This is a genomic window from Flagellimonas crocea (genome assembly GCF_033441595.1).
GTDB classification, from domain to species: Bacteria; Bacteroidota; Bacteroidia; order Flavobacteriales; family Flavobacteriaceae; genus Flagellimonas; species Flagellimonas crocea.
Map to the genome: position 1 here is coordinate 604,142 of NZ_JAUZVX010000001.1, position 115,343 is coordinate 719,484.

The following is a 115,343-nucleotide window of genomic DNA, read 5'->3' on the forward strand; positions in this document are numbered from 1 at the left end:
TCACCGGAGTTTCTGGCAGTGGTAAGTCCACGTTGGTGAACGAGACCCTCTACCCTATTATGAACGCACATTACTTTAATGGGGTCAAAAAACCAATGCCCTATAAAAAAGTGGCCGGATTGGAACATATCGACAAGGTCATTGACATTAACCAATCCCCGATAGGACGTACTCCAAGGTCGAATCCGGCAACGTACACAGGGGTTTTTGGTGAAATACGTTCGTTGTTCTCCAAAACTACCGAAGCCACCATTCGCGGCTACAAGCCGGGAAGGTTCAGTTTTAACGTAGCCGGTGGACGATGTGAAACTTGCCAAGGTGGAGGACTCAAGGTTATAGAAATGAACTTTTTGCCTGATGTTTATGTGGAATGTGAGACCTGCAATGGAAAAAGGTTCAATAGGGAAACATTGGAAATAAGGTACAAAGGGAAATCCATTGCCGATGTGCTGGAAATGACCATCAATGAAGCTGTGGATTTCTTTGAGAACATTCCAAAGATCCATCGTAAGCTAAAGACAATAAAAGACGTAGGATTAGGTTATATATCATTAGGGCAGCAATCCACCACCCTCTCTGGTGGAGAGGCCCAAAGAGTAAAACTGGCAACGGAACTCTCCAAAAGAGATACCGGAAACACGTTTTACATCCTCGACGAACCGACCACAGGCCTACATTTTGAAGATATCCGAGTACTTATGGAAGTACTGGACCGCTTGGTGGACAAGGGCAACACCATTTTGGTGATAGAGCACAACATGGACGTGATCAAAATGATGGACCATATCATAGACATTGGTTATGAAGGTGGCAGGGGCGGTGGAATGGTTGTTGCAACGGGTACCCCGGAAGAAGTGGCAAAAGATAAAAAAAGTTATACCGCGAAGTTCTTGAAAAAAGAACTGGACAACACAAAACAAAAATTGCAAGGGCAGTTTAAAACATTGAAAAAGTATGCAAATGCGTAAAGAACAACATTCCAAAGGCTGGAATGAGATCAAGACAAACGATTCATGGGCCATTTTTAAAATAATGGGCGAGTTTGTCAATGGGTTTGAAAAAATGAGCGTTATAGGACCCTGTGTCTCCATTTTTGGATCGGCCAGGGTGCGCGAGGGCCATCCCTACTACGATTTGGCCGTGAAAATATCAAAAAAGATAGCCGAGGCAGGTTACGGAGTTATCACGGGAGGTGGACCTGGTATCATGGAAGCAGGGAACAAAGGTGCGAACCTTGCCGGTGGTACTTCCGTAGGGCTCAATATAGACCTTCCCTTTGAGCAACATGATAATCCGTATATCGATGATGACAAAAGCCTTGATTTTGACTACTTTTTTGTTCGGAAGGTAATGTTCGTAAAGTATTCACAGGGGTTTGTGGTGATGCCGGGAGGTTTTGGCACTTTGGACGAGTTCTTCGAGGCCCTCACCCTGATCCAAACACATAAAATCCACACCTTCCCTATTATATTGGTGGGAACTGAATTCTGGAAAGGCTTGATTGATTGGATCAAGAACACATTGGTAAATGAGGGAAATATAGGCCCAAAAGACATGGACCTTATCAAACTAGTGGACACCGAGGATGAAGTGGTCGAAATTATAGATGCATTCTATAAGGGCCGCACCCTTAGTCCAAACTTTTAATCTGTCTGCATTGCGTAACCATAGGTTTTTATTCAAAATCTTGATGCTTATCATAGTGGCCTGTCCCAAACTTTGGGGCCAGCACCAAAATGATATTGTGGCCACTTTGGACGGGCCCACCAATCAAATCCGCATACGTCAACATTTTACCTATGTGAACCAATCCAATAAAGGGCTTTCCACTTTGTACTTTAACGATTGGAACCACGCCTACTCCAACAAGAACACTGCACTGGCCAAAAGGTTTGCAGAAGAATTCAATCGAAGCCTGCATTTGGCGAAGGACCGGGAAAGGGGTAAAACCACCATAAAAACCATTGTGGACAACAACTACACCGGACTGGATTGGAAACGAAAGGACAATAGTGACTTTATTGAGGTAAACCTGAACGAAGTTCTTAAGCCCGGTGCATCCATTCAATTGTTTTTCACTTACACCATAAAACTCCCGGACGCTAAGTTTACCGGTTATGGACACACGGACAGCAACGGGTACAACCTGAAAGATTGGTATTTGACTCCTGCAGTGTACGATGGGGAATGGAAGTTGTACAACAACAAGAACCTTGATGACATGTACACCGATGTCGCGGACACAAGAATCAATTTTACGTACCCTGACGGACTGTTTTTGGCATCAAACTATCGGGCATCCAGCGTATCGAACTTTCCGGGCGGACAACATGTCCAGCTCATTGGTCAAAAAAGAAAAAATTGCGAGATCATTCTTTCTATTGATGAAAAGTTCACGAAGCATGTCACCAGCTACCTGACCATCACCACCGATATCGAATCAAATAAATATGAGGAAATAGCCCAGGGCATCTCCATCAACAAAATAGCCCAGTTCCTTAATGAAAATTTAGGGGAATACCCCCACGGAAACCTCTTGGTCAGTGAATTTGATTACAACCGCTCCCCGCTTTATGGGTTAAGTCAGCTTCCATCCTTTATCCGGCCTTATGAAGAGCAGTTTCAGTTTGAGATGAAGTTTTTGAAAACGGCCATCAGAAATTACCTAAGGGAATCTCTATATCTGGATCCAAGAAAAGAACGCTGGGTGAACGATGCCATCGGGTACTACTTGATGATAAAATATGTGGAAGACCATTATCCCGATCAAAAACTGGCCGGAAAACTTTCAAAAATCTGGGGAATCAAGAACTTTCACCTTGCGCAGATGCATTTTAATGAGCAGTATACCCTGTTCAGTATGTTGTCCGCCCGTAAAAATATCGATCAAGCGCTCACCACCTCCAACGATTCCCTGATCAAGTTCAACGAAAAGATTGCCAACGGCTACAAAGCCGGACTCGGCATGTCGTACCTATCAGCTTATTTGGGAGAAAAGAAAATTGACAGTACCGTTCTGGATTTTTATAAAAATTATAGGCAGAAACAGGACGTTTCCGCTTCCGACTTCAGAAAAACGATAGAAAAATATGCTGACAAGGATGTAGATTGGTTTTTTGAGGAGTATGTGGCCACGGACAAGAAAATAGATTTCAAGATCAAGAGAATCGAAAAAACGGATGACTCCATCACTTTCGTCCTAAAAAATAAAAGGGGCACCAACGTACCCATTTCGGTTTTTGGGCTTGCAAATGATTCCGTTGTATCCCATTATTGGTTTTCTGATATAGACACGACCAAGAAAATTACCATTCCCCGTAAAAGTGAAGATCGTCTGGTGCTCAATTACGACCAAAAAATTCCGGAATTCAACCAACGGGATAACTGGAAAACATTGAATGGTTGGTTGTCTAGCAACAAAAAATTAAAGTTCCAGTTCTTCAAGGACACCGAAGACCCTTATTATAACCAAGTATTTTACGTTCCCATCGCCAATTTTAACCTGTATGATGGTATAACCCCGGGATTGAGACTGTACAACAAAACCTTTTTGGAAAGACAGTTTCAGTACGATATATCGCCGACCTATTCCTTTTTGGAAAAAACACTCGTGGGAAAAGTGGGTTTCAGGTATCGCAAATACCATCAAAAAACGGGATTGTACGTGACCAATTATTCGTTTTCCGCATCCTCTTCCCATTTTCAGAAAAACTCAAGGTTTTCCACATTGACCCCTGCGGTAAGCTTTGGATGGCGCCCCAATGACCTGCTTTCCAACAGAAGGCAATCCCTGCTTTTGCGCTATCGAAGCGTTTTCCGGAACATCGATGATGGTTTGGAGGGACAATTGGACACCGATCCCGATTATGGTGTTATGAACGTAAGGTTTACAGATGTGGACAACAATATATTGAACTATTCCTCTTGGTCCGTGGATGCACAACATTCCAGTGAATTCACCAAACTTGCCTTTGAACTGGAGTATCGAAAACTGTTCCAGAGCAACCGTCAATTGAACCTCCGTTTCTATGCCGGCAAGTTTTTAAGAAACGATACCCAATCGGATTTTTTCAGCTTTGCGTTGGATAGACCCACGGATTATATGTTCGACCTTGCCTATTTGGGAAGATCGGAAAGCTCCGGGCTTTATAGCCAGCAGGTGATCATAGCCGAGGGCGGATTCAAGTCAAAACTCGAAAACCCATTTGCCAACGACTGGATTGCCACCACCAATGCCAGTACCAACATCTGGAGATGGATAGAGGCCTATGGTGATCTAGGGTTTTTGAGAAGTAAAGGGGACGATGCTCGTTTTGTTTATGATTCAGGCATCCGTTTAAATTTAGTGACCGATTATTTTGAGCTTTACTTTCCCGTATATTCCAACAGGGGGTGGGAAATTGGGCAAGATGATTACGGTCAGCGCATCAGATTCATTGTTACCATTAGCCCTAGAACCTTGGTTGGTTTGTTCACTCGAAAATGGTTTTGATTATATAATTGATAATTTAATAGGTTTAAAAACAGTTTAATTTCAATTTAATTCACTTATAATCTTATTTTATTGAATTATTGACAGTTTATTAACGTGATTTGACATTGCATTTTTGAACGATTTTTAGTAATTTCGCAGAAATCTATGATAATCCATGAAACCTGATCCTAGTACAAGTAACGATATTTCTTTTGATGATTTTAGATCACAGATTCTTCAAGATTATGAAACTGCCGTTACCAGTAGGGAATGTAGTGTAATGGGACGACGGGAGGTGCTCTCCGGAAAGGCCAAATTTGGAATTTTTGGTGATGGAAAGGAGCTTCCACAATTGGCCATGGCCAGAGCCTTTCAAGATGGTGATTTTCGAAGTGGTTACTACCGCGACCAAACTTTTATGATGGCCTTGGGTTATCTAAGCCCAAAAGCATTTTTCCACGGACTTTATGCCACTACAGATTTGGAAAAGGAACCCATGAGCGCTGGACGACAAATGGGGGGACATTTTGTAACCCATAGTCTTAACGAAGATGGTACATGGAAAAACCTTACCGAACAGAAGAACAGTAGTGCCGATATTTCATGTACGGCGGGCCAAATGCCGCGTTTGCTCGGTTTGGCGCAGGCATCCAAAATATACCGACATGTAGAGGGCATCGACCAGACCAACTTCTCCAAAAACGGGAACGAAGTTGCTTGGGGCACCATTGGAAATGCAAGTACAAGCGAGGGACATTTTTTTGAGACATTGAACGCCGCTGGGGTAATGCAAGTGCCCATGGTGATATGTATTTGGGATGATGAATACGGAATTTCGGTTCCTTCCGAATACCACACCACCAAAGGTGATATCTCCGAAGCATTGAGCGGTCTGCAACGCAACGATGATCATGATGGTTTTGAGATTTTGAAAGTCCAAGGATGGGACTATACCGCCTTGATTCATGCCTTTGAAAATGCATCGGACATTGCCCGTGAAGGTCACGTACCCGTAATTATACATGTTACCGAGCTTACGCAGCCCCAGGGGCATTCCACCTCTGGGTCGCATGAAAGGTACAAGTCACCCGAACGTTTGCAATGGGAAAAGGATAACGATTGTAACAAACGGTTCAGAGAATGGATACTCGAAAATGGAATAAGCACGGAGGAGGAGCTCAAAAAAGTGGAGCGAGAAATAAAACACAAGGTCCGTTCCGCCAAAAAAGAGGCATGGTCAGAGTTTTTAAAGCCTCAATTGGCAGCGAAAAAAGAATTGGTCCAATTACTTGAAAATGCTGCCGATAAAAGTCCGAACCGGGTTTTCATCAACAAACTAAAAAACGACCTGATTGCCATTGAGGAGCCTTTAAAAAAAGATTTGGCATCCAAATCCAGGAATGCATTGCGCTATCTCCTTGGGGAATCTACTCCGGAGAAACAGCGACTGCAACAATGGATCGATAATTTTTTGGCCAGCAATGAGCCGCAGTACAGCTCGCATCTTTACAACGAACTTGGCAACAAGGCCACCAAAGTAAAACAAGTACTGCCCTCTTATCCCAACAATCCAGAAGAAGTGGATGGTAGAATCATTCTAAGGGACAATTTTGACACCTTGTTCAACAAATACCCTGAAGCCTTGATTTTTGGTGAGGACACCGGGAATATTGGTGATGTCAACCAAGGGCTGGAGGGACTTCAAAAAAAATATGGGGATTTACGGATTGCAGATACAGGAATACGCGAAACCTCTATCATTGGCCAAGGAATTGGAATGGCATTGCGAGGATTGCGCCCCATTGCGGAAATACAATATTTGGATTACATCCTATACGCAATCCAAACGTTGAGCGATGATTTGGCGACCCTAATGTACAGGACAGTGGGAAAACAAAAGGCCCCGCTTATTGTCCGTACCAGAGGACACCGCTTGGAAGGTATCTGGCACTCAGGTTCGCCCATGGGCGGATTGATCCATTTATTAAGGGGAATGTACATACTTGCACCTAGGAACATGACACAGGCCGCAGGGTTCTACAACACCCTCATGAAAAGTGATGAACCCGCACTTATCATTGAAAGCCTAAACGGCTATCGTCTAAAAGAAAAGAAACCTTCCAATTTGGGTGAGTTCTGCACACCCATTGGTAAGGTAGAGACCATAAAGGAAGGAACCGATATAACACTACTTTCTTATGGGTCTACCCTTAGAATCGTGGAAAAAGTGGCACAAGATCTATTGGAAGTGGGTATAGATGCGGAGGTGATAGATGCACAGACCCTACTACCTTTCGATTTGGACCATGATGTGGTGAAAAGTCTGCAAAAGACCAACCGATTCTTGGTGATTGATGAAGATGTACCCGGTGGATGCTCTGCCTATTTATTGCAAGAAGTGGTTGAAAAACAAGGTGGCTACAAATATTTGGACAGTGCTCCGCAAACCTTGTCGGCAAAAGCGCATCGTCCGGCCTATGCTTCGGATGGCGATTATTTCTCCAAACCCAATGCAGAAGATATTTTTGAAAAAATTTATCAGATCATGCACGAATCCGACCCAAAATCCTATCCCTCTTTAAGATAATATTTTACGGTTGGTAGATTCAAAAAATGCTTTTCGTTGATTATTATTGTATTTTTAAAAACTTAATTTATACTTTCACTTGGATTAAAATTCCCCGTAGATGAAAAACAATACATTGATACATTTAGGACTTGCATTATTAAGGGTTGTACCCTCGGCATTTATGCTTACCCATGGTTACCCAAAACTTATGAACCTGATCAACGGAAATACGGAATTCGCCAACCCGTTTGGTATTGGACAGGCTCCGACATTATTTTTGGCCGTAATCGGGGAGTTCATTTGCCCGCTCCTAATCATCATTGGTTTTAAAACGCGATGGGCGGCCATACCTACAGCCATTACTATGTTCGTAGCCGCATTTATGATCCACGGTGCTGATCCGTTCGGAAGAAAAGAATTGGCATTGTTATACCTTACCGTTTTCGTGGTCATCATGCTACTGGGCCCCGGTAAGTATAGTGTAGATAAAAAATAAACTAAATTATTTCCGAGAGCAGTTCTTTGAGCAAGTCGCTTTGGTCCATATTGTTGGCGCCCACCCCTTTGCTTTTAAGATCTAAGGTCCGTAAGCTGGAAATTACTCCGCTCACCCGCTTCATTGGGTAGTTTTTTGCGGCCACCACATACTCGTTGACAAAATACGGGCTCACACCCAATACTTTTGCAACATTGCCTGGAGAATGGTCTTTAAGGCCATGATATTGTAATAATTGGGTGAAAAAGGTATTCAACAAGGTTATGGTTACCACAAAGGGGTTGTCCTTCGGATTCTGTGCAAAATAATCCACTATTTGCGATGCTTTTTTTACGTTGCGCTCCCCTATTGCCTTTTTCAGCTCAAAATTGTTGTAATCCTTGCTGATTCCAATATGTTCCTCGATAAGGTCGGGCGTAATTTCAGTTTCCCTGGGTATTACCAAGGTCAATTTATCAAGTTCGTTACTGATTTTGCTCAAATCGGTACCCAAGAACTCGACCAGCATCACACAGGATTTTGGCGATATCTTATACTTTTTACTGGCAAGGGTCCTTCTTATCCAGTCCGCCACCTGATTTTCGTACAACTTTTTACTTTCGAAAAGCTCTCCGTTTTTCTGGATGGTCTTGTACAGCTTTTTGCGTTTATCCAGCTTTTTATATTTGTAGCAGAGCACCAAGATTGTTGTGGGCTGAGGATTTTCGGCATAAGAAACCAAATTGTCTATGGTCCTGGAAAGATGTTGGGCCTCCTTTACGATAACCACTTGGTACTGGGCCATCATGGGAAAGCGCTTGGCGTTGGCCACGATATCGTCGACAGAAGTATCTTTTCCATAAAGTACCATCTGATTGAAACCTTTTTCGTCCTCCGTCAGCACGTTTTCGGCTATGTACTCGGAAATACGATCAATATAGTAGGGTTCCTCCCCCATCAAAAAATAAATAGGTTTGGGATTTCCTTCCTTTATTTCCGATACAATCTGTTTTACTTTGTCCATTCAAAATATTTCACCAGTTTTGTCAAATGCAAGATTTGAACTTTCCGCCATATTCGTTTCGAATCAAAAATAGCCAAAATAGACAGTATATTTTTGACGGGATACGTAAAAAGTTCGTGGTGCTTCAACCGGAAGAATGGGTCCGCCAACATGTACTTCGCTATTTGGTGTTCACAAAAAATTACCCGAAAAGCCTTATCAACGTGGAAAAGCAGTTGACGGTGAATTCTTTGAAGAAACGCTACGACGTGGTCGTTTTTAGCCCCGATGGTTCCATATTTCTTCTTGTGGAATGCAAAGCGCCTGAAATTAAAATCACTCAATCCACTTTTGATCAGATTGCAAGGTACGATTACCAGCTAAAGGCGCAACATTTAATGGTTACCAATGGTCTGGAACATTATTATTGCGAAATGGACCACGAAAATGAAAAGTACAGGTTTTTAGAGGATATTCCTGATTTTAGCCGTTAATTTGCCTCCGTTTTGAAAATCGCCATAGTCATACTGAATTGGAACGGGGAAGCCTTGCTCGAAAGGTTCTTGCCCTCGGTAATGGAATATTCCAAGGGCGCCGATATTTATGTGGTGGACAATGCAAGTACAGACGGCTCCGTGGACTTTTTGAAACAACAATATCCTGCCGTGGGCATTGTTCAGAACAGCGTTAACGGGGGTTTTGCAAAAGGGTACAACGATGGTCTCGAGCATATAGAAGCAGATGTCTTTTGCCTGCTCAACTCCGATGTGGAAGTCACAGAAAATTGGTTGGAACCCATAAAAAATGCCTTTGATACCCTGTCGGATGCTTCCATCATCCAACCTAAAATATTAGATCTTACAAAAAAAGACTATTTTGAATATGCCGGTGCTGCCGGAGGATTCATCGACATGTTCGGGTATCCGTTTTGCCGTGGACGTATTTTTCAGACCATAGAAAAAGACGAGGGACAGTATGATGATGTCAAAGAGGTATTTTGGGCCACAGGGGCTTGCATGTTCATAAAAAGTGATGTTTTCAAAAAACTTGGCGGTTTTGATGAAGACTATTTTGCGCATCAAGAAGAAGTGGACCTGTGCTGGCGGGCCAAAAATGCGGGGCATAAGGTTTACTACGTGGGGCATAGCCACGTTTATCACTTGGGCGGAAGCACCTTGTCCAATATGAATCCCAAGAAAACATTCTTGAATTTTAGAAACTCCCTCTACTCCATCACAAAAAACCTTCCCAGAAAAAAAGCAATGCCGTTGGTTTTTGCCAGGTTAGTGCTTGATGCCATTGCGGCAATTCGCTTTGTCTTCCAATTAAAGTTCGACCACTGCTTTGCCGTATTGAGGGCACATCTCAGTTTTTATGCTAACTTTATAAAAATGTACAGAAAACGGGAAAAAGCTAATTTTTTATTAAAGTACCATGTTACGACATCCATAGTATGGTCTTACTTCGTAAATCAAATAGAGAATTTTAACATTTTAGTAAAAGATTAACGATGCCGAAATATAGACACCTTGGTTTTTATCTAATTTTGGTGTAGTTTTTTAACATTTGATAAATCTAACAATCCTTAAATTATATTCTGAACTATGAAAAAAGTTTTTCTAGGAACATTGGCGATGACAGTACTTTTATCTTCTTGCGTATCGCAGAAGAAATATGCTGAATTGGAAGCCAAACAAAAAGAAACCCAAGACCTATTGAACTCTGCGACCGTTAAGTTGAACGATTGCTTAGAAGAAAAAGCAACCGCAGACTCAAGGTTGAAAACCCTCGAAGATCAAAATGCATTCCTTAAAGCGAACAACCAAGAACTCATCAACAATATGGGCAACTTGACAACGCTTACTACAAAAGGTGCGGAAAACCTTGAAAAATCTTTGGAGAGTCTTAAAGAAAAAGATCTTACAATCAGAAAGCTGCAAGATGCCGTTACCAGAAGAGATTCTGTGAACCTTTCATTGGTTCAGAGCTTGAAAGGCGTTTTGGGCAACTTGGACGATGAGGATATCGAAATCAGTGTTGAAAAAGGCGTTGTATTCGTATCCATCTCTGATAAATTATTGTTTAGAAGCGGAAGTTACAATGTAACTAACGAAGCTAAAGAAGTACTTGGTAAAGTAGCCAAAGTAGTCAACAATAAGCCTGATTTTGAATTTATGGTAGAAGGTCACACCGACAACGTACCTTACAGAAGCGGTGTACTTCTTGACAACTGGGATTTGAGTGCCAAAAGAGCAACATCCGTTGTTAGAATCCTTCAAAATGACTTTGGTGTAGATCCTGCCCGTATGACAGCAGCCGGACGTAGCTACTACGTGCCTCTTGTTGGAAACGACACTTCTGCAAACAGAGCTAAAAACAGGAGAACAAGAATTGTTGTACTTCCAAAAATCGATCAGTTCTATAACATGATTGAAGAAGGAATGAAAGATCCTGCCATCGGTGGTACAGGCAAATAAGAAATAATCATCTTATAGATAAAAGAAAAGCGGCCAAATGGCCGCTTTTTTTATTTAGTAGGTCTCTAGACAGTCCTTGCCTTTTTGGATAACTAGTAAATTTCAAGACTTCCTTTCCCCTCCCGGATAACCTCTGGCTGATCACCCGAAAGATCTATGACCGTGGAGGCCACATTATCGCCATAACCACCATCAATCACCAGATCCACTAGGTTTTGCCACTTCTCAAAAATGAGCTCAGGGTCCGTGGTATATTCCAAAATATCATCGTCATCACGGATTGAGGTAGAAACGATGGGATGTCCCAACCCAGAAACCAAGGCTCGGGCTATATTGTTGTCCGGAACCCTGATTCCCACAGTCTTCTTTTTTTTGAAATCCTTTGGTAAATTATTGTTTCCCGGAAGAATGAAGGTATAGGGACCGGGTAGGGTTCTTTTCAATATTTTGAACGTTGGGCTATCGATTTGCCTTACATAATCGGACAGGTTGCTCAAATCGGCACATATAAAGGACCAATTCGCTTTTTCCAGTTTAACCCCCTTTATCCTTGCTATTCTTTGCAGGGCCTTGGAATTGGTAATATCGCAACCAAGCCCATATACGGTATCCGTAGGATAAATGACGAGGCCACCTCTTCGTAATACCTCGACTACTTTTTCAACCTGTTTGGGATTAGGGTTCTCTTCGTAAAGTTTAATAAGCTCGGCCATTGGTTTTTGGGATAAACCATAAAGATAATACTTATTAAAACCAATTGTATGAAGCGACCTAAGGACCTGTTAAACATTTGCCAATGTACACAACCAATATTGTTCTCTGAATCTATATATAAACGGAAAAGGGGCATTCGTCAATTCATATGGGGTATTGGTTGATTTGGACCCTTCTGATTGGAATAAATGACACAACTTTGACCAAAAATTGGTTTACGATGAACACAAAAAAAATATTTTGGGCCTTTATAGGACTATGTCTTTTAATAAACTTTACAAGTTGTCAGAATAAAACTTCAAAGGCATCAAAAGATGGAAATTTCGATGCCAAGGAAATTATAGCCGAATTGGATTTTTTATTGAATCAGTTGGATGATCTGGATGCCACAAATTGTCAAAACCTGGATGAGATAGTAACGATCAACGAAAAAATGAGAGGAGTGATCGAGAGCATCCGTTCGGTACATCAATTTGATAAAGTGGTAAATGCCTTTGATCAAAATAGACAGCAAATTGCATTTGTGGTTTCAAAGGATAAACGATTTGGTGTTTTCTCTTGGGAAACGAAAATGGATTGTTTGGGCAACGGCATTAAGAATGTTGCACTCTACAAATGGAACGAAAAAATCATGGCCTCTTCGCTTTATGGCATGCCCTTGATCTATGACCAAATATCCACCAAGGAACCCCAGAACAAGAAAAAAGTCTACTTTCTTTACGGGACGCCATCAAAAGCGGAACAATCGGAACTTTTTATAACCAAGGCATACACCATTATCGATGGTGATTTAACGGAGTCAAATATTTCATTGCCAGAAAAGGATTTGATGCAAATGCAGTACGCCGCATCGGCAAGAAAGTCCTAGGTTTCAATATTTGGCCTATTGATAAAAGCCAATATCGTCCAGGACAACAATACCCAAGGTATCCTTGTTAAAAATAAATTGGATGCTTTTTAGTTTGTCCAACTTTAAACTGTCATTATTTTTCAAAAATGATGAGATTGGAACGTAACAGCTTTTTAATTGCACCTCTGTATCCTTGCCTATCATTTCCTTGTCCAAAAATTCAAATTTGGTGAACTTGCTTCTTATCCGGCCGGGAAGTCTGTTTTCGTCCGCAATAGCCACAGAAGCGGCATTCCCAAGACTATCTTTAAGTTGAATGCTAAAATTGAATCCCCGTTTGGGCGGCTCCACTTTCTTCTCTCCGTCCTTAAGGGATAATTCAGAGATATCACCCATGGCCATGGAAAGTGTCAAGGTGTCCGCCATCCCAAAATTTCCCAAAGTATCCGGTAAAGTGATGGTATAGACAGGTACTGAATCAATATCAACATCCTTGCCATGCTTCCAGCCCAGAACGAGCGCATTATTTTGCTGGCTTCCGCCATCCCTTGCTTCCAGTTCAGTTTCGCGCCATACCTTAAAATTATCACCCTTTAAGTTAATACCATCGCCCGCAACTGTTACATCCATTTCATTTTCAAAATCGACCAGCACCATTTTGTCCGTATCGCTATATTGGCTCAAGTATGTTTCCTTGGGCAACCAATCCATTGCCAAATCCACATTCTTGAACATGGGCCTGTAATCCTTGCTTCCTTTGAGAACGGCCTCGGCGAAAGCGCTCACATAAACCTTGGCCGCTTCGTGCTGTTCCTCCCCTGAAACCAAAGGTTTCAAATTGAGAAGCCATTTCATCGGAGCTCCAAAATCCGACCGACCCCAAGTGGAGTTAAATTGTCCATGATTTGCATGGTTCATGTACAGACCGGCCTTGAATCCATCAAAATCTTCCGAAAACTTTAGACGGTGAAATGGACGCATGCCCCAAAAACTGGTTTCGTCCGAATCATAGGCGCCTTGAATGGACAAATAATTGATATCCTTGAGGTCAATTTCTCGATTATACCTGTAATCCGTAGGGGCTATGGTAACGATTCCCTTGATCCCGAAACCAAAATCGAAGGTTTGGTTCCCATTATCCGGAAATCGCTCCAACTTGTTGAAAGCAGCAGCAATGGATACGGCCTCACCCCCTCTGGAGTGGCCCACCAAAACAATGTTGTCCATGTCCACCTTGTTCGCCAATCCGGAATTGTCGTCTTGGTTCCATTTTCTCCATTGCTCTAAATGTTTGAGCAACAACCAGCCTCGTGCGGGCATTTCTTTGCCCCTAAAATCGCCCGACCAATGGGCATTGATAAAGTTCTCATCCACCGAGACACCAATAATGCCCCTACTGGCAAGCAATTCTCCCAAATAGGCATATCCAGCATCCGAATAATCGATCATGCTATGGTTCCCGTGCACCATCATCACCATAGGGAACGGGCCTTCGCCTTTGGGCATGTAAACTCGCGCGTTCAAGGGGAAGCTATCTACTCCAAATCCCCAGAATTTTTCGCGCCATTTTTTCTTTTTGCCTTTCCATTCGGGAAGTAACAAGGAAGCATCGACCGTAGGGGATTTGATTTTAACCCCTTCGGCATATTCCGGTCGCTTTTGGTCGGTCCCACTCCCGTATGTAAAGACATCTACCTCGAAATTGCCTTTTGTGGACGGATTTTCAATGCCCCGCTCCTCCAATGTTTTTACATCCAGAGAATCTTCCGCCGACGATGTATCTTGATATGGGTCTCCTTCCAAAGAGTTGAAACTGTAAAAACCCAAAAAAGCCAAAACAATTCCAAAAAAAACAAGGATGGCTCCCGTTTTTATCTTCTTTATCTTGATGACTTGCCACAGACCTGCTACAAACAAAACCAAACAGGCGAAACCGAACAATACGAGTCCGTAAAATAATATGGGCGGCCACCTGAAGGCATACATCCGTAAAAGATACACGGCCAAAAATCCGCCCAGTATCGTCGTCACAAAGGGTATGGGGATTTTTTTGACCAAAGGCATCAGCCAAAAAAGAAGCACTTTTAAAAGTATGAGCAGTGCAATACCGATCAGCATTCCAACAATCATGGTGGACCATGCGGGATATCCCAATTCGTAATGATAGCCCGCCACACCAAAAAGTATGATTGTAAGAATAGCTACGGCAATAAATACGGGCTTAAGAAAGAGGTTTTTCATAGGGGGAGGTCGGTTGGTTTGGTCTGAAAATTCAAAATAATAGCTCTGAATTTACGCATTTTTGTCCGCACGGACCGACTCCCAAAAATAATTTTGAAAATCCTTAAACCGATATTGGTTTATTTATCAGAAAAAGAAAAATTGGACTATGCATCGTCCAAAACCTCAAGCTTGGCAAAACGGAGCAACAATTTTTTGATGCCTCCTTGGTCAAAGTGTATTTCCGCCTTTTTATCGCTCCCAACTCCATCAATGTTGAGTATTTTCCCCCTTCCAAATCGTGTGTGGTTTACTCTGGCGCCAATGACAAGGCCGGGGTCCAAATCCATGGATTTGCCCGGTGAAGCGATTTCAGGTTTCAGTTTCCGCAATTTCCGTAACTGGTTTTCGTTCGGCTTTTGAACGCTTGGCGGTGTTCCGTTCCTTGGCTTTTCCTGTCTGAGCCTGCTTTTATCCACTTCTCCAAAAATATTCTTATCGATCATGGACTTGTAGCGGTATCCATCATTGACGGGAGTTAGATTCTCCACGTACCTTTCCTCAATTTCTTCCAAAAAACGACTTGGCTCGGCATCTATCAGTTTTCCCCATCGGTATCGGTTTTGGGTATAGGTAAGAAATGCCTGTTTTTCGGCACGTGTGAGCGCAACATAGAACAATCTTCGCTCCTCTTCCAGCTCACTTCGGGTATTCATGCTCATGGCAGAAGGAAACAAGTCCTCTTCCATACCAACGATGTAAACGTACGGAAATTCAAGTCCTTTGGCCAAGTGAATGGTCATTAGCGCAACCCGGTCATCGTCCCCGATATCCTTGTCCATGTCCGTTGCCAACGCTACATCTTCCAAAAACTCGGTAAGGCTGCCCGTGGCATCCGCAATCTCTTTTTGCCCCTCCACAAAATCCTTGATACCGTTCAAAAGCTCCTCAATGTTCTCCATTTTGGCAATCCCTTCGGGGGTACCATCTTTTTTGAACTCCAGCAATAGTCCCGTTTTTTTGGCTACATACTCCGCCAAGGTAAAAGCATCCGAACCTTCATTCATGATCTGGAAGCTCTTTATCATAGTGACAAAGTCCGCCAATTTCCTTTTAGTGCCCGCGTTGATGTTCATGTTGAGCTTATCCAGATGTTCCATGACCTCGTAAATGGAACGTCCATAATGATTGGCAGCAACTACAAGCTTGTCAATAGTAGTCTGCCCTATCCCACGCGTAGGAAAGTTTATGACCCGTTTTAGCGCTTCCTCATCTTTGGGGTTGATGACCAATCGCAAATAGGCAAGTACGTCCTTGATTTCCTTGCGCTGGTAGAAGGATAATCCACCATAAATACGATATGGGATGTCCCGCTTGCGAAGTGCGTCCTCAATGGCACGGGATTGTGAATTGGTACGATACAGCACGGCAAAATCGCCATTTTGCATCTGGTTCTGCATCTTGTTCTCAAAAATGGACCCGGCCACATAGCGACCTTCCTCAGCATCGGTAACACTTCGGTGTATTTTTATGAGCCCACCATCATCATTGGAGGTCCAAACATTCTTCTCCAATTGGTTCTTATTGTTGGCAATAATGGAATTGGCCGCATTTACGATATTCTTGGTGGAACGGTAATTCTGTTCCAGACGATACACGGCAACATCATCATAATCCCGTTGAAAGTTCAGAATATTACTGATGTTGGCCCCACGGAAGGAATAAATACTCTGTGCATCGTCCCCTACCACACAAATGTTTTGGTAACGGTCCGATAACGCCTTTACAATGAGGTATTGAGAATGGTTGGTATCTTGGTACTCATCCACCAAAATGTATCGGAAACGGTCCTGATACTTCATCAATACCTCGGGGAAACGGGTCAAAAGTTCGTTGGTTCGCAACAATAGGTCATCAAAATCCATGGCTCCGGCCTTAAAACATCGGTCCACATAATTCTGATAGATCTCTCCCAATCTGGGGCGTTTGGCCATGGCATCCGCCTCCATGAGCTCAGGATTCTGAAAATAGGCCTTCACCGTGATCAAGCTGTTTTTATATGAAGATATACGGTTCTGGACCTGTTTGTACTTGTAAATATCCTTGTCCAGCCCCATTTCTTTGATAATGGAAGCAATCAAACGTTGGGAATCCTGTGTGTCGTAAATGGTGAAGTTACTGGGATAGCCCAATTTGTCCCCATCAAACCGGAGCAATTTGGCAAAAACGGAGTGGAAGGTTCCCATCCAAAGGTTTTTCGCTTCGGAATTACCTACAATGGCAGCAATACGCTTCTTCATCTCACGTGCAGCCTTGTTGGTAAAGGTGAGGGCCAAAATATTAAAGGAATCCACCCCCTGCTCCATCAAATGGGCAATCCGGTACGTAAGCACACGCGTCTTTCCAGAGCCAGCACCGGCAATCACCATTAAAGGTCCATCTTTGTGCAGCACCGGAGCGCGCTGCGCATCGTTCAATTCATCAATAAAATTACTCAAGGGTCAGAAGCTTTTTTAAGTAGGCGTGAAATTAGCCATTATTGATCTCTTGCTAAAATCAAGCTTTCAATTTTTATAAACACTGTATTCGGATTTGGATTGATTTTTAAATATATTTAACCCCTCAACCAAAAAAGCTGATGAATTTTCAACATTTTCCCCTATTCCTTTTACTTTTTATTGCATTCTCCGGAATTTCCCAAGAAACAAAAAGCGGTCCAATCATACAAGGTTATGGAGCGGTATGGGAAATAGAAAATCCGGATTTTAAAACAGATACCTCGCAAGAGTTCAAAGTGGTTTTTGATGTAAAAGAGGGCCCTGAATCGGATACCGAGATCAATAGGAACCTGAATACAGTGGCCCGGTTTCTTAATATGCATGCACAAAACGGCATACCCGCGTCGCAGCTTAAAGTTGCGCTTATAGTTCACGGTACTGCTGCCAGAAACCTATTGTCGGACAAGGCCCATAAGGATAGATACAAAGTGGGCAACCCAAACCGGGAACTCGTGGAGCTATTGCTGGATGCCGGTGTAGAAGTGATCATGTGCGGACAATCTTCCAAAACAAGGGGGCTTCCTAAAGAAGACCTGATTCCTAGGGTGAAGATTGCCCTTTCCGCAATGACAGCCAATATTCAATTGCAAAATCAAGGCTACCGTCCAATTATATTATAAACCAACAAATATTATTATGAAGAAAATTTTAGCACTTGCCTTTAGTGTCGCAAGTTTGTGCGCGTATGCACAAGACCATGGGCTCGAAAAGGATATTGCCGCAGTGGAATCCAAAGTGATCGAATGGCGCCGTGATATCCATGAGCATCCCGAACTAAGCAACAGGGAGTTCAAAACAGCGGAAAAAATAGCCAAGCATTTAAAATCCTTGGGTATCGAGGTGCAAACAGGAGTGGCCCACACAGGAGTTGTGGGACTTTTAAAAGGCGACCACCTAGGGAAAGTGGTAGCCCTAAGGGCAGATATTGATGCACTTCCTGTTACAGAACGAAATGATCTACCATTTAAATCTGAAGTTACCTCCGAATATTTGGGGCAGGAAGTTGGTGTGATGCACGCCTGCGGACACGATACCCATATTGCCATTTTGATGGGAACCGCAGAGGTTTTGGCCAAAAACAAAGATAAAATCCACGGCACGGTTAAATTTATATTTCAACCTGCTGAAGAAGGAGCACCTCCTGGAGAAGAAGGTGGCGCAGAACTTATGGTGAAGGAAGGTGTGCTTGATAACCCCAAAGTGGATGCCATTTACGGCCTACATATCGGTTCTTACCTACCCGTAGGGCATATTGCCTACAAACCGGGCGGTGCCATGGCGGCCGCGCAACGTTTTGTGGTAAACATTAAAGGAAAGCAGTCCCATGGATCACAACCATGGAGCGGTATCGACCCAATTTTTGTGGCATCTAAAATTGTGGATGGCTTTCAATCCATCATCAGCCGGGAATTGGAATTGACCAAGGAAGCAGCCGTTATCACAGTCGGAAAAATCAGTGGCGGAGTACGTAACAATATCATTCCGGAAAGTGCCGAACTTATCGGAACTATCCGTACGTTGGATTATGACATGCAAAAACAAGTTAATGATAGGATGATAGAAATGGCTGAAACCATTGCCAAGGCATACCGTGCCGAAGCTACAGTGGATATCGCCAAAGGTGTGCCGATCACCTACAACGACCCTGATCTGACAGCTACATCGTTGCCCAGTCTTCAAGAAGTGGCAGGAGCGGAAAATGTACATTTGATCAAGGCCATCACAGGGGCCGAAGACTTTTCCTTTTATCAGGAAAATGTACCCGGATTCTTTTTTGTTTTGGGAGGCAAGGATCCCAATGCCGCTCCGGACGAACATTTTCCGCATCATACGCCCGACTTTAAAATTGATGACAGTGGACTGCAATTGGGCGTAAAAGCTATGACAGAAATTGCTTTGGATTACTTGGACAGAACTAAATAGAAAGCGTTAAAAACAAAAAACTTTAAGCCCCAATATCCTCCTTCATTTGGAATTTGGATATTGGGGCTTGATATTTGTGCAGTACACTTCAATTTAAAATATGGAATCATTCCTTGATTTTTTAGCCGATATCCCATGGTGGGGATGGTTGTTGATTTTCCTTTTGTTGGTTGCCATACGGGACATCTTTATCCAAAGAGCACATACCATTAGCCACAACTATCCCATTGTTGGACATTTACGCTATTGGTTGGAAAGTATAGGGCCGGAGATGCGTCAATATTTTGTGGCAAATAACCGGGAAGAACTTCCATTTAACCGTATAGAACGTAGCTGGATCTATGCGTCTGCCAAAAAAGAAAACAATTATGAAGGGTTTGGTACCGACAGGGACATCTACAAGCACCAACATATTTTCATTAAAAATGCCATGATAGGGTTTCAAATGCCCGAAGACCATCCAAATAAAGAACATCCATACTTTTTACCATGCGCCAAGGTGATGGGCGCCCACAACAAGCGTAAAAAGCCCTATCGACCGGCCTCCATCATCAATGTATCCGCCATGAGTTTTGGTTCGCTTTCCGCAGCCGCCATCGAATCATTGAACAAAGGTGTCGAGAAATGCGGCGCATACCATAACACGGGTGAAGGCGGTCTTTCTCCCTACCACGGACAAGGTGGGGACGTTATTTTTCATTTTGGGACCGGATATTTTGGGGTAAGGTCGCGCGATGGAGGATTTTCAATGGACAAATTAAAAGTACTAGTGGATGAAAACCCATGTATCAAGGCCATTGAAATCAAATTATCACAAGGGGCAAAACCCGGTAAGGGAGGTGTATTGCCAGGTTCAAAAATCACGCCCGAGCTAGCGGAGATTCGTGGTGTCGAAGTTGGAAAAGATGTAGTTTCCCCTCCTACCCACAAAGCATTCACCAACATCCCGGAGCTTTTGGAATTTATTGAGGCCATTGCAGATGAGACCGGACTTCCCGTAGGAATTAAGGGTGCCATAGGTAAAATTGACCAATGGCAAGAACTTGCCGATTTAATGAAGAAAACGGGCAAGGGCCCAGATTTCATAACCATTGATGGTGGTGAAGGTGGCACAGGTGCGGCGCCGCCTAGTTTTGCCGACCATGTTTCCTTACCATGGAGCTATGGGTTTGCATCGGTTTACAAGCTGTTTCTGGAGCGTGAACTTACAGAGAGAATTGTTTTTATTGGAAGTGGAAAGTTAGGTTTTCCCGGAAAGGCGGCCATGGCATTTGCCATGGGAGCGGACTGCATTAATGTGGCCCGTGAAGCCATGATGAGCATAGGGTGTATTCAAGCCCAGGTCTGCCATACCAACCGCTGTCCATCAGGAGTGGCCACCCAGAACAAGTGGTTGCAAAAAGGGATCGATGTTCCCTTAAAATCGGATAGATTGGCACAATACTTTAAAACATTCAGAAAAGAATTTTTGGAAATCACCCATGCCGCGGGTTACGAACATCCCTGTCAATTTAATATGGAAGATATACAAGTGAACGTGGATGATGATTATCTTAGCAGCGATATCCGAAGGGTGTACAAATATCAAAAAGAGAAAGTCCCTTTCAATTCGATGAAAGAGCTTTATGGGTGTGAATACCTGGGAGGAAAAAAACAACTTAATTAAAAACATTTTAACTTAGCCCCAAATAATTGTACTACTTATGAAAAGAAACTTACCCTTGGTACTACTTTTAGCGATAGCCACAAGTGCTTTTTCCCAAAGAAAAAGCGAGCTCTTTGCTGAAATTGATACCCTAAAAACAAAAATTTCCAAAGTGGAGCAGGAATTGGCCATAGCAAAACGAGAGATATCCTCCAGTAATGCTGAAGCTGAAGCCTTGAGATCTGAAAACGCAACGTTACGTGATGCAAATGCAACGCTTTTGGGCAACATGAGCAATTTTTCCCAGCTGTCCAAACAAAACTCGGACAACGTGGACCGTGCCATGGAAGCTTTGGCTAGAAAGGAAAGACAATTGAGCGGAATCAATGATATGATCTCTGCAAACGACTCTACCGCTATAGTTTCACTCACTCGGATAAAGCAGACTTTGGGCGAAAACGCCAAGGTAAGCGTGGAAGGGGGCGTTATCTTAATCAGCAATAGTTTGAGCACACTTTTTGGCTCTGACACTTCTAAAGAGTTGACCGAAGAAGGCAAAACATGGTTGGCCGGTGTGGCGGACATCATTAAATCCAATCCCAATTTTAAGACAGAAGTCGAAGGCTTGAACATAACCGGTGAATTTGGACCTACCTACGATCAAGTGGCATCGATAGCTTCAGAATTGGTCACCGCGCTGGAAGTTCCAGCGGAAAAAATCGGTATTTCGGCAAAGGATGGCAACTTCAAGGAAGGCATCAATGTCAAATTGCAGCCGGATTATAAAGGTTTTTATGCCAAGGCCAAGGAAAGTGCCAAAGCAACCCAATAACCTTTACCGAAAAATACTTTTTGCAATTTTGATGCGTTCTTGGTAGTGTAAAATCAATAAAAAACCAGACTACCTTATGAGTGGAGATCAAATCCTTCAGTTATTTGCTTTTTTGCTGCCAGCCGTTGTGACCGGTGCGGTCGCCTTCTATTTTTTCAGATTGCATACCCGGAATGAAGATGGGCGCAGACGATATTTATTGCACAAGGATTCCCAAAAGGAAACTTTGCCCATACGTTTGCAAGCGTATGAGCGCATGGCCCTATTTTTGGAACGCATTGCATTGAACAGCCTAGTGGTACGTGTAGCGCCGACCAGTAAAAATAAGGGTGATTACGAAAACTTGCTTATAAAACAGATTGAAACCGAGTTCGAGCATAACTTATCCCAACAAATTTACATGTCGGATGCTTGTTGGAATATTATCAAAACGGCGAAGAACACCACGATTCAGATAATCCGTTCCGCGGGAATGAGCGAAACCGATTCTCCCGATAAACTTCGAGAAGATATCCTTAACCAGACCATGGAAAAGGAATCACCGTCCAATGCTGCCTTGGCCTATGTTAAAAAAGAGGTGAGCGACCTTTGGAAATAAATTATTCCTGTTTTTCAGGTTCGATAGGGCTTGTTTCGTCGTTCTTGTTCTTGGCATACAGATAACCGCGCTTCCACCACAAGGTCATCCGTTCTTTGTTGAATATCAATGAGTTTGTGGTGAGAACCGTTGGCGTATAGTAAAAATTGATGATGGCATTCTTCTGGTTTGCCACCAACTTCCCGATTCGGATATTTTGGTTCTCGATACGGTCCAACATAAACCCAAAAATGGTAGTGATCAAATCAAACGGGTTTTTAGAGGACATACGGTTCAAGTGGTTAACCTCGGTATGAAGTACAATTACATCCACTTCCGTAGCGCCACGCAACAAAGCCTCCTCAATCGGAACTAAAGTGCCAAGTCCGCCATCTGCATATTCACACCCATCCTTTTTGACTAAACTCATAAAAGGCGTGTAATTGGATGAAATCCAAATCCAATCACAGAACTCATCGTAGGTACAATCATTAATGGATTTGTACTCCACCTGATTCAGCGATAAATTTGATACCGTCACCACAACATCCACCTTGCTCTTTTTAAGCTTATTGAATTCTTGGACGGTAATGGAGCTACGAATCAATTTTCTGAGGTTCTCGCTTTCACCAAAAGTTTTTTTACCCTTGATAAAATTTTTGATCACGTTCCAATGGTTGATGGCAATGGTCTCTACCCCGTGTTTTTTCTTGATGATAAATGGACAATTATTGAAGATACTGTCCTGATTGACATTTGAATAGATATGTTTGATCTTATCCAATTTGTTCAGCGCCAAATGGGATATCAAAAGGCTTCCTGTGGATGTTCCAACGAACAGATCGTAATCATGTTTGGCCTCTTGAATCAAAAATTGGGCAACACCGCCCGCAAAGGCACCTTTGCTACCTCCTCCCGAAATGACCAATGCCCTCATTCACCTAAAGTTTTCTCCAAATATTGCTTTTCTTCCTGACTTAACAAAGGGTAAAGTCCCTTAATGCGGGCAGTATTCCCTTCGGACTGTAGAAAGTCGCCCAAAATGGTACGGGCCGATTTTTTAAAGTGCCACACGTGATGATTGCACGCATCCACAAGGTTTTTGAGCACGATATCGGTAAAGCCACCAATATTTTTAAGGTACTCAAAAGCTATCAAACGGGTCTCAAAATGATGTTCCGCACCTGTGTAACCGCTCAATTCGTCAAAATACAGCGCCTTTGAATCGGGATTATATTCAGGAGTGACCAAAGCCAGGGTCAACCAAAGCAATCGAATATTCTTATTTGGAAAACCTGTGATACCATCGGTTTCATTTAGGTATTTGCTCCTGTTTTGTGGAAAATCCGTCCATAATCGATACAAAGCAGCCTCTTTGGTGGTATAGCTTTTATCCATTAAAAGGCTTTCCATCTGCATTTGTAGCTCTGTGGGAATTTTGTCTTGGGAAAGGATTGTGGCCTGCCTGGTCTTTAGATCTCCAGACTGAAGGATAGTGCCCAAAAAATCGGCCGACAACTTGTCCCCATAATCCAAAACAAGGTTTTCCTTTAATTGACGAGATTTTAATTTTCTCCAATTACGCTTTAATAGTGCTTCGGCCTTGTCGGGTTGCTCGGATATCTGTTTTTTAAGCTCAAAATACATTTTAATGGATGCATTCTTTTCCTGCAAAAATGAAACTACCTGATTATAGGGGAAATCTGGGTTCTGTAACCACAGCTTTTCAAAATCCCCAAGATTATCGTTCGCTGTTTTTTCAATTTCCGCTATAAAATTGGGAATGGTCACGTTCTTAAATGCGTATTTGTCTAGGTAGTTTTGAACCCCTTTTTTAAAGGCCGTCTCTCCTAACCTGTCTTGAAGCATCACCAAGGCCCATGCGCCTTTTTCGTAGAAAGTTAAGCTACCTGCTCCAGAATTACGCAAAGCTTCACCCTGATCATCCTCGGAAAAGTTCCGCAGCGCTTGTGCGGTCTTCAACAAATGCCAATAAAAATAGTCGTCTCCAAAAATATCCTTTTCTGCCAAGTAGGCATAATACGTGGCAAAGCCTTCGTGCAACCAATGGTGCTCGCTACTGGTTTCGGTGACCAGATCGCCGAACCACTGGTGGGCCAATTCATGCGCATTGATGTTTACGTAATTCTTGTCCACAAAAGCCGTGGAATCTATTACATATTGATTGGAAAATATGGTGCAGGTAGTGTTTTCCATCCCTGCGTAGAGAAAATCCTGAACGGGCACCTGCTTGTAGTTCTGCCACGGATACGGAATGCCGATTTCAGTTTCCAAAAAGTCAAAAATATGCTTTGTATATCGGTAAGTGGGCTCCACTTTTGCAAAATCCGTAGGTTCGTAGTACAGCTCAATGGGAACTCCCGAAGAGGATTCAATCGTTTTTTTGTTGTAGTCGCCAATGGCAAAACCGACCAGATAGCTGCTCATGGGCTCTTCCATATCAAACTGCCATAAATATCCATCGGAATCGGGCAGGGCTTCTTTTTTTACAAGATTTCCATTGGCGATTACCGTATAATCCTCCTTCAAAAGAATATCAAGGTCAAACTCCACCTTTTCGGTCATGTCATCAAAACTGGGCAGCCAATGACTGGTATATTTTCCCTGACCTTGGGTCCAAACCTGCTCGTTGTTCCTGACCCCATCATCCCATCCTAAAAAATATACCGTTTGTTTTGGTTTGGCCACATAATCTATGGAGACAATGTGATTCTCCCCCATTTTCATCTCCTTTTTGATGGTGATTTTCTTTCCGTTGTAATCGTAATCAGTTTTGATTCCATCAAGAGAGACCATTGAAAAGTCAATATTTACGGCATCCAAAAAAATGGAATCTACGTCCTCTATCACTTTGAATTGATAGGCAACCTTACCACTGATGCGGTTTTCGGAAGGTGTAGGTTCAATGAGTACATCGGCACGGACAAAGTCCACTTTATCCTGAATTTGGGCGGACAAGAACTGTGCGAACAAGAAAAAAATAACTATGGGGCTCAGCTTCATACCATCATCTTATCAAAAGTCCTTCCAAATTACATATTTTAGTTCGATGAATCCCAATTTTCTGCAAACTCCCATAGCATATTTAAAGGGTGTTGGCCCTAACCGAGCCGATATTTTAAAGGCCGAATTGGGCATTGAGACCTTTAGGGACCTGCTACACCTGTTCCCCAACCGATATTTGGACAGGACGAGTTACTATAAGATCAGTCAACTACAGCCCAGTGGCGCCGATGTACAGGTAGTGGGCAAAATTGTTCATATAAAAATGGTAGAACAAAAGCGTGGCAAGCGTTTGGTGGCCACTTTTATGGATGAAACAGGGCAGATGGAGCTTGTCTGGTTCCGAGGTCACAAATGGATCAAGGAAAATCTTAAGTTGAACGAACCCTACGTGGTCTTTGGACGGGTCAACAAATATGGAAGCACCTACTCGATGCCTCATCCCGAAATGGAGACTTTGCAAAAGCATCAACAGGGATTAAAAATGGTGATGCAGCCCATCTACCCCTCAACAGAAAAATTGGGAAATTTTGGCATCACCAACAGAGTTTTGGGTAAAATGATCCAACAATTGTTCTTGGAATGCAAGGGCAAGTTCCAAGAATCGTTATCCCCCACCATTTTGGAAGAATTAAAATTGATTTCGAAGAGTTCCGCTCTTTTCAACATTCACTTTCCGAAGAATCAAGAATTATTGGCCAAGGCACAGTTTCGTTTAAAGTTTGAGGAACTATTTTTTGTGCAATTGCGATTGATCTCCCAAAATTTACAGCGCAAGCAAAAAATAAAAGGGATGCCTTTTGAAGCCGTGGGCGAAAAGTTTACCGAATTCTTTGAAAACCACCTGCCTTTTGAACTGACCAACGCCCAAAAACGGGTAATAAAGGAAATCCGCAACGATTTGGGCAGCAATGCCCAGATGAACCGACTTTTACAGGGAGATGTAGGTTCAGGAAAAACCATTGTGGCATTGATGTGCATGCTTTTGGCCATCGACAATGGTTTCCAAACCTGTTTGATGGCTCCTACCGAGATCTTGGCAACGCAGCACTACAACGGGCTCAAGGAACTCTTGGAAAACATGGACGTTAAAATTGCGCTCTTGACAGGTTCCACAAAAAAATCTGAACGGACTTTGATTCACAATCAACTGGAAAATGGAAACCTGAATATTTTGGTGGGCACCCATGCTGTTTTGGAGGACAAAGTCCAGTTCAAAAACCTAGGTTTGGCCATTGTGGACGAGCAGCACCGTTTTGGTGTAGCGCAACGGTCAAAGTTGTGGCATAAAAATCAGACGCCTCCTCACATTTTGGTAATGACGGCTACGCCTATCCCCAGAACGTTAGCCATGAGTCTTTACGGTGATTTGGATATTTCGGTCATAGATGAACTACCGCCTGGCCGTAAACCCATCAAAACAGTCCACAGGTTCGACAGTAACCGTTTGAAAGTATTTCGGTTTATCAAAGATGAGATTAAAAAAGGAAGACAGATCTATATTGTTTATCCACTGATTCAAGAATCTGAAGCTTTGGATTACAAGGACTTAATGGATGGGTATGAAAGTATTGCCCGTGATTTTCCACAGCCAGAGTTCCAGATTTCAATAGTTCACGGACAAATGAAGCCTGGCGACAAAGATTATGAAATGGAACGCTTCGTTAAAGGAGAAACACAGATTATGATTGCCACTACGGTAATCGAGGTTGGTGTCAACGTACCGAACGCCTCCGTAATGATCATTGAGAGTGCCGAGCGGTTTGGCCTATCCCAGTTGCACCAGCTTCGTGGGCGTGTGGGGCGAGGTGCGGAACAAAGTTTTTGCATTTTGATGACTGGCCATAAATTATCAGAAGATGCCAAGACCCGTTTACAGACCATGGTGCATACCAACGACGGTTTTGAGATTGCGGAGGTGGATCTTAAACTGAGAGGGCCAGGCGATTTAATGGGCACACAACAGAGCGGCATGTTGAACCTTAAGATTGCCGATATTGTAAAGGATAATCAAATCCTGAAGACGGCCCGTTACTATGCCATCCAATTGCTGAAAGACGATCCAAGACTGGAAAAAGCAGAAAATGCGCCTATTTTAAATGCCTATTCCAAAATGATGGCCAACAAAACCATTTGGAATTATATTAGTTAGCAGCGATTTAGGTTTGTAATTGCAAGATGATACGATTCTCCAAGCTTCTTTGTTATAAATTGAAAATCAACACTTACCATTTGTTAACTTTAAAAATAACCCATTGAAATTGCGGTTGAACATCGTAATTTTACAACTAACCGAAAATCGGTTTACACACAAATTTTAACTTTGTAGGCTTACAAATTATTGAAGACACAATGAGCAAGACACTTTTTGATAAAGTTTGGGATTCCCACGTGGTGAAGCATATTGAAAATGGTCCAGATGTACTCTTTATTGACAGGCATTTGGTCCACGAAGTAACGAGTCCCGTAGCTTTTTTAGGATTAAAGAACAGAGGAATAAAAGTATTGTATCCAGAGCGCACCTTTGCGACCGCAGACCACAATACTCCTACCCGCAACCAGCACTTGCCCGTTAAGGACCCCTTGTCCGCCAATCAGTTAAAGGCTCTGGAAGAAAACGCCAACGCCCACAACATACCCTATTGGGGACTTGGACATAGGAAAAACGGCATTGTGCACGTAATTGGTCCAGAAAACGGAATTACCGTACCTGGGGCCACCATTGTTTGTGGCGATTCCCACACCTCCACGCACGGTGCCTTTGGTGCCATCGCTTTTGGTATCGGTACCAGTGAAGTGGAAATGGTACTCTCCACCCAATGCATTATGCAGCCCAAACCAAAGAGTATGCGGATCAATGTAAATGGGGAATTGAGCGAAGCAGTTACCCCGAAAGATGTAGCGCTCTTCATTATTTCCAAATTGTCCACCTCTGGTGCAACTGGGTACTTTGCCGAATATGCAGGCGATGTCTTTAAAAATATGTCGATGGAAGGCCGTATGACCGTTTGCAACCTCAGTATTGAAATGGGTGCCCGTGGCGGTATGATCGCTCCAGACGAAACCACGTTTGAATACATTAAAGGAAGGGAATATACCCCAAAAGGCAAAGATTGGGACGCTGCCATGGAATACTGGAGCACACTCTATTCTGATGATGATGCCGAGTTTGACAAAGAGGTGACTTTTGATGCCAGCGAAATTGAACCTATGATCACTTTCGGTACCAACCCTGGAATGGGCATCGGTATCAGCAAGGACATTCCTTTAGCAGAAAGCATCGACGGTTCTCCAGCTACGTACAAAAAATCCTTGGAATACATGGATTACAACGAAGGTGAGGCCATGGTGGGCAAACCTATCGATTTTGTGTTCCTCGGAAGCTGTACCAATGGTAGAATTGAAGATTTTAGAGCTTTTGCCTCTATCATAAAAGGAAGAAAAAAGGCCGACAATGTGACCGCTTGGTTAGTTCCCGGTTCCCACAAAGTGGAAGAGGCTATCAAGGAGGAAGGCATCTTGGATATTTTGACCGAAGCTGGTTTTGAATTGAGAGAGCCTGGCTGTTCCGCCTGTTTGGCCATGAACGACGATAAGATTCCCGCTGGGAAATATGCGGTAAGTACCTCCAACAGGAATTTTGAGGGAAGACAAGGACCAGGAGCCCGTACCTTATTGGCAAGTCCATTGGTGGCAGCTGCTGCAGCCGTTACTGGAAAAGTGACCGACCCAAGAGAATTGATGCACGAAGAAATATTGGCGTAACAATAAACACTGCACAATTAGCAATGAACAAATCCATTGGTAATTGATAATTGACAACTGAAAATTGAAATAAAAATGGCTTACGATAAATTCAACATACTAACAAGTTCAGCGGTACCATTGCCCATAGAGAATGTGGATACCGATCAAATCATTCCCGCACGATTCCTAAAAGCTACCGAGCGTAAAGGGTTTGGGGACAATTTGTTCCGTGACTGGAGATATAATTCCGATGGCACGCCAAAAGAGCAATTCGTACTGAACAATCCTATCTACTCAGGAAAAATCTTGGTAGGTGGCAAAAACTTCGGTTCAGGTTCTTCAAGAGAGCACGCAGCCTGGGCGGTATACGATTACGGTTTTCGCTGTGTGGTATCCAGTTTTTTCGCTGATATTTTTAGAGGTAACTGTCTGAACATCGGCGTACTTCCTGTTCAGGTAAGCCCAGAGTTTTTGGACAAAATCTTTAAAGCCATTGAAGCTGACCCAAAAACGGAGTTGGAAGTTAATCTGCCGGAACAAAAGATTACCATTTTGGCAACAGGTGAGAGTGAAAGCTTTGACATCAACAATTACAAAAAACAGAATATGCTCAATGGTTTTGATGATATCGACTACTTGCTGAATATTCAGAAAGACATTGAGAAATACGCCGAAAGCACTCCTTTATAATTCATTGCTCGGAACACTACGGCACACAAAATGAAAACACGCACCATAGAAATCATGGACACCACCCTGCGGGATGGTGAACAAACCTCTGGGGTTTCCTTTTCGGCTTCGGAAAAGCTCACCTTGGCAAAGCTTTTATTGGAAGAGCTCAAAGTAGACCGTATCGAAGTTGCCTCTGCCCGCGTTTCCGAAGGAGAATTGGAAGCTGTGAGAAAGATAACAGATTGGGCGGCTAAGGAAGGCTATATTTCCAAAGTGGAAGTGCTGACTTTTGTGGACAACGGCGTATCGCTGAAATGGATGCAAGAGGCTGGTGCAAAGGTTCAGAACCTACTCACCAAGGGTTCATTGAACCATTTAACCCATCAACTTAAAAAGACTCCAGAACAGCATTTTACAGAAATTGAAAAGGTAGTTTCCGAAGGGAACAAATTAGGTATAGACACCAATGTATATTTAGAGGATTGGAGCAACGGGATGCGCAATTCCAAGGACTACGTTTTTCAGTTTTTGAATTTTTTGACCCAACAACCCATAAAACGAATTTTGCTTCCAGACACTTTGGGCGTATTGACCCATACCGAAACTGGAGCGTTTTTCAGGGAAATCATTGAAAGATACCCAAATACTCATTTTGATTTTCACGGTCACAATGATTACGATCTTAGCGTAGCCAATGTGATGGAAGCTCTAAGAGCTGGCGCCCACGGATTGCACCTCACAGTAAATGGTATGGGCGAACGCGCGGGCAACGCACCTTTGGCAAGCGCCGTGGCCGTTATCAACGACTTCTTACCCGAAATTAAGATTGGAGTAAAAGAAACATCGCTTTACAAAGTAAGTAAATTGGTGTCCGCCTTTACCGGTGTCAGCATACCTGACAACAAACCTATTGTTGGTGATAATGTATTTACTCAAACCGCTGGAATACATGCAGATGGGGACAGTAAAAAGAATCTTTACTTTAATGATTTGTTACCTGAACGTTTTGGCAGGAAACGCAAATATGCGCTGGGCAAAACATCAGGAAAAGCCAATATTCAAAAGAATCTTCAAGAACTTGGGTTGACCCTGAACGATGACGAACTGAAAAAAGTCACGGAACGCATCATTGAGCTTGGGGACAAGAAAGAACGAGTCACAAAAGACGACCTGCCCTATATCATTTCCGATGTACTGGACAGCAATCTGCATCAGCAAAAAGTTTTTGTGAAATCATACGTTTTAACGCATTCCAAAGGACTGAAACCCTCCACTACCCTTTCCATAGAAATTGAAGGTAAAATCTATGAGGAAAATGCTCAGGGGGATGGTCAATTTGATGCATTTATCAACGCCTTGAAAAAAGTATACAAAAAAGAAGGTCGAGAATTGCCCAAACTGGTGGACTATGCGGTGCGTATTCCCCCAGGCAGTAATTCCGACGCCCTTTGCGAGACCGTAATCACTTGGCAGACCAAGGAAAAAGATTTTACCACCCGCGGACTCGATTCGGACCAAACGGTATCTGCGATAAAAGCCACGGAAAAAATGTTGAATTTGGTATAACAGACTTTGATAATTGTTTATTGATAACTGATAATTGATATAATGAAACTAAACATAGCACTCTTGGCCGGAGATGGAATTGGCCCCGAAGTAATTGATCAAGCCGTAAAAGTATCCGACGCCGTAGCTGCAAAGTTCGGTCACGAAATTAGCTGGACCCCAGCCCTAACCGGTGCTGCAGCCATTGATGCGGTTGGCGAACCTTACCCGGACGAAACCCACGAAGCCTGTGTTGCTGCCGATGCCGTCCTTTTTGGAGCCATTGGCCACCCGAGATTTGACAATGACCCTTCTGCCAAGGTACGTCCCGAGCAAGGTTTGTTGAAAATGCGCCAAAAACTGGGGTTGTTCGCCAATGTACGTCCGACCTTTACTTTTCCATCTTTGATAGATAAATCGCCATTGAAAAGAGAGCGTATCGAAGGAACGGATTTGGTATTCCTACGTGAACTTACAGGAGGTATCTACTTTGGCAAAAGAGGCCGTGAGGACAACGACAATACTGCTTACGATACGTGCACCTATACACGTGCAGAAGTAGAACGTTTGGCCAGAAAAGGTTTTGAAATGGCCATGCAGCGGTCCAAAAAGCTTTGTTGTGTGGACAAGGCCAACGTTCTGGAAACCTCGCGTTTATGGAGGGAAACCGTTCAGAAATTGGAAAAAGACTATCCAGAAGTGGAAGTATCCTATGAATTTGTGGATGCTGTAGCCATGCGTTTGGTACAATGGCCAAGTGCTTACGACGTTTTGATCACAGAAAACTTGTTCGGTGATATTTTAACGGATGAAGCTTCCGTGATTTCAGGATCTATGGGATTGATGCCATCAGCCTCTTTGGGGGAAAAGACTTCCTTGTTTGAACCCATTCATGGTTCTTACCCACAAGCTGCCGGAAAGGATATTGCCAACCCATTGGCCACCGTTTTATCCGCAGCAATGATGTTCGAAACGGCATTTGGACTTAAGGACGAAGCCGAAGCCATCCGTGAGGTCGTGAACAAATCATTGGCTGAAGGTGTGGTTACCGAAGATCTTGCCGATGGCGGAAAAGCATACAAGACCAGCGAAGTTGGTGATTGGTTGGCCAAGAATATTTAATCAACCCTACATGAAAACCAAAAAGAAAGCCCCGAAATTCGGGGCTTTTTTAATTCATTATAAAAATAAATCTCTAACTATTTCTTCACCATACTAAAATATCGAGGCGTCATTCTGAATTTATTTCAGAATCTCATCATTTTAGTATTTCAATCTTAATGAGAACCTGAAACAAGTTCAGGTTGACGAGAGCTTTAATTTTTCATAAACCTTTTCCTTTGGAAAAAACTCGAACTGACAATCTTGCATTTTACAAAATATAGTCAGTACTCAAAAAGTTACTCACTTTAGCCTCCATCAATTGCTCTACCGTCTGTACGTTCAGGTTGTTGTCCTTGAATGCTACAAATGTTCGGATAGAGAATGAACGCAGGGCATCGTGTACGCTCAATGTGGACTGGGCGGAATCCTTTCTTCCCGTAAACGGATACACATCCGGGCCACGCTGGCAGGAACTGTTCAGGTTTACGCGGCACACCAAGTTCGCTAAAGTATCGATCAGCGGGGACAAGGTATACACATCCTTACCGAACAAGCTGACCTGCTGTCCGTAGTTTGATTCGGCCATATCATCCAAGGGCTCTTCAATATCCTGAAAGGAAAGTACAGGAATTATTGGCCCAAATTGCTCTTCTTGATACACCCGCATATCCTTGGTTACAGGATAAAGCACTGCTGGCCATATGTAATTGTCAAAATGCTTCCCTCCTTTTTTGTTGATGATTTTGGCACCTTTCGCCAAAGCATCATCCAACAACTCCTGAATGTAAGCAGGCTTATCGGGTTCAGGAAGTGGTGTCAAGCTAACGCCGTCGTCCCATGGATTACCGAATTTTAATCCATCGACCTTCTCCGCGAAATTCTTTAGGAATTTATCCTTGATTTCATCGTGAACGTAGACCACTTTTAACGCGGTACACCGCTGCCCATTAAAGGACAAGGTACCCGAAATACACTCGTTGATGGTCAAATCCAATTCAGCATCGGGAAGTACAATGGCGGGGTTTTTGGCTTCCAAGCCCAAAACCAAACGCAATCTGTTGCTCTTGGGGTGTTGCTCTTGTAATGCATTCGCTGATTTACTGTTTCCTATCAAGGCCAGCACGTCCACCTTTCCTGTTTGCATTATGGGAGCCGCTACGGTCCTTCCTCGGCCGAAAAGTATATTCACCACTCCTTTTGGAAAACAACTCTGAAAAGCTTCCAGAAGTGGCGTAATCAACAAAACTCCATGTTTTGCCGGCTTAAAAATGGTCGTGTTCCCCATGATGATAGCGGGAATCAACAAAGCAAAAGTCTCATTCAACGGATAGTTATACGGCCCAAGGCACAACACCACTCCAAGAGGGCCTCTACGGATGTGGGCATAAACGCCATCATGCTTTTCAAATTTGGCGTTATTGCGGTCCAATTGCTTATATTCCTCAATGGTGTCGTAAATATACTCAACGGTACGATCAAACTCTTTGTAAGAATCTGGCTTGGATTTTCCTATCTCCCACATCAAAAGCTTAACCACTTGTTCACGCTTTTGCTCCATTTTCTTCACGAAGGCTTCCATGCACTCAATACGGTCCTTCACTTTCATGGTTGGCCATAGCCCCTGCCCTTTGTCGTAGGCTGCCAAAGCGGCCTCCAAAGCATCCAAGGCTTCGGCTTCTCCCATGTCGGGTACACTTCCCAAAGTTGTTGGGGCATATTCCTCCGTGGATGATATGGTAGAGATTACAGGACTGGTATCACCGTCCCATTTACGTAATTCTCCATTGACCAAATATGTTTTTTGATGAAGCTCTTCGGTAATTTGAAAAGCTTCCGGAATTTTGTTCTTTGTTGTTGCCATTAGTTGTTATTATTGATTCTTGTTGATTATAAATGGGTCGACCTTCCTATACAAAGCTAACATAAAAACCTTTTTAAGCCCGGAGGATTTCATTCCATTGCTATAGAAACTGGCAGAAAACCAGGTTTGTAAAAACATGGATCGTAAATGTTAAGGGCATCACACCAAATACTGGAACAGATCAGGTTTATTGTTGAGATAATCCCCAAAGAAATTATTGTCCTTCATCCGTTGGATCAAAGGAGCCAAGTCATCGGGAGATTTTAGCTCCACCCCAACTATAGCAGGTGCATTTTCCCTGCTCGACTTTTTTGAATATTCAAAATGTGTAATGTCGTCATTGGGCCCCAAAATATCCACCACAAATTCCTTTAACGCACCTGGGCGCTGTGGAAATCTCACAATAAAATAGTGCTTCAATTGAGCATATAGCAAGGCTCTTTCCTTGATTTCGGCCGTACGGGTAATGTCGTTGTTGCTTCCACTCACCACACAGACCACATTCTTGCCCTTGATTTCTTCCTTGAAATAATCCAAGGCTGCAATCGTCAAAGCACCTGCGGGCTCCACCACAATGGCATCCCTATTGTAAAGGTCCAAGATGGTCTGACACACTTTCCCTTCGGGAACGGTTATCATTTTATGAAGATATTCCTTGCAAATAGGATAGGTCAACGACCCGACTTTCTGAACCGCTGCACCATCGATAAACTTATCAATGTTTTCAAGCTCCACCAACGATCCCTCTTCAATGGATTTCAACATGGAAGGTGCTCCTTCGGGCTCAACCCCTATTATTCTGGTGTTGGGAGACAAAGCCTGGAAGGTGCCACAAAGACCCGATGCCAATCCACCACCGCCAACGGCGACAAAAACATAATCAATGGGCTCGCTGGTTTGTTGCAGGATTTCCAAACCAACGGTAGCTTGGCCCTCGATGGTTTTTTCATCATCAAACGGATGGACAAAAGTTTTGCCTTCCTGCTCGCAGAACAATTCGGCTGCTTTTTTGGAATCGTCAAAGGTGTCTCCTTCAAGAACCACATCCACCCATTCCCCACCGAACATCGTGGTCTGGTCAATCTTCTGTTTTGGCGTGACCACGGGCATATAAATGGTTCCTTTTACCTGTAAATGACTACATGCAAAGGCGACGCCCTGCGCATGATTCCCTGCACTGGCACAAACCACACCGTTGTCCAGTTGGTTTTGGCTTAATGAACTTATCTTGTTGTACGCTCCACGGATTTTGTAGCTACGTACCCTGTGGAGGTCTTCCCGTTTAAGAAGAATGTTGGCCCCATGGGTTTTGGAATAGCGGATACTTTGCTGCATAGGTGTAACCTCCGCCACTTGGGCAATGGTCTTCGCTGCTTGATAAATATCCGCTATTTGCGGAAAATAGATTTCCACAGTTTCACTCATAGGGCCAATGGTTTTGTGTTATCCGATTGGCTTCATGGCTGTCATGGATGCGCGCAACCTGGCACCCACCACCTCTACATTGTGCTCGCGGATGGCTTTGTTCACCGCAATCAATCGTACGTTGTCCACGCCAGTGTCCTTGCCTTCACCAAAGTGCTTACCAATGATATCCGTGTCCACTTTTTTCATAAAATCGGTCAAAAGCGGTTTACATGCATGGTCGAACAGGTAACAACCATACTCTGCAGTATCGGAGATTACACGGTTCATTTCGAACAATTTCTTTCTAGCAATAGTGTTTGCAATCAACGGTGTCTCGTGCAATGATTCGTAGTAAGCTGACTCACCGATGATTCCAGACTCGGTCATGGTCTCATAGGCCAATTCCACTCCTGATTTCACGAAAGCGACCATCAAAACGCCATTGTCGTAGTATTCCTGCTCAGAGATTTCCATATCTCCCGCTGGTGTTTTTTCAAATGCAGTTTCTCCAGTGGCAGCTCTCCAGTCCAATAGGTTTTTATCGCCATTGTCCCAGTCTTCCATCATGGTTTTGGAGAAATGTCCGCTCATAATGTCATCCATATGTTTTTGGAACAACGGACGCATGATCACTTTCAATTCTTCGGCCAAATCAAATGCTTTGATCTTGGCAGGATTGGACAAACGGTCCATCATATTGGTGATGCCTCCTTGCTTCAAACCTTCGGTGATGGTTTCCCATCCGTATTGAATCAATTTGGAAGCATAGGCTTTATCAACCCCTTTTTCAACCATTTTGTTGAAGGATAAGATGGATCCTGTTTGCAACAAACCACAAAGAATGGTCTGCTCGCCCATCAAATCTGACTTTACTTCTGCCACGAATGATGATTCAAGAACCCCTGCTTTATCCCCTCCAGTTGCTGCAGCATAAGCCTTAGCTTGCTCCAATCCTTTTCCTTCTGGGTCGTTTTCTGGGTGTACGGCAATCAGAGTTGGTACGCCAAAACCTCTTTTGTACTCTTCACGTACCTCGGAACCAGGACTTTTTGGGGCCACCATGATCACGGTAAGGTCCTCACGTACCTGCATTCCTTCTTCCACAATATTGAAACCGTGCGAGTAGGACAACGTAGCTCCTTTTTTCATCAAAGGCATTACTGTGCCTACCACATTGGTGTGCTGCTTGTCGGGAGTAAGGTTGATGACCAAATCTGCAGTTGGGATCAAATCCTCATAGGACCCCACCACAAAGTTGTTCTCTTTTGCGTTTTTAAAGGATTGTCTTTCCTCTTTGATAGCTGCTGGGCGAAGCGCGTACGAAATGTCCAATCCCGAGTCACGCATGTTCAGCCCTTGGTTCAACCCCTGGGCACCACACCCAACAATTACAATTTTCTTTCCTTTTAATGCGGTAACACCATCAGCAAATTCGCTGGAATCCATAAATCTACATTTTCCCAACTGTGTCAGTTGTTCGCGAAGTGATAGTGTGTTAAAGTAATTTGCCATTTTTAGTATTTGATTTTACGCTATTTAGTTTTCTTGAAATTCCTGTAATATTTCGCTGATCGGCATTGCCGCCTTCGTCACCGCAATACGGCCCGAACGCACAAACTGCATAATGCCATACGGCAAAAGGGCGTCGTGCATCTCGTCAATTTCGTGCCTGCGGCCTGTTTTGGCCAAAGCAAAAAATTCACGGTTCACGGTTACGATCTGTGCATTGCTTTCTTTGATGATATTCTGAATCTGACGCTCATCGAACAACAAGTGCGAAGCAATTTTGAACAATGCAGATTCTTGATAAATGGTTTCATCATCGGTGTGATAGTATGCCTTGATAACCTCTATTTGTTTTTCAATTTGACCTACTATCTTGCGTGTCCAATCCTCGGTGGTAAAGACCACAATCGTAAATTTGGAAACACCTTCAATCTCTGATTTTGAAACATTTAAGCTTTCAATGTTGATGTGTCGCTTTAGGAATATTCCGGATATTCTATTGAGCAGTCCTACATGATTTTCGGAATACACCGAGATGGTATACCATTGTTTTCCCATGTTGTTTTTTATTTTTTTACTGCAACTATAAGTCCTGTGGACCAGTCCATCTTTGTTATTGTAATATCTTTTCTTTTCTCGATCGTTTTGACCAATTCGTTTGCCTTTTCTTCATGTCCCTCAGGCCAATTGGGCTGCTTCTTCATGTCGTCGATTACATAGTAACCGCCTTTTTTCAACAATGCCAAGGCCGTATCCAAATGACTGTATTTTCCTGGCCACGCATCCGCAAAAATCAAATCGAAGGGGGCGCCTTTATATTCTTCCAGCCATTTACCGCCATCGGCGCAAACCAGCTCCAATCTATCTTCGTCCTCAAAAAACAGCTGGGCCACTTCAATAAGCTCGGAATCATTGTCAACACTTGTTATGCTTGAATCTTCGTCCATTCCTTGAACCATCCACGCCAAGGATAAACCGATTCCTGTGCCCAATTCCAAAAAGTTTCCTGAAGGCTTTGATGCTGCCAGTGTTTTCAACAAAGTACCGATGTAAATATCGGAGGGCATGGTAAACCCCATTTCTTTGCTCTTTTCAAGCAAATTTTGATATTGCTTGGGCTGTTCTATGATAAAGGATTGGTCCATTATTTCAATCTGATATCGGAAACAGAGGCTCCTGATGGAATCATAGGGAATACGTTATCCTCTTTCTCCACTTTCACTTCCAAAAAGTATGGGTCTTTGGACGATATCATTTCTTGAACGGCCTCTTGAAGGTCGGCTCTTTCGGTCACCCTTCTTGATTTGATATGGTATCCTTCGGCAATCTTTACAAAATCAGGATTTGTCATTACGGTTGATGCATATCTCCTGTCAAAGAAAAGTTCTTGCCATTGACGCACCATCCCTAAGTGATCGTTGTTCAATACCACAATTTTCACGGGCACATTGTGTTGGAAAATAACACCCAACTCCTGAATGGTCATCTGATAACCACCATCACCGATAATGGCGACCACTTCGCGATCCATGGCCCCCATTTTGGCGCCAATGGCCGCAGGAAGACCAAATCCCATGGTTCCCAGACCTCCTGAAGTAATATTGCTCTTGGATTGTTTGAACTTTGCATAGCGACATGCAATCATCTGATGTTGTCCCACATCGGAAACCATTACAGCTTTATGACCCGAAGCCACGTTGATTTGTTCGATCACTTCTCCCATGGTCAGTCCTTCTTTGGTCGGGTGAATATCGTTATGAATCAGGGTATCGTATTCAATTTGATACATTTTATCAAACTCGGCCCTCCATTCCTTGTGCTCTTTCTTATCCAGCAATGGGAGTATCTGCGCTAAAGTTTCCTTGGCATTGCCCAAAACGGCTACGTCCACTTTTACGTTTTTGTTGACTTCAGCCTGGTCAATTTCAAAATGAACGATTTTCGCCTGCTTGGCGTAGGTCTCCAAGTTTCCTGTTACACGGTCATCAAAGCGCATTCCAATTGCTATAAGCACATCGCATTCGTTTGTCAACATATTGGGTCCGTAGTTCCCATGCATGCCTACCATGCCCACATTCAACGGGTGGTCGGTATCCATGGCGGAAAGACCGAGAATGGTCCATGCTGCTGGAATTCCCGCTTTTTCCACCAAAGCTTTAAGTTCGGCCTCTGCCTCTCCCAAAATCACACCTTGACCAAATACGATAAAAGGTTTTTTAGCACTATTGATGAGCTCTGCTGCCTTTTCGATACTGCTTGGATTTGGTTTAGGTACGGGCTTGTAGCTTCGTACGGCCGTGCACTTTTCATATACAAAGTCAAGCTCATCAAACTGGGCATTCTTGGTTATATCCACCAAAACGGGACCTGGTCTTCCCGAACGGGCAATATAAAATGCTTTCGCCATGATTTCTGGAATCTCCTCCACCTTGGTGATTTGATAGTTCCATTTGGTCACGGGCGTAGAAATACCTACGATATCTGTTTCTTGGAACGCATCGGAACCCAAAAGACTTCTCGTTACCTGACCCGTGATACAAACCATAGGGGTGGAATCTATCTGCGCATCGGCAATCCCAGTCACTAAATTGGTAGCTCCAGGTCCAGAAGTTGCCATGGCAACCCCTACTCTGCCCGTAACCCTGGCGTAGCCTTGGGCAGCATGCGTAGCACCTTGCTCGTGACGCGTTAAAATATGGGTAAGTTTATCCTGAAACTTATATAATTCGTCATACACGGGCATAATGGCACCGCCTGGGTAGCCATAGATCAAATCCACTCCTTCTGCGAGCAAACAATGGATTATTGCCTCTGCACCAGTAATCCTGATGGCCTTTTGACTTTTACTATCTTTTTTTTGTGCTTTCAATGTCTCCATAAGCCTGTATTTAGGGAGATACCCCTATCATGATTGTTAAAACAAATCGGTAACACAGCCTTTTGCTGCCGATGATACCGTTTTGGCGTATTTGTACAAGCTCCCTGATTTTATTTTCAATTCAGGTTGCTTCCATTCTTTTCTTCGTTGTTCGAACTCTTCGTCCGAAATATTAATGTTGATGGTGTTGTTCACGGCATCTATCGTGATTTCATCGCCGTCTTTCACCAAGGCGATTCCGCCGCCAACTTGTGCTTCGGGGGAAACGTGGCCCACTACAAATCCGTGGGAACCACCAGAGAACCTTCCATCGGTAATCAAGGCTACATCTTTTCCGAGACCTGCGCCCATAATGGCGGAAGTTGGCTTCAACATTTCGGGCATTCCAGGCGCTCCTTTTGGTCCTTCGTATCGGATGACCACCACATCGCCCTTTTGGACTTTTCCTGTATGAATGCCCTCATTAACAGCAAATTCGCTATCAAAAACACGGGCGGTTCCCGTAAATTCAAGTCCTTCTTTTCCTGTGATTTTTGCCACAGCACCTTCGGAAGCAAGGTTTCCATATAATATACGAATATGTCCCGTTTCCTTAATGGGTTGCTCCTTTTTTCTGATGATATCTTGACCTTCTTGCAAATCTGGGGCGTCCAATAAGTTTTCGGCCAGAGTTTTTCCTGTAACGGTCATACAATCTCCGTGAAGCATACCTTCCTTCAACATATATTTCAATACCGCAGGAACTCCGCCAACGTTATGCAGGTCTTCCATCAAATATTTTCCGCTAGGTTTTAAATCGGCCAACAAAGGCGTGGATTCACTTATTCTTGTAATGTCTTCCAAGGTAAAATCTACCTCAGCAGCGTGCGCGATGGCCATAAAGTGAAGCACCGCATTCGTAGATCCTCCGAGCACGGTGACCAATCTGAAGGCATTTTCCAATGCTTTTTTGGTAACGATATCCCTTGGTTTGATGTCTTCTTTCAGCAAATGGTACAATGCTGCACCCGATGCTTCGCAATCTGCTTGTTTTTTATCGTTTACTGCGGGAATTGATGAATTGAACGGCATGGACATTCCCATCGCTTCAATGGCAGATGCCATGGTATTGGCGGTGTACATCCCTCCACAGGCTCCAGCTCCTGGACATGCTTTATGGATTACTTCCTTATATTCTTTCTCGTCTATGGCCCCAGCCACTTTTTGTCCGTAAGCTTCAAAAGCTGAGATGATATCCAATTTTTTATTGTTATGACAGCCTGGCGCAATGGTCCCGCCGTAAACCAAAATAGATGGGCGGTTCAATCGTAATTGGGCCATAAGGGCGCCTGGCATGTTTTTGTCACACCCTACCACGGTTACTAATCCGTCATAGCTCATGGCATGGATAACAGTTTCAATGGAATCTGCAATAATGTCACGCGAAGGCAACGAATAGCGCATACCTGGGGTACCGTTGGAAATTCCATCACTAACCCCGATGGTATTGAAGATAAGACCGACCAAATTGGAAGACTCCACTCCTTTTTTTACTTCGAGGGCCAAATCATTGAGGTGCATGTTGCAAGGGTTTCCCTCGTATCCTGTGCTCGCTATTCCGATTAGGGGTTTTTGTAAATCTTCATCCGTTAGTCCAATCGCATGCAACATGGCCTGGGCGGCAGGCAAGGTTGGGTCTTGTGTTACTTTTTTGCTAAACTTGTTCAATTCCATTATCAAATTTCATTCAAATACAGTATTATTCTGAATTTATACCGTAATTCAAAGATATATGTTTAAAAAGCCCTAGATTTTTAACAGTTGTTCGCTGTTTAAATCCACTGGAAACATAATAAACATAATTTACTGTATTTCAGTTTTTTAGATTGATTAAAATTCCAATATTCAATTAATTTTATTGTAATAAAAAAGGCCTGTATCGTGTGGGATACAGGCCTTTTTAAGTCAATAGCAAGTCTGTATCACTCCATTTCTGGAACAATCACAACCTCGACAATGACTTGTTTATTTCTTTTCATAGGTCAATGGTACGAAAAAATATTTTGAATTTAGAATCAAGAATTAGAATATGTTTCTCAAACCAGCTTAAACTTCAACTCATCCCCATACTTTTTCTGTGCAAGCACCGATATGGATTCCTCGCTCAATTGAAGTATACGGGGATACCCTCCTGTGGTCTGGCCATCTTTCATTAAAATGATCATGCGGCCTGCCGGTGTCAGCTGTACAGTGCCGGGCAAGGTTCCCGAGGTCAGCATGGAATGGGAATGTCCGGTAATCAGCTCGGAGAGCTGGTAGGCCATTCGGTTGTTTTCCTTGGAAACTGTGTAAGGTTTTGCGAAAATCTCCATGAGCTGACCATCGGATAGCAACGAAAATTCTGGGCCCTTGTACACTTTCAATGTGTTTTTCTCAAAATGCTCTTCTATTTTGATTTCGGATATTTTTGGCTCGTAGGACAAGGTTTCCTTATACGGTATTTCATCACCATCCTTGAGTCGGGCGGACTTGGTGACCGGGAAAAAAAGTGAATGGCTATCGAGCACTTTTTTGGACTGAAAACCGCCTTTTATGGCCAAATACCCACGGAATCCCGTTTCCAAGCGACCGTAGGATAGAATATCGCCCTTTTCCACTTTTAGCACCGTGTAGTTATCAATGGGTTGATTGTTCAAGGTAGCAACGATATGTGCCCCTGACAAACAGATGTACGAAGTGGTATCGAACAACAGCGTGGGACCGGTCATGGTAATTTCGATGACAGCGGCATTTTCATCATTCTCCAAAAGCATATTTGCCTTTTTCACGGATTCCACATCCATGGCCCCTGATATCGGAACTCCGATATCGCGATGTCCGAACCTGCCAAGGTCCTGAATCGTTGAATAAAGGCCCGGTTTTAAAACTTTAAGCATTCAGCACAACTTTTTCCGGTTCGTAAATACCTACTTCGCCCTCAATTTTATGCAGTTTGTATTCTGCTTTCGATATGCTTTCAAACTGTATCTTGTCCCCCACCTTAACAAAACAAGGGTCTTTTTTGGTGGGATCGAACAAATTGATCGGGCAATTGCCAATAATATTCCATCCGCCCGGGGAATCCTGCGGATAAATGCCCGTTTGTTTACTGGCCAATCCTACCGAACCTTTCTGCACCTTTAACCTAGGTTCGGCCCTTCGGGGAATCTCCAAGGATGTTGGGAGTCCGCCCAAATACATAAAGCCGGGCAAAAATCCGATGCCATACACCACATATTGGTGCGATGTGTGCTGCTCAATAAGTTCTTTGACCGACAAACCTAATGTTTTGGAGGCCTCTTCAATGTCCATTCCGAATTCGAGGTCATAGCACACGGGTAATGTCCATAAATGTTGTATGCGCTCTGTTTTGGATTTGGCCTGCTTTTCGTGGCACTCCAGAATCATGTTTTTAGTCTCCTCAAAGTCGATATGGTCTTGGTTATAGACCATGGTCAAGGAATTATAGGCCACGGACATTTCCCAACCTGGGATTTCCAATTCTTTGAAAGCGTCCATAAAATCGAGGATGTCCGCTAAAATGGATTCACTCACCTTTTCGGGCCATTCTACTAAAACAGCTCGTTCTCCGAAAGGCTTAATGCTGATGGGGTAACTTTTCACTTTTGTATCTGCACTTGGTTTTGGGGTAATGCTTTTGAAAGATACATTAATATTTTTAATGCAGAAACCGTATCGCCATGTATGCAAAGGGTGTCCGCCTGAATATTCAAGGATTGGCCTTGCACCGAAACCACTTCTCCCTTTTTGATGATGGGCAATATGTGTTCTAAAACGGTTGCAGGTTCTTCAATCAAAGCATTCTCTTCTTTTCTGGAAACGAGGGATAGGTCGGAATTGTAATTTCGGTCCGCAAAGGCTTCAAACCAGATTTTAAATCCACGCTCTTCTGCCATTTCTGCAATTACCGACTTGAACGGAACATAGAGCACTGCTTGATTCTTATACTTTTCAACAGCGTCCAAATATACCTTTGCCAAATCTCCATCTTTCGCAGTTTGATTGTATAGCGCACCGTGCGCTTTGATGTGATGCAGACTGACTTTCGTCTCTTTCAATACTTCATCAAAAATCGACAATTGCTGCCTAATGCTTTGTATTAGATCTTGGCTGGAAATATCCATCACTTCCCTACCAAAATTGGCTTTATCCGGGTAAGATGGGTGCGAACCTACCTTGATATTGTTTCGCTTGGCGAGTTTGGTCACCTTCAACATGGTTTCCCTATCTCCCGCATGTCCTCCGCAAGCTATATTGCAAGAACTTATAAAAGGGAAAATATCAGCCTCATTGCCCACACCCTCACCTACATCACAATTAATATCAATAGTGAATTTATGCATCTAAAACAGTCCGATTACTTTAAAAATACTTTTTGCGCCCAAAAATATCGTGAACAGCACAATGGCCACACCAAATGCATTCTGGACCAGTGAATTTTTGTTTTCGCCCATTACGGATTTCTTGTTTACCACCCATAAAAGCAACAAGGCCATTACCGGGAGCAAAATGCCATTGGCGACTTGGGCAAACTGGATTACCTCGATGGGTTTAATATCAAAGGAAAGAAATAGGACGCCGCACAAAAGCACAATGGTCCATACCATTTTAAACTTTTTGTTCTGCATGCCCCCTTCCCATCCAAAACAACTACTGGCCACATAGGCTGCGGCCAAAGGAGCCGTAATGGCCGATGTGATGCCTGCTGCCAAAAGTCCGATGGCCATGAACAAGAACGCCATTTTTCCAAAAAGGGGCTCCAAGGCCTTGGCCATGTCCAATGCATTGTTAATTTCTGATATCGGTGCTGCCGAAGCTGTGATCAGTATGGCCATGGATACCACCCCCCCCAATCCAATCGAAACAATGGTGTCCCAGTTCACTGCTTTTAAATCGGTTTTGGAATTCCATTTTTCTTTGACCAATGAAGCATGCAAGAAAAGGTTATAGGGCACCACCGTAGTTCCCACCAGCGCAACGACCGTAAGCAATCCGTTTTCCGGTAACCTTGGAATGAACATTCCTTTGAATATTTCAGAAATCGATGGTTGAACCAAAACGGCACAAATCACAAAACTGGCCCCCATAACACCAACAAGTCCAACGAATATCTTTTCCAAAATCTTGTAGCTACTGAACCATAGCAAAAGAAATATGATGCTTCCGATAATGGTCGGCAAAAAGGATCTTAACTGCGGTTGGGGCAACAATTGTTCAAGCCCCAAAGTTGCACCTCCAATATTACCGGCTTCGTAGGCTGCGTTACCCACTAAAATAGCGCCCAAAACAATGGCAATCACAAAATTTTTGAACCACCGGGTCTTAAGTTCCGTCCTAACGACATCCACAAGACCGCTTTGGGTCACCAGGCCGATTCGGCCTGCCATGCCCTGTAATATGATAGTAGCCAATACGGATACGAGCAAGGCCCACAGCAGGGCGTATCCAAAGTTTGTTCCCGCCAAGGTACACATCGTAATGGTTCCAGGGCCCACGAATGCTGCAGCTACCAACACTCCCGGACCTATTTTATTGAACATGAGCACTATATTTAAAACGATGAATTTAAAAGATATCTTAACAAAAAATGCATTTCATCCAAAAAAATGCAATTCGTCTAAAAGTGGGGTGCCGTACGTCGAATTTTTATACTATTTCAAAAATCTCAAAGTTATAATAATCCCAAATCATACTTTGACATAAACTTGACTAAAACTAATGAGATGTAAGGATTGCGGCAAAGACATTAGCCCCCAACAGTTTAAGGCCTCAAAAGAAGCTTTAGGTGTAGCGCTTTGCGAACGACATACACGACTTATCAAAAAGGTAATTCTAGACAATGATACCCCAATTGATGCGGTCCATTTATTTTACGCCCTAAAAGATGCCGGTGTTCACCCCATGTTGGAATGGTGGGATGGTAAAAAATCCGTGGATATTGCCATTTCCAGGGTCAAATTAAATATTGAAATCGACAGGAATTACAACATGATCACGCATGAGCAGGCCATAAACGACCTAGAAGATGCAATGCATTCCTTTAAAAACGGTTTTACCACCGTTAGGATTCCTCATCTTGCGGTTAAATATTATTTGGACGAGACCGTAGAAAATATTTTAGGTATCATATCCGGACTTAAGGCAAATATCAAGGCGATTTAATTTGAAAAGTGCATGTTGCTCTTTTTTTCCACAGTCTTGTATTCAAGGATATTGATGACAATGGCGTATTCGCCGATGTTCTCTAGATCATTGATGTAATTTTTTCCTCTATTTTCGAAGTAATCGGCATCTCCCTGATTCAGTTTGATCATGTCGATTTTACCATTTCCATAACGCGTGATCACAAGGCCTCCGGTGGTGCACACCCATCCATAATTGGTATTGTGCCTTCTAAAATCAAGCCTTTCGCCGGGTAAAAGTCTGAGGTCCCAAAGTTTAACGCTCTCGTTCTCGAATACCAATTTGTCCGTTAAGGACTCTTTGATTTTTTGATGTAGCAACTCATCAATCTTCTCCTGCTCCCATGGGTCAAAATTGCCCGCTGGGTTCAACTCCACACATTGCATTCCTGTACTTTCTTTTAAAAACGGCGCAAATATAGATTTTAAAATACTTAAAAACAGTAGATTAAGTAATGTTTAACGTAATCCGTGAACATTCGTTCAATTAAATCGATTTAATTGACAATTTGGTCAATAACAGCATATTAAATTATTTTTTTCTTATCGATTGCTTGGCGATTTTTATCTAATTTGGAGGCATCAACCATAACCGACCATGAAAAAAATTCTCCTTGCCATTCTGGCCATTATTGTGATTCTTATCGCCGTACTGACGATCAACACCTTTTCCCTTACATCAAAACAAGTTGCTTCGGAACCTTTGGAAGCAATGGATTTCCCCGAGGGTGCATTTCAAAATCTATCAAAAGCCATCCAGTTCAGAACCATCTCCTTTAGTGAGGATGCCATTCCCGATTCCACAGCGTTCAACGGCTTTCATCAGTTCTTAAAAGAAACCTATCCACTCCTGCACCAGAACCTTGTTTTGGAGAAAATAAACGATTATAGCCTGCTCTATAAATGGGAAGGTTCCGACCCGTCACAAAAACCAATTGTTTTGCTTTCACATCAAGATGTGGTTCCCGTGGACCAGCCGACCCTGTCCGAATGGGAGGCGGGACCGTTCGAAGGGGCTATCACGGACACGCACATTATCGGTAGGGGTACTCTGGATGACAAAAGCTCCTTGATGGCCCTTATGGAATCCGTAGAAATGTTGCTGAAAGAATCCTTTGTGCCAAAGCAAACCATTTATCTGGCTTTTGGACATGATGAGGAACTTGGAGGTGGAAACGGCGCAAAGGCCATCGCAGCATACCTGAAAAATAAAGGGGTACATGCGGCCATGACCTTGGACGAAGGTGGGTTTTTAGCAGAGAATATGGTTCCCGATTTTGACAAGACCGTCGCTATGGTCAATTTGGCGGAAAAAGGCTATGCTTCATTTCAACTTATTGTAAAAACCAGCGGAGGCCATAGTTCGGCACCGCCGGAAAACAACACCCTTGGCATGTTGGCCCAGGCCATTGTTGACCTAGAGAACAATCAGCGTCCCTATAAACTGGTAAAGCCCATCGATTATCAATTCGAATATATGGGCGCCGAAATGCCCTTTTTCAAAAAAATGGCATTTGCCAATCCATGGCTTTTCAAAGGCCCTGTCCTAAAGGCTTTGAACGCACATACAACTACGGCACCCACCATAATCGAAGGCGGGGTCAAGGACAATGTGATTCCCACGGTTGGAAAAGCCACTATTAATTTTAGGATATTGCCCGGTGAGACCATCGAATCTGTTAGGGAACATATCAAAAAAACTGTTGGGGATGGAATCGAGGTTGAACTGAACGGCTTTGCCACAAACCCTTCCCCTGTTTCTGGAATAGATTCCGATGCCTTCAAAAACCTTGAAAAAACCATACGCTCCGTGTTTCCCGAAGCCGTTGTGGTGCCGGGCTTGATAGGTGGCGGTACGGATGCCAGATATTTTTATGATGTATCGGATGATGTGTACAGGTTCTACCCTATTCGAATAGGTCCGGACAGTATGACAAGATTCCATGGAATCGATGAAAAAATCGCGAAAGACAATTATAAGGAAATGATTGTTTTTACCTACAACTTGATCAAAAGGTTCGATTAAAACCAAATTTACATATGAAAAACATTGGAATCGTTATTACTTTGATGCTTGCACTAAGCGTTGCAATTGCTAATGCGGGTAACCCTAAAAACGATACAAACGGTAACATTGAAACTCCAAATGATTCGTTAAGACTAGCGGAACTAAATAATTTTTGGGCCGAGGTTTCGAGAACTGTAAATGAGGGGGACTTTGAAGGCTATAAAGCTACCTACCATGAAGATGCGGTTGTTGTTTTTACAACTGGTGAAAACAAAGCATCTGTACCTATTGCAAAGGCACTACTAAATTGGAAGCAAGGCTTCATAGACACCCAGACAGGAAAAACACAGAATAGTGTGGAATTCCGTTTTTCACAGCGAATAGGTGACGAAACTACCGCACATGAAACAGGGATTTTTGCTTACCAATCCGACAATGGGACTGGTAACGCCAATCAAAAACAATTCGTACATTTTGATGCCTTGCTCGTAAAACGTGATAAAGCTTGGTTGTTGGTAATGGAATATCAAAAATCCAAAGCAACTGAAGAAGAGTGGAACTTATTGAAATAATCTTGCAATGCTTACCAAAAGGACAACATACATTATAAGATATATGATTGTACAACAAACTTCTGAATACCAAACCATGGCACATGTAAGTTTGTGAGGCAAATAAACTATTCGAAATGGTTAATAAGGTAAAGTACCTTTTATCACCCCAACCAGCCTTCTCTGTCCAGACTCCGGTACTGAATGGCTTCCGATATATGGTTTTCCACTACCCCTTCAACACCCTCTAAATCTGCAATGGTACGAGCCACCTTCAAGATTCTGTCGTAAGCCCTGGCCGACAAATTCAGTCGTTGCATCGCTTCTTTCAAGAGATTTTTAGAGGATTCGTTTAGTTTACAGAACTCCCTGATATGCTTTGTTCCCATTTGGGCATTGTAATGGATACCTTCCACACTTTCGAATCTTTTGGTCTGTAGGTCACGTGCCGCCTCAACTCTTTTCCTGATTGCTACACTGCTTTCCCCTTTTCGTTCCTCCGACAATTTATCAAAAGGGACCGGGGTCACTTCAATGTGGATATCGATCCTGTCCAACAATGGTCCTGATATTTTTCCCAAATACCGTTGCATTTCAGCTGGTGACGAAGTGACAGGGGCATCGGGGTCGTTAAAATAGCCGCCAGGACTTGGGTTCATACTGGCCACCAGCATAAAACTGCTGGGATAAGTTACCGTAAACTGGGCCCTAGCTATGGTAACCTCCCTATCCTCGATTGGTTGTCGCATTACCTCGAGCACACGGCGTTCAAACTCGGGCAGTTCGTCCAAGAACAGGACACCGTTATGTGCCAACGAAATCTCGCCTGGCTGTGGATAACTTCCTCCTCCTACCAAGGCGGCGCTGCTAATGGTATGGTGAGGGCTTCTAAATGGCCTTTGGCTCATCAACCCCTTATTCTTGACTTTTCCGACAACACTGTGGATTTTGGTAGTTTCCAGTGCTTCGTGAAGTGTCATCGGCGGTAAAATCGAGGGCAAGCGCTTGGCCAACATGGTCTTTCCTGCACCCGGCGGACCAATTAGAATTATGTTGTGGCCGCCCGCCGCCGCAATTTCCATACAGCGTTTTATACTCTCCTGTCCTTTTACATCTGAAAAATCAAACTCGGGAAAGCTCAGGTGTTCATAAAATTCCTGTCGGGTATCCACCACCGTTTGTTCCAAAGGTGCATCCGTATCAAAAAAGTCGATTACTTCCTTGATGTTGTTCACACCGTAAACTTTTAGCCCGTCCACGATAGCTGCTTCATTGGCATTTTCTTTGGGAAGGATAAACCCCTCGAAACCTTCCTCTTTTGCTTTGATAGCAATGGGCAGGGCGCCTTTTATTGGCTGTAAGCTCCCGTCCAACGAGAGTTCTCCCATAATCAAATATTTATGGATGCTTTCGGAGCGGATTTGGTCCGATGCTGCCAAGATGCCAATGGCCAGTGTAAGGTCATAGGCAGAGCCTTCCTTTCGTAGGTCGGCAGGCGCCATATTGATGGTGATTTTTTTTCCGGGAATTCGATACCCGTTATTTTGGAGCGCCGCGGCAATCCTAAAATTGCTCTCTTTAATCGCATTATCGGGCAATCCAACCAAATGATAACCAATACCTTTATCTATATTTACCTCTACAACAATTGTGGTTGCTTCGATTCCAAAAACGGCACTTCCATAAACTTTTATGAGCATAAAGCTGTTTCTCGTTAATTACGAGCAAAAAATAGCCATTCTGGAGTATAGAAATCTTCTGTTTTGACGGATGCCCTAGTTTGGGTTGACGAATGCTGCTTTTGGATTAACGAAAGATCAAAATGGATTCTGCAGTTTCTTCGATTTCCTTCTTGTTCATCATCATTTTACGGAACTCTCCGTTGACATACATCTGGGCCTGATCATCATAATGTTTACTGAACGGATTTCCAGATTGTCCGGTGGGCAAGATGCTAATACTGTTTTCCACATTCGAAAAATCTATGATCCGTCTTGTGGAAGGGCCCGAACTGACCTTGTAAAAACCAGTGCCGTCATAAGGAAAAGAAAGATTATTGATGACTTCGCGGGTTCCTTCGACCGGGAACGGGCCCACATTAAAATACCCTCGCAATGCGGCCACCTGTCCAAATGGGTGTTGATGTTCCAACGTATGTACCCTGTCCCAAGTCCACTGACTCGGGTCCTCCCCAAAATCCTTTATCAAGGATTCCCATGTTTCTGCAAAAGACATCATCACCAAGTCTTGTCTTGTTTCAACCACATCCGGCGTATTTACATTGTCCCACCATTTGCCCCTTTTCATGCTGGAGCCCCAAGCAACCTGCCGCTTAAACAGATGTGTAGCTACAAATTGTTTGAACATTTCCGGCCCCAATTCATCTTCCATGGTGTTCTTGGCCATATTATAAAGTGTTCTGTGGTAAAGAACGGGCAGGGTACTGTTCAATGAATATTTACCATTCCAGTTCTTCAGGGAGTCCAGCAACACCAATTGTTCCCTTGTCAAATGGGAAACATCAAAAAGTTTGATCAACTCGTCTACCACCTCGGTATTTACAGGAGAAGTTACGTCCAGAATCATTTCGGATATGGATTCCTTGTCCCAGTCATCTTTGGCATCCAGTAACTGTACAATTCTTTTGGCCCGGTTTTCCGGCAAATAGTATCCGGGATAGAGCATCCCGGCTATGGAATCCGGCTGATTGTTAGCGGAATACACATAGTTCCACGGCGGATTTTCCGCCATTGGGTTTTCGGAAAAGTCCAGATAACGCAGAGGTTCTTCCTTTCCCGTGGTTCCGTCCAAAATAAACTTGGTGGATACACTATCGGGCATTTGGTAGAGTTTTGCGGTTGCCCACCACGCCACATTGCCTTCGGCATCGCCATACATTACGTTAAGTCCCGGCGCATGAATATTGGGCAATGCACCTTTGAACTCCTCCATATTACTTGCATGGCTCAGCCCGTACAATGCATGCATGACCCTATTTTGGGGCTTGGTATACATCCAGGACATGGCCACGGGGCGTTCTTCAGTAAGTTGGTCCGCAATACCGTTCAATACAGGCCCGTGTTGTGTTTTTTTGTAGGTAAAGGTTACATCCTTACCATCTTTTACCTTAATGGTCTTTTTTACAACCTCATAGGTCTTCCAGCCTTCTGCAGTTTTGTACTGGGTGCTATCGGACGGGTTGGTCTCCTCGTAATAAAAATCGATGTCATCATTCTCGAACATGGTGAGACCATAGGCTATTTTCCTATCGTGTCCCAATAATGGAAATGGCACGCCTGCCAGATGGTACCCATACTTTTCATAGGTCGGGGTACTTATGTGCGCCTCGTACCACACGGATGGCTGTGCAAAACCAATATGCGGGTCGTTTGCCAATATCACCTTTCCGTTCTTGGTCTTTTCTGGTGCCACTACCCAACTATTGCTTCCCTCGAACTGTGGTATGGGCAGTTTTTCCAAGGCTGCGGTTACGCTTGCGGTAATATTGGCGCCCAAGGTATCCGTCTTGATCCCTTTGTAATTTTTGATCCACACGGTAGAAGTATCGGAGTTGATGGCCAAATCATCAATATACTCTTGGCCCATCTTATCCCGTATGCTGGTCAATAATGGATCCGTTTTATGGGCCATGGCAAAGCTAAATGCCATATATCCTACTGCATTGTATACATCCTCAAGAGTAAATGGCTCCTTATCGATTCCCGTTAGATAAAATTCGATAGGGGTGGGTCCATTTTTCACAAACTCGTTGATCCCGTCCAAATAGGCTTGGGAAAGTACAATTGCCTTACTCTCCCTATCCAAACTTGAAACGGTTTGCTTGGTATGGTCCGCTATGCCCAAGGAAAGAATAAACTTATCGGTATTGATCATATCCTCTCCGAACACTTCGGACAACCTGCCTTTGGCAACGCGTCGTAACAATTCCATTTGCCACAATCTATCCTGCGCATGCACATAGCCCAATGCCTTCATGGCGTCGGTTTCGTTGCTTGCATAAATATGTGGGATACCGTAGGGGTCGAAATAGGTAGTTACTTCGTTGGAAAGGCCTGTCAAGGACTTCTCTCCTCCGTAATCTGGTTTAAGGCTATTAATGAATATGGCAATGCCAATTATTACAAGTAGAAGAAATCCTGCTATAACAAGAAGAATCTTTTTGTACTTTTTCACAAAGATGGGTTAAGTCAGTTTCTTCTTCTAATGTATGACTAATTTCCTAGATGGTCGAAAAAAATTATTGATAAATATCAATTATCGGTTCATGGAAAGATGATGTTTTTCCAATCCTGATTTCAACCATTTCTCATATGTTTCAACATCAACATATTGCACAGCTTCGTTTAAAATCTCAAGATTTGGGGAAAGCAACACATAATATGGCTGGGACGCAGCATTGAAATTGATGGTCTGAAAGGTGCCCCATTTTTGACCGACGGTCTCGATGGATTTGATTCTACCGGAATCATATTTAAAATCGAACCGTTCCGCTTCGGGGAGTTCCTTTCTATCGTCCACATAAAGTGATATCAAAACATAATCGTCCTTAAGGATTGGGTAAACGTCCGGGTCGCTCCATACATTCTCTTCCATTTTTCTGCAGTTTACGCAGGCCCACCCTGTGAAATCCAATAAAATTGGCTTGTTCACCTCTTTGGCATGGGCAACTCCCTGCTCAAAATCCTTAAAGCAATCCAACCCCAACGGACAATCGCTTTCTGTTTCCATAACACTGTAAAAACTCGGCGGCGGAAAACCGCTCAATAGTTTCAATGGCGTAATATTGAAAAGTCCGGTTATCAAATACACCGAGAAGGCGAAACTCAGCAGCCCTGTTATTTTTCTTGCAGGCGACAGGTTTTTCTTTGGACCATCGTGCGGAAACCTCAAAATTCCAAAAAGATAGAGTGTCATCAAAATAAAGAGCATCACCCAGATTCCCACGAATATCTCTCTTTTAAAAATACCCCAGTTGCCTACTAGATCCGCGTTTGATAAGAATTTAAAGGCCAATGCAAGCTCCAAGAAGCCAAGTACGACTTTAACGGTGGTCATCCAACCTCCAGATCTTGGCAAGGAGTTCAACCAGGCCGGAAACATGGCGAACAAAGCAAATGGCAAGGCCAAGGCCAAACCAAATCCGACCATTCCAGAAGTTAGGTTCGTGGCCACATTCCCCTCTGCCAAGGTTGTGCTTCCCAAGAGTCCGCCCAAAATGGGTCCTGTGCAAGAGAACGACACAATGGCCAAGGTAAGCGCCATAAAAAATATGCCGAGCCCTCCCCCAACCTTGGACGAGGCGGAATCCATTTTATTGGCCCAAGAACTGGGCAACGTGAGCTCATAATAGCCAAAAAACGAAAATGCGAAAAACACGAATATGACAAAGAAAAATACGTTCAGCCAAATATTCGTTGCGATGGTATTCAAAATTTGTGAGTCCACCGAATTGAACAAGTGAAAGGGCAAACTCAATAAAAAATAAATGAGTACGATAAAGAATCCGTACAACAGCGCGTTGGCAATTCCTTTGGATTTATGTTGGGTTTGTTTGGTGAAAAAGGAAACCGTCAACGGAATCATTGGAAACACACAGGGCGTTAACAGGGCAATGAGCCCCCCGATAAACCCGAGCCCAAAAATCATCCAAAGATTCGATTTTCCTTCGGAATCGGTGACCCCACCCTGGCTCAATAAATTTTTGTTCTTTAAATCAATTTTGAGGGACGCTCCCAAAGCTGCGCTTCTTTCGTCCAAAGTAGTTTCTTCCCCAATAAAATCGCTACCATCCAAAGAAATCTCGAAAAGATGGTCTGCGGGTATACAAACTTCTTTACAAATCTGATAAAATAGGTTTACCGAAATTTGGTTGACATCGGGGTCGAGCAGTTTTATTTTCTGCTTAAAAATGGCCTCATCCTTAAAAAAGGTTTCGTCCACTTCAAAAATGTCACTGTATTCGGTAATGGTTTCGCTTTCTTCAGTCGGCCCCACAACTTGGTAGTCCGTACCGGACTTCATAAAGGTAAATTCACTGGGCATTGCACCGCCCTCCGGGGTATGTTGGGAATATACGTGCCACCCTTCCATGATTTTCCCTTTGAACACCAATTCGTATTCCGTGTCGGACAATTTGTGTACTTCGTGGCTCCAAACTGCGGGATTATCATCGGTTTGGGCGAATGTTGTGGTCAGATTGATGAAAAATAATCCTAGAAAAAGTAACAATGTTCTCATGTAACCTGTGTAATTTTTAATATGTGTTGGGTTGAATCCTCAACCTTGAATCGTTCATCAGCTCTTTTGCCCACTACCCAAACAATTTGATCGTTTGAACAGAGGATCCATTGTTTTTCTTTGGCAATCAGGTCCATCTTCTCGTCTTTGAAGAATTTGGACAATTTTTTCCTGCCTTGCATCCCCAATGGATAAAAATAGTCGCCTTTTTCCCAATTCCTTAACACTAACGGAAAGTTTAACTTTTCCTTATCCAAGAACACAACATTTTGACCTGTTTTTTCAAGTCTTTCCGCAGGTTCCAACGTTAGTTTTATGGGTAATTGGTTCATTGCATCCTCAATGTGGACGTTATAGGTTTGCTCCTCTTCTTCCTTTATCCTGGAAAGTATCAGTTTATTGCGATCTTTGAGCAATCGATGGGTTTTGGAAAACACTTGTTTTCCGCTCATTGCCGTCAATAAATTTTTAATATCGTTCCACTCGGAAAACCCGTAATCCTTGAACAGACCAAACAAATTGGCATCCAAAGGTTGTAATCTTTCCAATCGTGCTATCTGTATTTTGATGTCATCTCCATGTTCTTCAAACAGTTCGGACTTTACTGCGAGTATATGGTTATCCACCAAATTCGAAGTTTGTTGCAAATAATCCTGTGTTTTGATAAAGTTCTGAAGAAAGGCCGGATGCAATTTCTTTAGTTCAGGGACAATATCGTGACGAATCTTGTTCCTTACATATTTGGTTTCGGCATTGCTACTGTCCTCCCGCCATTCGATATTTTCATTTTTGGCATACTCCAAAATCTCGTTTTGGGAAAAGGGCAACATGGGCCGGACTATGTTATCGTTCACTTCGGGTATGCCCAAAAGACCATCGATACCTGTCCCGCGGGATAAATTGATCAGAAAAGTTTCCAAATTATCATCCGCGTGATGGGCAGTTAGCAGATAATCAAAACCTTCGGTCCGCATTACGTCTGAAAACCATTGGTAACGCAGTTCACGAGCGGCCATTTGCACAGAACCTCCATTAGTTTTCGCATATTGTTGCGTATCGAAGTTTTTTACGAAAACGGCAACCCTCCATTTAGAGGCCAATTGGCGAACAAATTCCTCATCACCATCACTTTCTGCGCCACGTAGGCCAAAATTGCAATGTACCAGGGCAAAATCCATTTCCATTGCCACACACAAATGCGCCAAAACCACACTGTCCACACCCCCACTGCAGGCCACAAGGAGTTTTTTTTCCTTTAGGAAAGGCATTCGGTTGGCTATGTGATCTTTGTATATTGGGAACATTTTGCGAATTTACGAATAAACCCTAAGCCTTGCAGCTGTGTTGTATTGTTAGTATGTTTCTTAGTTGTTTTGTTGTTCTATTGGTGTATGAGATTGAATTGATACTTGATAGCATCCTTAAGTCCGTCCTTATGTTCAACAGCGCAGCGGTCTTGTTTCCTTCCTATGTTTCTCTTTCCTCCAAAACTTGGCGCATTGCTTTAGCTTTCAGCAAACATTCCTGATACTCCCTTTCCGGGTCGGATTTTGACGTAATGGCACTTCCCACCGAGAAAGAGACATATTTATTTGTAGCATTGTACAAAATACTGCGTATTACGACATTAAAATCAAAATTTCCATCTGGATCGAAATAACCAACGGCGCCACTATACAGGCCACGTTTGGTCTCTTCCCATGTTTCAATGATCTTCATCGCCGAAATTTTTGGTGCTCCGGTCATGCTGCCCATCGGAAAAGTCTCCTCTATCAGTTCCAGAGGATTTTTATTTTCTGGAACATTGGAAACAATGGTCGAAATAAGTTGATGTACTTGCTTAAAGGTGTGTGGTTTACAAAGTTCCTCCACCCTTACCGAACCTTTTATAGCACTCTTGGACAGATCATTGCGAACCAAGTCCGTAATCATGATATTTTCCGAGCGCTCTTTTTCATCTTGGGCCAGGTCCGTTTTTATTTTTTCATCTTCCCACTCGTCCATACCACGTCTTGCAGTGCCTTTTATGGGTTGTGAAATGACCTTTTGGCCTATTTTTTTCAGGTAGCGTTCGGGAGAAGCACACATCAGGTACTTGTCTTCCATCCTAAGAAATGTTGCAAATGGTGGTTCAGAAATACCATTCAGTTTTTGATGGATGTACCAAGGATCTATTCGGACATCTTCCGCATAAAATTCTTGACAAAAGTTCGCTTCATAAATGTCTCCCCGATGGATGTGTTCCAAAAAACGGCCTACTTTTTCAAAATAGGATTCTTTGTGAATCCGCATCCTGATTTCAACAGGAGAGCGTTCATTGGGTACTTCGAGTCGAGAGTATTTGCTTATTGCCGCATGATCGTTATCAATCTGATGGGCAAAATCATCCAAATACTTGAAATGGAGCTGGTCATCATCCAATACAATAATTTTGGTTGGCCTAAAGAACTGCACTAATGGAAAACCGAGAAAATCCGGGTTGCTTGAAGTTAAATCCTCTAGTTGATTTTTCAAATCATAGGAAAAATAGCCAAAAAGCCAATCCTTTTTCTCATTTAGAAAGGTTTTGATTTCACCTAAATCCGTATAAACAAAGGACTCACCAACTGCCAAGCATGCCCGAAAACTGGAATATTGATCCTGGTGCGAATTACTGTCCAACCAAACCACTCTTGAGTATGACCGGGACCATTGGAGCAAGGCTTCCTTAGTTTCTGAAAATGAATTGGTTTTAAAGGAACGGTTTGTTCGCAATATCTTTATTTTAAAGCGTCCAAAAAAGTGTTCAGAGCTTGTTGGTGTTCGCTTTTTAAGGCTTCGTCCAAAATGCCCGTCTCACTAAAATTATCATAATAGGTTGGAAGTGAAAAAACGGAAACAATTTCAGCTCCAAACCTTGGAAGCATACTTTCGATAACGGCCAAGGCACCTTTGCCTCCCCTTTTTCCGCCAGAAGTCGACATTAAAAATACTTTGGTCCCTGCCATAAAGCTTCGGTCTGTTCGGGAGAGCCAATCCAGAACATTTTTAAAATAGGCCGAAGGATTTCCATTATGCTCGTTTACGGAGAGGATAAGGCCGTCAGTACTCTGGATGGTTTCTTTCAGTTCCATCAAGGCATCGGAGTACCCGCTTCGCTTTTCATCATCTTCACTGAACATGGGAAAAGGGTGTTCTGCCATGTTGAGTAGCTGAATATCATGTTCTTGCACTAAAGAAGCAGTGTATTTTACAAGTTTGAAATTGATAGAAGTGGAAGAATTGCTTCCTGCAAATGCCAAAATTGCAGCCATATACCAAAATGATTGATTGTTTCGCTAAAATACCCCAATTGACGGATAGATGAGCGAATTTTGCATATTTTTGACACCGCAAACATCCAAACTACCTGCTAAACAAGTATATAGAGTGAATGTTGACCAAATGACAGCCAAAAACAACAGGTTATTTTTTATCGATGCCATGAGGGCATGGGCCATTTTGATGATGCTGCAAGGGCATTTTATCGATGGTCTGTTGGACCCCGCCTTCAGGGATACGGGCAATAGCGTATACAACATTTGGCTTTATTTTAGAGGAATCACGGCTCCCGTTTTCTTCACGGTTTCCGGATTTATTTTCACCTATTTATTGATTCGGGTTCCGGAAAATGGCACGGAAAACCCAAGAATTGGAAAAGGAATACGTCGCGGTCTTCAACTCTTGGTGATCGGGTATCTACTTCGTCTCAACTTGGGAGGTCTCTTTAAAGGTGAGGTGTATAGTTCTTTTTACTTGGTGGATGTGCTGCACTGTATCGGGCTTTCTATTTTGGGACTTATCAGTGTGTACGTACTCACGGCCAAAAAGAAAAAATATGTATTCCCTTTGGTTTTGGTGATGATCACATTGATGCTTTTCTTGTTCGAAAGAACATATAAAGATTGGTCCTTTGGATTTTTGCCAGACTTTTTGGCGAATTACTTTACCAAGGCCAACGGTTCCGTATTCACCATCATCCCTTGGTTTGGATATGCTACCATGGGAGCTTTTATCTCTGTGCTTTTCACTAGATTCAAAAATTACAGGTATTTGTATCCTGCCGCCATTTCTATAGCGCTTGTAGCCGGATACTTATTGGTTTATCAATCTACCAACGCTTTTGAGGCTCTATATGAATGGACAGGTCTTGAATTTCTTGGATTGATTTTGACCAATAACTACCTCTTCATCCGATTGGGCAATGTTTTTGTGGTTTTTGCCGTATTTATGCTGCTGAGACAATTGATGACCAACAAAACGGTCTTTAAAATCGGGGCAAGCACGCTCTCCATCTACGTAATCCACTTTGTGATACTTTACGGTAGTTTTACCGGGTTGGGCCTATATCGGTTCTTCAACCATTCGCTAACTCCCGAAATCATAGTTCCCGGGGCACTGGCCTTTATGGTTTGCTGCACTTGGTTGGCCCTGCAATACAACAAGCACGAAGCTGGTATCAAATCACAGATTGCCTGGGGCATTTCTTTCTCCAAGACCCAGTTTGTTGAATTGAAAGAGGCATCTATCCCTTTATTTAGAGAAGTTTATTTTAGGACAAGGGAATTTCTTAGAAGGGTGTTCCGTACGGTACGTAGCTAAAAAAGCATCCAATCCTAAGACTGAATGCTTTGTAATTATTTAAATCCGTCATTCTTTACGGATAACCATCTAGGTTATTTCAGAATCCTGTCAAGTCTATAAGCATATTATTCTGAGAACCTGAAACAAGTTCAGGTTGACGAAAATTACATGGTAAATTGTATGCTACCTAAACGTGTAATGCCCTATCGTCGGTAGCGGCCAAGGCAGCTTCTTTTACAGCTTCTGCATAGGTTGGGTGCGCATGGCTCATTCGGGCCATATCCTCGGCGGAGGCCCTAAATTCCATGGCCGTAACTCCCTCCGTGATCAAATCCGCACAGCGCGCTCCTATCATGTGAACGCCCAATACCTCATCGGTCTTTTTATCGGCCAAGATTTTCACAAAACCATCAATATCCATACTGGCACGGGCCCTGCCCAGAGCTCTCATCGGGAATTGACCGACTTTATACTCCACACCTTCTTCCTTCAATTGCTCCTCTGTTTTGCCCACAGCAGCAACTTCTGGCCAAGTGTAGACCACCCCGGGAATCAAATTATAATCGATGTGTGGTTTTTGTCCCGCCAATATTTCAGCTACCATCGTTCCTTCTTCCTCGGCTTTATGGGCCAACATAGCTCCTTTTACCACATCGCCGATAGCATAAATATTGGACACATTGGTCTGTAAATGCTCATTCACTTCTACTCTACCCCTATCGTCCAATTTTACTCCTGCTGCCTCGGCGTTCAATCCATCGGTATAGGGTTTACGGCCTACGCTTACCAAGCAGTAGTCCCCTTTAATGGTAACTTCCTCGCCTTTTTTGTCGTCGGCCTTTACAATGACCTCATCGCCTTTGCGTTCCACTGATTTTACCTTGTGGGACAGGTTGAACTTGACCTTTTGTTTTTTCATCACTTTGGCAAGTTCTTTGGACAATGCTCCGTCCATTCCCGGGATAATGCGGTCCATGTACTCCACTACGGTAACATCGGCACCCAAGCGTTTGTACACTTGGCCGAGTTCCAACCCGATGACACCACCTCCGATAACGATCAGGTGTTTTGGTATTTCCTTCAATTTCAATGCCTCCGTGGACGTGATTACACGCTCCTTATCAATCTCGATAAATGGCAGGGACGATGGTTTTGATCCCGTGGCAATAATGATGTTTTTGGCCTCTATGGTCTCCTCTCCGTCCTCTTTTTTAATTTGGACGTGTGTCGCATCTTTAAAACTTCCCACTCCGTGATAGACATCGATTTTGTTCTTGTCCATCAAAAACTCGATGCCCTTGGTGGTCTGGTCCACAACACCTTGTTTGCGGTCGATCATTTGTTTCAGGTTCACTTTGATCTCGCCCGGAATATCGATACCGTGCTCCTCAAAATGCTTAACGGCATCCTCGTAGTGGTGCGATGAGTCCAAAAGTGCCTTGGATGGGATACAGCCAACATTAAGGCAAGTTCCGCCAAGGGTAGCATATTTTTCTATAATCGCCGTTTTCATTCCCAATTGTGCACATCGTATTGCCGCCACATAGCCTCCTGGTCCAGAGCCGATAATGGCTACATCATATTGATTCATATTGTAATAATTGTAAGGATAATTGCTAAAAAACTGTGTTTCTGTAAAAACAAGTGTAAAAATACGAATGTTTTTCGGGACAGTACCAATCTATTCTGCGGGATTGTTTGGGGTTGCTCGGTTATTTGGTTATTTGGATGATTGGATGGTTCGATTATTGTAAATTGTTTAGTGTTAACTGCTTACTGCATACCGACTCCCGACTCTAGAAACTTATAATTTTACACTTTGCCCTTCCAGCACTGCCTACTGCCCACTGACTCCCAACTCATAACTTCTGCCTACTGACTCCCGACTCCTAAAAAAACAAAAACCGGAAAAGCACTTGGCCCTCCCGGTCTTTTGTCTATTTAATTTGAAATATTAAGTTCTTCACTAAAATCAATTACACTGAGCTGCATAATCAAGTGTGCCAGTAAAGGTCCATCCGTAATCATTGGTGAAGGCCAGTATAGTATTCCAAACCTCTGGACCACATGCAGGTAGATTATCGACACCTATACTTAAACCATAGGGACCACTATTATCACCTACAAAGTTGTACCACCCAATTATAGTGGCATTTACATTTTCCTTGGACATACCACTATTGTTTAGCATGCTCCACATAGTTGTTACACTACCAATATCCCAACCGCCCAAACTTTGGTCGAAAGATGTGGCATCACGGATCATATGCGACATATCGGTAACATTGGAAGTGTCCCAACCACTGATATCCCTATTAAAGGAAGTGGCACCACGGAACATCTCTGACATATCAGTAACATTGGATGTATCCCAACCACTGATATCTCCATTAAAAGATATGGCATCACGGAACATAGAGTCCATATATACTACATTGGAAGTGTCCCAACCACTGATATCTCCATTAAAGGAAGTGGCATCACGGAACATAGAGTCCATATATACTACATTGGAAGTGTCCCAACCGCTTATATCTCCATTAAAGGAAGTAGCTCCCTCGAACATAGAGCCCATATTGGTAACATTAGAAAGATCTGGCACATCGGTAGCATTATAGACCATGTTATCACAATATTCAAATGCATTGCCGAAATTTTCCCACTTTATGGAACCCCATTGCTCGATACTCATAAGACTACTAGGAGTCCCCCCATATTGCATAGAAACTCTAGGGAATTTGCCTTCAATGGCCACGGTATATGTACCTGCTGTTTCATAGATATGCTCAAATACAGTTACTCCCGAATCAATCACATCCTCAACTGTACCGTCGCCCCAGTCAATGGTGAAATCATAATCATAATCAAAATGTACTCCTATTTGTATTTCCTCACCATCAACTTCCGTTTTCCAAGTGGTCACAAAAGAGGCTGGGTCCTCGGCCATGCTCTCAATAACGTTTTCCACGGTAATGGTAATGGTGGCGTCTACAGTTTCCTCGCCATCGGTTACGCTTACGGTAATGCTATGCGAGGTCGCGGTCTCGTAGTCCAACATTTTGCCCTCTGCCAAGGTGAGTACACCGCTTTCAGAAACGGCGAACAGGTCGTTGTCGTTCTCTTTCATTGTAAACGTCAAAGCATCGCCGTCCGCATCGGTGGCCACCACTTGGCCAATTTCGTTGGCCTCGGTAATGTCCTCGGCTGCCATGAACTCTTGGTCGGCCATTTCGGGGGCCTCGTTGGTCGGGGTCACCTCTTCAGAAGTTACTTTTATGGTAATGGTGGCACTTGCCGTGTCCTCGCCATCGTCCACCTTAACGGTAATGGCGTGCTGCTCCTTGGTGGCCGCATCCAGTGTTTTGCCGCTTGCCAGGCTCAGGTCGCCCGCTGCGGTGATCTCGAATAGGGCATCGGAGTTCGTTGCAATGGAGAACGTCAGTGCGTCATCATCGGCATCTGTTGCCGTTACCTTACCGATAACCTCGGTATCGGAAATGGTCTCCGCCACGGTAAAGGTCTTTGCGGTTATTACGGGTACACTGTTCTCGTCCACCGATGGGGTTGGACTATCGTCCTTTCCGCAGGACCAGAGCATGGCCATAACAACTACCGAAAAAAGTATCTTTTTCATAATTTATGTTTTTTAAATTAAATATTCCGGCAAATTCGGGAGTTTCTGCAAAGTTTTTGGCCACCAATTGACCAATGCCCTGTTTGGATTGACAGGTGATGGGTTTGGATTGATAGAGGGGTTGAGGTTAACGGTTAAATGGTGAAGGGTGAAAGGGACTATTTGATTGTTCGATATGGCCACTATTAATTGTTGATTGCTAACTGCACACTGCCCACTGCCTACTGATTGACAGCCACTGTCAATTACATATTGCTCATTGTTAACTGTTAATTGTCAATTGTTCACTGTAAACTGCGTACTGACCTCCAAAAACAAAAAAACCGGAAAAGCACTTGGCCTTCCCGGTAACTTTAAAAACAAAATTGCAATGAAAATTATTGTTCTATCGGTTAATTACATTGTTCCTCAACATTTATTGCTCCTTCAAGAGTCCATTGGTAGCTCGCTCCCAAATCAGTAGCTGCCTCAAAGGCGGTCAAACCGCAAAGGGTTAATCCCTCTGTCCCCAATGTTACTCCCAACGGTCCATTATTAGCGTCGACAAAAGCATGCCAACCTATTATTGTTGCATTAAAATTCTCCTTGGACATCCCGCTGCCATCGAACATAGTAGACATATTTTGTACATTACCAATGTCCCAGCTACCTAAATCTTGGTTAAAGGAATCGGCATCACGGAACATACCGCCCATACTAATCACACTGGCAGTGTTCCAACCACTGATATCCCCGTTAAAGGAGGTGGCATTACGGAACATGTCGTTCATATAAATAACTTTGGAGGTGTTCCAATTACTGATATCCCCTTTAAAGGCAATAGCTTGTCTGAACACATAGCGCATATCAGTGACATTGGAGGTGTTCCAACCACTGATATCCCCATCAAAAGAAGTGGCACCATGGAACATAGATTTAATACCCGTCACCTTGGAAAGATCGGGCACATCGGTGGCATGGTAGACCATATTGGCACACCAGTGGAAAGCATTATTTAATGATTTCCACTCGATAGCGCCCCATTGCTCAAGACCCACCAATTTTAACAATTCGGAATTTGCAAGAAATAATTCAAAAACAGAACCGCCATTTATCGCTGGAAACTCCCCGATTATGGAAACTGTATAGGTGCCTGCATCTGTATAGGTATGCTCAAAAACATTGCTCTCAGGAACCGTATTGATATTCTCTACTGTTCCATCACCCCAATTAATGGTGAAATCATATTCATAGGCAACATTGGCACCAATATAAATAGTCTCTTCCGGGGCAGTGGTCTCCCAAGTGGTCACAAAGGCTGCTTTATCGTTGGGGTCGGCCTCGGCCACATCCTGCACGGACACGGTAATCGTGGCCCCTATGCTTTTCTCTCCATCGGTAACGCTTACGGTAATATTGTGCGTGGTTTCTGTTTCAAAGTCCAATGTTTTGCCTTCGGCCAGTGTCAACATGCCCGCATCCGAGATAACAAAAAGCTCGCTGTCGGTAATGCTGAAGGTCAAAGTATCGCCATCGGGGTCGGTGGCCGTTACCTGGCCTATCTCATCGGCATCGGTAATACTCTCCAATGGTTTAAATTCCTGATCGGCCATTTCGGGGGCCGAATTTTCCGGCACCAGGGCCGTCACAACAAAGTCCGCCGTACTTGTAGCGGTCTCGCCGTCCACCGCCACCGTTATCTTGCCCGTTTGGGCACCGGCCGGAACGGTCACCTTCAACTGGGTGGCACTGGCACTGGACACCGTGGCCACCGTGTTCCTCACCTTGACCAAATTGTCGGCCTTGGTGGTGGAGAAATTCGTCCCGGTAATGGTCACCTCGGTGCCCACGGGGCCGGTTTTGGGATTGAAGTCCGTTATCGTCGGCTTCGCCGATACCGGTGGGGTACTCGGACCATCGTCCTTTCCGCAGGACCAGAGCATGGCCACAACAACTACCGAAAAAAGTATCTTTTTCATATTTTTTTGTTTTTGGATTATATATTCTTGGCAAATTCGGGAGTTTCTGCAAGGTTTTTGGCCACCAATTGACCAATGCCCTTTTTGGATTGACGGATGATAGGGTTGGGTTGATGGGGAATTGGGAGAAAGGGGAAAATGCTATGGATTAAAGGTTACGAAAATAATGGTTGGATTGTTGTCATCCTGAACAGGACCCTGAGTGCCCGCCTGAGGCAGGCAGGGAGCCGAAGGGACAAATCGGAATTGACCTACTTTAATTGCTCATTGTTAACTGTTTATTGACAATTGTTCATTGTAGACCGACCTATCACTCCTAAAAACAAAAAACACCGGAAACCAATCGGCTCCCGGTGCTTTTAGAAAAAATAATTGATAAATTAAAAGCAATTTGGGTCAAAACCATCATCGTTGATGGTCCATGAAAAATCGTTGATCAATGTACTTTTACCTGCGGAAGTACAATAGGTCAAACCTGTTGCTCCTAAGGTGATGTTTAACGGAATCTGTGTTTCAGCTTCATCCAATACGCTCCATCCCAGCAACGTATTTTCGTAGTTTGCAATACTCATTCCGCTATTGCTCAACATCAATCCCATCTGTTCTACCTTACTTATATCCCAGCTTCCAAGGTCTTGGTCAAAAGATAAGGCACCTCCAAACAAACCTTCCATAGTGGTTACGTTACTTGTATCCCAACCACTAATGTCACTATTGAACAATTCTGCTTGATAAAACATTGCTAACATACTCGTTACATTTGAAGTATCCCATTCACTAAGGTCGCCATTGAACGACTTGGCCTGTGCAAACATATATGACATATTCGTAACGCTGGTAGTAACCCACCCACTAATGCCTCCATTGAACAAGCTGGCCTGTGCAAACATATAGGATAAATTGGTCACACTGGTAAGGTCTGGCAAATCGGTGGCATTGTAAGCCATATTGGAACAAGAGGCAAAGGCATAAGATAAATCTTGCCATGCGATATCCCCCCATTGTTCAACGCTGGTCAGCTTCACAGCGTTCGGATTTTCCGGGCCGACCACAAACCAAGGTAGCTCCCCATATATCGCAACGGTATGACCGCCTGCGGTGTCATAGGTATGCTTTACTTCCCCATCTACCGGATAGTTATCTGTGGTGTCAATGGTATCAACGGTACCATCGCCCCAGTTTACTTGAAAATTATAGGCATAATTATCACCAATGTAGAAACTTATATCCTCTTGGTCGGTCTCAGTTTTCCAAGTGATCACAAACGCTGCTTTGTCCTTGGGGTCGGCCTCCGCTACATCTTGCACCAAAATCGCGATCTTGGCCTCAGCGGTATCCTCGCCGTCAGTAACGGTAACCGTAAAGCTGTGCGAAGTCTCTGTTTCGTAATCCAAGGTTTTACCTTCGGCAAGGGTGAGCACTCCCGTATCCGAGATGGTGAACAGTTCGCTGTCAACAATACTAAACGTCAGGTCATCCCCATCTGCATCGGTGGCCGTTACTTGGCCAATCTCATCGGTATCGGTAATATTCTCCAATGGCGAAAACTCTTGATCAAGTATTTCAGGAGCTTGATTCTGAGGTTCTACGGCAGTTACGGTGAAGTTGTCGGCACTGGTGGCGATATCCCCATCAACGGTCACCGATATTTTTCCTGTCATAGCGCCTTCGGGAACATTTACTGTCAACTGGGTTGTGCTGGCAATGCTCACAATTGCATCTACAGAACCAAATTTTACTATATTATTTGCTGCAATATTGGAAAAATTGGACCCGTTAATGATTACTTCCGTACCCACTGGTCCTTCCGTGGGAGAGAAACCAGTTATTTTGGGTGATATAGATGGTGGAAAATCAGGGCCCTCGTCCTTTCCGCAGGACCAAAGAATCCCTATTACCATGAATGCTAAAACTATTTTTTTGAAGTTCATAACTTTCTTTTTTATTAATATTCTTGGCAAATTCGGAAGTTTTTGAACATGTCTTGTGCCCTAATTGATATATGCAGTTTCTGAGTTGACGGATGACAGGATTGGGTTGATGGGGGAATGTTCGGTGATTGTTTTTTGTTATTAATTGATGGTTGATTGAAAATGAAACGTCTGCCTGCGGCAGGTAGGAATTCTGCAAATTTTCGCCAATTGAGATTGAGCTTGGAGCTCGGGAGATTCTTCGTTCACTTCCCTCCCTCAGAATGACAGACTAAGACCATATTACCGAAGGGAAAGAATGGTTGGATTATTGGATTTCCAAATTGCTGGTAACCGACAATTGTTGTTTGTAAACTGATACTTATTCCCAAAAACTAAACATGCACCGAAGGGCTGTTCTTCACCTCATTGATTACAAAAGAACTTTGGGTGTTCCCAATATTGGCAATCGCTGTAAGTTTGGTCACCATAAACTCGCGATAACTCTTCATATCCTTCACGTAAATCTTTAAAATGTAGTCATAATCACCGCCCACGTGAAAGCATTCGGATACTTCTTGCAACTGGAGCACTTCCTTCTCGAACTTCAAAACATTTTCCTTGGTATGCTGCACCAATCGAATCTGACAGAGCACCATAAAATCTCGGCCCACTTTCACCTTGTCCACCAAGGCCGTGTATTGTGTGATTACGCCATTGCGTTCCAAACGGCGAATACGCTCGTAGACCGCCGTTTTGGACAAATGCAAAGCATCCGCATATTGTTTGGTCGTTTTTTTGCTGTCCGCTTGGAGCAACCTGATCAACTCAATGTCCACTTTATCCAGTTTCATACCGACGATTTTTCTAGTCAATATGGCTAAAATCATATTTTATAGATTATTTTCCTAATTTATTCGTTTTAAAGGTTAAATGGTCTTCATTTTACTATTACTATTGATTTTATATCTACATATTCCTAGTTTTAACAAAAATGATACATTATGGACTACAAAGCATCGGAACACATTCAAGATCTTCAATATTTTGGTGAATTCGGAGGTGTAAATCCCTCTATATCAGATTCTTCTACGTACACATTTCTATCGGCAAAAACCATGTTCGATACCTTTGAAGGCAACACCGAAGGTTGTTATCTCTACAGCCGCCACTCCTCCCCTTCCAACCTGTATTTGGGCGAGGCCATGGCGCAATTGGAAGGAACGGAATCCGCCAATGTGTATGCCAGCGGCATGGGCGCCATTACTGCGGTAATTCTTCAACTGTGTGATTCTGGGGACCACATTGTTTGTAGCCGGACAATTTACGGTGGAACCTATGCCTTCTTGAAGAATTTCGTAAAGAAGTTCCACATTGATGTCTCCTTTGTGGACATTACCGATTTAGAAACCGTTGAAAAATCCATCACGCCAAAGACCAAGATGATCTATTGCGAGGCAGTTAGCAATCCGTTGTTGGAAATTGCCGATATTCCATCCTTGTCCAAAATCGCCAAAAACAGTGATATGCCCTTGGTGGTGGACAACACCTTCTCCCCATTGACCATAAATGCAGCAAAACTGGGCGCCGATATTGTAGTGCACAGTTTAACAAAATTCATCAACGGTAGCAGTGATTGCGTTGCCGGAGCCGTTTGTGGAACAACGGATTTCTGTTTAAGCCTGAAAGATGTGAACAACGGAGCCGGCATGCTCTTGGGGAGTACGTTGGACAGTCTTCGTGCCGCTTCCATTTTGAAGAATATGCGCACCCTGCATATTCGTATCAAAAAACACAGTGAAAATGCACATTATTTGGCCAAACAATTTGAAAAAGACGGTCTGAAAGTGGTTTACCCCGGATTGGAAAGTCATTCTGGACATAATTTGATGAAATCCCAAATGAACCACGAATATGGTTTTGGCGGTATGCTTACCCTTGATGTAGGTTCGGTGGAACGGGCAAATGCCTTGATGGAACTGATGCAAAAAGAAAAATTGGGCTATTTGGCCGTAAGCCTTGGATTCTATAAAACCCTGTTCAGTGCATCGGGAACCTCCACATCTTCCGAAATACCTGAAGAAGAACAAAAGGAACTCGGCCTCTCCCAAGGACTTATCCGTTTTTCCATTGGTCTGGACAACGACATCCACAAAACCTACACTACGATGCGCAGTTGCATGGAAAAGTTGGATATTTTGTCCACGGATGCAAGTTTGGCCTAAACAAGAGGACTTATTGGGTTTGCACAACATGGTGCAAAATCGTAATATTACCTCTTAACAAACTCAGACCAAATGCCGAACAAAGAGGAAAATCAAAAGTTTAGGGAAGACGAACACATTGTTGACAATAAAAATCTGAGCATCGGGGAAGCACTTATTCCCGTAGTGGCATTGGTTGCCATGTTGGCCTACAACGTTTTTGTTTTTGGTGACGATGCCCTAAGCGGTTCCAATCAATTTATTTTATTGATGGGCGGTGCCGTAGCCGCCATTGTTGGTTTTTTCAATAAAGTCTCCTACGACCAGATGATTGATGAAGTGGCAGAAAATGTGCGCTCCACAACAGGCGCCCTGCTTATACTTTTAATGGTCGGGGCACTGTCAGGCACTTGGTTGGTCAGCGGCATTATACCCGCCATGATCTATTATGGCCTTCAAATTTTGAACCCTACCATATTTTTGGCCGCCTGTGTGGTCATTTGTGCCATTATCTCCATTGCAACAGGCAGTAGCTGGACCACAGCGGCGACCGTTGGTATCGCTTTGATCGGTATTGGCGATGCATTGGGGATCTCGTTGGGGATGACGGCCGGAGCGGTGCTTTCCGGAGCATATTTTGGTGATAAAATGTCACCTTTGAGCGATACTACCAATTTGGCGCCTGCCATGGCTGGCGGCGATTTGTTTTCGCATATCCGTTACATGGTCTACACGACCGTTCCCACCATAGTAATAACCCTTATCGTTTTTATTATTTTAGGGTTTACCATTGATACTTCAGGGGAAGCGGACACAAGTACTTTGTTGACGAATATCAAAGCTACTTTTAACATCAACGGTTGGCTTTTTATCGTTCCTTTAGTGGTCATTGGGTTGATCGTAAAAAAAGCACCGCCTTTAATGGCTCTGCTTGTAGGAACGTTGCTGGGCGGAGTGGCCGCACTGATTTTCCAGCCGGATATCGTGGCCAATATTGGTGGCGGGACCGTTCTGAACTTTGAATCTGGCTACAAAGGAATTTTAAATGCCATTACCGTGGACACTCAAATTGCCACCAACGACCCCGCCTTGAGCGATTTGTTTTCTTCCGGCGGAATGTCCGGTATGCTGGGCACCATTTGGCTGATTGTTTGTGCCATGGTCTTCGGGGGTATTATGGACGGTATAGGTGCTTTGGAGCGTATTACCGAGTCACTTTTAAAACTGGCCAAGACCACCTTTGGGCTCTTTGCAAGCACCGTAGGAAGCTGTTTGGCCTTGAACGTGACCGCATCTGATCAGTATCTGGCCATTGTGGTACCAGGCAAAATGTTTTCAAAAGCTTACAGGGAACGTGGCCTTGCTCCAGAAAATTTGAGCAGGACCTTAGAGGATTCAGGTACTGTAACCTCTGTTTTGGTTCCGTGGAATACTTGTGGGGCATACCATAGCGGTGTTTTGGGCGTGGGCGTTGGGGAATACTTCCTATATGCCATTTTTAACTGGTTGAGCCCTATAATGACCTTGCTTTTTGCCGCTTTCAGAATCAAGATCAAGCAACTTACCACAACAACAGCTGAATAATTTTTTTTGAAACCATAATCAATTTGGAAAAACCCTGATGCAAAACTTGAATTTTGCCGTTATGGGCAAAGGCACCCGTTGGGTGATTGGACGTGAAAATGATTTGAAAAGCTAAAATAAGAACCGTCCAGAAGTCTATTACTGGATAGTTTTTTTAGTATTTTTGGCTCCGAATCAAAATCACGATTATGTCAACTGTTACATTAAAAGGAAATGAAATCAATACCCTTGGCAACCTCCCTGAAAATGGTTCCCAAGCGCCAGACTTTACTTTGGTAAAAACCGACCTGTCCACCGCCAGTCTTTCCGACTACAGGGGTCAAAAGGTCGTCCTTAATATTTTTCCAAGCATCGATACGGGAACTTGCGCACAATCCGTGCGCCAGTTCAACCAAGAAGCCGCCGAGTTGGACAACACCAAAATCTTGTGCATCTCCAAGGATTTGCCTTTTGCACAGGCCCGCTTTTGTGGCGCGGAGGGAATCGACAAGGTAGAGACCCTATCCGATTTCAGGGACGGCAATTTTGGAAAATCCTACAAGGTGGAATTTACTGACGGTCCTTTGCAAGGCCTGCTATCACGATCCGTGGTCGTAGTGGACGAAAATGGCGAAGTAGTCTATTCCGAACAAGTAGCGGAAACCGTGGATGAGCCCAATTACAAAGCTGCCCTTGAAGCATTGATGGATGCCTAGGGAATCTTTTTTCAAGAACAGGATCAAAAGTGTTGGGTATGCCCTTAGAGGTATGCTGCTCTTGTTGCGCACGGAACCCAGCATCAAGATCCAGTTCTTCATCACATTGATCGTAGTCGCCTTTGGCTTTTACTTTCAAATTTCCAGTACCGAATGGATTCTACAGCTTTTGGCCATAGGTCTGGTTATGGGAGTGGAAGGAATAAATACCGCCATTGAGAAAATCTGTGATTATATCCATCCCCAATTGGACCCAAAAATTGGTTTCATAAAAGATATTTCTGCAGGCGCCGTTATGATAGTATCCATTATTGCAAGTATTATTGGCTTGATAATCTATATACCCAAGATTTTTTAGCCAAATCCAAGTCCAACAGTAGCAACGTAAATTTGTAACTTAGCCCCGCTTAAAAACAATTGATGGCCAAAAAAAGAACAAAATCAAAATCAAGCAAAACTACCGCCACTGCCAAAAAAAAGGTGTCTTTTAAGCCTTCCAAGCAGAACAAAATCATATTTGGTAGCCTTTTGATCGTTCTCAGCATTGCGCTATTCTTCTCTTTCATGTCATTCTATTTTACATGGCAAGAAGATCAGAGCATGCTTTCGCAATTTGCGGACCGAAATGCCCAAGCCAGCAACTTGCTCAACAAGTTCGGGGCCAACGTGAGCCATTTTTTCATGTACAAGGGCTTCGGACTGGCATCCTTTGCATTTCCTTTTTTATTGGCGATAACCGGACTGTATCTTTTTCTGGGCCTGGACAGTAAGGGCCTTGTTTCCAAATGGATTTGGGGCTTGGTCGGCGTTATCTGGGGATCTATTGCCTTGGGCTTTTTTGCGGCCGATTATCCTCTTTTGGGCGGGTTGATTGGTTATGAGATGAACGATTTCCTTCAGGATTACACAGGCAAAATAGGCGTGTTCTTGATCCTGATTTTTGTTTTGATGGTGATTTTGGTGCAACTTTTCAATTTTACACCAGAAGGATTCGCTAATTTCTTCAAAAGACAAAAGCAAAAAATTAAGTCGGACTTTACTGAAGAACAATCAAACCAAACCAAAGAAACTCCTGTAGAGGATGAAGGGGAAGATGGCATTGTTCTGACAACCGAGGATACCGTTCCCGAAAAAATAGACACCTATACCCATAAAAAGGACATCCCGCCATTGGACGAAGCCGGTTTGGACGTGAACATTCCAGAGGAAGAGGAATCCGATATTGCCCTAAAAGTCGAAGAAACCCCGATTGAGGAAGAAGAAACTGATGTAAAGGCCGCCAAACTTGTAAAGGATTTTGGTGAGTTCGACCCTAAACTAGAACTGGGAAATTATAAGTTCCCGACCCTTGACCTTTTGGAAGCGCACGGTGCTTCTGGTGGTATCACCATCAACCAAGAGGAGCTCGAGGAAAACAAAAATCGAATCGTAAGCACCCTTAAAAACTATAAGATCGGAATCGCCCAAATCAAGGCGACCATCGGTCCAACGGTGACCCTTTACGAAATCGTACCCGAAGCGGGTATCCGAATTTCAAAGATCAAAAACCTGGAGGATGATATCGCGCTGTCCTTGGCTGCATTGGGAATACGTATCATCGCTCCCATTCCGGGCAAGGGTACGGTAGGTATCGAGGTGCCCAATAAAAACGCGACAGTTGTTTCCATGCGTTCCGTGATTGCTTCCAATAAGTTCCAAAAAGCAGAGATGGAACTGCCCATTGCCTTCGGAAAAACCATCAGCAACGAGACCTTTGTTGTCGATCTGGCCAAAATGCCGCACATGCTCATGGCAGGTGCCACTGGCCAGGGTAAATCCGTAGGTCTGAACGCAGTGATCACATCCCTGTTGTACAAAAAGCATCCCGCCGAGGTCAAATTTATATTCGTGGACCCCAAAAAAGTGGAACTTACGCTCTACAATAAAATTGAACGTCACTTTTTGGCAAAACTTCCCGATTCCGAAGAAGCCATAATCACGGACAACGCGAAAGTAATCAACACTTTGAATTCGCTTTGTATAGAAATGGACAACCGCTACGAGTTGCTCAAGGCTGCCATGGTCCGAAACATTAAAGAATACAACGTCAAATTCAAAGCAAGAAAATTGAACCCGAACGATGGACATAAGTTTCTACCCTATATCGTTTTGGTGATAGATGAATTTGCCGACCTTATCATGACAGCCGGCAAAGAGGTAGAAACCCCTATTGCCAGATTGGCACAATTGGCCCGGGCAATCGGTATACATTTGATCATTGCCACCCAAAGACCGTCCGTAAACGTAATCACGGGAATCATAAAGGCCAACTTCCCCGCGAGGATCGCTTTTAGGGTAACCTCCAAAATCGATTCCAGGACCATTTTGGACACACAGGGCGCCGACCAGCTTATCGGACGGGGAGATATGTTGTTTACCCAAGGGAACGATGTCACCAGGTTGCAGTGCGCCTTTGTGGACACTCCCGAAGTTGCCAAAATAACGGATTACATAGGTTCGCAGCGCGCCTACCCAGAAGCACACTTATTGCCCGAGTATGTAGGCGAAGAATCTGGCACAAGTCTTGATAATGATATCTCGGAAAGAGATGCCATGTTCCGCGAAGCGGCAGAAGTCATTGTAATAGCCCAGCAAGGTTCAGCATCCTTGATCCAACGAAAATTAAAATTGGGGTACAATAGGGCCGGTAGAATTATAGATCAATTGGAAGCTGCTGGAATAGTAGGTCCATTTGAAGGAAGCAAGGCCCGACAGGTTTTGGTGCCGGACATGTACTCTTTGGAACAATTATTAGAAAATGAAGCAAAATAACACCATGATCAAGAAAAATATTCTTTTTATAGCATTGTTGACCGTCTCAATTTTTTCCTACGGACAAAATTCCGACAAGGCAAAGGGTCTTTTGGACGAGGTCTACAACAAAGTGCAGAGCTACGATAATATTTTTATCGATTTTCAATCCACTATTGAAAACACTGAAGCCAATCTGAAGCAGGAAACCAACGGAAACGTGACCTTGGACGGTGAAAAATACGTGCTGAACTATTTTGGTGCCAGACAATTGTACGATGGTAAAAAGGTGTACACCGTTGTTCCCGAAAACGAGGAGGTCACCATTGAGGACGTGAATGAGGACAATGACAACGTGAGTCCCTCAAAAATGTTGACATTTTACAAAACGGGGCACAACTACCAGTGGGACATCCTGCAAAATGTGGGAGGTAGAAAAATTCAATACGTAAAATTGATTCCCATCGATTCCGACACCGAGATCAAATCAGTGCTATTGGGCATCGATACCCAGACCAAGCACATCTACAAGCTGATTCAAACAGGAAACAATGGTACCAAAACCACGATTACCGTTAATTCTTTCAAAACCAATCAGCCCATCTCAAGTACTCTGTTTAACTTTGATGAGAAAAAATACGAGGACAAGGGGTATTATATCATAAGAAACTAGGCATTGAAAATACTTGACCAGTATATACTAAGAAGATTTCTTTACAACTTCTTCAGTTCCTTTTTCATTTTGATCGTCATATTCATTTTTCAGGGAATATGGCTTTTCATAGATGATTTGGCAGGAAAGGGATTGGGCATGGTCATTATTGGAAAGTTTATTTTTTACTTCATTCCTACCTTGGTAGATAAGGTGTTACCGCTTACGGTCCTTCTCTCCTCCATCCTTACCTTTGGTACTTTTGCGGAAAACTATGAGTTCGCTGCTATGAAAGCCTCTGGCATATCCTTGCAGCGAGGGATGCGAAGCCTTATTGTGTTTGTGTTGTTCTTGGGCTTCGTCACTTTCTTTTTTGCCAATGACGTGATTCCAAAATCCGAACAAAAAATGTTCAACCTAAGGCGGAACATTGCCAAGGTAAAACCCGCTGCGGCCATTACCGAGGGAGTCTTCAGCGATTTTGAAGGAACAGGTCAGGGCATGAACATTAAGGTGGATAAAAAATATGGCGAACAGGACCGTTTCTTGGACAACGTCATCATCCATAAAAAAACGGAACAGAACATCAATAATACCGTGATCAAGGCCAAATCTGGGGAATTGATAAGTAGTGAGGAATCCGATATCATCCAATTGGTCTTGAAGGATGGCAATTATTATCAGGAACTTATTTCCAAAGATCCAAAGGAAAAACGCAAACAGCCTTTTGCCAAATCCAATTTTGAGACCTACACCATTAATATCGATATTTCGGAACTCAACGACCAGGATTTGGAAGAGGACCAAAACATCACCACCAACAAAATGAAGAATGTAGGTAGGCTGATCAAGGATATTGATTCATTACGTGAAAACAACCTTGAAAAAGTAGAGGCATTCTCCAAAAACGTGGTCAATCGTATGGGAGCCTTCCCGTTTAAATCACCCAAAGACACTTTAAAACAGAATCTAGAGCTAAGTAGACCTGAAAAACAAAAACCCGAACAAACCGAGCAGGATTCCGTAAAAACCTTGGAGCAATTTATGGCAAGTCTGGACCACTGGGAACAAACACAATTGGTAAAGAAAGCCCAGAACGAGGTTTCAAGTATCTTGAGCACGGTAGTCTCCAAAAAAGAAGAGCTACAGAGTAGATATAAGTTTTACAATAGTCACATTTTGTCCCTACACCAAAAATACGCACTTGCACTTTCCTGTATTATTTTGTTTTTTGTGGGTGCGCCTCTGGGAGCGATTATCCGTAAAGGAGGTCTTGGGTTGCCCATGGTAGTCGCCATTATTTTATTTTTGACCTATTATTTTATTGGTGTATTTGCTGGGAACTATGCCAAAGAGGGCAACATCCACCCCGCAATCGGAGCTTGGCTCCCTACACTGATCATGTTACCACTGGGTGTGTCGCTTACCCGAAGGGCAACTGCGGATAAGGGATTGATTGGATTTGGACACTTTATAGACCGTATCAAATCATTGTTTAAAAAGAAATCTGATGATTCTAAGGAAATAAATGAATCAGGATTTGATGAAATTGGTGATCAAAATACCATTAAAAACCTCGGGGCCTACGAGGATGAAAAGTTGATGGATATCATTAAAAATTTTAAACAATATGATTTTGATTCATCTTATAGAAACACAGCTATTTCTGTTTTGGAAAAAAGGGGAATTAGTATTGAAGAGTTGAGATTAAAAGGAGTTCTAAAGAATCAGGCCTACGAAAGGGCCGAAGCAATGTATAAAGGTTTTAAATCGGATTCTAAAATTGCGTTTATCTTATACTTTTCAGCTATAGTTTTCGTGCCGCTTTCTTTTTTAATATTGCCAGATTCAAAACTTGGGGATATATTATATATCATCCTTTCTAACTTATTTATTCTAGGCTATCTAATTTATATTATTAAATCTGGAATTAAGTATTTAAACATCTACAAAATAATCAAAAAGGATGGGCAATTTAATCCTATGATAGCATTTATCCTTGGCACATTGATTTATTTTGTCTTCTACTTTTACGTAAAAAAATCGTTGAGAGAAGATATGAAACTAATCCGATAAAATGTCTTTAGATTCAAGTAATATAAAACTGAACGCCATTGAAGAAGCCATTGCCGATATTAGGGAAGGTAAGGTCATTATTGTAGTGGATGATGAGAACAGGGAAAACGAAGGCGATTTTTTGGCCGCAGCAGAATTGATTACTCCTGAAACCATCAATTTTATGGCCAAACACGGCCGCGGTCTTATCTGCGCTCCCCTCACGGAGGGACGCTGCAAGGAACTGGGTCTCCATAAAATGGTAACGCACAATACGGACCCATTGGAAACCGCTTTTACCGTTTCTGTGGATTTGAGAGGCAAAGGGGTCACTACGGGCATATCTGCCGCGGACAGGGCCAAAACGGTACTCGCCCTCACCGATAAGGAAACCAAACCCCATGAGTTGGCGAGACCTGGACATATTTTTCCATTGATTGCCAAAGAAGGAGGCGTATTGCGACGAACCGGACATACGGAGGCCGCAATTGATTTTGCCCGATTGGCCGGTTTGGAACCAGCGGGCGTAATCGTGGAAATCATGAACGAGGACGGTTCCATGGCGCGCCTGCCCCAATTGATGGAAGTGGCCAAAAAGTTCGATATTAAAATCGTTTCCATTGAGGACCTGATTGCCTACCGCATGGAACATGATAGCTTGATAGACCTTAAGGAAGCATTTACCATCAATACCAGATTTGGCCAATTTAGATTGCGAGCATATCAACAGACCACCAACGAGCAGGTACATATCGCTTTGCTGAAGGGAAATTGGAAAATTGGGGAGCCCGTGCTTACCCGTATCAATTCGACTTTGGTAAACAACGATATCCTGGGTACGCTCACCAATAATCCAGATGAAGGCCTACAACGCATGTTCGATGCATTGAACAAGGAGGAAAAAAGCGCCATAATCTTCATTAACCAAGGCAACCAGTCGATGAACCTGTTGAGCAGATTATCCGAGTTCAAAAAAATTCAGGGAAATGGAGTGACCAAAGCTCCAAAAGTGGAAATGGACAACAAGGATTTCGGCATCGGCGCGCAGATCTTGCACGACATCAATATTTCCAAAATCCGCTTATTGACCAATTCTGGCCAAACCCGACGTGTGGGCATGGTAGGCTACGGTCTTGAGATTGTGGAGTACGTTAATTATTAGGTGACACCTTGGATTCAAGAGGCAAGTATAAGTTTCCTGCTGTCATTCTGAAAGATCGAAGCGACTGACGAATCTCCTTTTCATATGCAAGTTCAAGTGCAAAAGTATTCGAGACCATTCGTAGAATTCAATTTTACCGATTGAAAATCAACATTTCAGAAGAATGATTATAATGCAGCTTTAATCGCCTCGACCATTTTTTCGGCACGTTGTACTACTTCCTCTTCGGACCATCCCAACTTGATCAAGCAAGAGATGTTTCTGGACATCCATTTATCGGATTCAGAAAAATCTGCTTTACTGTAATCAGGCAAAGACTCTTGCACATCTTTAGGTAGCTTTCCCAATGATTTCTTGTCTGTTAGATGCTCCCATTTTCTGTAATAGTGCCAGTTATTGTCGTACCAATAAAAAGAACCATCCACACCAGCCTCGATCAATTCTTGATGGGTAATTTGTGCCAATTCTTCGGTTGGCATGAAAAAATTGAGAAAAGAATAGTTCTCCTCTCCCCCATCCGGAACGGTTCTAAAAATCACTTCGGGAATACCTGACAATGCTTCCCTTAAAATGCCATAATTTCGTTTTTGAATCGCTAAAAATTCATCCAAACGGGCCAATTGGGCAACACCTACTGCCGCATTCATTTCAGAGATTCTAAAATTATATCCTAAAAATGGGTGTTCTTCCGCCCCTCTGTTATTCCCGATATGATCGTGACCATGATCGGAATACTTATGGGCGTTTTCGTAATACTCCTCATTGTCGGTAATTATCGCCCCCCCTTCTCCGCAGGTAATGGTTTTTACATAATCAAAGGAAAAGCAACCCAAATCACCAATGCTACCCAAAGGTTTGCCTTTATAGGTTCCGCCTATGGCTTGGCAGGCATCTTCCAACAACAATAGTCCATGTTTTTTACAAATTGCCTTCAAGGCGCCCAAATCGGCCATGGAACCGCACATGTGCACGGGCATCACCACTTTGGTTCTCGGGGTGATGGCCTTTTCCACCGCTTCGGGTTTTAAAGTGAGCGTATCATCAATATCCACCAAAATGGGTACGGCACCCAGTGCCAAGATGGATTCAAAACTGGCCACAAAGGTAAAGGTGGGCATGATCACTTCATCCCCTGCTCCAATGCCAGCACTGGCCAAAGCCACCGTCAAGGCCGCAGTACCGCTACTCACGGCATGGGCATGTTTGGACTGCATCCGCTTGGACAGCCCTGCTTCAAGTTCCTTGGTTTTCCAATGTCCGTTTCGCATACCATCGAACCCATAGCGCATGAGCACTCCAGAGTCCATTACATCTTGTACTTCTTTTCTTTCCTTGTCCCCAAAAAGTTCAAATCCAGGCATAATATATTTTGTTTAAAAGAACCATAGTTTGATGGCCATCAAAATAACGGCGATGACCAAAAATGTTTTTATGAACCCATCCCCCTTTTTCACAGAGAACCTACTGGCGAACCAAGCACCGGAACCATTTCCAATAGCAAGCACAAAACCCAGTTTCCAATCGACTTTATCGTTGAATGCAAACACGGCCAAAGCGGCCAACATATAAATAAAGACCACGGCCACTTTAGTGGCATTGGATCTTACCAGGTTCATTTGATTAAAATAATGCAAAAACAGCATCATTAAAAAACCGAGACCGGCATTGATAAATCCACCATAAATACCAAAAAAGAAGAAGACGACCATGGCCACCCAAAGGTATTTGCCCGTGAGCCGTTCCTGCATCTCCTCTATCCGCATTTTTGGTTTGAAGATGATAATGAGTACCACGGCTATCATCACTATGGCCAAAATCCGGTTAAAAGTCTCACCATCAATATCTACGGCAATGTAGGCCCCGATTATGGAACCTAAAAAAGCGGAAACCCCCAAATACACATTAAAGGGATAGGTAGAAACCCCCTTGCTACGAAATCCCGCTGTTCCCATGGCAGTTTGTATAACAATGGCTACCCGGTTGGTGCCATTGGCCACTGCTGGCGGCAATCCCAAAAAGATAAGCGTTGGCAGCGACAAGAGGGAACCACCTCCCGCCACAGTGTTGATAAATCCTACCGCAAAACCTACGGCGATCAGCAGCAAATAATGGTACCATTCAAGCATAAAAACAAAGGTATGACCATTGTTTTGAACGGACATACTGAATTTTACAAACTTTTGTTGGTTGAGTGAAAATGATTTGGGCCAATGAATTCAACAATAATATAAAAAGGTCTTTTGGGATAAGAAAAAGCTTTATATATTTGCACCCGCTTAGGAGGAATGGTAAAGTGTTCGTCCCGATAGCTATCGGGAGCGGCGATTTTTAAAACCAATACTCCTAATTGTATTGGAGGAATGGCAGAGTGGTCGAATGCGGCAGTCTTGAAAACTGTTGAGGGTCACACCTCCGGGGGTTCGAATCCCTCTTCCTCCGCTGAGAAATAACATCTCAACACATTAAACCCTGTAAATCAATAATTTACAGGGTTTTTTATTTTTTATGATATCAAATAATATCATTTGAAACCATACTTAATAGTGCCCCTTTCGGTGCCCCCTATAGCAACTTCAAAAAGGGGCACCTAATCGCTTATATTATTCTGTTTATCAAGTATTTACAATAAACTCCTTTTAAATTTTTTTTCATAATTTCAAGGTGTTTAATGTTAAATTAGGTGCCACTTATGGTTTCTCTTCTATTCTATCTCAGGAAATATAAAAAAGATCGTGTTGGCCGGTCAACTATTTATGTCAGAATTACAATTGATGGCAAGCGTTCGGAATTCAGTACTGGACGCAAGATACACCCCAGTATATGGGACGCGGCGTATGGCAAAGCAGTAGGTTTTTCGCAGGAAATAAGGCTATTGAATTCGTATTTAAGCAAAATACGCACCGACCTTTACCGACATGCGCAGATAGTTAGAGATCGAGATCAAACCATTACCGCGGTGTCACTTAAGGAGTCTTATTTGGGATTGGACAAGCCCAGTAAAATGCTTTTGGAGATATTTCAAGAACACAATGACAGAGTTAATGAACTGGTAGGAAAAGATTTCGCCCCCGGTACAGCAGAACGATACAGAACAGCAAAAAGTCATCTGGCCGAATATTTACAGATCGAACTTCGAAAGAAAGATATTCCTGTCGTAGATGTAGATCATTCATTTATTTCAGGTTTTGAATATTATCTAAAGACAAAAAGAAAGTGCAGCCATAACACGGCAATCAAATATGTGGTGAACTTTAAAAAAATCATAAGAATCGCTTATGCAAATGGCTGGATCAAAACAGACCCCTTTGCCAATTGGAAAGCCCGATTAAAAACTGTAGAACGAGAATTCCTGACTGATGAAGAGCTTCAACGACTAATGGATCATCCTCTTACAAATGAACGGTTAGAGCATGTAAGGGATTGTTTTGTTTTCTGTTGCTTTACCGGATTGGCCTATGCGGATGTGAAAAAATTGACACATGACGATTTTGTGATAGGGATTGACGGAGATTTATGGATCAATACAAAACGGACCAAGACAAAGACAAAAAGCAATATTCCTGTCCTACCCACTGCCTTGTTGATTCTTGAAAAATACGAGCATAGCCCCTTACTTGTAGATAAAAAGGTGCTACCTGTATTGACCAATCAAAAAATGAATGCTTATTTAAAGGAAATAGCGGATCTAAGCGGAATCAATAAACACCTGACCACTCATTTGGCCAGACATACTTTTGCGACCACCGTGACACTTTCCAATGGCGTCTCCATTGAGTCTGTAAGCAAGATGCTGGGGCACAAATCACTCCGAACCACGCAACATTATGCAAAAATATTGAACCGAAAGGTCAGTGAAGATATGCAATTGTTAAAAAAGAAATTGAGCTTTCAAGAAAAGATCAAGTCAAAAAACGCATAAACCTTTTGCCCCTTGATATTGGCCCTTGTAGAAACATATCAGGAAGAAGAGAATCCAGAAATTTCGTTAGAGCACCGAAAATTGCCCGATCAGCGTTTGGCCGACCACATAGCTGATCCAGAAGCCGGAAAAGATTGGAAAATCCTAAAATCTGGGCTTAACAAAGGGGTTTCCGGAAAAACCCCTGATGCATTATGTAAATTTCCTTATTTCACAGGGGTTAACAAGGTATGAAGTACAAATGGGAAACAAAAAATTAGTGCGGTTTTTTAAGCCGGTAATATCTTGTTCATTTTTTGACTGATAGGTCATATTCAAATAGAAATTAATAAAATCACCATTAAAGTCACTTAATCTGTTTTCCCTTTTCCGTTAACCTATATCGTTGCTTACTGCTTTTCGGTTTATCCGGGATTGTCATTTCAATCAATTTTGCATCAAGTGCCGGCTGTAAATAATTATATAAAAATGTTGGACGATGCCTCATGTCTAACTTTGTCATTAATTCTGCCGTTGTAGTTTCATCCCTACCCATTACAGAAAGTAATTTTGAAACTTGTTCGGTAACTTGTTCGGTAACTTGTTCGGTAACTTGTTCGGTGATTTTTTCAGAAGAAGGAAAAGTCATTCTGGTAAAGTTATCCATAAACCGGAAACATTCCTTTCCGTAACTCTTTAAAATCCGTGGAACGCCAGAGCCCAGTTGCTCTACCAAATCCAAATCCCTGTATATACGCATTAGCTCCTTATTCCTCGGCATAGAAACGCCTTCAAAAAAATCTTCTTTGCTAAGTCCGTCCGGTAAGGAACCGGCAGATGTTATTTCAATCCTGTCGTCAAATATTTCAAACTTAGGTGGTACTTCTCGGGTGTAGTCGTTATGTACTATGGCATTATATATAGCTTCACGCAAGGCTACAGGATTCCATAACTTTCGCTCAATACGTTCTTTTGATGTAATGGTCGCAAAAGTTGTATTTTCTACTGCAATTTTATCCAGTACACTTTTTGTGGCCTTAATGAGCGAGCAATATCCATATTCATTATTTTCAAGAAGGTCTACCCGATCTAGGCCTTTATATTTAGCAACTTTAATAGATACATTGTTCACATCTGCTAAAAGGTAGGCTGCATAGTTAAGGAAACCGTCTTCGGTAAGTAGTTCTAGATTCTTTTTAAACTGTTTGTTAAGAGGTTTACCATTCTCCTGATAATAGATATGTAGCTGCTCAAAACTTAAATCCTGACGATGCGATTTTATTTTTCCTATTGAATTACGGGTACGGCTGGCGAAAAGTTTATCAATCATAGCTTGCGGCATGGGTTCGGCCGCTGTGCCTACACGAATAAAACAGCCTTTTTCGGTCATGCCGTATTTCTTTTTGAAATAGGGCTTTTCACTTCCACCGGCAACAATAATCTTGATAATGTCTTTACCGTCACGTTCTTCAGCCACTACATCAAATAAACCCATGGCCGAAGGAGCAATATTGTTTTTGATACGGTCTTTGATTTTAAGCATATCACTGTCAATATCATCTACACCAAGTACTTTCCCTTGCTTATCAATGCCTAAGTAAATTAACCCGCCTTCCAAATAATTGAGGAAAGCAATCACTTCCTTTTCCAAATCCAGGTCTCTGGTTAATTTTTCTTTGTATTCTATTCTGTTTGTTTCAGACATTATCAGTGATTTGATGTAAAAATAATCTTTTATATACACCTACTAGGGTATATGTTTTAATCAATAGAATTCCCCAAGGCTCTGCCTCGGGTGTAGTAAAGGAAATGTTTGAAAAACGGATGGTTTTTTAAAAAATGATAACATATTGTTCCGTTGAATACCTCGTGGGCTTGCTCCGAGGATTATTTATTACCAAACAACAGACATCCCCCTGAGGTATTCACAAAATTGGATTTCAATTCTAAGTCTGATTAAAGTAGTTATTAAGGGGGGCTAAGGTTTATGGGGAGACCACTTGTCCCCAAATCCCTTACCCCAACTTCAGCGCTCGGATCCTATCCTATTTTTGTAGCAGTTCGGAAAGAAAAGCGTATAACAAAAATAGGATAGGGCGCTGTCCTACTTTTTGCCTTCTACCTCCAGCCATTCTTGGTAGAGTTCCTTTGCCCCTGGGCTATCCGCAAAGAATGTCCTGTAGTGTTCAATGGCATCATCCTGACCTTTTATATATGCAGCCTCTTCTTTCTTGGACATCCTTGACACCTGATAGATTGAAAATCCAAGGACCAACAGGACCGTGATCAACAACCCCCAAGTAAGTTTTATGGCCCAACTGGGCAAGAGAACGGACCGCTCTACTTTATGAAGAACCCTTTCCATCAGTCTTTGTTGTTCCTCAATGTTGTTTTTTTGGTTGTTGCCATACTCTTTTAGAAGAGCATTTAATTCGCTGGTATCTGCCTTTAATGGAAGGTTTTGCAAATTCTCATGCACCTTTTCCAAACGGTCTATACTCTTCTCAAAGCCGTTGATCTCCTCGGTCAACAGTTCCGCTATTTCATCCAGTTTTGCCATGATGTTTTGTTTATATTCCTATTCCTGTGTCCCTGACCACTTTTATGGCCATTTTGATGGTTTTCTTTATGATGGTCTGGGTCAAACTCGTTGGGACATTCACGGTCTTGCCCAAAAGTTGCATGCTCTTGTCCTTGGCCATTCGTTGTGCCATGTTCCTTTCAAAATTCATTTGACGGGCGATTCTGCCCATGGACATGGACCGGTGCACTTCGCTTCCCTTTATGTTGGTTCCCTTATGCTCAAAACGGAAACCCTGTAGCTTGTTCTGCCTATTGATGCTCGGGATGACCTTTACATTGTTCCGCTCCATCGACTTGATGTACTGGTCAAAGTCCCTTGGCCGGTCCCTGGCCATGACCTTTTCATGGATCTTCTGTATTTCAGATCGGACATGTTGCATCTGGTACAGCTTTTCCTGCTGCACTTCCTTTACCGTGGTCATGTCCATTTCTTTGGCCACCCGCTCCGCCACTTGCTGGCTCCGCTTTCCGATAAAGCTGTCGTTATAGGCCTTGCCCTGAAAGTTTATCCGGTTGGCATACAGATGGACGTGCACATGTTCTTTGTCCCTATGGACGAAGGCAACGGCCTGGTGCTGCTTGAGGTTCATTTCCTTAAGGAACCTTTCGGTCATTTCCTTGAGCTGTTCCCTTTCCAATTTTCTGCCGTCCTCGATGGTGGGGCTCAGTACAAAGCTGAGCGTGTTCTTCCGGCACAGTTCGTTCTGTTCTTGGATGACCTTGAACTCCTCGGTGATCTCCCTTGGGGTCTCCCCGGCAAGATATTGGCTGTGAATGATTTCGGAACCTTTTTCTTGGTTCATCCCGTAGCTCATGGAGGCCGATGTGTGCGATATGGATTTTCCCATTCCTATCATTTCTTGAAGTTTAAAAGGTGTTGTCGTATCTCATTGGCCAGCTGGGCCGTTTCCTCGGCCAATCTGGGGTTCCGCTTGCGGAACATATTGGTGATCAGTTTGAAGTTCCGTTGATATTTCACCAAAAGCTTATAGGCCTCTATCTGTTCCTCCGTCATCCGCTCCACGATACGGTCATCGAAGGCGGCACGGCGGCAGTATTCACTGAGGGAAAGACCGCTCTTCCGGGCCTTGACCTTCAGCAGTTTCTTCTCGTAGACCGAGCAGCGGAACTGGACGAACTCTTTCTTCATTTTCACATCATCTTTTGCGACCTTCGGGAGCAAAAGCAAGATTTGTCATGACAATGACACATCTTGAATTCGTTGCCGAACTTCATCCTTCGCGCTTTTTACCTTCCATTCGTTGATATCCTTGAAACTCCCATAGAGAGAGGACATATCCCTACTGTTCGGGCACTTTTCCAATAAAAGTTCCGTCATCCCCATTCCCGCTTTGTCCCTGTCAAGAAACAGCTCCACATTTTCATACTCCCCTATTTCTGTGATCATCCTTTTTACAAAGGCCGTGGAGTTCAATACCAAAAGGTCGTGGCTGTTGTCGATATCCGGCATCAGTTCCATTAGGGTGAGCATATCGAACATGCCTTCGGTAATGGCCAATTTCTTTGATCTGTTCCCCATCATCGAAACATCCTTTGGTGAGGTGGAGCCTTTCCAATATCTGTTCCGCAGTTCCCAGCCTCCCGACCTGTTTTGGAGTCCTATGCCAAAGTATGTCCGCTCCCCTATTAGATAATGGATTTCCTTGCAAAGTTTTCTTGCGGTCTTGGTCAATATCTTTCTAGAGCTTAGATAGGTTTGCAGGGCCCGGTGTTCAATTTCCTTTACCTCGATGATTTCAATTTGGCTTTCACCTTCTTCCTTTTCATTGGGAATGGGTTGCCGGTGAAAAGAAAAATGGTCCATGTTCCCAGACAGTCGTTCCAACGCCTCCTTTACGGAAAAGTTCTCCATTTTCATGATCAGGTCTATGGTACTGCCCCCTTCGAAGGTCCCGAAGTCTATCCAATAGTTTTTCTTTAATGATACCTTGAAAGAGGCTTGGGTCTCGCTCCGGAACGGGCTGAGGAACCAAGCTTCTTTTTCCGTTTTCCGGACTGGAAAGTGCCCCAACTTGGCCAGCGTGGAAACGATGTCAATGTTGCGGGCTTTTTCGCAGTCCATTCTTTTTTCTTTCATTGTCTCAAGTTTTGTTATTTCTCCTACCTTCTTACCTAACCCAATGATGACTAGGGTTTTCAAGCTAGGTCAGATGTTTTTTCACCTTATCTGCCTTACCCCAAAAGGTAGGTAAGGTAACCCTTGGTTAGATGGGGAGTTTATATCCTACCTAAGATTTAGCACTACGACCATTGGCTTCATCCTGCTCTAGGTAACTAGGTAGGTATTATTCTTCTTTCTTTGCAAATTCCATTTCCCATGGGCTCTCCCCAAAGAGTGGTCGGGCCAAGTAGCCGTATACCTGGCGTTTGGAGTGTTTCACTTTTTGAAAACCGAAACCCGCCAATGCCCGTCCGATATTGATATGGTTCAATCTAAGATTTAGACAACCGGTTTCAACCATCACATCCGATGCTGTCCTGAAGTCATCCATTTCAGTGGATTTTTCGTAATACTTAGCAACCACTTCCTGCTCGGAGGTTAATTTGGTGTACTTCTTATTTCTTTCTTCGTTCTCTTGGATATCCCCAATGGAGAGTTCGGAATCGAAGTTTGGGTCCAAGTAGCCCAAATGGTAGGCCTGAGACCATACCTTGTTGATATCGATTTCTTTGGAATACGAAAAATCGATTTTTCCCTTGAGCTCAAAGCAGAGCCAACGGACCGATCCGGTCTCATCATTTAAAAAGGATGACATATTGGTGGACCCTACGAACGAACATATTCTCGATAAGGTTGTATTCTTTCTATCATATGGCAGGCGTTCATTTATAAAGGTCTTGGAAAAAAATGACTTTAGGGCATTCACATCCTTTTTGGACAGCACGGCCAGCTCGTCCAGATTATATAAAAAATTCCGACACAGCTGTATCCGTGCATCCTTGTCGTTACTGATGTCCTCGGCCATGTATTCTGCCAATTCGGGTGGACATAGAAAACGACACCATGTGGACTTCCCAGAGTTCTGTCCCGGATGGGAAAGCACAAAGGCCTGCTTGTTGAAGTAGTTCGGTTCCAGGGCACATTTGACAGCACGTACCAACCATTTCTTGAAATGGTAGTGGAAGGCTTCTTTCTCATAGGTCGGCACATAGGAGGCCAAATCCAGGATATAGTCCTTACCGTCCCACCTGGGAAGGTTGGTGAAATATTCCTTAATGGGATTACATTTCGGTATCCACTCCGAACGGATGAGTATCTCCAGTTTTCCGGTCGGGATATCCACCCCCGCTTTAGCGAGCTCTATAATAAGGGAGTTCAGGTTCAGGTAATGCCAATCCCTGGAACCTTTAAGGGCTATCTGGAAATCGTGGGAAATTTCATTGTACATGATATCATACTTGGTCCCTAAATATTCCATGGTGTAGTCATACACCGTTTTCTTCTTTGAATCCTTGACAAAGTACAGGGTATTATCATCCTTAGCCGAAACCATTACCTTCGATTTTAGAATGAGGGCCGTTATGCTTCTCATTGATTTCATCTTGGGACACCCGACTATTTTGAAGAAGCCAATCGTTGAGCTTCTTCCTTTCAAAGAATATCATTTTTCCATTGGGCTTGGAATGCGGGATATTTCCCGCAGCGGTCAGCTTGTACAGATAGCTCCTAGAAATTCCGGTATAGTCACAGGTCTCCTCAAAGGTGAGCACCTCTTTGTTGGCTATCATTAGCCGTTCCAAACGATCCAGTCGTTCAAGTATCAATAAATTGTTCATTTGCTTCTTTTTAAGATTAAAAAATGAACAAAAGCGCTTTTGTTTTCTATTGCAGAATTCTTGGAATAAAAGTAGAGACAAAAGGGAACAAATGTTAACCAATACTATAAATAGTTATTCACAAAAATTTGACAAACAGATAGTTGACTAATTTTATCCAAATACTATCAAATTAAATTTGACTAAATTTTATATGTTTTCAAATGGCTCCATTTGAGGCTAATGGATTTTATGGAATATTGTGAGGATTCGAGTTATTAACAATCGAAAATTAGTTGCAGCAAAATTAAAAATCAGGATTTAGCCTATTTTTGGGTTCTGGACATACTATTGAAGGATTATAATTTCGTAGTTAAATAGATGGTCTATTTAAAATTTTGATTGCGTTACCTGGCATTACTCAATTTGAAATTTTGTCCTTTTGAAGCTCTTTAATTCATTTTAAATCCTATTGTAACCATCTGGTATTCTAAAAGCATATAACAGTTAAAGTATTGTTAAAAAGGTGCCCCTTTCGGTGTCACTGTAAATTTTAACCTTTCAGAACCCCTGAAAACACTAGGTTTTTTTATTTGAAGAAGACCCTCTTCCTCCGCAACCAAGCTCAACGCTTGAAATAAAAAAACCGCAGAGTTTACTCTCGCGGTTTTTTGTTTTTATGACTTTGGCATTTCACCGATACCATTAAAACAACCTAGTTGGCATTTGCTTTTGATGTCAATATCTCTTCACATAAATCACTTTTACAAATTCAATCAAATCCATACCGAAGGATTACCCTTAATTTTATACCTTTTCTGTCTTAACTAAATCAAACTTTAAAGTGATGCGCATAAAACCGCTAGGTGTCATTGGTATTCTCGGACTACTTGTATCGATATCCTGTCAAAAAAAATCCCCAAAACCCACCGAAGTTCCACTAACCATACTGGTGGATTCCATCTATAACGATCAAAAAAGAAAAGAATCCAGCAATATGGCGGCGGTTCACTTGGCAGAAGGCCTGCAACTCAGTCTCTGGGCGCCGGATACGCTGGCGCCAGACCCTATCGCTATGGATATCGATGAAAAGGGCCGCATCTATTTTACCCGGACCAACCGTCAAAAAAATTCGGAATTCGATATTCGAGGTTATCGCCATTGGATGACCGCCTCCAATAGTTTTGAATCCGTTGCGGAAAGAAAAGCATTTTTACATGAAACGTTCGCCCCTGAAAAAAGTGAGGAAAACCTATGGCTGCCCGACCTGAACGATGATGGAAGTCATGATTGGAGAGATTTGGCGGTCGAAGAAGAAGAAGTTTGGCGATTGGAAGATGTCAACGGAGATGGCATGGCAGAAAAAGCCATCCGGGTGGTCCATGACTTTCATTCCGAAGAAACCGATGTGGCCAATGCGCTTGCAGTGGACGGAGAACATCTTTTTGTCGGAGTTGCCCCAAACATGTGGCGTATGGAAGATACAAACGGCGACGAAGTATTCGATACCAAAACAGCTTTGGCCAAAGGTTTTGGCGTCCATATTGGTTTTGGCGGTCACGGTATGTCCGGTGCCATAATGGGCCCCGATGGCAAACTTTATTGGGGAATCGGGGACATTGGAGCCAATATTACCGACAATCAGGGGAATCAATACCCTTACCCCAACCAAGGGGTAATCGTGCGCAGTAATCCTGACGGTTCCGATTTTGAAGTTTTTGCCCATGGACTTAGAAATACCCATGAGTTTGTATTTGATAAATATGGGAATATCATTTCCTCTGATAATGATGGCGACCATCGCGGCGAAAGTGAGCGCTTGGTCCACATTGTAGAAGGTTCGGATGCCGGATGGCGCTCCAACTGGCAATACGGAAAATACACCGACCCAAAAAATAACGGGTACAAGGTCTGGATGGATGAAAAACTATATCTGCCCCGTTGGGAAGGGCAAGCAGCCCACATCATTCCTCCAATAATGAATTATCACAATGGTCCTACGGGGATGCAATTCAATCCCGGAACGGCCCTAGGTTCCGATTGGGCCGACAAATTCTTTTTGGTCGAATTCGTCGGAGATCCTTCCCTTTCCCACATTTGGTCGTTCGACCTAGAGCCGAAAGGGGCATCTTTCGAACTTAAATCCGAAGTGGACATGTTGAGCGGCATTTTGCCAACGGCCATTAAATTTGGCCCCGATGGCGCCCTTTATGTGGCAGATTGGATCAATGGATGGGGAACCAAGAACTCGGGCCGGGTTTGGAAGTTGGATGTTACCGACTCGGAAAATGATTTGGCCCAACAACGTAAAGAGACCCAAAAATGGATGACTGCCGATTTTTCGGAATTGGACAATGACGAGCTTGTGGAGTTATTGGGCTATCCCGATATGCGCATTCGTCAAAAGGCACAATTTCAATTGGCCAAAAGCACTTTCTGGGGGCATCGCAGATTAAAAAAGGTCGCTCAAGAAGATGAACGTAGGTTGGCCCGAATCCACGCTATTTGGGGCATTGGTCAACAAGCGGCCAACGATATGGATAAAGCGGATATTTTGGTAGAGCTTTTAAATGATGAAGATCCAGAAATTATCGCACAAAGTTTAAAAGTATTGGGTGATGTACGTCATCCCCAAGGAATTGACAAAATGGTGGCCCTGCTCGGTTCCGAACACGCAAGGGTACAGTTTTATGCTGCACAAGCATTGGGAAGAATCAAAGCGGAAAATGCCGTGAAACCGCTATTGGATATGTTGGCAAAAAATGCAGATGAAGACGTCTATCTGCGTCATTCAGCTGTTTTGGCCCTATCCAGAATCGAAAAACACCAACCTTTGGCTGCGTTGGCCAAAAGTGACAATCGCTCCCTGAAAATTGCTGCAGTCTTATCATTACGGCGCATGAAACGCCCAGAAGTAGCTGTCTTCTTGAACGATAAAGATGAATACATTGTTACCGAAGCTGCCAGGGCCATCAACGATGATAAGGGAATCCAAGAAGCCCTTGGCGATTTGGCGGCACTGTTGGAAAACCCAAAATTTACTTCCGAACCATTGATGCGACGCGTCATCAATGCATCTCTTCGTGTAGGCGGAGAAAAGCAACTCGATAATTTGATCGCATACGCCAAAAATGCAAATGCTCCTTCCGAATTACGGGGAGAGGCTTTGGCAGCATTGAGTACTTGGACATCGCCCTCAGTAATGGACCGTGTGGACGGATATCATTTGGGAGCGAAAGAAAGACCTCAGGAACCCATCAAAGATAAAGTAGGAGGAAATATCTCCGAATTCTTACAGGACGATAATCCAGAAGTCTTGGTCGGAGCTTTAAAACTATTGTCCGCCCTACAATTAAAAGGTCATGAAGACCGATTGGTGCAACTTTTACGTACCCATCCATCACCCGATGCACGCGCAGAAGCTTTAAATGCGTTGGGCAATACTGGTTACGAACGGTTGGCACAGGCAATGCGCACAGGTATGGGGGATGAAAACGATCAGGTAAGACGAACCGCAGTAGGTTTGATTGGCGAACTTTCATTAACAAAAGAAGAACTGCCCTCCGTGGTAAATCCCATATTCAGTAAAGGCGGAGTTGGTGAACAACAGGCTCTTTTGGAAGTACTGGCAGAAATGCCCATTGAAAAAAGTGAGGTCGTGCTTTCCGATTTGCTCCAAAAAGCTTCACGAGGAAAAATCTATGAAGCTGTAATGCTGGATTTGATGGAAGCAGCGTCCAACAATAATTCAGAAATGGTAAAAGATCAACTAGCTGCTTTGAGCAACCAGGGTTACGGTACCAATGCGTACACAGAAACCTTGTATGGTGGCAGCTGGTGGGCCGGACAAAGTGTTTTCACGAACAACCCTACCGCCCAATGCGTGCGTTGCCATTCCATTAAAGGCTCTGGTGGTCAAGTAGGGCCTCCCATGGACAATATCGGCAACAAATTGACCCGTGAGCAGATCTTGGAAGCTTTGATCGAGCCATCCAAACGGATAGCTCCCGGATACGGAAGCGTGGTTTTGACCCTGACCAATGGACAGGAAGTCACAGGACTTTTGGAAGAAGAAAATGAAGAAGGTCTCATCCTACGTACTTCGGACGCCGAACCGCTCGAAGTAGCACACTCACGTATCCAGTCCAGGCGCAATTTACCTTCGGGAATGCCTGCCATGGGCAAAATGATAAGCAAAAGGGAGCTGCGTGATCTTATCGAATATTTGAGTGGACTCAAAAATGAATAGCTAAACAAAAATCATCATTCCTTTGAAAACCCTACATTATTAATTTTTATGGAGAACGGAAAAGAACTGCGCATTCGTTGCTGGATAGATATTGATGGGAGAAAATTCTTTGGTCCCGGGCGTGCCGAACTGTTGATGATGATCGATAAAAATGGTTCCCTTTCCAAAGCCGCTAAAGAAATGGGCATGTCCTACCGCAAAGCCTGGTCCATGGTGGAAGATATGAACCAAAGAGGAAATCGACCTTATGTGGAACTGCATAAAGGAGGCACCAAAGGTGGCGGTGCCGAATTAACGGAGACAGGAAAGAAGGTGCTTTCAGCCTTCCAGAAAATGACCGATAAAATCAATGAAACCGTTGAGCAACATACGAATGAAATGTTGGGGTTGATCTAAATCTTTATCCCAAAACCGTGCAACAAAATCAGTCGGAATCCCACGTAAAGGACCAAAATACTGGTGAGCACACCCAAAAACTTAAGGTTGAACTTTTTGTTGGATAGATAAGAACCGATACTCCCTCCTATTACTACGGCAACAATAAGTTGAAGCATCAATTCATTGTTTAGTTTGAAGGTGCCTGCAACATTAAGGCCAATTAAACCAGAAATGGAGTTGACCAAGATAAAAACTGAAGCCAAGGAGGCCACTACCCTTGGGTTTTCCCACTTTAAAAGATTCAAAACGGGAGACAGAAAGATACCCCCGCCAATTCCCGAAATTCCCGAAAGCAAACCAATACCACCACCAAGCAATGATTTTTTTGGATTGGAAAATTTTCTCGAGTCCAGTTTTTTCCTGGCAAAGCGAAGCAGCATAAAAACTCCCGCCATTATCAAGGCACCTCCCAAAACTAAGAAGAACACGGTTTGGGACAAGCGTATTTGAGCACCGAGATACGCAAACGGAATGCTCATCACCAAAAACGGCCAAGACAACTTGATATCGAACACGCGGTTACGGATAAAAACAATGGTTCCGATGGTAACCACGCAAATATTCAAGATAAGCGCTGTGGAACGGATTTCATAAAAATCGGTCAGGAAAAGGCTTAAAATGGCCAAATAACTCGACCCGCCCCCAAATCCGACCGAGCTATAAAACAGCGCAATCAGAAAAAAGACAATGGGCAAGTATTCAACCGTCATCAACTATGAAATTAGTTTACACTTGATCAAATCGCCTTTGTTCAATGTTTCCCCTTCCCCCACAAAAGCCAGGGCATTACCCTTTGCCATGGATTGGATCATGGAAGAACCTTGCCCATCCAAAACATCCACTTTTCCATCAACAACAGCTGCTTTCAAAAAAGAGGGACGTCCAAAACGGTTTTCATACGAATGCTTTATAGGAAATTGATAGGTAGGCAAACCAAATTGTCCATGTCCCGATAATTTCTGCAATAACGGTAGCACATAGACATAAAAACAGGTCAATGAAGATGCAGGGTTCCCAGGTAGTGCAAACACAAACTGATTTTGCTTTCTTCCAAAATAAAGCGGTTTTCCTGGTTTTTGAAACACCTTGTAAAACAATTCATTAACCCCGTTTTCTTCGAGGGATTGTTTTACAAAATCGTAATCGCCGACCGATATTCCTCCAGATAAAATCAACACATCGCAAGACTCCAATGCAGATTTAATGCCTGCTTTCGTGGCCTCAAAATCATCTTTTATCTGCGCTTTTTGATGATGCTGAAATCCAAATTGCTGAAGTGCCCCAGAAATCGCGTAGCTGTTGGACTCGTATATCTGTCCTTCGGTTTTGGGTTCTCCCGGTTTTACGAGTTCATTTCCCGTGGTGATGATATTGACTTGTGGCTTGGAAAAGACTTCCAATTGCGATAATCCCAAACTGCCCATCAAAGCCAGTGATGGTGGGTTCAAAACGTGTCCTTTTTCAAATACGGCTTGCCCTTCGGTCAACTGTCCTCCCTTTTTTCGGATGTTCTGTCCAGGCTTGGGCATCTCATCAAGGAACAGCGTGCTGTCTTTTACGGAGGTTTTCTCCTGCATCATCACAGCAGTAGAGTTTTGGGGCACCTTGGCACCCGTAAAAATCCGAACCGCTTCGCCATCTTGCAACGAAATATCTTTGGAATCGCCCGCAGCCACCTCCCCTACCAATCGGTATTCCTGATACAGTCCGCAAAGTGCATAACCATCCATTGCGGAATTATCGAACTCGGGCACATCAAAAGGAGCTGTCGTATTTTTTGAAAGTGCATAACCAAGCGCATCTTCAAGAGGCTTCAATTCCATTTTTAATCTAATTGTTTGGTCTTCAATAATGCGAAGCGCTTCTTCAATCGTAACCATCAGCCTCCTATTGAAATCATTGAACGGTTTTGCTCGTAATGTTCGGCGTCCATTTTCACGTCCATCCCGTCACGAGAATATTTTTTGGATTTAATGGCCTCCAAAATGGTGTTTTCAATCTTTTCCCCATTGCGAAATGGCGTCAACAAATCCGTTTCTGAATTCGCGAACAGACAATTTTTCATTTTGCCATCAGCCGTTAAACGAATACGGTTGCATTCATCGCAAAACGGATTGGTAATGGTGCTCACAATGCCAAAACTGCCTTTGTGTCCCTTCACCCTAAAATTGGTGGAGGTACTGTGCTTTGGATTGTCAAGGGTCTCGATATCACCGAACTTGTCGCCTACGGTCTTTAAGATTTCTTCTTTGGACACCCCTTTGCTCCAGTCCCATTTATTGCCCTTGAATGGCATAAATTCTATGAACTTGGGTGTTATTTTTTTATCCTTGGTCAATGCGATAAAATCGTTGATTTCCTTGTCGTTCACACCCTTGATCAGCACAATATTGAGCTTGATGTCCATATCCATATCCAAGGCCATATTCAAGTTGCGCATAATGCGCTCGTAATAATCACGCTTGGTGATGAAAATGGATTTGGCCTTGTCCAAGGTATCCAGACTAAAATTGATTTTGCGCAGACCGATTTTATCGAACAGGTCCAAATATTTGTCCAATATGATTCCGTTGGTGGTCAATTTTAGGGTAACATCCAGTTTGGCGAGCTCTTCGACCAAAAAGCCAAAGTTTTTTCGAACCAAAGGTTCGCCGCCCGTCAACCGTACCGTATTTACACCCAAATCACGAAATGTTCTTGTCATTTCAATGATTTCCTCCAAGGTCATGATGCTGGGCTTTTCCATCAACTCAATGCCTTCTTCGGGCATACAGTAAAAGCACCGAAGGTTGCATCGGTCCGTTAAAGAAATTCGAAGATAGGTATGTGGCCTACCGAAATTGTCCAGTATTTGTGGTTTTTTTTCAATCATGTCTTTTTCCTTCTATCACTTTAAATGCGTGCAGCACGTGCGGGAAAATCGCGTCCATGGATTCCGCCGCTCCTTTGGTGGAGCCTGGTAGCGCCAATATCAGTTTACCTTCCTTGATTCCCGCGATGGAACGCGAGAACATCGCCAACGGCATTCGATTTTGCCCGTAGCTTCGCATTTGTTCTTCTACTCCTTTTAGTTTGATGTCCAGCAGGGGTTCCAAAGTCTGTGGGGTGACATCTCGTGGCCCCACGCCCGTACCTCCCGTAAAAATCAGCAAGTCTGCGGAAGTGTTCTCCACTTTTTTGATGATTTCCCCTGCTTCATCGGGAATAATGCTTTTTTGGGATGTCACGCCCAAAGCCTTCAATTTCTCAATGATAGCCTCTCCTGCCCTATCCTCTCCTTTTCCTTTGGAAATGGTATCGGAACAAACAACAACATCCGCAGTCAGCCCTTCTGAATTTATTTTGAAAGAGGATTTTCCTCCCTTTTTCGATTTAAGGCGAATGGTGCCGATTTCCACGTTTTTGTCAATCGGTTTCAGCATATCGTACATCGTGAGGGCTACAACGCTGGCTCCGTGCATCGCCTCAACCTCTACCCCTGTTTTGTAAATGGTCTTTACCGTCATTGAGATGGTAATGTCCAAACCATCAATTTCATAATCGATACCCGTATACTCAATGGGTAGCGGATGACAATCAGGCAACAGGTCTGGCGTTTTTTTGACGCCCAACAAACCAGCCGCCTTGGCCATTTCAAACACATTCCCTTTGGGAACTTCGTTGTTTTGAATGGCATCAATCGTAGCCTGACTGCTCGTTTTTACGATAGCTTCCGCGGTGGCTTCCCGCAAGGTGGTTACTTTATGTGTAATGTCTACCATTTACTTGTTTACTTGTTTACTTGTTTACTTTCCATTGATGGGTTTCGTCCTCAAAAATCTCTTTGCCAAATACTGGCACTTTCGCCTTGATTTCCTCTACAAAAAAGTTGGTCGCCTCAATCGCAATTTTTCGGTGTGCTGATGATGTGAACACGAACAGGCACAGCTCTCCTACCTTCACTTTGCCTAAACTGTGATAAATATGGGCACAGGTAATATCGAACTTGGCAAAAGCGGCTTCGCGAATTTCGTGGAACACTTTCTCGGCCATTTCTTCATAAGCTGTGTAATCGATAGCGGTCACGGTTTTGCCTTCCACTTCGTCGGCCCTGATCTGTCCCAAAAAAATACTATGTGCGCCAATATTCGTCTTGCTTTGGTGGTTGGCCACCGAGCTGGCTATTTTTTCGGGGGGAATCGCTCCTTGTACAAATACTTTTTTTGGTTTCTTCTTATCCATCAATAATTGTTTCTATACCGCCTTCCACGTTTTTCAAATTGTGAAAGCCAAATTCATTTTTAAGGATTTCTATGGCGTTCTTGCTTCGTTTTCCAGACTGGCAGAATACAAAGACCTCCTGATTGTTCGGTATCTCTTGGTAGCGTGATGTCAAATCGTCCAAAGGAATGCTCAGTACTTTTTTGCCTTTTGGTTTCGGCTGTTCGAACACTTCGCGTACATCGAGATACCATTGTTCCTTATTTTTCAAATCGCAATCAATATAAACGGGCGCTATCCCGCTCTTGCGAATTTTTTCCACTTCTTCGGGACGCTTGTTTATGTTGATGGTCTGCTCGCTGGCCTGCATCATGTTGATCAACTTTAACTTGCCTGATAGCACCGCGCCCACCCCAAGGATGATTTTAAGAACCTCGGCTGCCTGAAGCGTTCCCAAAATACCAGGCAACACGCCCAATACCCCTGTGGCCTCACAACTGATGTTCTGTCGCGTACTTTTTGGAAATACACAGCGATACGTAGGCCCATTCTTGTAATTGAAGACCGACAATTGTCCTTCATTTTTGTAAATGGAGGCAAAAACCCAAGGCTTATCAGCCAATAGGCAAGCATCGTTGATGAGATACTTCGTTTCAAAATTATCGGTACCATCCAAGACCACATCGTATTGTTGGATGATGCTTTTAGCATTTTCAACGGTCAACGGCTCTTCGTACACTTCAAACTGGACCTCACTGTTCTGTTTTTCCAAACGTTCCTTTGCGACAACAGCTTTTGACTTTCCTACATCCGATTCTTGAAACAGGACTTGTCTATGCAGGTTTGACATATCAACTTTATCGTGGTCCATCAACCCCATCTTGCCAACTCCAGCACCCGCCAAATACATCGCGGCAGGACAGCCCAATCCACCAACACCAACAATCAACACTTTGGCATTGTGTAGCTTCTCCTGACCTTCTAGGCCAACTTCCGTGAGTTTTATTTGTCTGTCGTATCTGCTCATCCTCCTGCGAACGGTGGCAACAAGGCCACTTCATCCCCATCTTTTATGGTTGTTGTATCATCCAGATTTTGGTTTACAGCTATCTGCACGGAATCTTTGTCCGCAATGGACAAACCGTTCAAGCATTGCGCTTTTAGTTCCGAAGCGATAAGCGCTCCATTCAACTCCAAAACCTCTTCGTACTTATCGGCAGCTTCTGCTACCAAACCAAAATATTTAATGGTCACTTTCATCTGTTCTTTTTTTATTTGCTTTTGAGCGGTCAGATGGAATGCCCCTAAACATATCGTTTGGCACATCGGCTTTGATTAATGGGCATTTCATTTTTCCATTTGCTTTAGTTGCCGTACGTCTTCTTCGGTATCCACATCAAAACCTCCTTTTTTAAAGGTTTCCGTACAATACTTAAAATCTTCCAAGCGAGTTAATTTCTTGGCCCCTTCGTCAGCTTCCAATTGCAACAACAAAGGAAATGCTTCCTTACCAAAAATCGCTGGCACTCCAACGTTTTCCCCATATTGGGAATAGGTCGCATTGGGATGTTGCGTCAGTTGCGTATGCACTAGTTTTATCAAGTTGGCTCGTTCCAAAAAGGGTTGGTCGGATACCAGAAACAATACATGGTCCAATCCTTCTTCCTCTGCCATTGCAGCTTCCAGTCCAACCTTGATGCTGGATGCCATTCCTTGCTCCCATTGGGTGTTAATGGCCACTTTAAAACTATTGGCATCAATTTTATCCATAATTTCTTCCCGCTTTGCGCCCAATACCAAAATTTTGGTCTGGAAACCTAGCAAATCCACTTTCTCCAATGCATGGTCCAAAAGGGTTTTCCCTTTGAATTCCACCAACTGCTTTGGTCGCCCCAAACGAGTGGAACCACCTGCTGCCAATACAACCACCGCTATGTTTTCTTCTGCACTCAAAGGGTTATTTTTTGAAATTGATTCTGTTTTGTATCGTGAATCGGCTCGGTTTTCTGCTTTAAAGGTCGTGCTCCTTTGTTGGTGAGCACACTTTGGATTTCCGCCAAAATGGACAATCCGATTTCAGCGGGGGTCTCCGCGCCTATTTCCAATCCTACAGGTGCATGAATCTTTGCCAAATCCTCTTTGGAGACTTCAAGGCTTTCATCCGCCAACTCGTTGAGCATACGCTCATATTTTTTCAATGGTCCCAAGATGCCTATGTAAGGTGTCTCTGGATTTCCTAGCAACAATTTGAGCACCGATAAGTCGTAATTATAATTGTGGCTCATCAACACGAAACAAGTTCGATTGTCTATGTTGATGTTTTTTAGCGTTTCTTCTGGTTTGGTCACAACTACTTGGCATACCCCCACAAAACGTTCTTTGTTGGCGTGCGTGGGACGTCCGTCAGTGACCGTTACTTTCCAACCCAGTAAATCGGCTTGTTGTGCCAAAATCTGGGCATCGTTCCCTGCCCCTACCAAAACCAATTTTACTGGGGGTTGATGTATTTGGATGAATGCAAAATGTGTTTTCTCTTCCGTTGTGACCTCTGCAAAATAGGAAGCATTTTCGTTAATGACCTCTTTGCTTTTAAAAAGCAAGGCTTGTTGCAAATCTTTCGAAATCTGCTGCCCTAAAACCGATTCGTTTTCATCCGTAACCAAAACAGTTCCTTGTTGATGCTGAGCTTTATCCAAATCAAAAACAACGGAAATGGCCATTGGAACTTCTTGTTCGGTTATGGTTTTTAAAAGTTCACAGGGGTTGTTCCCTTCGGTATAATTTATGGGCTCAAACAACACCTGAATGATTCCGTTGCAACCCAACTGCGCTCCGATTACCGCATCTTCCTCATCACTCGTATCGTAAGTGACCAGTTTATTTTCTTGTCTATCCAACGCAAAAAGTGCCTTTTTAAGGGCATCGCCCTCCAAGCAACCTCCGCTTATGGCTCCCGTGATATTGCCATACTCATCAACCAACATTCGTGCGCCCGCTCTGCGGTAAGATGATCCTTCAACATGAACCACAGTGGCCAAAATACAGCGTACATTCTGTGACTTTAGTTCCTGATATTTTTTTATAATGACATCCAACTCCCTCATACCACAGTGGTTTTTAGTTGGTTGATGGCTTTTTTTATCTCAGAAACGGCTTTTTCAATGTCTTCCGTAGACGTGTCTCGCCCTGTACTAATCCGAAGACTTGCCAAGGCAACATCATCCTCAACTCCCATCGCTTTTAACACGTGGGACGGATTCACTTGATTGGCGGTACAGGCAGAACCTCGAGAAACGGCCAAGGTGTTCAAACGACGAAGCAGCTTGGTGCCATCCACCCCATTGAAAGATACATTTGTGGTATTGGGCAACCGCTCTTCATCTTGGCAATTTATGGTTGCTCCGTCTATGGTCAACAACTCCTCCTCCAATTGGCTTTGAAGATTTTTAAATCTTTGGTAATTCTCTTTCAAGCTTTGCTTTGCTATTTCACAAGCTTTGCCAAAACCTACAATACCAGGAACATTCAAAGTACCTGGTCGAACTCCTTTTTCGTGGCTGCCACCGAAAAGATGTTTATCGATGGAAATATTATTGCTTTTATTTAAGTAAAGTGCACCAACACCTTTGGGTCCATATAGTTTGTGTGAGGAGAAAATCGCTATTTCGATTCCCAAATCCTGTAAATCCATTGGAATTTTCCCCGCTGCCTGTGTAATGTCCGACATCACGGGAACATTTTTGGCATGCGCTGTTTCCGTTATGCTTTTTATCGGATGAATAAGACCTGTCTCGTTGTTGGCCAGCATCAAGCAGACCAAAATCGTGGACGGATTTATGGCTGCTTCCAATGCATTCAAATCAATGTTTCCTTGCACATCCACATCCAAATAGGTGACTTCAAAACCATCTGACTCCAACGCTTCCAATGTATCGAGAACCGCTTTGTGCTCCGTTTTGCAAGAAATGATATGGTTTCCCCTGCCCCTGTTCTTTTTGCAAAATCCAAACAACGCCAAATTAGCGGCTTCCGTAGCACCCGAAGTGAAAGTGAGTTCCGTTGATCTACAACTCACAAGCTTTGCCACCTGTTCTCGCGCCGTTTCCACAGCGTCCTCGGCATACCACCCAAAAGAATGATCACTGCTGGCATTGCCAAAATTTTCGGTGAAATATGGCAGCATCGCCTCCACCACCCTTGGGTCCACAGGTGTGGCTGCATTATAATCCAAGTATATTTTTCTAGTTGGCGACAAAATGGAATCGTTATGTTTGCGTGTGCATAACGCAATTTAATAAGAATGAATCAGTATTCAACTATGTTTTTCAAACCATTTAAGAAATAAAATCGAATAAAATTTTTGATGGCTACACTATTAATCGTAATATTGCAATGAATAAATTAAACTGATGGGTCTTACCAAAACAGAAATATTTACCGATAAGCAAAACCAGATTGCAAAGTATGCGAAGGTTCTGGGCCACCCTGCACGCGTTGCCATTTTACAGTATTTGTACAAATTGAATGCCTGTGTTTGTGGTGATTTGGTGGATGAAATCGGTTTGGCTCAACCCACCATTTCCCAGCACTTAAAGGAATTAAAACATTTGGGTCTGATTAAGGGAAATGTTGAAGGTACCAGTGTTTGCTATTGTATTGATGCTGACAACTGGAAGAAAATGAAGACCGTTATGTCCGAGTTTTTGGACCAAGACCTCAATCAAAAAGATTGCTGCTAAAAAAATTTGAACACATTAATCGCAATATTGCAATAAATAGGAATAGTTATGAAGTTAGACGAAGTTAAATCAGCATTGGCCCAATTGGACACCATTGCGTTTCAATTGCCCAACGGGGAGTTGGTCCCCAATCATTTTCATGTGACCGAAGTGGGTAAAATCACCAAGCACTTTATTGATTGTGGCGGTACCGTTCGCCATGAGGAAGTGGTCAACTTTCAGCTTTGGAACGCCAATGATTACGACCACAGACTTCATCCCGAAAAATTGGTGCACATTATTGAACTGTCCCAAAAAACATTGGATATCGGTAATTTGGAGGTTGAAGTGGAGTATCAGGGACAGACCATTGAAAAATTTGCCCTCGATTTTGATGGCACCAACTTTTTGCTCACCACCAAGCAAACGGATTGTTTGGCCAAAGATAAATGTGGGGTCCCTGCGGAAAAACCAAAAGTAAAATTGTCCGAACTGCAAAGCTCAGCATCTTGCACGCCTGGTAGCGGCTGTTGTTAACCCAAATCAAGTTCTTATGTCTCATTATTCGGTGTTGAACGGTTTTATTTCAAATCTGGATGCACAATCCATCACAACGGAGAGAAAGCAAACTTTGTCCCCTCTTGTGGAGTATATTCAGGAAAAGAGGGCTAAAAAAGAGCCAATTCGTCTCAACTTTATCTGTACACACAACTCTAGACGTAGCCATTTATCCCAGATTTGGGCACAAACCATGGCGCATCATTTTGGGGTTCCAAATGTGAGCTGCTATTCTGGAGGAACGGAGGCCACCGCCCTATTTCCCATGGTAGCTTCAACTTTGGCGAACACTGGTTTTGAAGTGCGAATGCTTTCCGAAGGAAAAAACCCTGTGTACGGCATCAAGTTTTCGGAAAATGAACATCCTGTTATCTGTTTTTCCAAACGAATGGATGATGATTTTAATCCAAAATCGGATTTTGCAGCCATCATGACCTGTTCACAGGCTGATGAAGGTTGCCCCTTTGTGCCTGGTGCCGAGAAACGCATTCCGATTACGTACGAAGACCCAAAAGCGTTTGACAACACGCCTCAACAAGCTGAAAAATACAGCGAGCGAAGCAAACAGATTGCCACCGAAATGTTCTATGTGTTTTCCCAAATTCAGAAGTAATGGCAAACAAGAGACTCAGTTTTTTAGATAGAAATCTTACTCTTTGGATTTTTGTGGCCATGGCCGTAGGGGTCGGAATTGGTTACTTTTTTCCAAGTTTTCCCGATTTCGTCAATTCGTTCAGTAGCGGGACCACCAACATCCCTATTGCCATCGGGTTGATTTTGATGATGTATCCTCCCTTGGCAAAGGTCAAGTATTCCTTGCTTCCAAAAGTGTTCAAAAACATAAAGATTCTGTCCATTTCCCTTGTCTTGAATTGGTTTGTGGGCCCAATTTTAATGTTTGTCCTTGCCTTCATCTTTCTAAGGGACTACCCTGAATACATGGTAGGACTTATTTTGATTGGTTTGGCCCGCTGTATTGCCATGGTGCTTGTTTGGAACGATTTGGCCGAAGGCAGCAGCGAATATGGCGCTGGTTTAGTGGCCTTGAACAGTATTTTCCAAGTTTTTGCCTATAGTTTTTATGCGTGGTTGTTCATCACGCTATTGCCTCCCTATTTTGGGTTTGAAGGAGCCATTGTGGACATTTCCATCGGGACGATCGCCGAGAGCGTGGCCATTTATCTTGGTATCCCTTTTTTGATGGGAATTTTGAGTCGTCAAATCTTGGTGAAATCTAAGGGCGAAGTTTGGTACACTAAAAAGTTTATTCCCGCTATTTCGCCCATGACCTTGATTGCCCTTTTGTTTACCATCGTGATCATGTTTTCATTGAAAGGTGAATTGATTGTGCAAATACCCATGGATGTCTTGATTATTGCAGTTCCCTTATTGATTTATTTTGCCTTGATGTTCATTATCGGCTTTTTCACCACAAAAGCGATGGGTGCCGAATACGATAAAACCGCTTCGGTGGCCTTCACCGCAGCAGGAAACAACTTTGAACTCGCCATTGCGGTTGCCATTGCCGTCTTCGGATTGAACTCAGGCCAAGCTTTTGCAGGCGTTATCGGTCCTTTGGTTGAAGTGCCAGCGTTAATTTTATTGGTCAAAGTTTCATTTTGGCTTAGAAAAAAATATTTCAATCCTAAAAAAGTAGAACTTCAAGGTTAAATCACCATTTTAAAAATTCATGGAGTTTAGTAAATTCGACTGCATAAAAAATTTCAAACAAACTAAACTCATTATGATTAGAAGAATAGCTTTTCTTGGATTATTGGCATTACTACTGTCCTGCAATTCAAAAAAGGACGATGCCCAACGTGAACTTGGCTTGGTTTACAATGTTTTAAGGGATTTTGACATTGAGAATTATGAGATTTTTTCAATGAACCTCGATGGGTCAGACAAAAAGAACATTACAGACCTATACCCAGTGGATTGGACCTACTACTCGTATATGGATACCTTGTATTTTATTTCGGATAGGGGCGCTTGCAAGCGCTGCTATTTTTTGTACAGGACCAATTTTAATGGGGAAAATGTTCAAAAAGTCACCAATCTGGAGCTGGCCGATAGTTGGATGAGCAGCAGAAAGGACGGCACCGAGCTTATTGTAAAGCCCAAGCTGATTACGGAATCAACTTTTTATGTTCTAAACCAAAAAGGTGAAATCATAGATCGACTGGACACAAAACTTCCTTTTGCAGCGGATCCCTTGTTTGTAAATGATGGCAAGCAGGTCGTTTTTAGGGGAGGAAAAACGGTCCGTAAAGAAATCAACGGCTTCGAAGAAGAGCTTTACATTATTGATGCGGATGGAAAAAACCGAAAGCAACTTACCCAATATCCCGAAAAAGATACAACAGCAGGTAAATATGAATACAGGGCGGGTGCCCCAAAACTCCATCCAACGGAAAACTTTGTTTCTTACCAAAGCAAGCAAAATGGAAAATACAGCTTATATGCCGTTAGCTTGGATGGAAGCAAAACATGGAAACTTACGGAAAATGAGCAAAACGAAGGATGGCACGATTGGAGTCCCGATGGCAAATGGCTGGCCATTGAACTTTTTGACGACGAACAATCCCAGTTTCATATTGGTTTAATGAATTGGGAAACGAAAGAGATGCAAATTCTGACCGATGATGCTTTTAAGTTTCAACAGGCCCCGAACTTTATCTATAAAAATTGATTTTGTAAGAAAATTATTTCAATTTTAATATCAAAAGTGCATTTCATCGATAAAATCAACATTTTTCTTATTTGAGTCAGGAGTTTTTGACTTTCGATTGTTCTTTTAGTACAACAGAGAACAGGGATAACTATGCCCAAAAATTAAAAACCCCATACTATGAGAACAAAGATTTTTTATGCACTTTTAATGGCCTTTGGTATAACGTTTACGAGCTGCTCCGAAGATAACGGAACTCGTGGCTCCGACGGAACGGGAACATTATCCATACAATTGACCGATGCGCCATTCCCTTATGATTTGATTGCCGAAGCGAATGTTACAATTTATAGAATCGAAGCCAGAAAAGTTCAGGATGACGATGATTCTGATGAAGAAGCGCTTACCATAAGTCCATATGTTCCACTTATGGAAGAAGAGATTGATGTCAACCTTTTGGAGTTGACAAACGGTATTACCCAACAGTTGGCGGAAATTGAGGTGCCCGCAGGTTCTTACGACCTTGTTCGCGTTTATGTAAAAGGAGTCAACGTGGTTTTGACCGATGGAACCGTTTATGATCTGCAAGTCCCCAGTGGAGACTCTTCTGGAATTAAAGTGTTTGTTGACCCAGCTATTACAGTGGTCGGCGGCCTATCTTCCGATTTACTTTTGGATTTTGATGTAAGCCGTTCCTTTGTTGCCAAAGGTAATATTGAAACCCCTGCGGGAATCAATGGATTTAACTTTAAGCCCGTTATCAAAGCTAGCAATCTATCAACAGCTGGAACACTTGCGGGTAACGTAAGTACGGTTGAAGAAGAAATGGCCATAGCCTTGGAAGGTGTGCAAATATCCGTTTTTGCTGCAGATACTTTGAACACAACATCCTTTACAGATGTAGATGGCAACTATGCCATTTTAGGTCTTGATGCAGGATTTTATGAGGTTGTAGCGGAATTGGATGGCTATCTTGCAAGCGATACCTTGGATGTGGAAATTAACGCCGCGAACATTACAACTCAAGATTTTACGCTTGATGTAGACCCAGATGCCGCAACAGAAGAAGAAACTACCGGAGACGGAAATTAATTTTAAGTTTTAATTCAAAAGAAAAGGCCGGGGGAATTTTCCCGGCTTTTTTATTTCCTAAAAACATGGGGGAGAAATAAGAATCAATTCCTTTCCAAATAATCCGCCACGAAATCGGTCAACGCTTGACCATGAAGGTTTTTTGCCAATACCCTACCCTGATTGTTCAACAGGAAATTCGCAGGTATTGTGTTCAAACGCAACGAATCCATAAAAGGATTTTGATCCCCCTTCAAATGCGAAGCATGCATCCACCGGTAGGCCCCATCCTTATTGATGGCATTCTCCCAAGCAGCTTTGTTGCTTTCCAAGGCGTAGGCAATTATTTTGAAATCCTTGTTCTTGTATGTTTCCCATAGAGGCACCAAAACATTCCTGTTCTCCGTGCGGCATGGCGCGCACCATGAGGCCCAAACATCCAATAAAACCAATTTCTGGCCTTTTAGGATATCATGTAAAGGAAGAAGACCGTTTTCCCTCATCGGCAATTGCAATTGAGGCACGATATCACCTATCAAAACGGGAAAGTTTTTCTTATCGGCAATCTTGGCCAATTCCTTTACCCAGGGTTCGTCAGGATGTAATTTGCGCCACTTTTGGGACTGTTCGTAAACAAGCTCCGGGATACGCTCATAGTTTCCCTGCGGGCTGGTCCACCGGAGCGCGATCAACCCTGCAAACAGTTCCGGAGTAGATTCCGAAAAGTCCAACAATGCTTTCTGATAGTTGAAAAGATTTTTTTCGCGGCCCAACAAATCCTCTTCCGTCGAAGTTTCTTCCTTCTGATTCTCCAGGTACTTTGTAAATGCGCTCAAGCGCAGATCTCTCAATTTGAGTATGGCTTCGTTGACCTGTGATGGTTGTTCCATGCCAAAGGTGGGCTGGAACCTATCCACATCCGCATATACCATCATCTTGGTTTCTGGTTGATAGACCAATGGCATATAGTTATCCGTTGTAGGATCCTCATTGATCAATTTACTGGGAAACTTCTCCCCTATTTTTTGAACTGCAATTTCCAATACTATCGATCCACCGACATCTGGCCGTACCGAAAACTCAAAATGACCGTTTGGTCCCACGGAGGCCGAATCCAGTACCTTCCCTACAAAACTTTGCGCCACTTCGTCGAATCTTTCCGGTTGTATCAGATAGACCATTTTTTTCCATTCCCCTCCCCTGGACAAATCCAAGGTTCCGGTCAACCACGCCTCCTCGGCACACGATTGAAAAAGTAGTAGCGACAGTAACACTATTTTGAACAAGTATCTCATGATTGTAAAATTAACTCATTCCCTTATGTCGTTCCATGAAACTTTCTCCCGATTACGTCCCAAAATCTTTTTTAGGCCAATTTGGGCCTTTTATGGTTATGTATAACAGAACGTTACGACGAAGACAGCAATCAACATAATCAATAACATTATGAAAACAAACAAAATTCTCAATGCCATTCTTAGGATCGTACCCGCCGTAATTCTATTGCAAACTTTATTTTTTAAGTTTTCCGCAGCGCCTGAATCCGTTTACATTTTTAAAACCTTGGGACTGGAACCTTGGGGAAGAATCGGTCTGGGCATTCTCGAACTAGTAGTTGCAATACTTATTCTGGTACCCAAAACCACATGGGCAGGTGCTCTTTTAGGTTTGGGAATCATGGGAGGAGCCATCTTTTCACATCTCACCCAATTGGGCCTTGTGGTACAGAATGATGGTGGCGTTTTGTTCCTATTGGCCATGATTACCTTTGTTTTTTGTGCTATTTTATTGTGGAAACACAAAGACCAAATACCTTATTGGAACAAGAAAAGCAATTCCAAAATATAAAATGTTCCCCTTATGGTAAACCTTATATATGTACTGTTTTGATTCCACTTCGTCAATCATCAAAATTTTTATCCCACAAGTGGAAAACCAATGTATGGTTAATCCCGTCGGCACCGTATCTTTGTCAAAATAGTCGGCATTGCCATGATTAAGGAAATATTTACGACAATATTGTTTTTGATAGCCGTTATAGACCCGCTTGGTTCTGTCCCTGTTTATCTGGAAGCCACAAAACAGCTAGATGAAAGGCATAAGAAAAAAGTGGCGATAAGAGCTTCCATCGTAGCATTTGCCATTCTTTTGTTTTTTATCGTGGTAGGGCAAATTATTTTGGAAGGTATGAATGTGACCCTGGATGCGTTTCAGATTTCCGGGGGCGTGATTCTTTTCCTTTTTGCGCTCACCATGATTTTTGGAGAAGGAAAACCAGAATCCGAAAAACACCTTATCAAGGATTACAAACACGTCACCATTTTCCCCGTCGCCATTCCATCCATAGCCTCCCCGGGAGCCATTATGGCAGTGGTGCTTTTAACGGACAATCATCTATACACTATCCAGCAGCAGGCTCTCACCACTTCGTTGGTGCTTGTAGTGGTTATAATCACAATGGTCATACTTTTAGGCGCAAACATGGTACAGAAAAGAATTGGCGAATATGGAATCACCGTTATCAGTAAGGTAATGGGGTTGATTCTTGCTTCTTATGCCGTTCAAAGTATTTTAAGCGGGCTAAAAGACTTTTTTGCGGTCCTAGAGTAAGGGGTTCTCAAAAAGCAGTTAAACTACCCAAAAAGAACGTTTAAACGTATTTTATCGACCCAAGGAGTGTTAAACACCGAAAAAATATTCGATAAAATGCACTTTTTAATCGTTAAAATCAAAAACCTATGAAAAATTGATAAGTATTCGCGTCAATAGTTTTTGATCTTTGCTATGTATTAACCCCCAAATCTATACATCATGACACGAAAAACTTTTTACAGCCTACTTATCACAGGAGTGATACTAGTCAGTCAGAACATTATTGCACAGACAAACAAAAGCATGATCGACGGTGCCATGCAAGGTAACGTTTCAACAGTTGATGGATATGTTCCATCCATGTCGATCACCAAAGATGGAAAAACAGCCTATTTTAGCAAAGGCACCTACAAGAAGCCCCTTTACGGAGTTTTCTCTAAAAAAGAATTGGTATATGAGGTATACCGTGCCGAAAATGTGAACGGAGAATGGACCAATATTACAAAATTGGATGTATGTCCCGAGCACTATTCAGCAAAACACCCCACCATTTCCGGTGATGGAACCCGATTGTTCTTTGCCTCGAACATGAGAGGAAGCTACGGAAAATATGACATTTATGTTGCGGACATCGCCGCGGACGGAACTCCTGGGGTATCCAAAAATCTTGGCCCAAAAGTAAACACTAAAGAAGACGAGCTGTACCCTAGCATCTATAACGAAACCCTATTGTTTTTCGCTTCCGAAGGAAGAGATGGGTACGGAGGATTGGACCTTTATGCTTCACAAGTAGTAAAGAACACGCTTACCACATCGGTGAACTTGGGCAGTCATATCAACAGCGATAGCGATGAATACGCCATCCAATTGAGCCCAGAAGAGAAATTGGGCCTAGTGGTGTCCAACCGAGGATTCAACAACACCGTATCACAATATACTGTGGCCTACGGACGTTCAAACAAACAGGATAGATACAACGATGTTGCGGAAAGGGATGCAGGACTCCAAACCGTAATGAATGATCAAGCCTACGAAGTGGTAGATACTTCGTTCCAAGATGAACAATAAGATATTAAGATTGAATTCGAATCGGTCAACAAACCTGAAGTGTCCATTGATGTTGTTTCATAGCCGAGATTAGAAACACTCATGACCATGATAAGAAAGACAGGGGGAAACTGACAGACTATCATAGAAAGCGGGTTGTATTATTTCAATCTGACCGATTTTACCAAGAATAGGATGCTGATGGGACGGCATCCTATTTTTTTTATGCAATAAATTGAATTACAATTATTTACACTCCACCCGCACCGCGTTCCCCTCCTCTATTCCAGATAAATGGCTTTTACCGAAAGTGCATTTGAACGAAAATCACTACAAAAAATTCCCTGATTAGTTTAAAAATTCTAAATTGACTTGTGAAATAATACAATCCCAAATCTATTAAGTCATGAACAGAAACTACAACTCTCGGAAAAAAGGCGTCCCAAAACCTCTTTTCAATTTACTTTTTTGAGGAAACATCACCTCGACTAAACACAGATTTTAGTACTTGATCCCTTAGGGATTACACCTGTTTTGAAGAAATTCAGGCTACCAAACAATGGATATTGTATTGGCCGTTTGTTAAATTCAATCGATGTGCTGCATTGGTTTGGACCATCTTCAAAATCGAGATGAAGGACAACTATGTCCAAAACTTAACCTACGAGTATCTTATGTAACATTATTATCCCCCAAAATCTTTCTTATCATGAAAACAAATACCTTAAAAATTGCCATCATCGACAATGATGATACGCTTGGCGGCAGTTACAAACAGTATTTTCAAGAAAACGAGGAGTTTGAACTTCTCGGCGTTTACAGCTCCGTTCAAGGACTACTTTCAAATTTTGGCCGTTCCCATCCGGACATTATAATCTGCGAGGCCATGCTGAACGGAATTTCGGGCATTGATGGCCTTGATTACTTTTACCGAAAGAACAAGGACCTTAAAGTCCTGATGATGAGCAAAAAAAATGATTTCAAGCTCATTAAAGAAGCTTTCAAGAAAGGAGCCAGTGGCTATCTTATTAAGCCAGTGACCAAGGAACGTCTTTTTAATGCGCTCGATACACTAAGCTTGCACGGAATTGCACTGGAACTGGATGTGGCCAAAAAGATCATCAACTCGTTCCAAACAAAATCCTTCGATGTCTTCTCTAAAAAGGAAAATCAGATCATAGAGCTGCTCACCCAGGGATTCACCTACAAAATGATCGCCGATAGACTATGTGTAACGCCCAGTGCCGTGAATTTCCACATTCAGAATATTTATGTAAAACTGAACGTGAACTCCAAATCGGAAGCTTTGCGGAAGCTCAAAGAGATGGAAATACAGCAATTGAACGCTGCGTAAATTGAAAATTCCTATAAACAAAAAACCCTGACGAAATCGTCAGGGTTTTTCTATTTATATAACTAATTAAGCTTACTTCACTTCTTCGAAGTCTACGTCTTCTACATTGTCTCCTTCAGAGGCTCCGTTTCCAGCGGCATCACCACCTGTTGCGTCTCCTCCAGTAGCTCCTGCTCCTGCAGCGCCGCCCTGCGCTTCTGCTTGTGCTTTGTACATTTCCTCGGAAGCAACTTTCCATGCTTCGTTGATTTTCTCCAAAGCTGGCGTAATCACCGCTAGGTCTTTGCCTTCGTAAGCTTTCTTCAATTCTTCCAAAGCTTCTTCGATCGGCTTTTTCTTGTCATCAGACAATTTATCACCAAACTCGCTCAATTGCTTTTCGGTTTGGAAGATCATGGCATCCGCCTCGTTCAATTTATCGGCAGTTTCCTTGGCTTTCTTATCCGCCTCGGCATTTGCCTCTGCTTCTGCTTTCATCTTCTTGATTTCTTCCTCGGTCAACCCAGAAGAAGCCTCGATTCGGATGTCCTGTGACTTACCAGTAGCTTTGTCAGTAGCAGAAACCTTGATGATACCGTTCGCATCAATATCGAAGGTCACTTCAATTTGAGGCGTACCTCTTGGTGCTGGTGGAATACCGTCCAAGTGGAATCTACCAATGGTCTTGTTGTCCGCTGCCATAGGTCTTTCTCCTTGCAGTACATGGATTTCAACCGAAGGCTGATTGTCCGCTGCGGTAGAGAATACCTGTGATTTCTTGGTCGGTATGGTAGTGTTCGCCTCAATCAATTTGGTAAACACGCTTCCCATAGTTTCGATACCCAAAGAAAGTGGGGTAACATCCAACAAGAGTACGTCTTTTACATCTCCTGTCAATACACCACCTTGGATAGCGGCACCAATGGCCACAACCTCATCTGGGTTTACTCCTTTTGATGGCTTTTTACCGAAGAATTTCTCAACGGCTTCCTGTACCGCTGGTATACGGGTAGAACCACCTACCAAGATAATCTCGTCAATATCGCTTTTGGAAAGTCCTGCAGATTTCAACGCTTTCTCACAGGGCTCGATGGTCCTTTTTACCAAATCGGCAATCAATTGCTCAAATTTGGAACGGGACAATGTTCTTACCAAGTGCTTTGGTCCTGAAGACGTAGCTGTAACGTAAGGCAAGTTGATTTCTGTCTGTGCAGAAGAGGACAACTCAATTTTGGCCTTTTCGGCAGCTTCCCTCAAACGTTGCAATGCCATGGGGTCTTCACGAAGGTCCATATCCTCATCTTTCTTGAACTCTTCGGCCAACCAATCAATAATTTTCTGGTCAACATCGTCACCACCTAAGTGGGTATCACCATCCGTGGCCAATACTTCGAACACTCCGTCACCCAATTCAAGAATGGAAACGTCGTGCGTACCTCCACCAAAGTCGAATACCACTATTTTTTGCTCGGTGTCCTTTTTATCGAGTCCGTATGCCAAAGAAGCGGCGGTTGGCTCGTTGATGATTCGTTCCACGGTAAGACCTGCAATTTCACCAGCTTCTTTGGTGGCCTGTCTTTGTGAATCGTTAAAATATGCTGGAACGGTAATTACCGCTCTGGTTACATCTTGTCCCAAGTAATCCTCCGCGGTCTTCTTCATTTTTTGAAGAATCATAGCGGACAATTCCTGTGGAGTGTACATACGTCCGTCAACATCCACTCTTGGTGTATCGTTGTCCCCCTTCACCACTTTGTAAGGAACCCTTGTGGCCTCTTTACTGGATTCTGAGTATTTGTTACCCATAAATCGCTTAATGGAATAAATCGTTTTGTGAGGGTTGGTCACCGCTTGTCTTTTTGCAGGGTCTCCGACCTTGATCTCCCCACCGTCAACAAATGCGATCATCGATGGAGTGGTACGTTTTCCCTCGGCGTTTGGAATTACCACGGGTTCGTTACCTTCCATTACAGAGACGCAGGAGTTGGTCGTACCTAAGTCTATACCTATAATCTTGCTCATCGTATCTAAAGTTATATCTGTTTAAAATTCTTTTTTGTCTCGCTCTTAAAATGTCAATGATTATGCCACGGCCAAGAATATGACAAGGTGTCAGATTATTGCCGAAGCACTGGAATACGCCAGCTCTATTGAAGATGCCAAAATGAATTTTGAAAAAGCGGTATGTATATGCGGATATTGGCAATTTTATCCCGTTTAGCTTCCTATATTTGAAACTGTAAATTGAGTTTATGGAGTGCATTAGTGTGTTTGATATGCTAAAAATCGGTGTAGGGCCTTCCAGCTCGCACACCCTTGGCCCTTGGCGTGCGGCCGAACGCTGGATTTCCGAACTTGAAGAGCAGCGTGTTTTTGATGACGTAGAAACCATCAAAATATATTTGTACGGCTCCCTATGCCTAACGGGTAAAGGGCATGCCACCGATATTGCCGTGGTCATGGGTTTGTTGGGTACCGATCCAGAGACTGTGGAGATTGACAGCATTTCAGGAAGAATTGACAGGATAAAAGAAGAAAACAAACTCAATTTTGGCGGAAAACGAGTGATTCCCTTCAGTTTTCAGAACGATATCCTCTTCAAAAAAGAATTTCTTCCCATCCATGCCAATGGTATTCAGTTTGAAGCTGAACTGTCCAACGGTGAAAAAATATCCGAAACCTATTATTCCATTGGTGGCGGATTTGTAGTAAAGGAAGAACGTATTCATGCCAAAGAGAACAAAGAAACGTTTAAAACCTTTCCCCATCCTGTAACCACTGGAAACGAACTACTGGAACATTGCAATGCACAAAACAAAACCATCTCTACCATTGTGATGGAAAACGAACTATCGTTGCGAACGGCATCGGAAATAGACGAAGGCATTGCTCGCATCTGGAACACCATGTTGGAATCCATGTACGATGGCTGCCATACCGAAGGAAAGCTCCCTGGCGGACTGAACGTAAAGCGACGTGCTTTTGAGATGCACCAAAAATTGAAAGGAGATGTTCCCTACTCCAATCCGCAGGAATGGCTGGAAAGTATTCGCGATACAGAGGTGAAATTCCGACAAATCATTAAATGGGTAAGCTGTTTTGCGATCAGTGTCAACGAAGTGAATGCTTCCTTGGGACGAGTTGTTACTGCTCCAACCAACGGAAGTGCGGGCGTAATCCCCGCTGTTTTGATGTACTACATGGTCATCGAAAACCATGATGCCAATTTTGATGATGTAAAACAATTCCTTTTGGTGGCCAGTGAAGTGGGAAGCATCTTTAAAAAAGGAGCTACCATTTCCGCAGCCATGGGTGGCTGCCAAGCCGAAATCGGTGTATCATCCGCCATGGCCGCAGCAGGGCTAACGGAACTGATGGGCGGTTCCCCTGCACAGGTATTGATTGCCGCTGAAATCGCGATGGAACATCATTTAGGTCTTACCTGCGACCCTATTGGCGGTTTGGTACAAGTTCCCTGTATTGAACGTAACGCCATGGGAGCCATAAAGGCCATTAATGCGGCTGAACTGGCGTTGGACACCGACCCAAAAGAAGCTAAGGTGCCTTTGGACAAAGTGGTGAATACTATGTGGGAAACGGCAAAAGACATGAGCTCCAAGTACAAGGAAACCTCCGAAGGAGGTCTTGCTGTGGGCGTATTTTTGAGTGATTGCTAATCCATACAACCTTCCTTGCCCCTGGTATCAATCAAGTAGATGATTTTCCATTCGCCATCAAAATTGATGAGCTGAAAAGAGTTGATGCCGCAATGACTGAACTCACCGTTCAACCAAAACTCATATCCCACCCAAGCATTGGCCATGGTCCTATCGACCTGAATGGAGAATGAGGTGAGTTTTTCC

At 43.2% G+C, this 115,343-nt stretch carries 96 protein-coding genes, 1 tRNA gene and 1 pseudogene (2 of these 98 running past the window's edge); 47 read left to right on the forward strand and 51 right to left on the reverse strand.

Annotated elements, in window-relative coordinates; genetic code table 11:
• From uvrA to SD449_RS02840, 5 genes are all read left to right on the forward strand, one after another.
• Window positions 1-968: the end of an excinuclease ABC subunit UvrA gene (uvrA, locus tag SD449_RS02820; protein ID WP_318308600.1), read on the forward strand. It extends 1,921 nt beyond the left edge of the window; 968 of the gene's 2,889 nt are visible here — the last part of the coding sequence; its start codon lies beyond the left edge, outside the window; the stop codon is at window positions 966-968.
• The gene (locus SD449_RS02825; RefSeq protein WP_318308602.1) at window positions 961-1,647 is read left to right on the forward strand and encodes an LOG family protein; all 687 of its coding nucleotides are present in this window, start codon (window positions 961-963) and stop codon (window positions 1,645-1,647) included. The genes uvrA and SD449_RS02825 overlap by 8 nt, the downstream gene beginning before the upstream one ends.
• A gap of 43 nt (window positions 1,648-1,690) precedes the next feature.
• Window positions 1,691-4,492, forward strand: coding sequence for a metalloprotease (locus SD449_RS02830; RefSeq protein ID WP_318309184.1), 2,802 nt, complete (start codon window positions 1,691-1,693; stop codon window positions 4,490-4,492).
• A 157-nt stretch (window positions 4,493-4,649) separates the two neighbouring features.
• Window positions 4,650-7,061: an alpha-ketoacid dehydrogenase subunit alpha/beta gene (locus SD449_RS02835; protein WP_318308603.1), complete on the forward strand. Its 2,412-nt coding sequence runs from the start codon at window positions 4,650-4,652 to the stop codon at window positions 7,059-7,061.
• A 100-nt stretch (window positions 7,062-7,161) separates the two neighbouring features.
• Window positions 7,162-7,539, forward strand: a complete 378-nt coding sequence (locus SD449_RS02840; protein WP_318308604.1) for a DoxX family protein — start codon at window positions 7,162-7,164, stop codon at window positions 7,537-7,539.
• 1 nt (window position 7,540) lies between these two features.
• Here SD449_RS02840 and holA read toward each other — a convergent pair whose 3' ends face one another.
• Window positions 7,541-8,542 carry a DNA polymerase III subunit delta gene (holA, locus tag SD449_RS02845; RefSeq protein ID WP_318308606.1) on the reverse strand — a complete coding sequence of 334 codons (1,002 nt, stop codon included), beginning with the start codon at window positions 8,540-8,542 and terminating at the stop codon, window positions 7,541-7,543.
• 26 nt (window positions 8,543-8,568) lie between these two features.
• On the opposite strand from holA, the gene SD449_RS02850 reads away from it, so the two are divergent.
• The 3 genes from SD449_RS02850 (at window position 8,569) to SD449_RS02860 (ending at window position 10,998) form a co-directional block, all read left to right on the forward strand.
• On the forward strand, window positions 8,569-9,015 hold the full coding sequence (locus SD449_RS02850) for a type I restriction enzyme HsdR N-terminal domain-containing protein (protein WP_318308607.1): 447 nt from the start codon (window positions 8,569-8,571) through the stop codon (window positions 9,013-9,015).
• A 12-nt stretch (window positions 9,016-9,027) separates the two neighbouring features.
• Entirely contained in the window at window positions 9,028-10,029 is a 1,002-nt protein-coding gene (locus SD449_RS02855) for a glycosyltransferase family 2 protein (RefSeq protein ID WP_318308608.1), read from the forward strand.
• A 96-nt stretch (window positions 10,030-10,125) separates the two neighbouring features.
• Window positions 10,126-10,998 (forward strand): OmpA family protein, encoded by an 873-nt coding sequence (locus tag SD449_RS02860; RefSeq protein WP_318308610.1) that lies wholly within the window; start codon window positions 10,126-10,128, stop codon window positions 10,996-10,998.
• A 92-nt stretch (window positions 10,999-11,090) separates the two neighbouring features.
• On the opposite strand, the gene SD449_RS02865 is transcribed toward SD449_RS02860, so the two are convergent.
• On the reverse strand, window positions 11,091-11,711 hold the full coding sequence (locus SD449_RS02865; RefSeq protein ID WP_318308612.1) for an L-threonylcarbamoyladenylate synthase: 621 nt from the start codon (window positions 11,709-11,711) through the stop codon (window positions 11,091-11,093).
• Between the two features lie 221 nt (window positions 11,712-11,932).
• Between SD449_RS02865 and SD449_RS02870 the strand changes: the two genes are divergently transcribed.
• On the forward strand, window positions 11,933-12,580 hold the full coding sequence (locus tag SD449_RS02870; protein ID WP_318308614.1) for a hypothetical protein: 648 nt from the start codon (window positions 11,933-11,935) through the stop codon (window positions 12,578-12,580).
• A gap of 15 nt (window positions 12,581-12,595) precedes the next feature.
• On the opposite strand, the gene SD449_RS02875 is transcribed toward SD449_RS02870, so the two are convergent.
• Together SD449_RS02875 and SD449_RS02880 are read right to left on the reverse strand one after the other, a co-directional pair.
• The gene (locus tag SD449_RS02875) at window positions 12,596-14,803 is read right to left on the reverse strand and encodes a Yip1 family protein (RefSeq protein WP_318308616.1); all 2,208 of its coding nucleotides are present in this window, start codon (window positions 14,801-14,803) and stop codon (window positions 12,596-12,598) included.
• 146 nt (window positions 14,804-14,949) lie between these two features.
• Entirely contained in the window at window positions 14,950-17,280 is a 2,331-nt protein-coding gene (locus SD449_RS02880) for an ATP-dependent helicase (RefSeq protein WP_318308617.1), read from the reverse strand.
• A 140-nt stretch (window positions 17,281-17,420) separates the two neighbouring features.
• Between SD449_RS02880 and SD449_RS02885 the strand changes: the two genes are divergently transcribed.
• The 5 genes from SD449_RS02885 (at window position 17,421) to SD449_RS02905 (ending at window position 22,338) form a co-directional block, all read left to right on the forward strand.
• Complete coding sequence (locus tag SD449_RS02885; RefSeq protein WP_318308618.1) at window positions 17,421-17,960, forward strand: DsrE family protein; 540 nt, start codon at window positions 17,421-17,423, stop codon at window positions 17,958-17,960.
• A gap of 16 nt (window positions 17,961-17,976) precedes the next feature.
• On the forward strand, window positions 17,977-19,263 hold the full coding sequence (locus SD449_RS02890; RefSeq protein WP_318308619.1) for an amidohydrolase: 1,287 nt from the start codon (window positions 17,977-17,979) through the stop codon (window positions 19,261-19,263).
• A gap of 100 nt (window positions 19,264-19,363) precedes the next feature.
• Window positions 19,364-20,929 (forward strand): FMN-binding glutamate synthase family protein, encoded by a 1,566-nt coding sequence (locus tag SD449_RS02895; protein WP_318308621.1) that lies wholly within the window; start codon window positions 19,364-19,366, stop codon window positions 20,927-20,929.
• A 37-nt stretch (window positions 20,930-20,966) separates the two neighbouring features.
• Window positions 20,967-21,740, forward strand: coding sequence for a hypothetical protein (locus SD449_RS02900; protein WP_318308622.1), 774 nt, complete (start codon window positions 20,967-20,969; stop codon window positions 21,738-21,740).
• Window positions 21,741-21,816: 76 nt separating this feature from the next.
• On the forward strand, window positions 21,817-22,338 hold the full coding sequence (locus tag SD449_RS02905; protein WP_318308623.1) for a DUF7935 family protein: 522 nt from the start codon (window positions 21,817-21,819) through the stop codon (window positions 22,336-22,338).
• A gap of 1 nt (window position 22,339) precedes the next feature.
• On the opposite strand, the gene SD449_RS02910 is transcribed toward SD449_RS02905, so the two are convergent.
• Window positions 22,340-23,254: a patatin-like phospholipase family protein gene (locus tag SD449_RS02910; protein ID WP_318308624.1), complete on the reverse strand. Its 915-nt coding sequence runs from the start codon at window positions 23,252-23,254 to the stop codon at window positions 22,340-22,342.
• A complete protein-coding gene (locus SD449_RS02915) occupies window positions 23,251-25,341 on the reverse strand; it encodes a M1 family metallopeptidase (protein WP_318308625.1) in 2,091 nt (696 codons plus the stop codon). Before SD449_RS02915 ends, SD449_RS02910 begins: the two co-directional genes overlap by 4 nt.
• Before the next feature lie 46 nt (window positions 25,342-25,387).
• Here SD449_RS02915 and recG point away from each other — a divergent pair, with 46 nt between their 5' ends.
• From recG to leuB, 5 genes are all read left to right on the forward strand, one after another.
• Window positions 25,388-27,493, forward strand: a complete 2,106-nt coding sequence (gene recG, locus SD449_RS02920; RefSeq protein WP_318308626.1) for an ATP-dependent DNA helicase RecG — start codon at window positions 25,388-25,390, stop codon at window positions 27,491-27,493.
• A 200-nt stretch (window positions 27,494-27,693) separates the two neighbouring features.
• A complete protein-coding gene (gene leuC, locus SD449_RS02925; RefSeq protein WP_225604537.1) occupies window positions 27,694-29,106 on the forward strand; it encodes a 3-isopropylmalate dehydratase large subunit in 1,413 nt (470 codons plus the stop codon).
• 75 nt (window positions 29,107-29,181) lie between these two features.
• Window positions 29,182-29,778 (forward strand): 3-isopropylmalate dehydratase small subunit, encoded by a 597-nt coding sequence (gene leuD, locus SD449_RS02930; protein ID WP_318308627.1) that lies wholly within the window; start codon window positions 29,182-29,184, stop codon window positions 29,776-29,778.
• Between the two features lie 30 nt (window positions 29,779-29,808).
• Window positions 29,809-31,326 (forward strand): alpha-isopropylmalate synthase regulatory domain-containing protein, encoded by a 1,518-nt coding sequence (locus SD449_RS02935; protein WP_318308629.1) that lies wholly within the window; start codon window positions 29,809-29,811, stop codon window positions 31,324-31,326.
• Between the two features lie 42 nt (window positions 31,327-31,368).
• Window positions 31,369-32,427 (forward strand): 3-isopropylmalate dehydrogenase, encoded by a 1,059-nt coding sequence (leuB, locus tag SD449_RS02940; RefSeq protein ID WP_225604538.1) that lies wholly within the window; start codon window positions 31,369-31,371, stop codon window positions 32,425-32,427.
• Window positions 32,428-32,677: 250 nt separating this feature from the next.
• On the opposite strand, the gene SD449_RS02945 is transcribed toward leuB, so the two are convergent.
• From SD449_RS02945 to SD449_RS02995, 11 genes are all read right to left on the reverse strand, one after another.
• Window positions 32,678-34,270 (reverse strand): NADP-dependent glyceraldehyde-3-phosphate dehydrogenase, encoded by a 1,593-nt coding sequence (locus SD449_RS02945; RefSeq protein ID WP_318308630.1) that lies wholly within the window; start codon window positions 34,268-34,270, stop codon window positions 32,678-32,680.
• A 159-nt stretch (window positions 34,271-34,429) separates the two neighbouring features.
• Window positions 34,430-35,695 carry a threonine ammonia-lyase IlvA gene (ilvA, locus tag SD449_RS02950; RefSeq protein WP_318308632.1) on the reverse strand — a complete coding sequence of 422 codons (1,266 nt, stop codon included), beginning with the start codon at window positions 35,693-35,695 and terminating at the stop codon, window positions 34,430-34,432.
• Window positions 35,696-35,713: 18 nt separating this feature from the next.
• Complete coding sequence (ilvC, locus tag SD449_RS02955; protein ID WP_225604540.1) at window positions 35,714-37,189, reverse strand: ketol-acid reductoisomerase; 1,476 nt, start codon at window positions 37,187-37,189, stop codon at window positions 35,714-35,716.
• 24 nt (window positions 37,190-37,213) lie between these two features.
• Entirely contained in the window at window positions 37,214-37,741 is a 528-nt protein-coding gene (gene ilvN, locus SD449_RS02960) for an acetolactate synthase small subunit (protein ID WP_207035898.1), read from the reverse strand.
• A gap of 8 nt (window positions 37,742-37,749) precedes the next feature.
• The gene (locus SD449_RS02965) at window positions 37,750-38,328 is read right to left on the reverse strand and encodes an O-methyltransferase (protein ID WP_318308635.1); all 579 of its coding nucleotides are present in this window, start codon (window positions 38,326-38,328) and stop codon (window positions 37,750-37,752) included.
• Window positions 38,328-40,061, reverse strand: coding sequence for a biosynthetic-type acetolactate synthase large subunit (ilvB, locus tag SD449_RS02970; protein WP_318308638.1), 1,734 nt, complete (start codon window positions 40,059-40,061; stop codon window positions 38,328-38,330). Before ilvB ends, SD449_RS02965 begins: the two co-directional genes overlap by 1 nt.
• A gap of 36 nt (window positions 40,062-40,097) precedes the next feature.
• Window positions 40,098-41,774: a dihydroxy-acid dehydratase gene (ilvD, locus tag SD449_RS02975; RefSeq protein WP_318308639.1), complete on the reverse strand. Its 1,677-nt coding sequence runs from the start codon at window positions 41,772-41,774 to the stop codon at window positions 40,098-40,100.
• A gap of 362 nt (window positions 41,775-42,136) precedes the next feature.
• Complete coding sequence (locus tag SD449_RS02980) at window positions 42,137-42,976, reverse strand: 5-oxoprolinase subunit C family protein (RefSeq protein ID WP_207035891.1); 840 nt, start codon at window positions 42,974-42,976, stop codon at window positions 42,137-42,139.
• Window positions 42,969-43,703 (reverse strand): 5-oxoprolinase subunit PxpB, encoded by a 735-nt coding sequence (gene pxpB / locus SD449_RS02985; protein WP_207035888.1) that lies wholly within the window; start codon window positions 43,701-43,703, stop codon window positions 42,969-42,971. The genes SD449_RS02980 and pxpB overlap by 8 nt, the downstream gene beginning before the upstream one ends.
• The gene (gene pxpA, locus SD449_RS02990; RefSeq protein WP_318308641.1) at window positions 43,700-44,443 is read right to left on the reverse strand and encodes a 5-oxoprolinase subunit PxpA; all 744 of its coding nucleotides are present in this window, start codon (window positions 44,441-44,443) and stop codon (window positions 43,700-43,702) included. The genes pxpB and pxpA overlap by 4 nt, the downstream gene beginning before the upstream one ends.
• Entirely contained in the window at window positions 44,444-45,640 is a 1,197-nt protein-coding gene (locus SD449_RS02995; RefSeq protein WP_318308642.1) for an Nramp family divalent metal transporter, read from the reverse strand.
• A gap of 178 nt (window positions 45,641-45,818) precedes the next feature.
• On the opposite strand from SD449_RS02995, the gene SD449_RS03000 reads away from it, so the two are divergent.
• Window positions 45,819-46,262: a hypothetical protein gene (locus SD449_RS03000; protein WP_207035880.1), complete on the forward strand. Its 444-nt coding sequence runs from the start codon at window positions 45,819-45,821 to the stop codon at window positions 46,260-46,262.
• On the opposite strand, the gene SD449_RS03005 is transcribed toward SD449_RS03000, so the two are convergent.
• A complete protein-coding gene (locus SD449_RS03005) occupies window positions 46,259-46,669 on the reverse strand; it encodes a hypothetical protein (protein WP_207035878.1) in 411 nt (136 codons plus the stop codon). The two genes, SD449_RS03000 and SD449_RS03005, sit on opposite strands and share 4 nt — an antisense overlap.
• A gap of 211 nt (window positions 46,670-46,880) precedes the next feature.
• On the opposite strand from SD449_RS03005, the gene SD449_RS03010 reads away from it, so the two are divergent.
• Entirely contained in the window at window positions 46,881-48,308 is a 1,428-nt protein-coding gene (locus tag SD449_RS03010; protein ID WP_318308645.1) for a M20 family peptidase, read from the forward strand.
• Between the two features lie 14 nt (window positions 48,309-48,322).
• Window positions 48,323-48,862 (forward strand): hypothetical protein, encoded by a 540-nt coding sequence (locus tag SD449_RS03015; RefSeq protein WP_318308646.1) that lies wholly within the window; start codon window positions 48,323-48,325, stop codon window positions 48,860-48,862.
• Window positions 48,863-49,005: 143 nt separating this feature from the next.
• On the opposite strand, the gene SD449_RS03020 is transcribed toward SD449_RS03015, so the two are convergent.
• The 6 genes from SD449_RS03020 to SD449_RS03045 form a co-directional block, all read right to left on the reverse strand.
• Entirely contained in the window at window positions 49,006-50,541 is a 1,536-nt protein-coding gene (locus SD449_RS03020) for a YifB family Mg chelatase-like AAA ATPase (RefSeq protein WP_318308648.1), read from the reverse strand.
• Window positions 50,542-50,647: 106 nt separating this feature from the next.
• Window positions 50,648-53,035, reverse strand: coding sequence for a penicillin acylase family protein (locus SD449_RS03025; protein WP_318308649.1), 2,388 nt, complete (start codon window positions 53,033-53,035; stop codon window positions 50,648-50,650).
• Window positions 53,036-53,116: 81 nt separating this feature from the next.
• The gene (locus SD449_RS03030) at window positions 53,117-55,099 is read right to left on the reverse strand and encodes a protein-disulfide reductase DsbD family protein (RefSeq protein WP_318308651.1); all 1,983 of its coding nucleotides are present in this window, start codon (window positions 55,097-55,099) and stop codon (window positions 53,117-53,119) included.
• Entirely contained in the window at window positions 55,096-56,403 is a 1,308-nt protein-coding gene (gene tilS / locus SD449_RS03035) for a tRNA lysidine(34) synthetase TilS (RefSeq protein ID WP_318308653.1), read from the reverse strand. The genes SD449_RS03030 and tilS overlap by 4 nt, the downstream gene beginning before the upstream one ends.
• A gap of 163 nt (window positions 56,404-56,566) precedes the next feature.
• The gene (locus tag SD449_RS03040; protein ID WP_318308654.1) at window positions 56,567-57,853 is read right to left on the reverse strand and encodes an anthranilate synthase component I family protein; all 1,287 of its coding nucleotides are present in this window, start codon (window positions 57,851-57,853) and stop codon (window positions 56,567-56,569) included.
• 5 nt (window positions 57,854-57,858) lie between these two features.
• The gene (locus SD449_RS03045; protein WP_318308655.1) at window positions 57,859-58,392 is read right to left on the reverse strand and encodes an NADPH-dependent FMN reductase; all 534 of its coding nucleotides are present in this window, start codon (window positions 58,390-58,392) and stop codon (window positions 57,859-57,861) included.
• Between the two features lie 130 nt (window positions 58,393-58,522).
• Between SD449_RS03045 and SD449_RS03050 the strand changes: the two genes are divergently transcribed.
• Entirely contained in the window at window positions 58,523-59,719 is a 1,197-nt protein-coding gene (locus tag SD449_RS03050; protein ID WP_404828017.1) for a heparan-alpha-glucosaminide N-acetyltransferase domain-containing protein, read from the forward strand.
• Between the two features lie 169 nt (window positions 59,720-59,888).
• Here SD449_RS03050 and lpdA read toward each other — a convergent pair whose 3' ends face one another.
• The 5 genes from lpdA to SD449_RS03075 form a co-directional block, all read right to left on the reverse strand.
• Complete coding sequence (gene lpdA / locus SD449_RS03055) at window positions 59,889-61,292, reverse strand: dihydrolipoyl dehydrogenase (protein WP_318308658.1); 1,404 nt, start codon at window positions 61,290-61,292, stop codon at window positions 59,889-59,891.
• 381 nt (window positions 61,293-61,673) lie between these two features.
• The gene (locus SD449_RS03060) at window positions 61,674-63,335 is read right to left on the reverse strand and encodes a BspA family leucine-rich repeat surface protein (protein WP_318308660.1); all 1,662 of its coding nucleotides are present in this window, start codon (window positions 63,333-63,335) and stop codon (window positions 61,674-61,676) included.
• Between the two features lie 392 nt (window positions 63,336-63,727).
• A complete protein-coding gene (locus SD449_RS03065) occupies window positions 63,728-65,293 on the reverse strand; it encodes a BspA family leucine-rich repeat surface protein (protein WP_318308662.1) in 1,566 nt (521 codons plus the stop codon).
• Window positions 65,294-65,673: 380 nt separating this feature from the next.
• Window positions 65,674-67,224: a BspA family leucine-rich repeat surface protein gene (locus SD449_RS03070; protein WP_318308663.1), complete on the reverse strand. Its 1,551-nt coding sequence runs from the start codon at window positions 67,222-67,224 to the stop codon at window positions 65,674-65,676.
• 374 nt (window positions 67,225-67,598) lie between these two features.
• Window positions 67,599-68,057 carry an Lrp/AsnC family transcriptional regulator gene (locus SD449_RS03075; RefSeq protein WP_318308665.1) on the reverse strand — a complete coding sequence of 153 codons (459 nt, stop codon included), beginning with the start codon at window positions 68,055-68,057 and terminating at the stop codon, window positions 67,599-67,601.
• Between the two features lie 150 nt (window positions 68,058-68,207).
• Here SD449_RS03075 and SD449_RS03080 point away from each other — a divergent pair, with 150 nt between their 5' ends.
• From SD449_RS03080 to ribB, 8 genes and pseudogenes are all read left to right on the forward strand, one after another.
• A complete protein-coding gene (locus tag SD449_RS03080) occupies window positions 68,208-69,428 on the forward strand; it encodes an aminotransferase class I/II-fold pyridoxal phosphate-dependent enzyme (RefSeq protein ID WP_318308667.1) in 1,221 nt (406 codons plus the stop codon).
• A gap of 72 nt (window positions 69,429-69,500) precedes the next feature.
• A complete protein-coding gene (gene nhaC, locus SD449_RS03085) occupies window positions 69,501-70,991 on the forward strand; it encodes a Na+/H+ antiporter NhaC (RefSeq protein ID WP_318308669.1) in 1,491 nt (496 codons plus the stop codon).
• A 188-nt stretch (window positions 70,992-71,179) separates the two neighbouring features.
• Window positions 71,180-71,686 carry a thiol peroxidase gene (gene tpx / locus SD449_RS03090; protein ID WP_318308670.1) on the forward strand — a complete coding sequence of 169 codons (507 nt, stop codon included), beginning with the start codon at window positions 71,180-71,182 and terminating at the stop codon, window positions 71,684-71,686.
• Window positions 71,679-72,044 (forward strand): diacylglycerol kinase family protein, encoded by a 366-nt coding sequence (locus SD449_RS03095; protein WP_318308671.1) that lies wholly within the window; start codon window positions 71,679-71,681, stop codon window positions 72,042-72,044. The genes tpx and SD449_RS03095 overlap by 8 nt, the downstream gene beginning before the upstream one ends.
• A gap of 62 nt (window positions 72,045-72,106) precedes the next feature.
• The gene (locus SD449_RS03100) at window positions 72,107-74,497 is read left to right on the forward strand and encodes a DNA translocase FtsK (RefSeq protein WP_318308672.1); all 2,391 of its coding nucleotides are present in this window, start codon (window positions 72,107-72,109) and stop codon (window positions 74,495-74,497) included.
• Between the two features lie 4 nt (window positions 74,498-74,501).
• The gene (locus SD449_RS03105; protein WP_318309185.1) at window positions 74,502-75,149 is read left to right on the forward strand and encodes a LolA family protein; all 648 of its coding nucleotides are present in this window, start codon (window positions 74,502-74,504) and stop codon (window positions 75,147-75,149) included.
• A 72-nt stretch (window positions 75,150-75,221) separates the two neighbouring features.
• A pseudogene (locus SD449_RS03110) lies at window positions 75,222-76,637 on the forward strand (LptF/LptG family permease); the annotation flags it as partial.
• A 568-nt stretch (window positions 76,638-77,205) separates the two neighbouring features.
• Window positions 77,206-78,345: a 3,4-dihydroxy-2-butanone-4-phosphate synthase gene (gene ribB, locus SD449_RS03115; protein ID WP_318308675.1), complete on the forward strand. Its 1,140-nt coding sequence runs from the start codon at window positions 77,206-77,208 to the stop codon at window positions 78,343-78,345.
• Window positions 78,346-78,512: 167 nt separating this feature from the next.
• Here the strand turns inward: ribB and SD449_RS03120 are convergent, their stop codons facing one another.
• Together SD449_RS03120 and SD449_RS03125 are read right to left on the reverse strand one after the other, a co-directional pair.
• Window positions 78,513-79,706, reverse strand: a complete 1,194-nt coding sequence (locus tag SD449_RS03120) for a DegT/DnrJ/EryC1/StrS family aminotransferase (RefSeq protein ID WP_318308677.1) — start codon at window positions 79,704-79,706, stop codon at window positions 78,513-78,515.
• Between the two features lie 12 nt (window positions 79,707-79,718).
• Window positions 79,719-80,471: a sulfite exporter TauE/SafE family protein gene (locus tag SD449_RS03125; RefSeq protein WP_318309186.1), complete on the reverse strand. Its 753-nt coding sequence runs from the start codon at window positions 80,469-80,471 to the stop codon at window positions 79,719-79,721.
• Window positions 80,472-80,699: 228 nt separating this feature from the next.
• On the opposite strand from SD449_RS03125, the gene SD449_RS03130 reads away from it, so the two are divergent.
• The 3 genes from SD449_RS03130 (at window position 80,700) to SD449_RS03140 (ending at window position 82,498) form a co-directional block, all read left to right on the forward strand.
• Window positions 80,700-80,784: transfer RNA gene (locus SD449_RS03130), tRNA-Ser, on the forward strand.
• 250 nt (window positions 80,785-81,034) lie between these two features.
• Entirely contained in the window at window positions 81,035-82,264 is a 1,230-nt protein-coding gene (locus tag SD449_RS03135) for a site-specific integrase (protein ID WP_318308679.1), read from the forward strand.
• A gap of 12 nt (window positions 82,265-82,276) precedes the next feature.
• Complete coding sequence (locus SD449_RS03140) at window positions 82,277-82,498, forward strand: hypothetical protein (protein ID WP_318308680.1); 222 nt, start codon at window positions 82,277-82,279, stop codon at window positions 82,496-82,498.
• A 112-nt stretch (window positions 82,499-82,610) separates the two neighbouring features.
• Here the strand turns inward: SD449_RS03140 and SD449_RS03145 are convergent, their stop codons facing one another.
• From SD449_RS03145 to SD449_RS03175, 7 genes are all read right to left on the reverse strand, one after another.
• Window positions 82,611-83,948, reverse strand: a complete 1,338-nt coding sequence (locus tag SD449_RS03145; RefSeq protein WP_318308681.1) for a Fic family protein — start codon at window positions 83,946-83,948, stop codon at window positions 82,611-82,613.
• 399 nt (window positions 83,949-84,347) lie between these two features.
• Window positions 84,348-84,803, reverse strand: coding sequence for a DUF6730 family protein (locus SD449_RS03150; RefSeq protein WP_318308683.1), 456 nt, complete (start codon window positions 84,801-84,803; stop codon window positions 84,348-84,350).
• A gap of 10 nt (window positions 84,804-84,813) precedes the next feature.
• Window positions 84,814-85,674 (reverse strand): relaxase/mobilization nuclease domain-containing protein, encoded by an 861-nt coding sequence (locus SD449_RS03155; protein ID WP_318308684.1) that lies wholly within the window; start codon window positions 85,672-85,674, stop codon window positions 84,814-84,816.
• Window positions 85,675-85,679: 5 nt separating this feature from the next.
• On the reverse strand, window positions 85,680-86,009 hold the full coding sequence (gene mbpA / locus SD449_RS03160) for a mobilization protein MbpA (protein WP_318308685.1): 330 nt from the start codon (window positions 86,007-86,009) through the stop codon (window positions 85,680-85,682).
• 12 nt (window positions 86,010-86,021) lie between these two features.
• On the reverse strand, window positions 86,022-86,924 hold the full coding sequence (locus SD449_RS03165) for a CHC2 zinc finger domain-containing protein (protein WP_318308686.1): 903 nt from the start codon (window positions 86,922-86,924) through the stop codon (window positions 86,022-86,024).
• A gap of 208 nt (window positions 86,925-87,132) precedes the next feature.
• Complete coding sequence (locus SD449_RS03170) at window positions 87,133-88,341, reverse strand: VapE domain-containing protein (protein WP_318308687.1); 1,209 nt, start codon at window positions 88,339-88,341, stop codon at window positions 87,133-87,135.
• Complete coding sequence (locus tag SD449_RS03175) at window positions 88,328-88,624, reverse strand: helix-turn-helix domain-containing protein (RefSeq protein WP_318308688.1); 297 nt, start codon at window positions 88,622-88,624, stop codon at window positions 88,328-88,330. The genes SD449_RS03170 and SD449_RS03175 overlap by 14 nt, the downstream gene beginning before the upstream one ends.
• An 826-nt stretch (window positions 88,625-89,450) precedes the next feature.
• Between SD449_RS03175 and SD449_RS03180 the strand changes: the two genes are divergently transcribed.
• Both SD449_RS03180 and SD449_RS03185 read left to right on the forward strand, forming a co-directional pair.
• The gene (locus tag SD449_RS03180) at window positions 89,451-92,852 is read left to right on the forward strand and encodes a HEAT repeat domain-containing protein (protein WP_318308689.1); all 3,402 of its coding nucleotides are present in this window, start codon (window positions 89,451-89,453) and stop codon (window positions 92,850-92,852) included.
• Window positions 92,853-92,900: 48 nt separating this feature from the next.
• The gene (locus tag SD449_RS03185) at window positions 92,901-93,248 is read left to right on the forward strand and encodes a winged helix-turn-helix domain-containing protein (RefSeq protein WP_318308690.1); all 348 of its coding nucleotides are present in this window, start codon (window positions 92,901-92,903) and stop codon (window positions 93,246-93,248) included.
• Here SD449_RS03185 and SD449_RS03190 read toward each other — a convergent pair.
• The 10 genes from SD449_RS03190 to SD449_RS03235 form a co-directional block, all read right to left on the reverse strand.
• Complete coding sequence (locus SD449_RS03190; RefSeq protein WP_318308691.1) at window positions 93,245-94,000, reverse strand: sulfite exporter TauE/SafE family protein; 756 nt, start codon at window positions 93,998-94,000, stop codon at window positions 93,245-93,247. The two genes, SD449_RS03185 and SD449_RS03190, sit on opposite strands and share 4 nt — an antisense overlap.
• 3 nt (window positions 94,001-94,003) lie before the next feature.
• Entirely contained in the window at window positions 94,004-95,170 is a 1,167-nt protein-coding gene (locus tag SD449_RS03195) for a molybdopterin molybdotransferase MoeA (protein ID WP_318308692.1), read from the reverse strand.
• Window positions 95,170-96,162: a GTP 3',8-cyclase MoaA gene (gene moaA / locus SD449_RS03200; protein ID WP_318308693.1), complete on the reverse strand. Its 993-nt coding sequence runs from the start codon at window positions 96,160-96,162 to the stop codon at window positions 95,170-95,172. The genes SD449_RS03195 and moaA overlap by 1 nt, the downstream gene beginning before the upstream one ends.
• Entirely contained in the window at window positions 96,155-97,051 is an 897-nt protein-coding gene (moaCB, locus tag SD449_RS03205) for a bifunctional molybdenum cofactor biosynthesis protein MoaC/MoaB (protein WP_318308694.1), read from the reverse strand. Before moaCB ends, moaA begins: the two co-directional genes overlap by 8 nt.
• A gap of 16 nt (window positions 97,052-97,067) precedes the next feature.
• A complete protein-coding gene (locus tag SD449_RS03210) occupies window positions 97,068-97,511 on the reverse strand; it encodes a molybdenum cofactor biosynthesis protein MoaE (protein ID WP_318308695.1) in 444 nt (147 codons plus the stop codon).
• On the reverse strand, window positions 97,504-98,517 hold the full coding sequence (locus tag SD449_RS03215) for a HesA/MoeB/ThiF family protein (RefSeq protein WP_318308696.1): 1,014 nt from the start codon (window positions 98,515-98,517) through the stop codon (window positions 97,504-97,506). The genes SD449_RS03210 and SD449_RS03215 overlap by 8 nt, the downstream gene beginning before the upstream one ends.
• Window positions 98,514-98,750 (reverse strand): MoaD/ThiS family protein, encoded by a 237-nt coding sequence (locus SD449_RS03220; protein ID WP_207033342.1) that lies wholly within the window; start codon window positions 98,748-98,750, stop codon window positions 98,514-98,516. Before SD449_RS03220 ends, SD449_RS03215 begins: the two co-directional genes overlap by 4 nt.
• A gap of 87 nt (window positions 98,751-98,837) precedes the next feature.
• A complete protein-coding gene (locus SD449_RS03225; protein WP_318308698.1) occupies window positions 98,838-99,443 on the reverse strand; it encodes a nucleotidyltransferase family protein in 606 nt (201 codons plus the stop codon).
• Window positions 99,440-100,594 carry an XdhC family protein gene (locus tag SD449_RS03230; protein WP_318308699.1) on the reverse strand — a complete coding sequence of 385 codons (1,155 nt, stop codon included), beginning with the start codon at window positions 100,592-100,594 and terminating at the stop codon, window positions 99,440-99,442. Before SD449_RS03230 ends, SD449_RS03225 begins: the two co-directional genes overlap by 4 nt.
• Window positions 100,591-101,721 (reverse strand): cysteine desulfurase family protein, encoded by a 1,131-nt coding sequence (locus SD449_RS03235; protein WP_318308701.1) that lies wholly within the window; start codon window positions 101,719-101,721, stop codon window positions 100,591-100,593. Before SD449_RS03235 ends, SD449_RS03230 begins: the two co-directional genes overlap by 4 nt.
• A gap of 178 nt (window positions 101,722-101,899) precedes the next feature.
• On the opposite strand from SD449_RS03235, the gene SD449_RS03240 reads away from it, so the two are divergent.
• From SD449_RS03240 to SD449_RS03265, 6 genes are all read left to right on the forward strand, one after another.
• On the forward strand, window positions 101,900-102,229 hold the full coding sequence (locus SD449_RS03240) for an ArsR/SmtB family transcription factor (protein ID WP_318308702.1): 330 nt from the start codon (window positions 101,900-101,902) through the stop codon (window positions 102,227-102,229).
• Window positions 102,230-102,277: 48 nt separating this feature from the next.
• On the forward strand, window positions 102,278-102,745 hold the full coding sequence (locus SD449_RS03245; RefSeq protein WP_318308703.1) for a DUF6428 family protein: 468 nt from the start codon (window positions 102,278-102,280) through the stop codon (window positions 102,743-102,745).
• 16 nt (window positions 102,746-102,761) lie between these two features.
• On the forward strand, window positions 102,762-103,379 hold the full coding sequence (locus SD449_RS03250; protein WP_318308704.1) for an arsenate-mycothiol transferase ArsC: 618 nt from the start codon (window positions 102,762-102,764) through the stop codon (window positions 103,377-103,379).
• Window positions 103,379-104,437, forward strand: coding sequence for an ACR3 family arsenite efflux transporter (gene arsB, locus SD449_RS03255; RefSeq protein ID WP_318308706.1), 1,059 nt, complete (start codon window positions 103,379-103,381; stop codon window positions 104,435-104,437). The genes SD449_RS03250 and arsB overlap by 1 nt, the downstream gene beginning before the upstream one ends.
• A 73-nt stretch (window positions 104,438-104,510) precedes the next feature.
• Window positions 104,511-105,458, forward strand: coding sequence for a hypothetical protein (locus SD449_RS03260; RefSeq protein WP_318308708.1), 948 nt, complete (start codon window positions 104,511-104,513; stop codon window positions 105,456-105,458).
• A 159-nt stretch (window positions 105,459-105,617) separates the two neighbouring features.
• On the forward strand, window positions 105,618-106,529 hold the full coding sequence (locus tag SD449_RS03265) for a DUF4382 domain-containing protein (RefSeq protein ID WP_318308710.1): 912 nt from the start codon (window positions 105,618-105,620) through the stop codon (window positions 106,527-106,529).
• Window positions 106,530-106,612: 83 nt separating this feature from the next.
• Here the strand turns inward: SD449_RS03265 and SD449_RS03270 are convergent, their stop codons facing one another.
• On the reverse strand, window positions 106,613-107,803 hold the full coding sequence (locus SD449_RS03270; protein ID WP_318308711.1) for a TlpA family protein disulfide reductase: 1,191 nt from the start codon (window positions 107,801-107,803) through the stop codon (window positions 106,613-106,615).
• Between the two features lie 151 nt (window positions 107,804-107,954).
• On the opposite strand from SD449_RS03270, the gene SD449_RS03275 reads away from it, so the two are divergent.
• The 4 genes from SD449_RS03275 to SD449_RS03290 all read left to right on the forward strand — a co-directional run bounded on the left by SD449_RS03275 (window position 107,955) and on the right by SD449_RS03290 (window position 111,501).
• Window positions 107,955-108,356 carry a DoxX family protein gene (locus SD449_RS03275; protein WP_318308712.1) on the forward strand — a complete coding sequence of 134 codons (402 nt, stop codon included), beginning with the start codon at window positions 107,955-107,957 and terminating at the stop codon, window positions 108,354-108,356.
• A gap of 147 nt (window positions 108,357-108,503) precedes the next feature.
• Entirely contained in the window at window positions 108,504-109,118 is a 615-nt protein-coding gene (locus SD449_RS03280) for a MarC family protein (protein ID WP_318309187.1), read from the forward strand.
• 201 nt (window positions 109,119-109,319) lie between these two features.
• On the forward strand, window positions 109,320-110,168 hold the full coding sequence (locus tag SD449_RS03285; RefSeq protein ID WP_318308713.1) for a TolB-like translocation protein: 849 nt from the start codon (window positions 109,320-109,322) through the stop codon (window positions 110,166-110,168).
• Window positions 110,169-110,856: 688 nt separating this feature from the next.
• Window positions 110,857-111,501, forward strand: a complete 645-nt coding sequence (locus tag SD449_RS03290; protein ID WP_318308714.1) for a response regulator transcription factor — start codon at window positions 110,857-110,859, stop codon at window positions 111,499-111,501.
• 72 nt (window positions 111,502-111,573) lie between these two features.
• On the opposite strand, the gene dnaK is transcribed toward SD449_RS03290, so the two are convergent.
• Window positions 111,574-113,502 (reverse strand): molecular chaperone DnaK, encoded by a 1,929-nt coding sequence (gene dnaK, locus SD449_RS03295; protein ID WP_318308716.1) that lies wholly within the window; start codon window positions 113,500-113,502, stop codon window positions 111,574-111,576.
• 230 nt (window positions 113,503-113,732) lie between these two features.
• Between dnaK and SD449_RS03300 the strand changes: the two genes are divergently transcribed.
• Complete coding sequence (locus SD449_RS03300; protein ID WP_318308717.1) at window positions 113,733-115,157, forward strand: L-serine ammonia-lyase; 1,425 nt, start codon at window positions 113,733-113,735, stop codon at window positions 115,155-115,157.
• Here SD449_RS03300 and SD449_RS03305 read toward each other — a convergent pair.
• Window positions 115,154-115,343, reverse strand: partial view of a nuclear transport factor 2 family protein gene (locus SD449_RS03305; RefSeq protein ID WP_318308718.1) — the final stretch only. Its footprint extends 290 nt past the window's final position; 190 of the gene's 480 nt are visible here — the last part of the coding sequence; the start codon falls outside the window, past its right edge; the stop codon is at window positions 115,154-115,156. The two genes, SD449_RS03300 and SD449_RS03305, sit on opposite strands and share 4 nt — an antisense overlap.

Bases quoted from the DNA above. Each gene is read 5' to 3' on its own strand.
- SD449_RS02825 (WP_318308602.1), top strand. From the start codon at position 961: ATGCGTAAAGAACAACATTCCAAAGGCTGGAATGAGATCAAGACAAAC.
- SD449_RS02830 (WP_318309184.1), top strand. From the start codon at position 1,691: ATGCTTATCATAGTGGCCTGTCCCAAACTTTGGGGCCAGCACCAAAAT.
- SD449_RS02835 (WP_318308603.1), top strand. From the start codon at position 4,650: ATGAAACCTGATCCTAGTACAAGTAACGATATTTCTTTTGATGATTTT.
- SD449_RS02840 (WP_318308604.1), top strand. From the start codon at position 7,162: ATGAAAAACAATACATTGATACATTTAGGACTTGCATTATTAAGGGTT.
- holA (WP_318308606.1), bottom strand. From the start codon at position 8,542: ATGGACAAAGTAAAACAGATTGTATCGGAAATAAAGGAAGGAAATCCC.
- SD449_RS02850 (WP_318308607.1), top strand. From the start codon at position 8,569: ATGCAAGATTTGAACTTTCCGCCATATTCGTTTCGAATCAAAAATAGC.
- SD449_RS02860 (WP_318308610.1), top strand. From the start codon at position 10,126: ATGAAAAAAGTTTTTCTAGGAACATTGGCGATGACAGTACTTTTATCT.
- SD449_RS02865 (WP_318308612.1), bottom strand. From the start codon at position 11,711: ATGGCCGAGCTTATTAAACTTTACGAAGAGAACCCTAATCCCAAACAG.
- SD449_RS02870 (WP_318308614.1), top strand. From the start codon at position 11,933: ATGAACACAAAAAAAATATTTTGGGCCTTTATAGGACTATGTCTTTTA.
- SD449_RS02875 (WP_318308616.1), bottom strand. From the start codon at position 14,803: ATGAAAAACCTCTTTCTTAAGCCCGTATTTATTGCCGTAGCTATTCTT.
- SD449_RS02885 (WP_318308618.1), top strand. From the start codon at position 17,421: ATGAATTTTCAACATTTTCCCCTATTCCTTTTACTTTTTATTGCATTC.
- SD449_RS02890 (WP_318308619.1), top strand. From the start codon at position 17,977: ATGAAGAAAATTTTAGCACTTGCCTTTAGTGTCGCAAGTTTGTGCGCG.
- SD449_RS02895 (WP_318308621.1), top strand. From the start codon at position 19,364: ATGGAATCATTCCTTGATTTTTTAGCCGATATCCCATGGTGGGGATGG.
- SD449_RS02900 (WP_318308622.1), top strand. From the start codon at position 20,967: ATGAAAAGAAACTTACCCTTGGTACTACTTTTAGCGATAGCCACAAGT.
- SD449_RS02905 (WP_318308623.1), top strand. From the start codon at position 21,817: ATGAGTGGAGATCAAATCCTTCAGTTATTTGCTTTTTTGCTGCCAGCC.
- SD449_RS02910 (WP_318308624.1), bottom strand. From the start codon at position 23,254: ATGAGGGCATTGGTCATTTCGGGAGGAGGTAGCAAAGGTGCCTTTGCG.
- SD449_RS02915 (WP_318308625.1), bottom strand. From the start codon at position 25,341: ATGAAGCTGAGCCCCATAGTTATTTTTTTCTTGTTCGCACAGTTCTTG.
- recG (WP_318308626.1), top strand. From the start codon at position 25,388: ATGAATCCCAATTTTCTGCAAACTCCCATAGCATATTTAAAGGGTGTT.
- leuC (WP_225604537.1), top strand. From the start codon at position 27,694: ATGAGCAAGACACTTTTTGATAAAGTTTGGGATTCCCACGTGGTGAAG.
- leuD (WP_318308627.1), top strand. From the start codon at position 29,182: ATGGCTTACGATAAATTCAACATACTAACAAGTTCAGCGGTACCATTG.
- SD449_RS02935 (WP_318308629.1), top strand. From the start codon at position 29,809: ATGAAAACACGCACCATAGAAATCATGGACACCACCCTGCGGGATGGT.
- leuB (WP_225604538.1), top strand. From the start codon at position 31,369: ATGAAACTAAACATAGCACTCTTGGCCGGAGATGGAATTGGCCCCGAA.
- SD449_RS02945 (WP_318308630.1), bottom strand. From the start codon at position 34,270: ATGGCAACAACAAAGAACAAAATTCCGGAAGCTTTTCAAATTACCGAA.
- ilvA (WP_318308632.1), bottom strand. From the start codon at position 35,695: ATGAGTGAAACTGTGGAAATCTATTTTCCGCAAATAGCGGATATTTAT.
- ilvC (WP_225604540.1), bottom strand. From the start codon at position 37,189: ATGGCAAATTACTTTAACACACTATCACTTCGCGAACAACTGACACAG.
- ilvN (WP_207035898.1), bottom strand. From the start codon at position 37,741: ATGGGAAAACAATGGTATACCATCTCGGTGTATTCCGAAAATCATGTA.
- SD449_RS02965 (WP_318308635.1), bottom strand. From the start codon at position 38,328: ATGGACCAATCCTTTATCATAGAACAGCCCAAGCAATATCAAAATTTG.
- ilvB (WP_318308638.1), bottom strand. From the start codon at position 40,061: ATGGAGACATTGAAAGCACAAAAAAAAGATAGTAAAAGTCAAAAGGCC.
- ilvD (WP_318308639.1), bottom strand. From the start codon at position 41,774: ATGGAATTGAACAAGTTTAGCAAAAAAGTAACACAAGACCCAACCTTG.
- SD449_RS02980 (WP_207035891.1), bottom strand. From the start codon at position 42,976: ATGCTTAAAGTTTTAAAACCGGGCCTTTATTCAACGATTCAGGACCTT.
- pxpA (WP_318308641.1), bottom strand. From the start codon at position 44,443: ATGCATAAATTCACTATTGATATTAATTGTGATGTAGGTGAGGGTGTG.
- SD449_RS02995 (WP_318308642.1), bottom strand. From the start codon at position 45,640: ATGTTCAATAAAATAGGTCCGGGAGTGTTGGTAGCTGCAGCATTCGTG.
- SD449_RS03000 (WP_207035880.1), top strand. From the start codon at position 45,819: ATGAGATGTAAGGATTGCGGCAAAGACATTAGCCCCCAACAGTTTAAG.
- SD449_RS03005 (WP_207035878.1), bottom strand. From the start codon at position 46,669: ATGCAATGTGTGGAGTTGAACCCAGCGGGCAATTTTGACCCATGGGAG.
- SD449_RS03010 (WP_318308645.1), top strand. From the start codon at position 46,881: ATGAAAAAAATTCTCCTTGCCATTCTGGCCATTATTGTGATTCTTATC.
- SD449_RS03015 (WP_318308646.1), top strand. From the start codon at position 48,323: ATGAAAAACATTGGAATCGTTATTACTTTGATGCTTGCACTAAGCGTT.
- SD449_RS03020 (WP_318308648.1), bottom strand. From the start codon at position 50,541: ATGCTCATAAAAGTTTATGGAAGTGCCGTTTTTGGAATCGAAGCAACC.
- SD449_RS03030 (WP_318308651.1), bottom strand. From the start codon at position 55,099: ATGAGAACATTGTTACTTTTTCTAGGATTATTTTTCATCAATCTGACC.
- tilS (WP_318308653.1), bottom strand. From the start codon at position 56,403: ATGTTCCCAATATACAAAGATCACATAGCCAACCGAATGCCTTTCCTA.
- SD449_RS03045 (WP_318308655.1), bottom strand. From the start codon at position 58,392: ATGGCTGCAATTTTGGCATTTGCAGGAAGCAATTCTTCCACTTCTATC.
- SD449_RS03050 (WP_404828017.1), top strand. From the start codon at position 58,523: ATGACAGCCAAAAACAACAGGTTATTTTTTATCGATGCCATGAGGGCA.
- lpdA (WP_318308658.1), bottom strand. From the start codon at position 61,292: ATGAATCAATATGATGTAGCCATTATCGGCTCTGGACCAGGAGGCTAT.
- SD449_RS03060 (WP_318308660.1), bottom strand. From the start codon at position 63,335: ATGAAAAAGATACTTTTTTCGGTAGTTGTTATGGCCATGCTCTGGTCC.
- SD449_RS03065 (WP_318308662.1), bottom strand. From the start codon at position 65,293: ATGAAAAAGATACTTTTTTCGGTAGTTGTTGTGGCCATGCTCTGGTCC.
- SD449_RS03070 (WP_318308663.1), bottom strand. From the start codon at position 67,224: ATGAACTTCAAAAAAATAGTTTTAGCATTCATGGTAATAGGGATTCTT.
- SD449_RS03075 (WP_318308665.1), bottom strand. From the start codon at position 68,057: ATGAAACTGGATAAAGTGGACATTGAGTTGATCAGGTTGCTCCAAGCG.
- SD449_RS03080 (WP_318308667.1), top strand. From the start codon at position 68,208: ATGGACTACAAAGCATCGGAACACATTCAAGATCTTCAATATTTTGGT.
- nhaC (WP_318308669.1), top strand. From the start codon at position 69,501: ATGCCGAACAAAGAGGAAAATCAAAAGTTTAGGGAAGACGAACACATT.
- tpx (WP_318308670.1), top strand. From the start codon at position 71,180: ATGTCAACTGTTACATTAAAAGGAAATGAAATCAATACCCTTGGCAAC.
- SD449_RS03095 (WP_318308671.1), top strand. From the start codon at position 71,679: ATGCCTAGGGAATCTTTTTTCAAGAACAGGATCAAAAGTGTTGGGTAT.
- SD449_RS03100 (WP_318308672.1), top strand. From the start codon at position 72,107: ATGGCCAAAAAAAGAACAAAATCAAAATCAAGCAAAACTACCGCCACT.
- SD449_RS03105 (WP_318309185.1), top strand. From the start codon at position 74,502: ATGATCAAGAAAAATATTCTTTTTATAGCATTGTTGACCGTCTCAATT.
- ribB (WP_318308675.1), top strand. From the start codon at position 77,206: ATGTCTTTAGATTCAAGTAATATAAAACTGAACGCCATTGAAGAAGCC.
- SD449_RS03120 (WP_318308677.1), bottom strand. From the start codon at position 79,706: ATGCCTGGATTTGAACTTTTTGGGGACAAGGAAAGAAAAGAAGTACAA.
- SD449_RS03125 (WP_318309186.1), bottom strand. From the start codon at position 80,471: ATGCTTGAATGGTACCATTATTTGCTGCTGATCGCCGTAGGTTTTGCG.
- SD449_RS03135 (WP_318308679.1), top strand. From the start codon at position 81,035: ATGGTTTCTCTTCTATTCTATCTCAGGAAATATAAAAAAGATCGTGTT.
- SD449_RS03145 (WP_318308681.1), bottom strand. From the start codon at position 83,948: ATGTCTGAAACAAACAGAATAGAATACAAAGAAAAATTAACCAGAGAC.
- SD449_RS03150 (WP_318308683.1), bottom strand. From the start codon at position 84,803: ATGGCAAAACTGGATGAAATAGCGGAACTGTTGACCGAGGAGATCAAC.
- SD449_RS03155 (WP_318308684.1), bottom strand. From the start codon at position 85,674: ATGGGAAAATCCATATCGCACACATCGGCCTCCATGAGCTACGGGATG.
- SD449_RS03165 (WP_318308686.1), bottom strand. From the start codon at position 86,924: ATGAAAGAAAAAAGAATGGACTGCGAAAAAGCCCGCAACATTGACATC.
- SD449_RS03170 (WP_318308687.1), bottom strand. From the start codon at position 88,341: ATGGTTTCGGCTAAGGATGATAATACCCTGTACTTTGTCAAGGATTCA.
- SD449_RS03175 (WP_318308688.1), bottom strand. From the start codon at position 88,624: ATGAACAATTTATTGATACTTGAACGACTGGATCGTTTGGAACGGCTA.
- SD449_RS03180 (WP_318308689.1), top strand. From the start codon at position 89,451: ATGCGCATAAAACCGCTAGGTGTCATTGGTATTCTCGGACTACTTGTA.
- SD449_RS03185 (WP_318308690.1), top strand. From the start codon at position 92,901: ATGGAGAACGGAAAAGAACTGCGCATTCGTTGCTGGATAGATATTGAT.
- SD449_RS03190 (WP_318308691.1), bottom strand. From the start codon at position 94,000: ATGACGGTTGAATACTTGCCCATTGTCTTTTTTCTGATTGCGCTGTTT.
- SD449_RS03195 (WP_318308692.1), bottom strand. From the start codon at position 95,170: ATGGTTACGATTGAAGAAGCGCTTCGCATTATTGAAGACCAAACAATT.
- moaA (WP_318308693.1), bottom strand. From the start codon at position 96,162: ATGATTGAAAAAAAACCACAAATACTGGACAATTTCGGTAGGCCACAT.
- moaCB (WP_318308694.1), bottom strand. From the start codon at position 97,051: ATGGTAGACATTACACATAAAGTAACCACCTTGCGGGAAGCCACCGCG.
- SD449_RS03210 (WP_318308695.1), bottom strand. From the start codon at position 97,511: ATGGATAAGAAGAAACCAAAAAAAGTATTTGTACAAGGAGCGATTCCC.
- SD449_RS03215 (WP_318308696.1), bottom strand. From the start codon at position 98,517: ATGAGCAGATACGACAGACAAATAAAACTCACGGAAGTTGGCCTAGAA.
- SD449_RS03220 (WP_207033342.1), bottom strand. From the start codon at position 98,750: ATGAAAGTGACCATTAAATATTTTGGTTTGGTAGCAGAAGCTGCCGAT.
- SD449_RS03230 (WP_318308699.1), bottom strand. From the start codon at position 100,594: ATGAGGGAGTTGGATGTCATTATAAAAAAATATCAGGAACTAAAGTCA.
- SD449_RS03240 (WP_318308702.1), top strand. From the start codon at position 101,900: ATGGGTCTTACCAAAACAGAAATATTTACCGATAAGCAAAACCAGATT.
- SD449_RS03245 (WP_318308703.1), top strand. From the start codon at position 102,278: ATGAAGTTAGACGAAGTTAAATCAGCATTGGCCCAATTGGACACCATT.
- SD449_RS03250 (WP_318308704.1), top strand. From the start codon at position 102,762: ATGTCTCATTATTCGGTGTTGAACGGTTTTATTTCAAATCTGGATGCA.
- arsB (WP_318308706.1), top strand. From the start codon at position 103,379: ATGGCAAACAAGAGACTCAGTTTTTTAGATAGAAATCTTACTCTTTGG.
- SD449_RS03260 (WP_318308708.1), top strand. From the start codon at position 104,511: ATGATTAGAAGAATAGCTTTTCTTGGATTATTGGCATTACTACTGTCC.
- SD449_RS03265 (WP_318308710.1), top strand. From the start codon at position 105,618: ATGAGAACAAAGATTTTTTATGCACTTTTAATGGCCTTTGGTATAACG.
- SD449_RS03270 (WP_318308711.1), bottom strand. From the start codon at position 107,803: ATGAGATACTTGTTCAAAATAGTGTTACTGTCGCTACTACTTTTTCAA.
- SD449_RS03275 (WP_318308712.1), top strand. From the start codon at position 107,955: ATGAAAACAAACAAAATTCTCAATGCCATTCTTAGGATCGTACCCGCC.
- SD449_RS03285 (WP_318308713.1), top strand. From the start codon at position 109,320: ATGACACGAAAAACTTTTTACAGCCTACTTATCACAGGAGTGATACTA.
- SD449_RS03290 (WP_318308714.1), top strand. From the start codon at position 110,857: ATGAAAACAAATACCTTAAAAATTGCCATCATCGACAATGATGATACG.
- dnaK (WP_318308716.1), bottom strand. From the start codon at position 113,502: ATGAGCAAGATTATAGGTATAGACTTAGGTACGACCAACTCCTGCGTC.
- SD449_RS03300 (WP_318308717.1), top strand. From the start codon at position 113,733: ATGGAGTGCATTAGTGTGTTTGATATGCTAAAAATCGGTGTAGGGCCT.